The 113764-nt window shown below is 67.9% G+C and carries 101 protein-coding genes, 1 other RNA gene, 2 pseudogenes and 1 riboswitch (2 of these 105 cut by a window edge); of the genes and pseudogenes, 68 read left to right on the plus strand and 36 right to left on the minus strand.

Going from position 1 to position 113764, the window contains the following annotated elements:
* The 6 genes from VGN58_RS03045 to VGN58_RS03070 all read left to right on the plus strand — a co-directional run.
* On the plus strand, window positions 1–930 hold the 3' portion of the coding sequence (locus VGN58_RS03045) for a class I fructose-bisphosphate aldolase (RefSeq protein WP_327481501.1). 75 nt of this gene lie to the left of the window's left edge; 930 of the gene's 1005 nt are visible here — the last part of the coding sequence; the start codon falls outside the window, past its left edge; it ends in the stop codon at window positions 928–930.
* A gap of 1138 nt (window positions 931–2068) precedes the next feature.
* The gene (locus VGN58_RS03050) at window positions 2069–2542 is read left to right on the plus strand and encodes a MarR family transcriptional regulator (RefSeq protein WP_327481503.1); all 474 of its coding nucleotides are present in this window, start codon (window positions 2069–2071) and stop codon (window positions 2540–2542) included.
* 9 nt (window positions 2543–2551) lie between these two features.
* Window positions 2552–3643: an HlyD family secretion protein gene (locus VGN58_RS03055; RefSeq protein ID WP_327481505.1), complete on the plus strand. Its 1092-nt coding sequence runs from the start codon at window positions 2552–2554 to the stop codon at window positions 3641–3643.
* A 140-nt stretch (window positions 3644–3783) separates the two neighbouring features.
* A complete protein-coding gene (locus VGN58_RS03060) occupies window positions 3784–5331 on the plus strand; it encodes an MDR family MFS transporter (protein ID WP_327481507.1) in 1548 nt (515 codons plus the stop codon).
* Window positions 5332–5357: 26 nt separating this feature from the next.
* Window positions 5358–5744 carry a VOC family protein gene (locus VGN58_RS03065; RefSeq protein WP_327481509.1) on the plus strand — a complete coding sequence of 129 codons (387 nt, stop codon included), beginning with the start codon at window positions 5358–5360 and terminating at the stop codon, window positions 5742–5744.
* Between the two features lie 220 nt (window positions 5745–5964).
* On the plus strand, window positions 5965–6432 hold the full coding sequence (locus VGN58_RS03070) for a DUF6265 family protein (RefSeq protein WP_327481511.1): 468 nt from the start codon (window positions 5965–5967) through the stop codon (window positions 6430–6432).
* Between the two features lie 6 nt (window positions 6433–6438).
* Here the strand turns inward: VGN58_RS03070 and cysK are convergent, their stop codons facing one another.
* Complete coding sequence (gene cysK, locus VGN58_RS03075) at window positions 6439–7413, minus strand: cysteine synthase A (RefSeq protein WP_327481512.1); 975 nt, start codon at window positions 7411–7413, stop codon at window positions 6439–6441.
* 25 nt (window positions 7414–7438) lie between these two features.
* Window positions 7439–8887 carry a siroheme synthase CysG gene (gene cysG / locus VGN58_RS03080; RefSeq protein ID WP_327481513.1) on the minus strand — a complete coding sequence of 483 codons (1449 nt, stop codon included), beginning with the start codon at window positions 8885–8887 and terminating at the stop codon, window positions 7439–7441.
* Between the two features lie 172 nt (window positions 8888–9059).
* On the opposite strand from cysG, the gene VGN58_RS03085 reads away from it, so the two are divergent.
* The 4 genes from VGN58_RS03085 (at window position 9060) to VGN58_RS03100 (ending at window position 11519) form a co-directional block, all read left to right on the plus strand.
* The gene (locus VGN58_RS03085) at window positions 9060–10043 is read left to right on the plus strand and encodes a LysR family transcriptional regulator (RefSeq protein ID WP_327482056.1); all 984 of its coding nucleotides are present in this window, start codon (window positions 9060–9062) and stop codon (window positions 10041–10043) included.
* 93 nt (window positions 10044–10136) lie between these two features.
* Window positions 10137–10463 (plus strand): hypothetical protein, encoded by a 327-nt coding sequence (locus VGN58_RS03090; RefSeq protein ID WP_327481514.1) that lies wholly within the window; start codon window positions 10137–10139, stop codon window positions 10461–10463.
* Between the two features lie 91 nt (window positions 10464–10554).
* Window positions 10555–11241: a histidine phosphatase family protein gene (locus tag VGN58_RS03095; protein WP_327481515.1), complete on the plus strand. Its 687-nt coding sequence runs from the start codon at window positions 10555–10557 to the stop codon at window positions 11239–11241.
* Between the two features lie 5 nt (window positions 11242–11246).
* Window positions 11247–11519, plus strand: coding sequence for a type II toxin-antitoxin system prevent-host-death family antitoxin (locus VGN58_RS03100; RefSeq protein ID WP_327481517.1), 273 nt, complete (start codon window positions 11247–11249; stop codon window positions 11517–11519).
* Between the two features lie 157 nt (window positions 11520–11676).
* Here the strand turns inward: VGN58_RS03100 and VGN58_RS03105 are convergent, their stop codons facing one another.
* The 6 genes from VGN58_RS03105 to VGN58_RS03130 all read right to left on the minus strand — a co-directional run bounded on the left by VGN58_RS03105 (window position 11677) and on the right by VGN58_RS03130 (window position 18731).
* On the minus strand, window positions 11677–12039 hold the full coding sequence (locus tag VGN58_RS03105; protein WP_327481519.1) for a hypothetical protein: 363 nt from the start codon (window positions 12037–12039) through the stop codon (window positions 11677–11679).
* Window positions 12040–12152: 113 nt separating this feature from the next.
* Window positions 12153–12923, minus strand: a complete 771-nt coding sequence (locus VGN58_RS03110) for a LytTR family DNA-binding domain-containing protein (protein WP_327481521.1) — start codon at window positions 12921–12923, stop codon at window positions 12153–12155.
* A complete protein-coding gene (locus tag VGN58_RS03115) occupies window positions 12920–14182 on the minus strand; it encodes a histidine kinase (RefSeq protein WP_327482058.1) in 1263 nt (420 codons plus the stop codon). The genes VGN58_RS03110 and VGN58_RS03115 overlap by 4 nt, the downstream gene beginning before the upstream one ends.
* 172 nt (window positions 14183–14354) lie before the next feature.
* Window positions 14355–15068 (minus strand): phosphoadenylyl-sulfate reductase, encoded by a 714-nt coding sequence (locus tag VGN58_RS03120; protein WP_327481523.1) that lies wholly within the window; start codon window positions 15066–15068, stop codon window positions 14355–14357.
* Entirely contained in the window at window positions 15065–16768 is a 1704-nt protein-coding gene (gene cysI / locus VGN58_RS03125) for an assimilatory sulfite reductase (NADPH) hemoprotein subunit (RefSeq protein WP_327481525.1), read from the minus strand. Before cysI ends, VGN58_RS03120 begins: the two co-directional genes overlap by 4 nt.
* A gap of 94 nt (window positions 16769–16862) precedes the next feature.
* Window positions 16863–18731 carry an assimilatory sulfite reductase (NADPH) flavoprotein subunit gene (locus tag VGN58_RS03130; RefSeq protein ID WP_327481527.1) on the minus strand — a complete coding sequence of 623 codons (1869 nt, stop codon included), beginning with the start codon at window positions 18729–18731 and terminating at the stop codon, window positions 16863–16865.
* 205 nt (window positions 18732–18936) lie between these two features.
* Between VGN58_RS03130 and cysD the strand changes: the two genes are divergently transcribed.
* From cysD to VGN58_RS03165, 7 genes are all read left to right on the plus strand, one after another.
* Entirely contained in the window at window positions 18937–19848 is a 912-nt protein-coding gene (cysD, locus tag VGN58_RS03135) for a sulfate adenylyltransferase subunit CysD (protein ID WP_327481529.1), read from the plus strand.
* Window positions 19848–21827, plus strand: coding sequence for a sulfate adenylyltransferase subunit CysN (gene cysN / locus VGN58_RS03140; RefSeq protein ID WP_327481531.1), 1980 nt, complete (start codon window positions 19848–19850; stop codon window positions 21825–21827). The genes cysD and cysN overlap by 1 nt, the downstream gene beginning before the upstream one ends.
* Before the next feature lie 161 nt (window positions 21828–21988).
* Window positions 21989–23077 carry an efflux RND transporter periplasmic adaptor subunit gene (locus VGN58_RS03145; RefSeq protein WP_414710730.1) on the plus strand — a complete coding sequence of 363 codons (1089 nt, stop codon included), beginning with the start codon at window positions 21989–21991 and terminating at the stop codon, window positions 23075–23077.
* A gap of 5 nt (window positions 23078–23082) precedes the next feature.
* Window positions 23083–26217, plus strand: coding sequence for an efflux RND transporter permease subunit (locus tag VGN58_RS03150; protein WP_327481533.1), 3135 nt, complete (start codon window positions 23083–23085; stop codon window positions 26215–26217).
* Window positions 26210–26761 (plus strand): GNAT family protein, encoded by a 552-nt coding sequence (locus VGN58_RS03155; RefSeq protein ID WP_327481535.1) that lies wholly within the window; start codon window positions 26210–26212, stop codon window positions 26759–26761. The genes VGN58_RS03150 and VGN58_RS03155 overlap by 8 nt, the downstream gene beginning before the upstream one ends.
* A 117-nt stretch (window positions 26762–26878) precedes the next feature.
* Window positions 26879–28378 carry an alanine/glycine:cation symporter family protein gene (locus VGN58_RS03160; RefSeq protein WP_327481537.1) on the plus strand — a complete coding sequence of 500 codons (1500 nt, stop codon included), beginning with the start codon at window positions 26879–26881 and terminating at the stop codon, window positions 28376–28378.
* Window position 28379: 1 nt separating this feature from the next.
* Window positions 28380–29243, plus strand: a complete 864-nt coding sequence (locus VGN58_RS03165) for a TrmH family RNA methyltransferase (protein ID WP_327481539.1) — start codon at window positions 28380–28382, stop codon at window positions 29241–29243.
* A 149-nt stretch (window positions 29244–29392) separates the two neighbouring features.
* On the opposite strand, the gene VGN58_RS03170 is transcribed toward VGN58_RS03165, so the two are convergent.
* The 4 genes from VGN58_RS03170 to VGN58_RS03185 all read right to left on the minus strand — a co-directional run bounded on the left by VGN58_RS03170 (window position 29393) and on the right by VGN58_RS03185 (window position 32404).
* A complete protein-coding gene (locus VGN58_RS03170) occupies window positions 29393–30781 on the minus strand; it encodes a M28 family peptidase (protein ID WP_327481541.1) in 1389 nt (462 codons plus the stop codon).
* Window positions 30782–30874: 93 nt separating this feature from the next.
* The gene (gene mscL, locus VGN58_RS03175; protein ID WP_327481543.1) at window positions 30875–31279 is read right to left on the minus strand and encodes a large-conductance mechanosensitive channel protein MscL; all 405 of its coding nucleotides are present in this window, start codon (window positions 31277–31279) and stop codon (window positions 30875–30877) included.
* A gap of 78 nt (window positions 31280–31357) precedes the next feature.
* A complete protein-coding gene (locus tag VGN58_RS03180; protein ID WP_327481545.1) occupies window positions 31358–32065 on the minus strand; it encodes a fumarylacetoacetate hydrolase family protein in 708 nt (235 codons plus the stop codon).
* Between the two features lie 63 nt (window positions 32066–32128).
* The gene (locus VGN58_RS03185; protein ID WP_327481547.1) at window positions 32129–32404 is read right to left on the minus strand and encodes a hypothetical protein; all 276 of its coding nucleotides are present in this window, start codon (window positions 32402–32404) and stop codon (window positions 32129–32131) included.
* A 91-nt stretch (window positions 32405–32495) separates the two neighbouring features.
* Here VGN58_RS03185 and VGN58_RS03190 point away from each other — a divergent pair, with 91 nt between their 5' ends.
* Window positions 32496–32819, plus strand: a complete 324-nt coding sequence (locus VGN58_RS03190) for a Rieske (2Fe-2S) protein (RefSeq protein WP_327481549.1) — start codon at window positions 32496–32498, stop codon at window positions 32817–32819.
* A 17-nt stretch (window positions 32820–32836) separates the two neighbouring features.
* Here the strand turns inward: VGN58_RS03190 and VGN58_RS03195 are convergent, their stop codons facing one another.
* Window positions 32837–33922 (minus strand): methyl-accepting chemotaxis protein, encoded by a 1086-nt coding sequence (locus VGN58_RS03195; protein WP_327481551.1) that lies wholly within the window; start codon window positions 33920–33922, stop codon window positions 32837–32839.
* Window positions 33923–34231: 309 nt separating this feature from the next.
* The gene (ettA, locus tag VGN58_RS03200; RefSeq protein WP_327481553.1) at window positions 34232–35899 is read right to left on the minus strand and encodes an energy-dependent translational throttle protein EttA; all 1668 of its coding nucleotides are present in this window, start codon (window positions 35897–35899) and stop codon (window positions 34232–34234) included.
* A 215-nt stretch (window positions 35900–36114) separates the two neighbouring features.
* Here ettA and VGN58_RS03205 point away from each other — a divergent pair, with 215 nt between their 5' ends.
* The 12 genes from VGN58_RS03205 to thiL all read left to right on the plus strand — a co-directional run bounded on the left by VGN58_RS03205 (window position 36115) and on the right by thiL (window position 45527).
* Window positions 36115–36612 (plus strand): RcnB family protein, encoded by a 498-nt coding sequence (locus VGN58_RS03205; RefSeq protein ID WP_327481557.1) that lies wholly within the window; start codon window positions 36115–36117, stop codon window positions 36610–36612.
* Between the two features lie 123 nt (window positions 36613–36735).
* Window positions 36736–37989 carry a serine hydroxymethyltransferase gene (gene glyA / locus VGN58_RS03210; RefSeq protein ID WP_327481559.1) on the plus strand — a complete coding sequence of 418 codons (1254 nt, stop codon included), beginning with the start codon at window positions 36736–36738 and terminating at the stop codon, window positions 37987–37989.
* 114 nt (window positions 37990–38103) lie between these two features.
* The gene (gene nrdR, locus VGN58_RS03215; protein ID WP_241045041.1) at window positions 38104–38637 is read left to right on the plus strand and encodes a transcriptional regulator NrdR; all 534 of its coding nucleotides are present in this window, start codon (window positions 38104–38106) and stop codon (window positions 38635–38637) included.
* 3 nt (window positions 38638–38640) lie between these two features.
* Window positions 38641–39159, plus strand: a complete 519-nt coding sequence (locus VGN58_RS03220) for a GNAT family N-acetyltransferase (RefSeq protein ID WP_327481564.1) — start codon at window positions 38641–38643, stop codon at window positions 39157–39159.
* 31 nt (window positions 39160–39190) lie between these two features.
* A complete protein-coding gene (gene ribD, locus VGN58_RS03225) occupies window positions 39191–40249 on the plus strand; it encodes a bifunctional diaminohydroxyphosphoribosylaminopyrimidine deaminase/5-amino-6-(5-phosphoribosylamino)uracil reductase RibD (RefSeq protein ID WP_414710743.1) in 1059 nt (352 codons plus the stop codon).
* 12 nt (window positions 40250–40261) lie between these two features.
* The gene (locus VGN58_RS03230) at window positions 40262–41020 is read left to right on the plus strand and encodes a class I SAM-dependent methyltransferase (protein WP_327481568.1); all 759 of its coding nucleotides are present in this window, start codon (window positions 40262–40264) and stop codon (window positions 41018–41020) included.
* 84 nt (window positions 41021–41104) lie between these two features.
* A riboswitch (FMN riboswitch) is annotated at window positions 41105–41273 on the plus strand.
* A 138-nt stretch (window positions 41274–41411) separates the two neighbouring features.
* Window positions 41412–42005, plus strand: coding sequence for a riboflavin synthase (locus tag VGN58_RS03235; protein WP_327481570.1), 594 nt, complete (start codon window positions 41412–41414; stop codon window positions 42003–42005).
* Window positions 42006–42178: 173 nt separating this feature from the next.
* Window positions 42179–43273 (plus strand): 3,4-dihydroxy-2-butanone-4-phosphate synthase, encoded by a 1095-nt coding sequence (gene ribB / locus VGN58_RS03240; RefSeq protein WP_327481572.1) that lies wholly within the window; start codon window positions 42179–42181, stop codon window positions 43271–43273.
* 62 nt (window positions 43274–43335) lie between these two features.
* Window positions 43336–43803 (plus strand): 6,7-dimethyl-8-ribityllumazine synthase, encoded by a 468-nt coding sequence (ribH, locus tag VGN58_RS03245; protein ID WP_327481574.1) that lies wholly within the window; start codon window positions 43336–43338, stop codon window positions 43801–43803.
* A 42-nt stretch (window positions 43804–43845) separates the two neighbouring features.
* Window positions 43846–44313 carry a transcription antitermination factor NusB gene (gene nusB, locus VGN58_RS03250; RefSeq protein ID WP_327481576.1) on the plus strand — a complete coding sequence of 156 codons (468 nt, stop codon included), beginning with the start codon at window positions 43846–43848 and terminating at the stop codon, window positions 44311–44313.
* A 1-nt stretch (window position 44314) separates the two neighbouring features.
* Window positions 44315–44566: a helix-hairpin-helix domain-containing protein gene (locus tag VGN58_RS03255; RefSeq protein ID WP_327481578.1), complete on the plus strand. Its 252-nt coding sequence runs from the start codon at window positions 44315–44317 to the stop codon at window positions 44564–44566.
* A gap of 7 nt (window positions 44567–44573) precedes the next feature.
* On the plus strand, window positions 44574–45527 hold the full coding sequence (thiL, locus tag VGN58_RS03260) for a thiamine-phosphate kinase (RefSeq protein ID WP_327481580.1): 954 nt from the start codon (window positions 44574–44576) through the stop codon (window positions 45525–45527).
* Between the two features lie 162 nt (window positions 45528–45689).
* Here the strand turns inward: thiL and VGN58_RS03265 are convergent, their stop codons facing one another.
* The 3 genes and pseudogenes from VGN58_RS03265 to VGN58_RS03275 all read right to left on the minus strand — a co-directional run.
* Window positions 45690–47075: an FAD-binding oxidoreductase gene (locus VGN58_RS03265; RefSeq protein ID WP_327481582.1), complete on the minus strand. Its 1386-nt coding sequence runs from the start codon at window positions 47073–47075 to the stop codon at window positions 45690–45692.
* A gap of 23 nt (window positions 47076–47098) precedes the next feature.
* Window positions 47099–47488, minus strand: a complete 390-nt coding sequence (locus tag VGN58_RS03270) for a YraN family protein (RefSeq protein WP_327481584.1) — start codon at window positions 47486–47488, stop codon at window positions 47099–47101.
* A pseudogene (locus tag VGN58_RS03275) lies at window positions 47478–48743 on the minus strand (penicillin-binding protein activator); the annotation flags it as partial. The gene VGN58_RS03270 and the pseudogene VGN58_RS03275, both read right to left, overlap by 11 nt.
* 215 nt (window positions 48744–48958) lie before the next feature.
* On the opposite strand from VGN58_RS03275, the gene rsmI reads away from it, so the two are divergent.
* The 3 genes from rsmI to rnpB all read left to right on the plus strand — a co-directional run bounded on the left by rsmI (window position 48959) and on the right by rnpB (window position 51387).
* Window positions 48959–49792, plus strand: a complete 834-nt coding sequence (gene rsmI, locus VGN58_RS03280; RefSeq protein ID WP_327481586.1) for a 16S rRNA (cytidine(1402)-2'-O)-methyltransferase — start codon at window positions 48959–48961, stop codon at window positions 49790–49792.
* A gap of 27 nt (window positions 49793–49819) precedes the next feature.
* Window positions 49820–50992: a chromate efflux transporter gene (gene chrA, locus VGN58_RS03285; protein WP_327481588.1), complete on the plus strand. Its 1173-nt coding sequence runs from the start codon at window positions 49820–49822 to the stop codon at window positions 50990–50992.
* 46 nt (window positions 50993–51038) lie between these two features.
* Window positions 51039–51387, plus strand: an RNA gene (gene rnpB / locus VGN58_RS03290) — RNase P RNA component class A.
* Window positions 51388–51591: 204 nt separating this feature from the next.
* On the opposite strand, the gene VGN58_RS03295 is transcribed toward rnpB, so the two are convergent.
* Entirely contained in the window at window positions 51592–52362 is a 771-nt protein-coding gene (locus VGN58_RS03295) for an NRDE family protein (RefSeq protein WP_327481590.1), read from the minus strand.
* 320 nt (window positions 52363–52682) lie between these two features.
* Here VGN58_RS03295 and mraZ point away from each other — a divergent pair, with 320 nt between their 5' ends.
* From mraZ to lpxC, 15 genes and pseudogenes are all read left to right on the plus strand, one after another.
* Entirely contained in the window at window positions 52683–53129 is a 447-nt protein-coding gene (gene mraZ, locus VGN58_RS03300) for a division/cell wall cluster transcriptional repressor MraZ (protein ID WP_327482062.1), read from the plus strand.
* 80 nt (window positions 53130–53209) lie between these two features.
* Window positions 53210–54217 carry a 16S rRNA (cytosine(1402)-N(4))-methyltransferase RsmH gene (rsmH, locus tag VGN58_RS03305; RefSeq protein WP_327482064.1) on the plus strand — a complete coding sequence of 336 codons (1008 nt, stop codon included), beginning with the start codon at window positions 53210–53212 and terminating at the stop codon, window positions 54215–54217.
* Window positions 54214–54477 carry a cell division protein FtsL gene (gene ftsL, locus VGN58_RS03310; RefSeq protein WP_327481592.1) on the plus strand — a complete coding sequence of 88 codons (264 nt, stop codon included), beginning with the start codon at window positions 54214–54216 and terminating at the stop codon, window positions 54475–54477. Before rsmH ends, ftsL begins: the two co-directional genes overlap by 4 nt.
* Window positions 54474–56315, plus strand: coding sequence for a peptidoglycan D,D-transpeptidase FtsI family protein (locus VGN58_RS03315; RefSeq protein ID WP_414710731.1), 1842 nt, complete (start codon window positions 54474–54476; stop codon window positions 56313–56315). Before ftsL ends, VGN58_RS03315 begins: the two co-directional genes overlap by 4 nt.
* On the plus strand, window positions 56312–57796 hold the full coding sequence (locus VGN58_RS03320) for a UDP-N-acetylmuramoyl-L-alanyl-D-glutamate--2,6-diaminopimelate ligase (protein ID WP_327481594.1): 1485 nt from the start codon (window positions 56312–56314) through the stop codon (window positions 57794–57796). Before VGN58_RS03315 ends, VGN58_RS03320 begins: the two co-directional genes overlap by 4 nt.
* Complete coding sequence (locus VGN58_RS03325; RefSeq protein ID WP_327481596.1) at window positions 57793–59172, plus strand: UDP-N-acetylmuramoyl-tripeptide--D-alanyl-D-alanine ligase; 1380 nt, start codon at window positions 57793–57795, stop codon at window positions 59170–59172. The genes VGN58_RS03320 and VGN58_RS03325 overlap by 4 nt, the downstream gene beginning before the upstream one ends.
* Window positions 59162–60247 (plus strand): phospho-N-acetylmuramoyl-pentapeptide-transferase, encoded by a 1086-nt coding sequence (mraY, locus tag VGN58_RS03330; protein WP_327481598.1) that lies wholly within the window; start codon window positions 59162–59164, stop codon window positions 60245–60247. The genes VGN58_RS03325 and mraY overlap by 11 nt, the downstream gene beginning before the upstream one ends.
* On the plus strand, window positions 60247–61554 hold the full coding sequence (ftsW, locus tag VGN58_RS03335) for a putative lipid II flippase FtsW (RefSeq protein WP_327481600.1): 1308 nt from the start codon (window positions 60247–60249) through the stop codon (window positions 61552–61554). The genes mraY and ftsW overlap by 1 nt, the downstream gene beginning before the upstream one ends.
* A gap of 20 nt (window positions 61555–61574) precedes the next feature.
* Window positions 61575–62615, plus strand: a pseudogene (gene murG / locus VGN58_RS03340) (undecaprenyldiphospho-muramoylpentapeptide beta-N-acetylglucosaminyltransferase); the annotation flags it as partial.
* A gap of 136 nt (window positions 62616–62751) precedes the next feature.
* Window positions 62752–64203, plus strand: coding sequence for a UDP-N-acetylmuramate--L-alanine ligase (gene murC / locus VGN58_RS03345; RefSeq protein ID WP_327481602.1), 1452 nt, complete (start codon window positions 62752–62754; stop codon window positions 64201–64203).
* Window positions 64200–65162: a D-alanine--D-alanine ligase gene (locus tag VGN58_RS03350; protein ID WP_327481604.1), complete on the plus strand. Its 963-nt coding sequence runs from the start codon at window positions 64200–64202 to the stop codon at window positions 65160–65162. The genes murC and VGN58_RS03350 overlap by 4 nt, the downstream gene beginning before the upstream one ends.
* Window positions 65159–65944, plus strand: a complete 786-nt coding sequence (locus VGN58_RS03355) for a cell division protein FtsQ/DivIB (RefSeq protein ID WP_327481606.1) — start codon at window positions 65159–65161, stop codon at window positions 65942–65944. Before VGN58_RS03350 ends, VGN58_RS03355 begins: the two co-directional genes overlap by 4 nt.
* Window positions 65941–67176, plus strand: a complete 1236-nt coding sequence (ftsA, locus tag VGN58_RS03360) for a cell division protein FtsA (RefSeq protein ID WP_055940270.1) — start codon at window positions 65941–65943, stop codon at window positions 67174–67176. The genes VGN58_RS03355 and ftsA overlap by 4 nt, the downstream gene beginning before the upstream one ends.
* Window positions 67177–67428: 252 nt before the next feature.
* A complete protein-coding gene (ftsZ, locus tag VGN58_RS03365; RefSeq protein ID WP_296278474.1) occupies window positions 67429–68655 on the plus strand; it encodes a cell division protein FtsZ in 1227 nt (408 codons plus the stop codon).
* A 215-nt stretch (window positions 68656–68870) separates the two neighbouring features.
* Entirely contained in the window at window positions 68871–69785 is a 915-nt protein-coding gene (gene lpxC, locus VGN58_RS03370; protein WP_327481610.1) for a UDP-3-O-acyl-N-acetylglucosamine deacetylase, read from the plus strand.
* 201 nt (window positions 69786–69986) lie between these two features.
* Here lpxC and VGN58_RS03375 read toward each other — a convergent pair whose 3' ends face one another.
* Window positions 69987–70454: a DUF721 domain-containing protein gene (locus VGN58_RS03375; protein ID WP_327481612.1), complete on the minus strand. Its 468-nt coding sequence runs from the start codon at window positions 70452–70454 to the stop codon at window positions 69987–69989.
* A gap of 140 nt (window positions 70455–70594) precedes the next feature.
* Between VGN58_RS03375 and VGN58_RS03380 the strand changes: the two genes are divergently transcribed.
* The 4 genes from VGN58_RS03380 to VGN58_RS03395 all read left to right on the plus strand — a co-directional run bounded on the left by VGN58_RS03380 (window position 70595) and on the right by VGN58_RS03395 (window position 76081).
* Entirely contained in the window at window positions 70595–71413 is an 819-nt protein-coding gene (locus tag VGN58_RS03380) for a M23 family metallopeptidase (protein ID WP_414710744.1), read from the plus strand.
* A gap of 171 nt (window positions 71414–71584) precedes the next feature.
* Window positions 71585–74338 (plus strand): preprotein translocase subunit SecA, encoded by a 2754-nt coding sequence (gene secA / locus VGN58_RS03385; RefSeq protein WP_327481617.1) that lies wholly within the window; start codon window positions 71585–71587, stop codon window positions 74336–74338.
* A 116-nt stretch (window positions 74339–74454) separates the two neighbouring features.
* Window positions 74455–75405, plus strand: coding sequence for a Nudix family hydrolase (locus VGN58_RS03390; protein WP_327481619.1), 951 nt, complete (start codon window positions 74455–74457; stop codon window positions 75403–75405).
* A 178-nt stretch (window positions 75406–75583) separates the two neighbouring features.
* Window positions 75584–76081 (plus strand): REP-associated tyrosine transposase, encoded by a 498-nt coding sequence (locus VGN58_RS03395; RefSeq protein WP_414710732.1) that lies wholly within the window; start codon window positions 75584–75586, stop codon window positions 76079–76081.
* 156 nt (window positions 76082–76237) lie between these two features.
* Here VGN58_RS03395 and coaE read toward each other — a convergent pair whose 3' ends face one another.
* From coaE to pilB, 4 genes are all read right to left on the minus strand, one after another.
* Window positions 76238–76885, minus strand: a complete 648-nt coding sequence (coaE, locus tag VGN58_RS03400; protein WP_327481623.1) for a dephospho-CoA kinase — start codon at window positions 76883–76885, stop codon at window positions 76238–76240.
* A gap of 45 nt (window positions 76886–76930) precedes the next feature.
* Window positions 76931–77794, minus strand: coding sequence for an A24 family peptidase (locus tag VGN58_RS03405; protein WP_327481625.1), 864 nt, complete (start codon window positions 77792–77794; stop codon window positions 76931–76933).
* 3 nt (window positions 77795–77797) lie between these two features.
* Window positions 77798–79060 carry a type II secretion system F family protein gene (locus tag VGN58_RS03410; RefSeq protein ID WP_414710733.1) on the minus strand — a complete coding sequence of 421 codons (1263 nt, stop codon included), beginning with the start codon at window positions 79058–79060 and terminating at the stop codon, window positions 77798–77800.
* A 176-nt stretch (window positions 79061–79236) separates the two neighbouring features.
* The gene (pilB, locus tag VGN58_RS03415) at window positions 79237–80970 is read right to left on the minus strand and encodes a type IV-A pilus assembly ATPase PilB (protein WP_327481627.1); all 1734 of its coding nucleotides are present in this window, start codon (window positions 80968–80970) and stop codon (window positions 79237–79239) included.
* A 145-nt stretch (window positions 80971–81115) separates the two neighbouring features.
* On the opposite strand from pilB, the gene VGN58_RS03420 reads away from it, so the two are divergent.
* The 4 genes from VGN58_RS03420 to VGN58_RS03435 all read left to right on the plus strand — a co-directional run bounded on the left by VGN58_RS03420 (window position 81116) and on the right by VGN58_RS03435 (window position 85194).
* Entirely contained in the window at window positions 81116–81961 is an 846-nt protein-coding gene (locus tag VGN58_RS03420) for a glycosyltransferase family 2 protein (RefSeq protein WP_327481629.1), read from the plus strand.
* Between the two features lie 127 nt (window positions 81962–82088).
* Window positions 82089–82793 (plus strand): class I SAM-dependent methyltransferase, encoded by a 705-nt coding sequence (locus tag VGN58_RS03425; RefSeq protein WP_327481631.1) that lies wholly within the window; start codon window positions 82089–82091, stop codon window positions 82791–82793.
* Window positions 82790–84025: a glycosyltransferase gene (locus VGN58_RS03430; protein ID WP_327481633.1), complete on the plus strand. Its 1236-nt coding sequence runs from the start codon at window positions 82790–82792 to the stop codon at window positions 84023–84025. The genes VGN58_RS03425 and VGN58_RS03430 overlap by 4 nt, the downstream gene beginning before the upstream one ends.
* Window positions 84022–85194, plus strand: coding sequence for a CDP-glycerol glycerophosphotransferase family protein (locus VGN58_RS03435; RefSeq protein ID WP_327481635.1), 1173 nt, complete (start codon window positions 84022–84024; stop codon window positions 85192–85194). The genes VGN58_RS03430 and VGN58_RS03435 overlap by 4 nt, the downstream gene beginning before the upstream one ends.
* 71 nt (window positions 85195–85265) lie before the next feature.
* Here VGN58_RS03435 and VGN58_RS03440 read toward each other — a convergent pair whose 3' ends face one another.
* The 11 genes from VGN58_RS03440 to VGN58_RS03490 all read right to left on the minus strand — a co-directional run bounded on the left by VGN58_RS03440 (window position 85266) and on the right by VGN58_RS03490 (window position 99203).
* Entirely contained in the window at window positions 85266–85868 is a 603-nt protein-coding gene (locus VGN58_RS03440) for an NTP transferase domain-containing protein (protein ID WP_327481637.1), read from the minus strand.
* A 50-nt stretch (window positions 85869–85918) separates the two neighbouring features.
* A complete protein-coding gene (locus VGN58_RS03445) occupies window positions 85919–86521 on the minus strand; it encodes an HAD family phosphatase (RefSeq protein WP_327481639.1) in 603 nt (200 codons plus the stop codon).
* On the minus strand, window positions 86518–87213 hold the full coding sequence (locus VGN58_RS03450) for a class I SAM-dependent methyltransferase (protein ID WP_327481641.1): 696 nt from the start codon (window positions 87211–87213) through the stop codon (window positions 86518–86520). Before VGN58_RS03450 ends, VGN58_RS03445 begins: the two co-directional genes overlap by 4 nt.
* Before the next feature lie 75 nt (window positions 87214–87288).
* On the minus strand, window positions 87289–89046 hold the full coding sequence (locus tag VGN58_RS03455; protein WP_327481643.1) for an ABC transporter ATP-binding protein: 1758 nt from the start codon (window positions 89044–89046) through the stop codon (window positions 87289–87291).
* 285 nt (window positions 89047–89331) lie between these two features.
* Entirely contained in the window at window positions 89332–90732 is a 1401-nt protein-coding gene (locus VGN58_RS03460; protein WP_327481645.1) for a sulfatase-like hydrolase/transferase, read from the minus strand.
* A 147-nt stretch (window positions 90733–90879) separates the two neighbouring features.
* Window positions 90880–91242, minus strand: a complete 363-nt coding sequence (locus tag VGN58_RS03465) for a prepilin-type N-terminal cleavage/methylation domain-containing protein (RefSeq protein ID WP_327481648.1) — start codon at window positions 91240–91242, stop codon at window positions 90880–90882.
* Window positions 91243–91322: 80 nt separating this feature from the next.
* Window positions 91323–93179, minus strand: a complete 1857-nt coding sequence (locus VGN58_RS03470) for a hypothetical protein (protein WP_327481650.1) — start codon at window positions 93177–93179, stop codon at window positions 91323–91325.
* 9 nt (window positions 93180–93188) lie between these two features.
* Window positions 93189–95060 (minus strand): hypothetical protein, encoded by a 1872-nt coding sequence (locus tag VGN58_RS03475; RefSeq protein WP_327481652.1) that lies wholly within the window; start codon window positions 95058–95060, stop codon window positions 93189–93191.
* Window positions 95061–95171: 111 nt separating this feature from the next.
* On the minus strand, window positions 95172–95525 hold the full coding sequence (locus VGN58_RS03480; protein ID WP_327481654.1) for a prepilin-type N-terminal cleavage/methylation domain-containing protein: 354 nt from the start codon (window positions 95523–95525) through the stop codon (window positions 95172–95174).
* A 428-nt stretch (window positions 95526–95953) separates the two neighbouring features.
* A complete protein-coding gene (locus tag VGN58_RS03485; protein ID WP_327481656.1) occupies window positions 95954–97354 on the minus strand; it encodes a sigma-54 dependent transcriptional regulator in 1401 nt (466 codons plus the stop codon).
* Window positions 97355–97580: 226 nt separating this feature from the next.
* Window positions 97581–99203, minus strand: a complete 1623-nt coding sequence (locus tag VGN58_RS03490) for a sensor histidine kinase (RefSeq protein WP_327481658.1) — start codon at window positions 99201–99203, stop codon at window positions 97581–97583.
* 200 nt (window positions 99204–99403) lie between these two features.
* Here VGN58_RS03490 and sucC point away from each other — a divergent pair, with 200 nt between their 5' ends.
* The 6 genes from sucC to VGN58_RS03520 all read left to right on the plus strand — a co-directional run bounded on the left by sucC (window position 99404) and on the right by VGN58_RS03520 (window position 104813).
* Window positions 99404–100573 (plus strand): ADP-forming succinate--CoA ligase subunit beta, encoded by a 1170-nt coding sequence (gene sucC / locus VGN58_RS03495; RefSeq protein WP_185896918.1) that lies wholly within the window; start codon window positions 99404–99406, stop codon window positions 100571–100573.
* Window positions 100574–100669: 96 nt separating this feature from the next.
* On the plus strand, window positions 100670–101545 hold the full coding sequence (gene sucD, locus VGN58_RS03500) for a succinate--CoA ligase subunit alpha (RefSeq protein WP_327481663.1): 876 nt from the start codon (window positions 100670–100672) through the stop codon (window positions 101543–101545).
* A gap of 116 nt (window positions 101546–101661) precedes the next feature.
* The gene (locus VGN58_RS03505) at window positions 101662–101946 is read left to right on the plus strand and encodes a CopG family ribbon-helix-helix protein (protein ID WP_327481665.1); all 285 of its coding nucleotides are present in this window, start codon (window positions 101662–101664) and stop codon (window positions 101944–101946) included.
* 3 nt (window positions 101947–101949) lie between these two features.
* Window positions 101950–102252, plus strand: a complete 303-nt coding sequence (locus VGN58_RS03510) for a type II toxin-antitoxin system RelE/ParE family toxin (RefSeq protein WP_327481667.1) — start codon at window positions 101950–101952, stop codon at window positions 102250–102252.
* Window positions 102253–102262: 10 nt separating this feature from the next.
* Window positions 102263–103900, plus strand: a complete 1638-nt coding sequence (locus VGN58_RS03515; RefSeq protein ID WP_327481669.1) for an NAD+ synthase — start codon at window positions 102263–102265, stop codon at window positions 103898–103900.
* A gap of 25 nt (window positions 103901–103925) precedes the next feature.
* The gene (locus VGN58_RS03520) at window positions 103926–104813 is read left to right on the plus strand and encodes a vitamin K epoxide reductase family protein (protein WP_327481671.1); all 888 of its coding nucleotides are present in this window, start codon (window positions 103926–103928) and stop codon (window positions 104811–104813) included.
* A gap of 73 nt (window positions 104814–104886) precedes the next feature.
* Here the strand turns inward: VGN58_RS03520 and VGN58_RS03525 are convergent, their stop codons facing one another.
* Window positions 104887–105774: an outer membrane protein assembly factor BamD gene (locus VGN58_RS03525; protein WP_327481673.1), complete on the minus strand. Its 888-nt coding sequence runs from the start codon at window positions 105772–105774 to the stop codon at window positions 104887–104889.
* Window positions 105775–105892: 118 nt separating this feature from the next.
* Between VGN58_RS03525 and rluD the strand changes: the two genes are divergently transcribed.
* The 4 genes from rluD to VGN58_RS03545 all read left to right on the plus strand — a co-directional run bounded on the left by rluD (window position 105893) and on the right by VGN58_RS03545 (window position 108793).
* Window positions 105893–106867: a 23S rRNA pseudouridine(1911/1915/1917) synthase RluD gene (rluD, locus tag VGN58_RS03530; RefSeq protein ID WP_327481675.1), complete on the plus strand. Its 975-nt coding sequence runs from the start codon at window positions 105893–105895 to the stop codon at window positions 106865–106867.
* A 17-nt stretch (window positions 106868–106884) separates the two neighbouring features.
* Window positions 106885–107634: a peptidoglycan editing factor PgeF gene (gene pgeF / locus VGN58_RS03535; protein WP_327482066.1), complete on the plus strand. Its 750-nt coding sequence runs from the start codon at window positions 106885–106887 to the stop codon at window positions 107632–107634.
* Complete coding sequence (locus VGN58_RS03540) at window positions 107619–108158, plus strand: DUF4166 domain-containing protein (RefSeq protein ID WP_327481677.1); 540 nt, start codon at window positions 107619–107621, stop codon at window positions 108156–108158. Before pgeF ends, VGN58_RS03540 begins: the two co-directional genes overlap by 16 nt.
* A 218-nt stretch (window positions 108159–108376) precedes the next feature.
* The gene (locus VGN58_RS03545) at window positions 108377–108793 is read left to right on the plus strand and encodes a thiol-disulfide oxidoreductase DCC family protein (RefSeq protein ID WP_327481679.1); all 417 of its coding nucleotides are present in this window, start codon (window positions 108377–108379) and stop codon (window positions 108791–108793) included.
* Window positions 108794–108896: 103 nt separating this feature from the next.
* On the opposite strand, the gene VGN58_RS03550 is transcribed toward VGN58_RS03545, so the two are convergent.
* Window positions 108897–111317: a TonB-dependent receptor gene (locus VGN58_RS03550; protein WP_327481681.1), complete on the minus strand. Its 2421-nt coding sequence runs from the start codon at window positions 111315–111317 to the stop codon at window positions 108897–108899.
* A 186-nt stretch (window positions 111318–111503) separates the two neighbouring features.
* Here VGN58_RS03550 and VGN58_RS03555 point away from each other — a divergent pair, with 186 nt between their 5' ends.
* Window positions 111504–111977 (plus strand): DUF3574 domain-containing protein, encoded by a 474-nt coding sequence (locus tag VGN58_RS03555; RefSeq protein WP_327481683.1) that lies wholly within the window; start codon window positions 111504–111506, stop codon window positions 111975–111977.
* A gap of 240 nt (window positions 111978–112217) precedes the next feature.
* On the plus strand, window positions 112218–113764 hold the 5' portion of the coding sequence (locus VGN58_RS03560) for a hypothetical protein (protein ID WP_327481685.1). Its footprint extends 37 nt past the window's final position; 1547 of the gene's 1584 nt are visible here — the first part of the coding sequence; it begins with the start codon at window positions 112218–112220; its stop codon lies beyond the right edge, outside the window.

Below are 113764 nucleotides of genomic sequence, written 5' to 3' on the forward strand. Positions count from 1 at the left end.
TCCACCACCACCATCGCCAAGCGGTTCCAGGGCGTGGGCATCGAGAACACCGAAGAGAACCGTCGCGCCTACCGCGAGCTGCTGCTCACCACGCCGAAGCTGTCGGACTACATCTCCGGCGCCATCCTGTTCGACGAAACCCTGCGCCAGTCCACCAAGGACGGCGTGCCGTTCGCCAAGTACATGGCCGACCACGGCATCATCCCCGGCATCAAGGTCGACAAGGGCACGCACCCCCTGGCCGGCTGCCCGGGCGAGGTGGTCACCGAAGGCCTCGACGGCCTGCGCGACCGCCTGAAGGAGTACTACAAGCTGGGCGCGCGCTTCGCCAAGTGGCGCGCGGTCATCACCATCGGCGAGGACATCCCCTCCGGCACCTGCATCGAGGCCAATGCGCATGCGCTGGCCCGTTACGCCGCGCTGTGCCAGGAGTGCGGTCTGGTGCCGATGGTGGAGCCGGAAGTGCTGATGGACGGCGACCACAACATCGAGGTCTGCTACGAAGTGACCGAAGCCGTGCTGCGTTCGCTGTTCGGCGCGCTGTACGAGCAGAACGTGCTGCTGGAAGGCACCATCCTGAAGGCCTCGATGGTCATCGCCGGCAAGGACTGCGAGGAGCAGGCCGACGTCGACGAAGTGGCCGAGTCCACCGTGATGTGCCTGAAGAGCACCGTGCCGGCCATCCTGCCGGGCGTGGTGTTCCTGTCCGGCGGCCAGACCGACGAGCAGTCCACCGCCCACCTCAACGCCATGAACCAGCTGGGCAACCTGCCGTGGCCGCTCAGCTTCTCCTACGGCCGCGCCATGCAGCAGGCCGCGCTGAAGCTGTGGTCGCAGGACCTGGTGGGCAACTTCGCCAAGGCCCAGGCCGTGGTGTACGAGCGCGCCAAGGAAAACGGCCTGGCCGCGCTGGGCAAGTGGGAAGGCTGATCGCCTGCGCCACGAAGTGATTCCGACGCCGGCCTTGTGCCGGCGTCGTCGTTTGCGGGGTCGGAATCGGAAACCAAGGCCTGTCGTCCGCTCCGCCGATGCGTCATTCGCGTGAAGGCGGGAATCCAGGGCCTTTGGCTTCCGAGCAGGAAAGTCGCTGGGTCCCCGCCTTCGCGGGGATGACGGCCTTTCTTCCGTCGGCCTTGCTGGTGGCCACTTGCACGCTTGATGCAGGGAGCGGCGAGTGCCCTCTGCGTGGGCGACCTAAATGCCGGCAGGAGCATCCGGTCCATCACACCGTCATTCCCGCGCAGGAGGGAACCCAGTGCCTTCGGCTTCACAGTGGGAAAGTCGCTGGGTCCCCGCCTTCGCGGGGATGACGGCTCTCTATCCATCGATCTGGTGCGGGGCACTCGCTTGGAACAGGGCGCTGCGATGGTCTTGTGCGGGGGATCGAACTCCATGCCAACGGTGAAATCCGTTCCCTCCCACCGTCGTTCCCGCGAAGGCGGGAACCCAGTGCCTTCGGCTTACGAGCAGGAAAGTCACTGGGTCCCCGCCTGCGCGGGGATGACGGCTCTCCATTCATTGATTTGGTGCGGGGCACTCGCTTGGAACAGGGCGCTGCGATGGTTCTATGCGGTGGTCAAGCTCCATGCCAACGGTGAAATCCGTTCCATCACACCGTCGTTCCCGCGAAGGCGGGAACCCAGCGCCTTTGGCTTACGAGCAGGAAAGTCGCTGGGTCCCCGCCTTCGCGGGGATGACGGCTCTCCATTCATCGATTTGGTGCGGGGCTCTCGCTTGAAACAGGGCACTGCGAGGGTCTTGTGCAGGGGATTGAACTCCCTGCCAACGGTGGAATCCGTTCCCTCCCACCGTCGTTCCCGCGAAGGCGGGAATCCAGCGCCTTCGGCTTCTGAATGCCAAAGTCGCTGGGTCCCCGCCTTCGCGGGGATGACGAGCCTTCCTCGGTCGCCCGGTTCGGGCCCCTGATGGTCGTTTGAACCGGGCGACGAGAACCGTCTTGCGGGCCCAGTCCGCGTCCCTAAACACCCTGAGCCGTAGCGAAAGCTCGGCTGAACGATTTTCCGTCGCCTTGAATATAATTGCTTAAGCATCTATATCATAGGCACCCATGAAGACACCTGCCGGCCAAAGCACCATCGGTTACCTGATCGCGGACCTGAGCCGGTTGTTCGGCCGCGTGTTCGATCGCCGCGCCGCCCATCTGGGCCTGACCCGCGTGCAATGGCGCGCGCTCAAGCGCATCCACCAGAGCGAGGGCATCACCCAGTCCGCGCTCGCCGACCTGCTGGACATGGAGCCGATCGCGGTCGGCCGCGTGCTGGACCGCCTGCAGAAGGCCGGCTTCATCGAGCGCCGCAGCGATCCCGACGACCGCCGCGTGTGGCGGCTGCACCTGCTGCCGCAGTCGGACGCGGTGATGCACGACATCGAGGCCGTAGCCACCTCGGTCCGCGAAGACTGCCTGGCCGGCGTCGACCCCGGTGAACTGGCGACGACACTCAAGGTGCTCGGCCAGATCCGCGAAAACCTCTCCCTGCTCGACCGTGCCAGCCGCGGCGAGTCCTCCCTCCGCAAGGGCTGAATCCCCACCATGACCAGCAAGATCAACGAGGCCGCCGAGAATGCGGCCCGGACTCCCGCTCCCAAGCGCCGCCGCGTCCCCGTGTGGCTGTGGGTGGCAGGCCCGCTCGCCGTGGCCGGCTTCTTCGGTTGGGAATACGTCGCCTCGCAGCGCGAGGTCAGCACCGACAACGCCTACATCAAGGCCGAGCGCATCCTGATCGCGCCGCAGGTCGGCGGCCGCGTGGTCGAAGTCGCTGTCCAGCAGAACCAGCCGGTGAAGAAGGGCGATCTGCTGTTCCGCATCGATGCCGATCCGCTGACGATCGCCGTCGCGCAGAACGAGGCGCTGGTGGCGCGCATGGCGAACAGCGCCAGCGCCAGCCGCGCCAAGGTGGTCGGTACCGGCACCTCCATCCAGGCGGCGCGCGAGACGCTGGCGTGGGCGCAGCGCGATTTCCAGCGCATGCAGCAGCTCGCCGGCCAGCAGCTGGTCTCGCGCAAGATGCTGGACGACGCGCGCCACGCGGTCGCCGAAGCGCGCACCGACCTGGCAGATGCCATCGCCACCCAGTCCGAAGCCACCGCCTCGCTGAGCGGCAGCCCGGGCACCCCGACGCAGGACCTGCCGGAATACCGCGCCGCCGCCGCAATGCTGGCGAAGGCCAGGCTCGACCTGGCGCACGCCGAAGTGCGCGCGCCGGTGGACGGCATCGTCGGCCTACACGACCTGCAAGTGGGCGAGTACATCAATGTCGGCCAGACGGCGATGCCGCTGGTGGCCACCTCGCCGATCTGGGTGGAAGCCAACTTCAAGGAAACCGAGCTGGAGAAGATGAAGGTCGGCCAGCCCGCGACGATCGAAGTGGACAGCTATCCGGGCGTGACGTGGAAGGCGCACGTGGCGTCCATCGCGCCGGCCTCCGGCGCCGAGTTCAGCGTGCTGCCGCCGCAGAACGCCACCGGCAACTGGGTGAAGATCGTGCAGCGCATCCCCGTGCGCCTCGAGATCGACAGCGCTGCCGCCGATGCGCCGCAACTGCGCGCCGGCATGAGCGCCGACGTGCACGTCGAGCTGCGCGATGGCGGCAGCGCCTCCAGCCGCGCGACCGCCGCGCGCTGAGGTTTCCTTTCCATGTCATCCCGGGCGTGCGCGGACGCGGGCGAGGGCACTGTGGTGGGGCCCGGCCCCGCTGACGCCGCGCCCCGGGTGACCTCTGGATCGACGCATGCCCTATGCGCCGATCCCTTCCGGACTTCCCCATGAGCACGACCGCCGCACCCGCACAGGACGACACCGGCAAGCGCACGCTGCTGGTCGGCTCGGTGATGCTGGCCACGCTGATGCAGGCGCTGGACACCACCATCGCCAACGTCGCGCTGCCCGACATGCAGGGCTCGCTGTCGGCCACCCAGGACCAGGTGTCGTGGGTGCTGACCAGCTACATCGTCGCGGCCGCGATCCTGACGCCGGTCACCGGCTGGCTGGCCGGGCGCCTCGGGCGCCGGCGCCTGCTGATCATCGCGGTCAGCGGCTTCACTGTCGCTTCGCTGCTGTGCGGCATCGCCACCGGCATCGGCGAGATGGTGCTGTTCCGCATCCTGCAGGGCGTGTTCGGTGCGTCGCTGGTGCCGATCTCGCAGTCGCTGCTGCTCGACGCGTTCCCGAAGGAGAAGCACGGTGCGGCGATGGCGATGTGGGGCATGGGCATCATGGTCGGGCCGATCCTGGGGCCGCCGCTGGGTGGCTTCCTGACCCAGAACTACAGCTGGCACTGGGTGTTCCTGATCAACCTGCCTATCGGCATCCTCGCGCTGGTCGGCATCATGGCCAGCGTGAAGAAGGACGCGGTGCAGGAACGCAAGCTCGACGGCATCGGGCTGGGCCTGCTGGCGCTCGGTATCGGCGCGCTGCAGTTGTTCCTGGACCGTGGGCAGAGCGAGGACTGGTTCGGCAGTGTCGAGATCCAGATCGAAGCCGCGCTCGCTTTCCTCGCGCTGTACATGTACGGGCTGTGGTGGTGGCGCAAGCGCGAGCACGCGCTGCTCGATCTGGGCCTGCTCAAGAATGCCAACTTCGCCGTCGGCTGCGCGTTGATCTTCGTCGTCGGCATCGTGCTGTTCGCGACGCTGGCGCTGCTGCCGCCGTACCTGAGCACGCTGATGAACTACCCGGTGCTGACCATCGGCCTGGTGCTCGCGCCGCGCGGCGTCGGCACGATGTTCAGCATGATGGTCGTCGGCCGGCTGCTGGGGCGGATCGACGCGCGCTGGCCGATCCTGGTGGGCATGGCACTGATGGCATTCTCGCTGCACGGTATGACCCAGTTCGGGCCGAATGCATCGATGGAATCCATCGTCTGGCTGGGCGTGGTGCAGGGCATGGGCCTGGGCCTGGTATTCGTGCCGATCTCCACGGTCGCCTACGCCACGCTGGAGCCGCACCAGCGCACCGAAGCCGCCGGCCTCTTCAGCCTGGTGCGCAACATCGGTTCGTCGGTCGGCATTTCGGTGGTGATGACCATGCTGTCGCGTGCGATGCAGGTAAACCATGCCGAGATCGGTGCGCGCATCCAGGCCTTCGGCGCGGAGACGACGCTGCTGCCCGCCGCGATGGATCCGTCCACCGCCACTGGCCTGGCGCTTCTCAATGCCGAAGTGAACCGGCAGGCGGCGGCCATCGGCTACCTCAACGACTTCAAGCTGATGATGCTGTTGACGCTGGTGTCGATGCCGCTGGTGCTGCTGATGCGCGGCGGCAAGGCGCCGTCCGGCGGCAATGCCGGTGCGGATGCCGCGGCGGCGCATTGAGCTCCAGTACCCGAGGACATGCGCGCATGAAGATCGAAGGTGTGCACCACGTCGCGATCATCGCGTCCGACTATGCGCGGTCGAAGCGCTTTTACACCGAGGTGCTGGGCCTGCGCATACTCGCCGAGCATTACCGCGCCGAACGCGATTCATGGAAGCTCGATCTCGCGCTGCCCGACGGCACGCAGGTCGAGCTGTTCTCGTTCCCGTCGCCGCCACCGCGCGTCTCGCGGCCGGAAGCCTGCGGGCTACGCCACCTCGCACTGCGCGTCGCCGATCTGGATGCCGCCGTCGCCCATTTGCGTGCGAGTGGCGTGGCAAGCGAGCCGATACGCGTGGACGAGTACACCGGCCGGCGCTTCACCTTCTTCGCCGATCCGGACGATCTGCCGCTGGAGCTGTACGAGCCGTGATCCGGCTTCTGTAGGAGCGACGTGAGTCGCGACCGGACACTTTCGGTGCACAAGCCTCTACGAGGAATCCATGGAAGGGAGTCGCTTGTCGTCTTCTGCCGACTCCGTGGCAGACTGGATTCACGGTCGCGACTCACGTCGCTCCTACAGAGGCAAGGGGATCGCGGGTTTGACTCGGGCCTGCTAACTTCGCGTACCGACAGCGAAGCGAGTCGAATCCATGAAACACCTGGCGACGTTTTTCCTGTCCGTGCCAACGGCACTGATGGCCACCTCGGCCTCGGCCCACGATCTCGACTGGTTTACCGGTCACTGGTGCGGGCAGCAGGGCAAGACCTTCAGCGAGGAAACCTGGATGGCGCCGCGCGGCGGGCTGCTGGTCGGCATGCATCGCGATACGCGCGAGGGCAGGGCGACCGGCTTCGAGTTCATGCGCATCGCGCAGCAGGAAGGGCGCTGGGTATTCGTCGCGCAGCCAGGTGGCGGTGCGGCGACCGAGTTTCCCGCCGAACGCGTGGCGCAGGATCGCGTGGTGTTCGCCAACCCGGCGCACGACTTCCCGAAGCGCGTGATCTATTCGCGACCGGACGCCGACACGCTGCACGCGCGTGTCGACGATGGCCGCGACGACGGCAAGGCGCTGGAGTGGACGTGGCGACGCGATTGCGTGGCGCCACCGTCGTCCTGACCTCGATTACGGCAGCGCGGCGTCGCCCAGCGACGACAGCCACTCGTCGTCGGAGCCTTCGTTGACCCCCTCGAACAGCGGCGTGGAGAAGTAGCGCTCGCCGGTATCCGGCAGCATCGCCAGCAGCACGTCGCCGGGCTTGGCCTTCTGCGCGACCTGCAGCGCCGCCGCCACGGTGGCGCCGCCGGAAATGCCGACGAAGATGCCTTCCTCGGCCGCCAGGCGGCGCGCGGTGGCGATGGACTCCACGTCGGTCACCGGCAGGATCTCGTCGGCGATCTCGCGGTTCAGCACGTCGGGCACGAAGTCCGGTGTCCAGCCCTGGATCTTGTGCGGCTGCCATTCCTTGCCCTGCAGCAGCGAGGCGCCGGCCGGTTCGGAGGCGGTGATGCGCACGTCCGGGCGCGCGACCTTCAGCACCTCGCCCACGCCGGTCAGCGTGCCGCCGGTGCCCCAGCCGGTGACGAAGTGGTCGAGCCGACGACCGGCGAAATCGCGCAGGATCTCCGCCGCCGTGGTCTGCCGGTGGTAGGCGGGATTGGCGGGGTTGGCGAACTGGCGGGCGAGGAACCAGCCGTGCTGCTTCGCCAGTTCCTCGGCGCGCCGCACCATGCCGCTGCCGCGCTCGGCGGCCGGCGTCAGGATCACCTTGGCGCCGTACGCGCGCATCAGCTTGCGGCGCTCGATGGAGAAGGTCTCCACCATCGTGGCGACGAACTTGTAGCCGCGCGCGGCGGCCACCATGGCCAGTGCCACGCCGGTGTTGCCGGAGGTGGCTTCGATGATGGTGTCGCCGGGCTTCAGCAGGCCCTTGGCCTCGGCGTCGAGGACGATGGCCAGCGCCAAGCGGTCCTTCACCGAACCGCCGGGATTGAACGATTCCACTTTCGCATAGAGCGTGACGTGCTCCGGCGCGATGTGGTGCAGTTTGACGACCGGCGTGTGGCCGATGGTGTCCAGGATGCTGTCGTAGAGGGCCATGGAATGTCCTTGGAGAAACGAGAGGTCAGGCAGCCTGCAGTGTGGGCGCGGGCAGGTTGCGGGAATGTGTGGGAGCACCGACGGGCGGCGCGCCGAACCAGTGCAGCGTGTCGGCCAATGCGGCGACCTCGCCCAGGATCAGCAGCGCGGGCGAGCGTACCTGGTGGAAACGCGCGGTTTCCGGCAGATCGGCCAAGGTTCCGTTCAGCACGCGCTGATCGCGGCGCGACCCGTTCTCGATCAGCGCGAACGGCGTTGACGGGGCTCGGCCATGCTGGACCAGCCGCTCGCGCAAGCCTTCCAATCCGGCCACGCCCATATAGACGGCCAGCGTCTGCCGCTCCTGCGCCAGCGCCTGCCAGTCGAGGGTGTCGAAGGAGTCCTTGCAGTGCGCGGTCACCAGCTTTACCGACTGCGCATGGTCGCGATGGGTGAGCGGAATGCCGGCGTAGGCCGCACAGGCCACGGCCGCGGTGATGCCGGGGACGACTTCGTACGGGATGCCGTGGGCGCGCAGGAACTCCAGCTCTTCGCCGCCGCGTCCGAACACGAACGGGTCGCCGCCCTTCAGCCGCACGACGCGATGGCCGGCGCGGGCGTGTTCCAGCATCAGCGCATGGATGTCGTCCTGGCGCATGCTGTGGCCGCTGGCCGACTTGCCGACTTCGATATAGGTCGCATCGCGGCGGCCGAGCCGCAGCACGTCCTCGCTGACCAGGCGGTCGTGCAGGATCACATCGGCTTCGTTCATCGCCCGCAGCGCGTTGAGCGTCAGCAGGCCGGCATCGCCCGGACCGGCGCCGACCACGGCGACCGAGCCGCTGCGCCCGAGGTTCGCGTGCTCGTCCAGCATCGCATGGAAATGCTGCTCGGCCTGCGCATGCAGCTGCTGCCGGAACAGGCGCGGCAGCGGGCCGGCCAGCAGTTTCTCGAAGAACCGGCGCCGGTCCGAGGTCTGCGGAAAGCGCTGGCGGATGCGCTGGCGCTGGCGGGTGAACAGCTCGGCCAGCGAGGTCCAGGAATCGTCCAGCAGGGTCTCCAGCTGGCGGCGCAGATGGCGCGCCAGCATCGGCGCGCCGCCGCCGCTGGAGATGGCGACCTGCAGCGGGCCGCGCTCGACGATGGCGGGCACCTGGAAGGTGGACAGTTCTGCATCGTCCACCACATTGGCGAACAGGTGGCGCGCCTCGGCGGCGGCGGCGACGGCGCGGTTGACGACCGTGTCGTCGGTGGCGGCGACCACCAGCCAGGCGTCGGACAGCCAGTGGGCGTCGAAGCGGCCTTCGATCCAGTCGATGCGGCCCTGAGCCTGCCACGCTTGCAGGCGCGGGGTCAGACCGGGCGCACCGACGCGCGGGCGGGCGCCGGCGTGCAGCAGCGCTTCCGTCTTGCGCTCGGCCACCGGGCCGCCGCCGACCACCAGGACCCGGCGGCCTTGCAGATCGGCGAACAGGGGAAACAACGGAGCGCTCACGGGCGTCGGGAATGTCGGCGGGGCTGCTGACCGTACTGCCCGCTCATGGTGGTCGGAAATGACATCCCGCCACCGCCATATGCCTTGCAGTTATAAGTGGCGGCGGCTACGTTCCCGACAAATCCTCTACAGTCCAAGGCCCCTCCCGGTGGGCCGCCGCGCCCCCACGCCGATGACGCTGACCCAACTCCGCTACCTGGTGGCCATCGCCGACGCCGACCTCAACATCACGCTGGCGGCGGCGCGTGTGCATGCCACTCAGCCCGGACTGTCCAAGCAGCTGAAGCAGTTGGAGGACGAACTGGGCTTCCTGCTGTTCGTGCGCAAGGGCCGCAGCCTGGAAGCGGTGACGCCGGCCGGCCATGAAGTGATCGACCGCGCCCGGCTGGTGCTGGCCGAGGCCAACAACATCCGCACCTACGCCGCCAACCAGCGGCGCGAGAGCCAGGGCCAGCTGGTGCTGGTGACCACGCATACGCAGGCGCGCTTCGTGCTGCCGCCGGCCATCGCACAGATCAAGCGCGACTTCCCGCAGGTCAGCGTGCACCTGCAGCAGGCGCCGGAAAGCCAGGCGCTGGACCTGCTGACCCAGGGCGATGCCGACATGGCGGTGGTCAGTACCGCCGGCGACCCGCCGCAGGCCGGCATCGCCGTGCCGCTGTACCGCTGGCGGCGCCTGGTGCTGGTACCGCGTGCCCATGCGCTGGAACAGCTCGGTCGCGTGCCCACGATGGCCGACCTGGCCGACCAGCCGCTGATCAGCTACGAATCGTCGACGCGGCCGGGTTCGTCGTTGCAGCGCGCCTTCGCCAAGGTGGGACTGGAACCGAACATCGCCCTGACCGCGCTCGATGCGGATCTCATCAAGACCTATGTCCGCGCCGGCCTCGGCGTGGGGCTGCTGGCCGAGATGGCGGTGAATGCGGCCGACACCGACCTGCGCGCGTGGCCGGCGCCGCCGGAGGTGAAGGAATGCATCGCGTGGGCGGTGCTGCCGCGCGAGCGGGTGCTGCGCGACTACGCGCTGGACCTGGTGCGCACGTTGGCGCCGCAGATCGACCGCCGCGACCTGCGCCGGGTGATCGACGGCAACCAGGATCCGGACTGGCCGGAGCCGCCGACCTGGCAGTCGCTGACGCAGACCATCACCAGCTGAGGTCACCCGTCGGCGTGATTGACGCGATGTGCCCATGCGGGCGACGCTGACGGCACCCCCTCCGTCCCGTCTCCCATGAACCGCATTTCCCGCATGGTTGCCCGCATGTATGCCCCGGCCGTGGTCATCGCGGTAGGGGGCTTCGCCACGGCGGAAGTGGTGACGCGGACCGAACGCGCCTTCGGCGACATCACCCCGCAACGGTTGGCCTCGCTGTCATTCCTGCTGGCGATCCTGCTGGGGACGGCGTGGGCGCTGCATTCCAGCTGGCGCCTCTACCGCTGGGCGCGCGGCCGCGAACTGCGCTGCGCCTGCGGCGGCATGATGTCGCGCATCCGCTACAACCGGCAGCGGCAGAAGTACCGCAAGTGCCTGGCCTGCGGCAGCAAGAGTCTGGAAGGCGCGCATTGCGGTAGTTGAACCCGGCCAAGATGACGACGTGGGGTGTCCGGAGATTCCACCTACGGGCGAATAATCGTCAGTCGGTCCGCAACGAAAGGAATCCGGTCGCGTGAAGCAGATCTTGTTCGTACGCCACGCCGAAAGCGTGTCGAACGCGGGTGGGGTCACCCAGCCGCATGCGGACATCCCGCTTTCCATGCACGGCTGGCGACAGGCGCAGGTGCTTGCAGGCGTGCTGCCCGCGTCGCCGAGTCGGATCTACTGTTCTCCCTTTCTGCGTGCGGTCAGCACCGCCGAACCCTACAGCCGTCGAACCGGCGTTGCATTGACGTACCTGGACGAACTGCAGGAATTCTCGGCGATCGATCCCGAGTTGCTGCAGGGCATGACGGGCGCGCAACGACGTCCAGTCGCGGACGCTTACTGGGCCGAGGCCGATCCGGCCAAGCGCATGGGCGAGAGAGCCGAAACATTCGCGGAGTTCCATCAGCGCGTGCTGCTCGGCATCGAGAGATTGCGAACGCTCGAGGACGGCAGCGTCGTCTTCGGTCACGGCATCTGGCTTGGGCTCGCGTATTGGATGGCGGAGAACGCGATGGCTTCCCGCGCCGACCAGATGCGCGCTTTCCGTGCGTACCAGTCGAACCTACCCTTGCCGAACGGCGGCTGCCATACGATGCGATTCGATCAGCGGGCCGCGCCGAGCATCCGCTTCGAGGCGGACTTGCATCGCAAGGTCTGCGAGGCGCTGTCGTCAGAGGCGTCCACGGTGAGGGAAGTCCGGTCGCCGGCCTGAAAGAAATGAATGACCAACTCGCCACGGAATCAGAGCTTCAGGCTGCCGATCTGCTTGCGGAGATCGAACGGGAGCGCGAGTCGCTGCAGACCGCGCGGCTCGGTAGCTCCAGTCCTCGTTCGGCGGACAGCGAAGCATGTGCGCCAAGCGTGGCGCGCATGGAAATGCTTGAAGGACTGATGCGCGGCGAGCGCGCCATTTCTGAAGGTCGCGCTGTCTGCCACTGGCAAGCCAGAGAATTGCTTGTCAGATGGTTGGGCAAGGTCGCCGCCGGATGATAGAAGCCGTTCGTGGTGAGCCTGTCGAACCACGCTCTTTGCGATAGCCCGAAAGGTTGCTGTAGCCCCTGCTGCAAAGCCTTCGTGATTTTTCTCTTCGCGGCATCGCGAAAGTGCGCGCCGATCCCCAGCGTGAGGGCTCATTCCGAACGAGGAGTCAGCCCGAGCAGACGAGGACCGCCTCCTTCGCCACGCATTGCCGGAAGTCCTCCGGCAAGCCACGGATCTCATGCGTCTTGCCCGGTGCCAGCGCAAAGTCTTCAAGCGTGGTGCGGGTGCAGTCGGCGGGATTCGTGCTCGCTGAGGGAACCGCGCAGCGCTCCGTATAGACGCGGTAATGGCACTGGCCGCTTTCGCTGGCGAAGCACTCGAACGTCGCCACGCCTTCCTTCAGCGTGCTTTTGCTGAAAAGCGTATCCACGCCGTTGGCGCTGCTGTGGTGGATGGTGGTGACGCTGGGTTTCTCGTCGCATCCTGCCAGGGCCAGCAGGCAGGACATCAGGGACGTGATGATGCGCATGGCGGTTTCCTCGGGGTTCCGTTGGGCAATGGCAGGCCCTCCACGACGCGGGTTGCGTCGTGCCGGCGATGCCACGTTGGATGCCGCACGGGGCGGCAGGGTTTGGATCGGGGCTACATGTTGCGGAACAGCGTCATGAAGGGCTGGCTGACCGTCAGCACTTCCGGCCGCGTCTTCAGCTTCAGGCGGCCGCGGCCCGCATCGTCGCGACTGACCGAGGCGACCTGTTTCATGTTGACGATGGTCGAGCGGTGGATCTGCTTGAAGGTGGTCTGGTCCAGCGAATCGAGCAGCTCGCGCAACGGCGTGCGCAGCAGCGATTCGCCCTCGGCCGTCATCACCGTGGTGTACTTGTTGTCAGCCTGGAAGTAGGCCACGTCGTCCACCATGATCAGCTTGGTGTCCTTGCCGACGCTGGCGGTCAGCCAGACCAGCGCCGGTTTCGCCGGCGCCGACGACACCGCGGACAGGCGGCGGAGCAGCGCGTCCAGCGTGGCGCCGTCGGGGTGGCCGGCGGTGGCGCGCGCCTGGATGCGCTGCACGGTGGCCACCAGGCGCTCGCGCGTGATCGGCTTGAGCAGGTAGTCGATGGCGCCCTGCTCGAACGCGTCGATCGCGTACTGGTCGTAGGCGGTGACGAACACCACCTGCGTGCGTGGGCAGGCATCGGCCATGCCGCGCGCGACCTCGATGCCGGTCAGGCCGGGCATGCGGATGTCGAGGAACGCGACGTCCGGTTGCAGCTCGACGATGGACTCCAGCGCGCTGGCACCGTCCTCGCATTCGGCCACGATGTCCAGCTGCGGCCAGGTTTCCTTGAGCAGCGAGGACAGTGCGGTGCGCAGCAGTTCCTCGTCTTCGGCGATCACGCCGCGGAAGTTCATGCGGCACCTGCCTTGCCGGGGAGCGGCAGCGTCAGCGTGGCGGCCACGCCGCTGGGGAAGTTGGAGACGATGGCGAACGAGGCCTCGCCGCCGAAGGTCAGGCGCAGGCGTTCGCGCAGGTTCTTCAGGCCGATGCCGGTGCCGCTGCTCTGGCCGCCGAATCCCTGGCCATCGTCGGCGACGGTCAGTGTCGCGTGGTCATCGTGCTGGCGCGCCAGGATCCAGACGGTGCCGCCGCCGGTTTTCGGCTCCAGGCCGTGCTTGATGGCGTTCTCGACCAGCGTCTGCAGCATCATCGATGGCATCGGCACCGACTTGAGTGCCTCGGGCACTTCGATCTGCAGCGACAGACGGCTGCCCATGCGGATCTTCAGGATCTCCAGGTAGGCCAGCGTGCGCTCCAGTTCCTCGCCCAGCGTGGACAGCGCGTCGTCGGTGCGCGGAAGCGAGCTGCGCAGGTACTGGATCAGGTGGCCGAGCATCACGTCCGCGCGCGGCGGATCGGTGCGCGTCAGTACCTGCGCGCTGGCCAGCGTGTTGTAGAGGAAGTGCGGTTCGACCTGGGCATTGAGTAGGTTCAGACGGGCGACCGTCAGTTCCTTCTCGCTGACGGTCTTTTCCACATCGGCCTGCTCCTGCCGGCGCTGGTCGGCGACGCGGCGGGTGATCGCACGGGTCACGGCCTCGGCGTTCTCCACATTGACACCGTCGTCCAGTACGAACAGGTCCAGCCAGGCGCTGGCATCGGGACCGACGATCAGGGTGATGCTACTGGTGCCGTTGCCGGGCGTGACCGTGGCCTGCACCAGGTCACGCTTCACCGCGAAGCGCGCCATGATGTTGAAGCGGGACGGCTGGCTGGGGCCGTCGAAGCTGTCGATGCGACGTACCTTCACCCGCACCTGCAGGCTGTCCGGGGCGCTTTCCGCCTCCTCGGCGCGCGGCAGTTCGCGCAGCGCACCTTCGATCAGCGCGAAGGCGTCGGCGGTGTCCAGCGGCACTTCGATCTGCCGACGCTGGCGGCTGGCCAGCGTGGTGCTGTCGAGCCGCCCCGTGATCAGCCAGATCCGCCGCAGGTGGCTGATCAGGCCGATCACCACCGACAGCATCACCAGCGTCGAGGCGAGATTGAACAGCCACTCGGCCGCGCCCGACAGCATGGTCCGCTCGAACAGGCCGTTCCAGATGAAGCCCGCCATGAGGATCGCGCCGAACCAGGCGACGAGGATGCGGATGATCAGCAGCAGGCTGGGGAACACGTCGGAGACCACGGCAGGGAAAGTGCCGTGGAGGATAGCCCGCCGATCCTGGGAGGGAAGAGGGCCACCGATGGAACCGGTCTTCCGGCGACGGAAGGCCGCTCGAACGGCGCGAATCGGGTGGGGCACCGCCCGTGGCGGCAGGCTGGAGCGTGGCTACGCTCGCCGCGTATCAGACGTCGATGTGGATGCCGCACTCGCGCTTGAGGCCGTTGAAGCGGGTGTCCTCCTCGCGCATGCCGGGCTCCCAGCGACGCGTGGTGTGGAAGTCGCCGATCGACACGTAGCCCTGCTCCCACAGCGGGTGGTAGGGCAGGCCGTGCTGCTTCATGTACTGCCACACGTCGCGGTCGGTCCAGTCGACGATCGGGTTGACCTTCCAGCGGTCCTCGCGCTGCTGCAGCACCGGCGCGTTGGCGCGGCTGGTGGCCTGCATGCGGCGCAGGCCGGTGAACCAGGTGCCCACGCCCAGTTCCTTGAGCGCGCGCTTCATCGGTTCCACCTTGCGCAGGCTGTTGTACTGCTCGATGCCGACCAGGCCCTGCTCCCACAGGCGGCCGTGGCGCGCTTCCATCCAGGCACGGCTGACCAGCGGGCGGAACACCTGCAGGTTGAGCTGCAGGCGCTCGGTCAGTTCGTCGGCGAAGCGGTAGGTCTCGGGAAACAGGTAGCCGGTGTCGATCAGCACCACCGGGATGTCCGGCTTCTGCCGGGTGACCATGTGCAGCAGCACCGCGGCCTGCGCGCCGAAGCTGGACGACATCGCCGCTTCCGCCGGGCCGTGCTTGAGCGCCCAGGCGACGCGCTGCTCGGCGGTCTGGGTTTCCAGCCACGCGTTGTGCTCCGCGATCCGGTCGGTGTCCAGGGAGTGGGCGAGGGCGCTCATGCGTGCAGTTCCAGTGCGATCTGTCGGTGGGTGGGGTAGGCGGGCAGGGCGACCACGCCGCTGCGGTGCAGGAAGTCGCCGAAGCCTTCATCGGCGTCGCGCTCGCCCGCGTAGCGCGCGAACAGGCCGTCGAGGGTGTCGAGGATGGCGACCTCGTCGATGTTCTCGCGGTACAGCGTGTTGAGGCGCTGGCCGCGGGCGTCGCCGCCGAGCATCAGGTTGTAGCGGCCGGGCGCCTTGCCGACCAGCGCGATCTCGGCGAGGTAGGGACGCGAGCAGCCGTTCGGGCAACCGGAGATGCGCAGCACGATCGGTGCCTCGCGCAGGCCGTGTTTTTCCAGCAGGGGCTGCAGCTTGTCGGTGAAGTCGGGCAGGTAACGCTCGGCTTCGGCCATCGCCAGGCCGCAGGTCGGCAGCGCCACGCAGGCCACGGCCGCGCGCTGCAGGGCGGTGCCCAGACGTTCGCCGGCATCCAGTCCGTGTGCCTTCGCCAACGCATCGATGCGCTGCCGCTCGCCGGCCGGCACGCCGGCGATCACGAGATTCTGGTTCGCGGTCATCCGGAACTCGCCGCGATGGACGTTGGCGATCTCCCTCAGGCCGGTCAGGTGCGTCGCCTGTGCGGTATCCGCGATGCGGCCGGCATACAGATGCAGGGTGAGGTGCCAGCGGCCGTCCTCACCCTCCACCCACCCATAGCGGTCGCCGTTGTGCTCGAAGCGGAACGCGCGCACGGGCTGTAGCGTCACGCCGCTGCGGCGCTCGATCTCGCCGACCACCTTCTCCAGGCCATGGTCGTCGATGGTGTACTTGAAGCGTGCGCGCTTGCGCTGCTCGCGGTTGCCCAGGTCGCGCTGGGTGGTGACCACGGCCGTGGCCACGTCCAGCAACTGCTCCGGCGTGATGAAGCCGACCACATTGCCGACGCGCGGATAGGTCTCGGCATCGCCATGGGTCGCCCCCATGCCGCCGCCGATGACCAGGTTGAAGCCGGCCAGCGCGCCGTCCTCCAGCACGGCGATAAAGCCCAGGTCGTTGGCGAACACATCCACGTCGTTGACCGGCGGCACCGCGAAACCGATCTTGAACTTGCGCGGCAGGTAGGTGGCGCCGTAGATCGGTTCCTCTTCCTCGCCGCTGCCGGCCACACGCTCTTCGTCCAGCCAGATCTCGTAGTAGGCGCGGGTGTTGGGCAGCAGGTGCTCGGACAGCTTCGCCGCCCAGGCCTGCACCTCGGCGTGCGCGCGCGATTCGAGGGGATTGGCGGCGACAAGCACGTTGCGGTTGACGTCGCCGCAGGCCGCCAGCGTGTCGATCAGCGCAGCGTTGATGGCCTGCATCGTCGCCTTCAGTTCGCGCTTGATGACGCCATGGAACTGGAACGCCTGCCGCGTGGTGATGCGCAGCGAGTGGTTGGCGTACCGGGTGGCGATGGCGTCCAGCTTCAGCCACTGTGCCGGCGTGACCACGCCGCCCGGCGTGCGGGTGCGGATCATGAACTGGTAGGCCGGCTCCAGCTTCTGCCGCCGGCGCTCGTCGCGCAGGTCGCGGTCGTCCTGCTGGTAGCTGCCGTGGTACTTGATCAGGGTCTGGTCCGACTCGCGCAGCGCGCCGGTGACCGGATCGGCCAGGCTGTCGAGCAGGCTGCCGCGCAGGCGGTGGCTTTCGGATTTGATGTCTTCGACGGAGTGGTTGCTCATGGGTGTTCTTGGCTGTGGGAGCGACGTAAGTCGCGATGACGCTGTCCGGATTCCTGGGTTCGCGACTTACGTCGCTCCCACGTCGGAGCCAGCCTCAGTACACATCGCGGCTATAGCGCCCCTCCGTCTGCAGCTTCACCAGATACTCGCGCGCGGCATCCTCATCCAGCCCACCGTGTTCGGCCACGATCGCCTGCAGCGCCGCATGCACGTCCTTGCCCATCGCGATGGCGCCGCAGACGTACAGGTGCGCGCCGTTCTGCAGCCAGTCGTAGACGTCGCGGCCGCGTTCGCGCAAGCGATCCTGCACGTAGATCTTGCGGGCCTGGTCGCGCGAGAACGCCAGGTCCAGGCGATGGAGCTCTCCGTTGCGCAGCGCGTCCTGCCACTCGCTCTGGTAGAAGAAGCCGTGGTTGAAATGCTGCGCGCCGAAGAACAGCCAGTTGCGTCCGCGCGCGCCGGTCTCGGCGCGTTCTTGCACGAAACCGCGGAACGGCGCCACGCCGGTGCCCGGGCCGATCATCAGGAGGTCGCGGCTGCTGTCGGCCGGCACGCGGAAGCGTTCGTTGGCCTCGATGTAGACCGGCACCTGATCCCCTTCGTCCAGCGCCGACAGGAAGCCGCTGGCGGCGCCGCCATGGGCGTGGCCAAAGGCCTCGTAGCCGAGCACATCGACGGTGAGGTGCGCTTCCTCGCCCACGCGCTTGCGGCTCGAGGCGATGGAGTACAGGCGCGGCGCCAGGGGGCGCAGGGCGGCGACCAGTTCCTGCGCCGACCAGCCGGCCGGCCAGCGGCGCAGCACGTCGATCAGCTGGTGCGTGGTGAACAGCTGCGCCAACGCGGCGTTCTGTGCCGGCGCCAGCAGGGCGTTGAGCTCGTCGGCCCGCGCGTGCGCGGCATGCGTGGCGAGGAACGGGCGCGACAGCCGGGTCAGTTCGCGACGGGCGGCCAGCCACTCGCGCAGCGGCAGCGTGTCGCCGCTGTCGCTGACGGCGGCGTCGCCCTCCAGCTTGAGCGCCTCGAGCACGCCGTCGACCAGCGCGGCGGGATTCCTGTGGCGCACGCCCAGCGCATCGCCCGGCTCGTAGTGCAGGCCGCTGCCTTCCAGCGACAGTTCGATGTGGCGCACGTCCTTGTCGGCCACGCCGTGCTGGCCGAAGCGCGGGCCCTTGAAGTCGCGGCCGCTGATGCGCTGGTTGAGCAGCAGCTCGGCGGGGAAGGGGTGCTCGTGCGTCCACAACGCGGCGTGGCCGGGACGCAGCGGCGTCACCGTCGCCAGCGGCGCGGTGCCGGTGACCGGCGCCTTGAGCAGGTCGCGGGCATGGGCCAAGGCCTGTTCGCGCCATGGCCCGGCGACGGTGTCGATGTCCAGGTCGGCCAGTCCGGGTGCGAACAGGCGGCTGCCGCCGAGTTCGGCCAGGCGCGCATCCAGCCGCGTCGCGATGCCGCAGAAATCGGCATAGCTGGAATCGCCCAGGCCCAGCACGGCGTACTTCAGCTCCGGCAGCTTCGGCGCGCGCTTGCCGGCGATGAACTCGACCAGGCCGATGCTGTCGTCCGGCGGATCGCCTTCGCCCTGGGTGCTGATGACGATGTAGAGCAGGCGTTCGCTGGCCAGCTCGCGCTGCGGATAGGCGTCGGCGCGCAGCAGGCGGATCGACAGGCCGGCCGCTTCGGCCTGCTGCGCCAGGGCCTCGGCGGCCCGGCGGGCGTTGCCGGTCTGGCTGCCGTAGACGATGGTCAGACGCTGTGCCGCCTGCGCACCGGCTGCCGGGGCTGGCGTCCTGGGCAGGGGAGAGGCCGATCCCGCTTGCGGCGCCAGCTGCGCCTGCGCCAGGCCGGCCGCGTAGCCCGAGACCCACCACAGGCTGGCGCCATCCAGCCCGGCCACCGCCTGGGCCAGCAGCGCCCGCCGTTCCTCCGCGAGGGGGATGGGGGCAACGACAGGCTGGGTGGCGGACATCGGCATGGCCCGTGGGCGCGACTGGGACGACCGATGGTAGGGAGGCGCCGGGACCGCCAGAAAGGACGCATGGTTATGGGCTTATGGCCTGCGCTTATTTCGCCGCCATGCGCCGCTCGCCGAATACTGCCCGCCCTCCCGGACCGCGCAGCGACGCCCTGTTAGGCTAGCCCGCCCGGTCCCACCGACCCTGCTGCCTGCCCTGATGACTGCCGTACCCCGCCTGTCCCACCTCGACCGCCTGGAAGCGGAAAGCATCCATATCCTGCGCGAGGTCGCCGCCGAGTTCCGCAATCCGGTGCTGCTGTACTCGGTGGGCAAGGACAGCTCGGTGCTGCTGCACCTGCTGCTGAAGGCGTTCGCCCCCGCGCGCCCGCCCATCCCGCTGCTGCACGTGGACACGCGCTGGAAGTTCCGCGAGATGATCGCCTTCCGCGACCGCCGCGCCGCCGAGACCGGGGTGGACCTCCGTGTGCATATCAACCCGGACGGCATCGCCCGCGATATCGGTCCGATCAGCCACGGTGCCACCGTCCACACCGACGTGATGAAGACCCAGGGCCTGAAGCAGGCGCTGGACCACTACAAGTTCGATGCGGCCATCGGCGGCGCGCGCCGCGACGAGGAGAAGTCGCGCGCCAAGGAGCGCGTGTTCTCGTTCCGCAACGACAGGCACCGCTGGGACCCGAAGAACCAGCGCCCCGAACTCTGGAACCTCTACAACGCCCGCATCAACACCGGCGAGAGCGTGCGCGTGTTCCCGCTGTCGAACTGGACCGAGCTGGACATCTGGCTCTACATCTACCGGGAGCACATCCCGGTGGTGCCGCTGTACTTCGCCGCCGAGCGGCCGGTGGTCGAGCGCGACGGCGCGCTGCTGATGGTCGACGACGAACGTCTGCCGCTGCACGACGGCGAAGTGCCGCAGCAGCGGCGCGTGCGTTTCCGCACGCTGGGCTGCTATCCGCTGACCGGCGCCATCGACTCCGATGCCGACTCGCTGGAGAAGATCATCGCCGAAATGCTGGTCACCACCAGCTCCGAACGCCAGGGCCGCGTGATCGACCACGACCCCGGCGCGTCGATGGAGAAGAAGAAGCTGGAGGGCTATTTCTGATGAATGGCCGGGATTGGAGATTGGGGATTGGGGATTCGGAAGCGCATAGCTCCGCGACGGCGTCGGCGGATGCATCGGCCAATCCCGAATCCCGTACAACGAATCCCGTCGCCATCGGCGACATCTCGACATACCTCAAGCAGCACGAAGCCAAGCCCCTGCTGCGCTTCATCACCTGCGGCAGCGTGGACGACGGCAAGAGCACGCTGATCGGCCGCCTGCTGTACGACAGCAAGCGCCTGTTCGATGACCAGCTGGCGGCCCTCGAGAAGGACAGCCGCAAGCACGGCACGCAGGGTGAGCGCGTCGACTACGCGCTGCTGCTGGACGGGCTGGCCGCCGAGCGCGAGCAGGGCATCACCATCGACGTGGCGTACCGCTACTTCGATACCGACCGGCGCAAGTTCATCGTCGCCGACTGCCCCGGCCACGAGCAGTACACGCGCAACATGGCCACCGGCGCGTCCACGGCGGACCTGGCGGTGGTACTGGTCGATGCGCGCAAGGGCCTGCTGACACAGACCCACCGGCACAGCTACATCGTCTCGCTGCTCGGCATCCGCCATGTGGTGCTGGCGGTGAACAAGATGGATCTGGTCGATTTCGATGCCGCCGTGTTCGAGCGCATCGCCGCCGACTACCGCGTGCTGGCGCAGCGGCTGGGCATCGCCGAGGTCACCTGCATCCCGCTGTCGGCGCTGGAGGGCGACAACCTGTCCTCGCGGTCCCCGCGCACGCCGTGGTACGACGGCCCCGCGTTGCTGGAGCACCTGGAACAGGTGCAGGTCGACGCGCAGGACGGCGGCGGCAGCCTGCGCCTGCCGGTGCAGTGGGTGAACCGTCCGCACCAGAACTTCCGCGGCTACGCCGGCACCATCGCCGCGGGCGAGGTGAAGCCCGGCGACGAGATCATCGTATTGCCGTCGGCGCGCCGCTCGCGCGTGGCGCAGGTCTTCGATGCGGATGGCGAAGTGGCGTCGGCCGCTGCCGGGCAGGCGGTCACGCTGACCCTGGCGGACGAGATCGACATCAGCCGGGGCGACGTGATCGCCGCCGGTGGCGATCCGCCGGAGGTGGCGGACCAGTTCGCCGCCCACCTGCTGTGGATGTCCGATGCGCCGCTGCTGCCGGGACGTCCGTATTGGCTGAAGATCGGCGCGCGGACCGTGTCGGCCACGGTCACCGAGATCAAGCACCGCATCGACGTGAACACGCAGGAGCATCTCGCCGCCAAGCGGCTGGAGCTCAACGAGGTGGGGTACTGCAACCTCAGCCTGGACGAGCCGGTCGCCTTCGAGGCCTATGCGCGCAACCGCACCCTCGGCGGCTTCATCCTGATCGATCGCTACGACAACACCACCGCGGCGGCGGGCACGCTCGACTTCGCCCTGCGTCGCGCCGGCAACGTGCACTGGCAGCATGTCGATGTCGACCGCGTCGCGCGCGCGCGCCAGAAGGGCCAGTCGCCGAAGGTGCTGTGGTTCACCGGCCTGTCCGGCGCGGGCAAGTCCACCATCGCCAACCTGGTGGACAAGCGGCTGCATGCGCTGGGCTACCACAGCTTCCTGCTCGACGGCGACAACGTGCGCCATGGCCTGAACCGCGACCTGGGCTTCACCGACGAGGACCGCGTGGAGAACATCCGCCGGGTCGCCGAAGTGGCGAAGCTGATGGCCGATGCCGGCCTGATCGTGCTGGTCAGCTTCATTTCGCCGTTCCGCGCCGAGCGGCGGATGGCGCGCGAGCGCTTCGCCGACGGCGAGTTCGTCGAGGTCTTCGTCGACGTGCCGCTGGCGCTGGCCGAGGCCCGCGACGTGAAGGGCCTGTACCGCAAGGCCCGCGCGGGCCTGATTCCCAATTTCACCGGCATCGATTCGCCGTACGAGGTGCCCGAGCACCCGGACCTGCACCTGCACGCGGGGGAACGGACCCCCGAGGCGCTGGCGTTGCAGGTGCTGGCCCACCTGGGCCTGGAGTAGGCCTCCCGCGGCGATTCGCCCTGCAAGGGCCATTGGTCATGGCGGACGGTGTGCACGGTCCGCCCTTTGGCGCGTTTACCGCACGTGCCGCCGCATCCGTGACACTGCGTGTCCCGTAGGGTCGGTAAACTCGCCGAATAATGATGATTACGGGACCCTCCATGCTCAGCCGATCCGTCCTCCGCGTGCTCGCGGTCGCCCTGCCCCTGCTGATGCTCGCCGGCTGCGGCGACGACGAGGCGCAGGCGAAGGCCGGCGGCGGGCCGGCGGAGCGGCCGATCCCGGTCACCACCCAGGTGGTGCAGCCCAGCGCATGGAACGACACCCTGCAGGCGCTGGGCACGGCCAGGGCCCGCGAGTCCGTCACCCTGACCGCCAAGGTCAGCGAGATCGTGCAGGACGTGCATTTCGAGAGCGGCCAGCAGGTCGCCGCCGGCCAGAAGCTGGTGACGCTGAAGGGCGACGCCGCGCAGGCCGCGCTGGTGCAGGCCGAGGCCACCTACGCCGAGGCGGAGCGTCTTTACCGCCGGCAGAAGGAGCTGGCCGACCAGCAGCTGATCGCCCGCTCGCAGCTCGACACCCAGCTCGCCCTCCGCGACGCCGCCGCCGCGCGCGTGCGCCAGGCGCGCGCCGACATCGGCGACCGCAGCGTGCGCGCGCCGTTCGCCGGCGTGCTGGGCATCCGCCAGGTCAGCCCCGGCTCGCTGATCACCGCCAACAGCACCATCGCCACGCTCGACGACATTTCCCGCATGTACGTCGACTTCCAGGTACCGGAAGCCGCCCTGGCGTCGGTCGAGCCGGGCAACACGGTGACCGCGACCGCTGCCGCCTACCCGGGCGAATCGTTCGAGGGCCAGGTCGAGACCATCGATGCGCGCATCGACGCGGCCACGCGCGCGGTGACCGTGCGCGCGGTGTTCGCGAACGACGACCGCAAGCTGCGCCCGGGCATGCTGCTGGACGTGCGGCTGCTCCGCCCGGAACGGCAGGCGCTGGTGATTCCGGAGATCGCGGTGGTGCAGGTGGGCCGCGATTCCTTCGTCTACCGCGTCAAGGGCGATGGCAGCGTCGAGCAGGCGCCGATCACCGCCGGCGTGCGCCGCGACGGCCGCGTGGAGATCGTCGAGGGTCTGGCGGCCGGTGAGCGCATCGTCATCGACGGTACCGGCAAGCTGCGTCCCGGCGTGAAGGTCGCCGACGCGGCGCCGGCGACGCGCGACGCGCCCGCTGCCGACGGCCAGGGCTGAGCGCCATGCTGCTTTCCGACGTTTCGATCAAGCGCCCCGTCTTCGCGGTGGTGGTGAGCCTGCTGCTGGTGGTGCTCGGCGTGATGTCGTTCCTGCGCCTGACCCTGCGCGAGCTGCCCAACATCGACCCGCCCATCGTGTCGGTGGAGGTGAACTATCCGGGTGCTTCCGCGGCGGTGGTGGAGACGCGCGTCACCCAGATCCTCGAGGACGGCCTGTCCGGCATCGAGGGCATCAAGACCATCCAGTCCAGCAGCCGCAACGGCCGCTCCGACGTCACCATCGAGTTCAACCTCAGCCGCGACATCGAAGCGGCTGCCAACGACGTGCGCGACCGCGTCAGCCGGGTGATGGACCGCATGCCCGACGAGGCCGACCCGCCGGAGATCTCCAAGGTCGAGGCCGACGCCGACGTCATCATCTGGTTGAACATGCGCTCCACCGTGATGGACACGATGGAGCTGACCGACTACGCCGACCGCTATGTGCTGGACCGGCTGTCCTCGCTCGACGGCGTGGCCCGCGTGCAGTTGGGCGGCGGCCAGCGCTATGCCATGCGCATCTGGCTGGATCGCGAGGCGATGGCCGCGCGCGGGGTCACCACCAGCGATGTCGAGACCGCGCTGCGGGCGCAGAACGTCGAACTGCCGGCCGGCCGCATCGAGTCCGCCACGCGCGATTTCACCCTGCGCGTGGAGCGCGGCTACCAGCGCCCGGAGCAGTTCGCGCAGTTGCCGTTGCGCAAGGGCGAGGACGGCTACGTGGTGCGGCTGGGCGACGTGGCGCAGGTGGAACTGGGCGCGGAGGAACGCCGTTCCTATCTGCGCAGCAATGCCGTGCCGAACGTCGGCCTGGGCATCGTGCGCACCTCCACCGCCAATGCGCTGGACGTGGCGCGGGCGGCGCGGGCCGAGGCCGAGATCATCCAGCAGACGCTGCCGGAAGGCACGGAGATCTTCATCGCCTACGACAGCACCACCTTCATCGAGGCCTCCATCGAGCGCGTCTACTGGACGCTGGGCGAGGCCATGGTGCTGGTGTTCCTGGTCATCTGGCTGTTCCTGGGCAGCCTGCGCGCGGCACTGATTCCCGCGGTGACGGTGCCGGTCTGTTTGATCGCGTCCTTCATCGCGCTGTATGCCTTCGGTTTCTCGATCAACCTGCTCACGCTGCTCGCGCTGGTGCTCTGCATCGGCCTGGTGGTGGACGACGCCATCGTGGTGCTGGAGAACGTGCAGCGGCGCGCCGATTTGGGCGAGCCGGCGCTGGTGGCGGCGCGGCGCGGTACCTCGCAGGTGGCGTTCGCGGTGATCGCGACCACCGCGGTGCTGGTGGCGGTGTTCCTGCCGGTCGGCTTCATGGAGGGCAATACCGGCCGCCTGTTCCGCGAACTGTCGGTGGCCCTGGCGGCAGCGGTGGCGATCTCGGCCTTCGTCGCCCTGACGCTGACGCCGATGATGTCGTCCAAGCTGGTACGGCCGCACACCGAGCCGCGCGGGCTCAACGCATGGACCAACCGCACGCTGACCCGGATCAGCGATGGGTACGCCCGGCATGTCGAACGGCTGGTCACCCTGCCGGGCAAGCGCATCGTCGTCATGCTGCTCGCGGCGATGGCGGTCTGCGGCATCGCGATCGTCGCGCTGGGACTGCGCGTGCCCAGCGAACTGGCGCCGCCCGAGGATCGCGGGCGTTTCTTCGTGATGGTCGATGGTCCGGAAGGTGCCGGTTTCGACTACATGGTCGGCCAGATGCAGCAGGTCGAGAAGATCGTCATGGCGCAGGTGGGCGAGGACAAGCCGGTCGACCGCGCGAACTCGCGCACGCCGCGCGGCTTCGGCGGCAGCGAGGAAATGCACACCGGCCAGGTGATCGTGTTCCTTCACGACTGGCACGAGCGCGACGTCGCCACCGACGACGTCGTGGCCCAGCTGCGGGGCGAGCTGGCCAGGCTCCCCGGCGTGCAGGCGCGCGCCAATGTCCCGGGCGGCCTGGTGGGCAGCCGCGGCCAGCGCTACCAGCTGGTGCTGGGCGGCCCCGACTACGCCGAACTGGCGCAATGGCGCGACCGTATCCTGCAGCGCCTGGAATCCAACCCGGGCATCCAGGATCCCGATTCGGACTACAAGGAAACGCGGCCGCAGATGCGCGTGAACATCGATCGCGACCGCGCCGCCGACCTCGGCGTGTCGGTGCAGGAGATCGGCCGCACGCTGGAAACCATGATGGGCTCGCGCCAGGTGACCACCTACGTGGACAGCGGCGAGGAATACGACGTCATGCTGCAGGCGGGACGCGAGCAGCGGGCCAATCCTGCGGACCTGGCCAACACCTACGTGCGCGGCAGCGACGGCGCGCTCATCCCGTTGTCCAACCTCGTCACCCTCAGCGAGATCGCCGAGCCCGGGACCTTCAACCGCTTCAACCGCCTGCGTGCGATCACCATCAGCGCCGGCCTCGCGCCGGGTTACACGATGGGCGAGGCGCTGGAGTGGACGCGGCAGGTCGTGGACGAGGAGCTGCCCGACTACGCGCAGATCGACTGGAAGGGCGAGTCGCGCGAATACCAGGAAGCCGGCGGCGCCATCCTGCTGACGTTCACTCTGGCCCTGCTGATCGTCTACCTGGTACTGGCCGCGCAGTTCGAGAGCTTCATCCACCCGCTGGTCATCATGCTGACGGTGCCGCTGGCGGTGCTGGGCGCGTTGATCGGCCTGTGGGTGACGGGCGGCACGCTGAATCTCTTCAGCCAGATCGGCATCGTCATGCTGATCGGCCTGGCGGCGAAGAACGGCATCCTGATCGTCGAGTTCGCCAACCAGCTGCGCGACGACGGATCCAGCGTGGCCCAGGCCATCGCCGAGTCCGCGCGCGTACGGTTGCGCCCGATCCTCATGACCTCCGTCGCCACGGTCATGGGCGCAGTGCCGCTGGTGCTGGCGGGCGGGCCGGGGTCGGCCAGCCGCGCCACCATCGGCGTGGTGGTGATCTTCGGCGTGACGTTCTCCACGCTGCTGTCGCTGTACGTGGTGCCTGCGTTCTACGCGCTGCTGGCGCCGTTCACGCGGTCGCCGGAGGCGGTGGCGCACGAGCTGACCAAGCTGGAAGCGGAGACCCCGTCCGTGGGTGGCCATGGCTGACCGCGGCGCACGCCCGTTCGCAGGCGTGCGCATCGAGGGCGAGGGCTTCCTGCTGCGCGCCTGGCGGCGGGACGACCTGGATTCGCTGCTGCGGCATGCGGACGATCCGCAGGTGCCGCGCGGGCTGAGCGACCGCTTCCCGCACCCCTATACGCGCGCCGATGGCGAAGCGTTCCTGGCGGGCGGCATCGTGGATTTCGCGCATCCCGTGTTCGCCATCGACATCGCCGGCGAGGCCTGCGGCGGCATCGCCGCGCGACCCCATGCGGGCGAGAAGGCGCACAGCGCGGAACTCGGTTACTGGCTCGGCCGGCGCCATTGGGGCCGCGGCCACATGACCCGCGTGGTCGCGACCTATCTGGACTGGGCGGTTCCGGCACTGGGGCTGGTCAGGATCGAGGCCAACGTGCTGGACACCAATCCGGCCTCGGCGCGGGTGCTGGAGAAGAACGGTTTCATCGAGGAAGGCCGCCGCCGCAGCGCGATCCGCAAACCCGACGGACTGCACGACCTGAGGCTGTTCGGACGGGTCTGGTCGGGCTGAAACGCCGGCGGGGACTGCGCAGCGGCGCGTGTTGCGGTTATCTTGCAGGGACCCGGCGGCGCCCTGCGCCGCCTTCCCGTATCCCGCGCACGCACGAACGAACGGAGACGCATCCCCGTGGAAGCCTTTTTCAACTGGTTGAACGGCATCATCTGGAGCAACGCGCTGATCGCGCTGTGCCTGGGTGCCGGCCTGTGGTTCACCCTCCGTACCCGCGTGATGCAGGTGCGTGGCTTCGCCGAGATGTGCCGGCTGACGGTGACCGGGCAGAAGTCCGATGCGGGCGTCTCCTCGTTCCAGGCGCTGGCCATTTCGATGGCCGGCCGCATGGGCATCGGCAACATCGCCGGTGTTGCCACCGCCATCGCCTACGGCGGCCCCGGCGCGGTGTTCTGGATGTGGGTGATGGGCTTCCTCGGCGCGTCCACCTCGTACATCGAGTGCACGCTGGCGCAGATCTACAAGGAGAAGGACGGCGAAGGCCGTTACCGCGGCGGTCCGGCCTACTACATCGAAAAGGCGATGGGGCTGAAGTGGTACGCGGTGGCGTTCGCCGTCGCCACCGTCGTCGCCACCGGCCTGCTGTTGCCGGGCGTGCAGGCCAATGCCATCGCCGACAGTGCCAGCACGGTGCTGTGCAGTATCGGCAGTTGCGACGCGGCGGGCGGGTCGTCCGGCATGAAGCTCTGGATCGGCCTGGGCGTGGCGGCGCTGCTGGCGCTGATCATCTTCGGCGGCATCAAGCGCATCGCCACGTTCGCCGAGATCGTGGTGCCGTTCATGGCGCTGGCCTTCATCCTGATGGCCGTGCTGGTGATGATCTTCAATGCGGACAAGGTGCCGGGCATGTTCGCCGACATCTTCAGCAGCGCGTTCGGCGCGCATGCGGCGTTCGGCGCGATCCTCGGCCAGGCCATCGCGTGGGGCGTGAAGCGCGGCATCTACGCCAACGAGGCCGGCCAAGGCACCGGTCCGCACGCGGCGGCCGCGGCCGAAGTCTCGCATCCGGCCAAGCAGGGTTACGTGCAGGCCTTCGCCATCTACTTCGACACCATGCTGGTCTGCACGTCGACGGCCTTCCTGGTGCTGTCCACCGGCATGTACAACACGTTCCGCACCGTGACCGAGAACGGCGTGCAGAAGCTGGAAGCGATCGTCACCGGCGTGCCCGGACTGCAGCCCTCGGAGGGCGCGCTGTACACCCAGGCCGCCGTGGAATCGGTGCTGCCGGGTGGCGGTGCGATCTTCGTGGCGGTGGCGCTGTTCTTCTTCGCGTTCACCACCATCATGGCCTATTACTACATGGCCGAGACCAACCTGACCTACCTGGCCGGCGTGAAGAAGACCCATCCGCTGGCCACGCTGCTGCTGCGGCTGGGCATCATCGGCATGGTGGTGTTCGGTGCGTACCACAACGCCGCGATGGCCTGGACGCTGGGCGACATCGGGGTGGGCGTGATGGCGTGGCTCAACGTGATCGCCATCCTGATCCTGCAGAAGCCGGCGCTGATCGCACTGCGCGACTACGAGCGGCAGAAGAAGCTGGGCGTGGATCCGGTGTTCGATCCGGAGGCGCTGGGCATCCGCAACGCCGACTTCTGGAAGACGAAGGCCTGACGTGGGCAATCCCTGGAACACCCGTCCGCCGCGCGGTTCCGGCAATCCGCCGGACCGCCGCCGGCCGCCACGCGCGCCGGACGAGCGCGCGCCGCGTCGCGAGGCATCGCGCGAAGAGCGGCCGGCGGGCGCGTCGCGCACCGAACTGCGCATGTACGGCCTCAACGCCGTGCACGCGGTGTTCGCGCGTCGTCCCGACGCCATCCGCAAGGTCTACCTGCTCGAATCGCGCATTCCCGCGCTCAAGCCGTTGCTGGCATGGTGCGTGAAGCAGCGCGTCGGCTATCGCGTAGTGGAGGAAGCCGATCTCGATCGGCTCGCCGCCAGCACGCACCACGAGGGCGTGGTGGCCGACGTGGTGAAGACCGAACCGCTGCCGATGGGCGACTGGCTGCGCACGCTGCCGGAAGGCCAACCCGCTGCGGCGCTGTGGCTGGACGGCGTGGGCAATCCGCACAACTTCGGCGCCATCCTGCGCTCGGCCGCGCATTTCGGCGTGGCCGGCATCCTGCTGCCGCGCGACTCAACGCTGGCGTTGTCGGGCGCCGCGGCGCGCGTGGCCGAAGGCGGTGCCGAGCAGGTGCCGCTGGTGCGCATGGGACAGACCGACAACGCGGCGGCGCAACTGCGCAACGCCGGCTTCTCGCTGGCCGCCACCCTCGTGCGGGGCGGCGACGACCTGTTCGCGGCCACGCTGCCGCAGCGCCTGGTCTACGTGATGGGTGCCGAAGGCGAAGGCATGGATGCGCGCCTTGCCGAGGCCTGCGATCTGCGCCTGTCGATTCCCGGCAGCGGTGCGGTCGAGAGCCTCAATGTCGCCGCCGCGACGGCGGTGTTCCTGGCGCAGTGGGCGCAGCGCCTGTAGAGCGGAGCTTGCTCCGCTGCTCGGGACCCCACTGCTGCCTGTAGGAGCGCCCCAGGGGCGCGATGCTTCCCAGCCGTCCAACTGAAGAGAATCGCGGGCATGGCCCGCTCCTACAAAGGCAGGCAACTGCCTGGGCAGAATCGCACTGCCTACTCCTTCAGCCGGCTGCCGAAGTCGCCCTCGGCTTCCGCCGCCAGGTACGCGAACACCGTGTACGCCGCGACGTTCTGCGCCAGCGCGGCCGGATCGATCTTGTCCAGTGTGTCGTCGGCGTTGTGGTGCAGGTGGAAGTAATCGCTGCCGTCCTGCGCCAGCCACGCCCACGCCATGCCCTTGGCCGCGAACGGGCTGATGTCGGGACCGGCGCTGCCCTTGCCCGGCGCGTACTCGATGCCCAGCGGTGCCAGCGCCTGTGCGATCTGTTCGGTCGCCTTGCGCGCGTGCTCGGGCGCGCCGGTATTGAACGCGTAGATGCGGCCGGCGCCGAAGTCGCTCTCGGCGGCGATCTGGTGGCGGGTGATGTCGGCCAGGTGCTTTTCGGCATACGCCTTGCCGCCGTAGAGGCCCTGTTCCTCGTTGGCGAAGGCGATCACGCGGATGGTGCGCTTCGGTGCCTGCTTGAGCTTGCCGATCAGATGGCCGGCGGCCATGGTGATGCCGATGCCGGCGCCATCGTCGATCGCGCCGGTGCCCAGGTCCCACGAATCCAGATGGCCGCCGATCACCACCACCTCCTTCGGCAGGCTGCGTCCGGTGATCTCACCGATCACGTTATGCGAGGTGTATTCGCCATCCCAGCCGCAGTCCAGCGCCAGCGATACGCGGACCGGGCCGCGCTGCAGCAGACGGGCCAGCTGGTCGGCATCGGGGATCGTCAGCGAGGCCGACGGCACCGGCGTCAGGCCTTCGTCGAAGCGGGTGATGCCGGTGTGCGCGACGCGGTGATTGTCCGTGCCGGCCGAACGCATCAGGAACGCGACCGCGCCCTTGCGGATCGCCGCCGACGGACCCTTCGAGCGGATCGCGCCGCCGTTGCGGTAGTCGCTGCCATCGCGTGCGGCCTTCATCTGGTAGTCGACGAACGCGATCTTCCCGGCCAGCGAACCGTCGGGGGCCGCTTCAAGCGCGGCGAGGTCGGCGAAGCGGACGATCTCCGCCTCCACCGCACCGGCCGGGCTGCCGCCCAGCGCGGTGACCGTCAGCGATTGCGCATGTGCGCCGAGGATCGCGGCGCGCTCGCTGCGGCGCACCCACTTCGGGAACGTCACCGGCTCCAGCCAGACCTTGTCGAATCCGAGCGCCCTGAACTTCGCCTGTGCCCACGCCACCGCCTTCGCATCGGCCTCGCTGCCGGCCAGGCGCGGACCGATCTCGGTGGTCAGCGATTCGACGACCTTCCATCCGGTGTCGTCGGCGAGCGCCTGTTTGCGCAGGGTGGCGGCGGTGGCGAGCGCGGCGTCCGGAATGCGCGTCTCGCGCCCGGCGGCCAGGGCGGGAGCGGCGAGGGTCAGGGCGAGCAGCAGCGGAGCAAGGCGCATGGCGTATCCCGGGAAAACGAAGGCCACGAGCTTAGCAGCCCGTGGCCTCGCGGTTCCTTTGCCGGTGTTGCCGGTTCGGAATGCGGCGTCCGCCTACTTCTTCAGGGCATCGCGGATCTCGCGCAACAGCAGCACGTCTTCCGGCGGCGCCGCCGGTGCGGCCTCGGGCCTGCGGTGCAGGCGGTTCACCGCCTTGACCAGCAGGAAGATGGCGAAGGCGACGATGACGAACTGGATCACCGTATTGAGGAACTCGCCGATGCCGACCACGATCGCCGGCACTTCCTTGCCTGCCGCGTCTACCGTGGCTTCCTTCAGGGTCCACGCCCACTTCGAGAAGTCGATGCCCCCGATCAGGTAACCGATGGGCGGCATGATGATCTTGTCGACGAGCGTGGTGACGATCTTGCCGAAGGCCGCGCCGATCACCACGCCGACCGCCAGGTCGACCACGTTGCCACGCGCGATGAACTCCTTGAACTCGCCGATCATGCCCATGCTGTTGTCCTTAGTCTGCCGGCGCCGCTGCGCCATCGGCGGGGACTATAGCGCGCATGGAGGCCGTGGTTGCAACGCTCAGTCCGTAATGCGTCCCTGCAGCGTCACCACGCCGTCGAGCGAGGCCGCGAAGCGGTCGCCCGGCGCCAGCGCGGCCACGCCGGCGGGGGTGCCCATGAAGACCAGATCGCCGGCCTTGAGTGCATAGAGCTTCGACAGTTCGATCAGGATGTCGGGCACGTCCCAGATCAGGTCGTGCAGCGATCCGTGCTGGCGGGTTTCGTCGTTCACGCGCAGGGTCAGCGTGCGGTCCTCCAGCGTGCCGATGTCGGCAACGGGAACCAGCTCGCTCACCGGCGCGGAATGGTCGAAGCCCTTGCCGGTGTCCCACGGCAGGCCCTTGGCCTTGGCCGCGGCCTGCAGGTCGCGTCGGGTCAGGTCCAGGCCCACGCCGCAGGCGACCACGAGCGACGCGGCGGCATCGCGCCCCAGTTCGCCCGGCGGCGCATCGGCTCCCAGCGCCACGACCAGTTCCACCTCATGGTGCAGGTCCTGCGTCCCGGGCGGGTAGGGCACGTCCGCACCGTCGATGACGATGGCATCGGCGGGCTTGTGGAAGAACACCGGCGTTCCGCGTTCCGCCTTCGAGGCCGGAGCGGTCGCGCCCATTTCGCGCGCGTGGTCGGCGAAGTTGCGGCCGACGCAGAAGATGCGGCGGACGGGGAACGTGCCGCCGCCGCGCACGGGCACACGCGGCACGGAAGGAGCAGGAAAGAGGTCGGTCATGGCAGCCGTACGAGCAGGGAACGGCCGCAGAGTGTAGGCGGGAAACGGCGTCCCGCGGTGCGATCAGCGCGGCAGCGGCAGCGCCGATTTCCGGACCACGCGGTACTCCGCGTCCATCACGCGCGCGTCGCGCGCCACCGGTTTGCCGCGCTGGCGCACCAGCTTGTAGACCAGGCCGGCGGCGATCATCGCGGCGCCGACGAACACGCTGAAGAACACCAGTACGCCCAGCACGACCACACCCAGCAGCCCCAGGCCGACCCGCAGCAACGGATGGCGCGGCTTGCGCGGCGCGAAGACATGGCGGAAGGCGTTGAACTGGAAATGGCGTGCGTACATGGCGTTGCGTCGTGACAGAATGCGGCCGGAGCCGGTGCGGGGCAGTATCGGATGACCGTCGGATGACCGTGTGAGGACTTCGTTAAACGCCATGCGACTGAGCGCACTGAACGACATCGCCGATGGCGGGTTCGCCGAGGTCGAGGCCATGATCGGCGGCGATGCCGAGTCGTTGATCCTGTATCGGCAAGGGGCTGACGTCCGCGCCTGGCTGAACGTCTGTCCGCATGCCGGGCGCCGCCTCGACTGGGCGCCCGGCCGGTTCCTCAAGAGCAGGGACGGTCATCTGGTCTGCGCCGCCCACGGCGCCTCGTTCGAGCTGGTGCGCGGTGATTGCATCGCCGGCCCCTGTCGCGGCGATGCGTTGCGCGCCGTTGCGGTACAGGTGCGCGACGGCGAGGTGTGGCTCGGCTGAGCCGCCGAGGATCGGCGTCAGTCGACGTCCTGCACGATCACGCAATGCCAGCCCGTGCGGTAGGTCTCGTACCCGGGCGAGGCGGCGTGTGCCACGCACTGCGTGCGCCCCTCCATCACCAGATCGGCTGCGGCGCGCGGCTGGGCGAACAAGGCCGCCCGCCCCGGAAAGTCCAGCCGTGCCGGCGCGGCGTCTGCGCCCAAGGTGTCGGCCAGCACTTGGCCGTGGCCATCGACGATGCAGACCCGGCTGCGGCGCCATTCGGCGTCCGAGAGCGGCGTGCGCGCCACGATCGTCTGCGCCAGCGCATCCCAGCGGAACACGATGCCGAGTACGCCCAGCGGGCGCCCGGTCACGCGGCCACCTTCGCGCACCGTGCAGGCGTAGACCAGCACGCGCTCGCCGCCGGCCAGCGGGCTGGCATGCATCGACTGGAAGCCGAACTCCTCGCCGCTGCCCGTGGCCATCGCCGACTGGAACCAGGGCTGTTGCGCCACCGACTGGCCCACCGACCGGTACTGCCGCGGTCGACCGTTGGCGATGACGTTGCCCTGCAGGTCGGCGAGCACCAGGTCGAAGTAGACGGTGTAGGAATCCAGGATCTGGCCCAGCCGCTGGCTGGCATGGGCGAGCGCCGCAGGCTGCGGGTCCGCGGCGGCGGCCACCATCGCCGCATCGGTGGCCCACCAGCGCACGTCGCAGCTGCGCTCGTACAGGTTGCGGTCGATCAGGTCGATGTTCGCCAGCGCCAGGCCGGTCAGGCGGGTCCGGCGCACGTCCGTCTGCAGTTGCTCCAGCCGTTCGCGCAGATCGGTGCTGGTGCGGCCGGCCATGCGGTCGATCTCCTGCGCGGTGTCGCTGACCCGGCGCGAGAGCGTATCCATCTCCTCGGCGATCACCCCGAAGCTGCGGCCGGCGGTCCCGATGCGAACCGCCTCGATGCGCGCGTTCATCGAAATGATGCGGGTGATGCGGTTGATCTCGTCGATCTTCTGCAACGACTGCCGCAACTGCTTCAACAGCGAGTCCGACAGCCCGGAGACGGACTGGATGTGGTCATCGATACCGGCATCGGACACGGAGGCGACGGCGCATGCGTTCATGGAACTCCTTGAGGCGAAGGGGACGGGACCGTGACGTGCCGGCGGGCGGCAGCGTGAAGTCGGTCCCGGTATTCAGGCGCTATCGGCGCGGGTCCACGGCGCTTTAATCCGCACCTCGGCAGTGCATGGATTCCCCGGAATGGGGCGATGGCGGAAGCGCGTCGGACTCATGCGCGAGGCTTGCCAGGGATTCCGCGCGCCACTCGCCGCGACGACGCCGGCCTTGCCGTCGCCTGCGCGCGGCGTTGTTCACCGCAAAAAAAAGCCCGCCGATCGGCGGGCTTTCTGCTGGGGCTCAACGTGGCGCCGTCACTTCAGCGCCTTGAACCGCAGGCGGTGCGGGCGCGCGCCTTCCTCGCCCAGGCGACGCTTCTTGTCTTCCTCGTACTCGCGGTAGTTGCCCTGGAAGAACTCCACGTGCGAGTCGCCTTCGAAGGCGAGGATGTGGGTGGCGATGCGGTCCAGGAACCAGCGGTCGTGCGAAATGACGAAGGTGTTGCCTGGGAACTCCAGCAACGCGTCTTCCAGCGCACGCAGGGTTTCGATGTCCAGGTCGTTCGACGGTTCGTCGAGCAGCAGCACGTTGCCGCCCTGCAGCAGCGTCTTGGCCATGTGCAGGCGGCCGCGTTCGCCGCCGGACAGCGAGCCGACCATCTTCTGCTGGTCCTGGCCCTTGAAGTTGAAGCGGCCGATGTACGCGCGCGACTGGATCTCCACGCCGTTGATGTTGAGGATGTCCAGGCCGCCCGAGATTTCCTGGAAGACGTTGTGGTTGCCTTCCAGCTTGTCGCGGCTCTGGTCCACGTAGGCCAGCTTGACCGTCGGCCCGATGACGATCTCGCCCGAGTCCGGCTTTTCCTGGCCGGTGATCATCTTGAACAGCGTCGACTTGCCCGCGCCGTTGGGGCCGATGATGCCGACGATCGCGCCGGCCGGCACCAGGAAGCTCAGGTTGTCGATCAGCAGGCGGTCGCCGAACTTCTTGGAGACGTTCTTGAACTCGATCACCGAGTTGCCCAGGCGCTCGCCCGGCGGGATGAAGATTTCGTTGGTCTCGTTGCGCTTCTGGTAATCGACCGACTGCAGCTCCTCCAGGCGGGCCAGGCGCGCCTTGCCCTTCGAGCGGCCGCCCTTGGCGTTCTGGCGCGACCATTCCAGTTCCTTCTGGATGGCCTTCTGGCGGGCCTTTTCCTGGTTCTCTTCCTGTTTCAGGCGCTCGTCCTTCTGCACCAGCCACTCGGTGTAGTTGCCCTTCCACGGAATGCCGCGGCCGCGGTCGAGTTCGAGGATCCACTCGGCGGCGTTGTCGAGGAAGTAGCGGTCGTGGGTGACCGCCACCACGGTGCCCGTGTAGCGGGCGAGGAACTGCTCCAGCCACTCGACGGACTCGGCGTCCAGGTGGTTGGTCGGTTCGTCGAGCAGCAGCATGTCCGGCTTCTGCAGCAGCAGGCGACACAGCGCCACGCGGCGCTTCTCGCCGCCGGAGAGCTTGCCGACGATGGCGTCCCACGGCGGCAGGCGCAGCGCGTCGGCGGCCACGTCCAGCTGGTTTTCCAGCGTATGCGCGTCGCCGGCGGCGAGGATGGCCTCCAGGCGCTCCTGCTCCTTGGCCAGCGCGTCGAAGTCGGCGCCTTCCTCCGCATACGCGGCGTAGACGGCTTCGAGCGCGGCCTGCGCCTGCAGCACGTCGCCCACGCCTTCCTCGACGGCCTGGCGGACGGTGTGCTCGGGATTCAGTTCCGGCTCCTGCGCCAGGTAGCCGACCTTGATGCCGGGCTGCGGACGGGCCTCGCCCTCGAAATCCTTGTCCACGCCCGCCATGATCTTCAGCACGGTGGACTTGCCGGCGCCGTTCAGGCCCAGCAGGCCGATCTTCGCGCCCGGAAAGAAGGACAGCGAGATGTCCTTGATGATCTGCCGCTTGGGCGGGACCACCTTGCTGACCCGGTTCATGGTGTAGATGTATTGCGAGGACATGCTGGCTCCGGTACGCAAGCCCCGGCGCCCGGCCGGACGGCGGCGGGCGGGGAGGCAGAAGGGAAGGCGACGATTATAGCGGCTCGGCACCGGCCGACCGGCGGCTGAATACATTTCGCCGACGCGGCGTTGACATGGCCGTAACCGTTTTCCAGCCGGAATCGGTTCAGATGTGATCGGCATGATGGGTCCACGTGCCACCCAGAGGGGTTTCCATGAATACCAAGCGCCTTTTCCAGACCATGGCCTGCGCCGTCCTGGCCTTTGCCGTCACCGCTCCCGTGCTGGCGCGCGACGACCGCGGCCACGACCGGGGTCGCTCCCATCACTACGACCGTCGGGATGATCGCCGCGACTGGCGCGAGGACCGCCGTGACGACCGTCGCGACTACCGCCACCAGCGCCAGGCCTACCGCCATGGCTACCACGACGGGCGTCGCGACGACCGCCGCTATGACCGCCGCTACGACGACCGTCGCTATTACGCCCCGCCGCGCGTGGTCTACCGCCCGGCCCCCGGCTACCACCGCTGGGCCAAGGGCCAGCGCTACCGCGACTACTACCGCGGCCCGGTCTACGTGGTGAACGACTACAACCGTTACCACGTGCGCCATCCCCCCCGCGGCTACCACTGGGTGCGGGACGACCGCGGCAACCTGCTGATGGTCGCCATCGCCACCGGCATCATCGCCGACCTGCTGCTGCACCACTGAGCCAGCCGGCCCGATGTCCCCGAAAAGCGCGCTCCGGCGCGCTTTTCCTTTGCCGGGGCCGGGTGGCCGGGGGCCGGGCGGGCTACAATCGGGCATCCCGCCCGCCCTAGCCCCGGAGACCCGATGTTCCCGCGCGACGCCCGCATCGAAACCTACGATCCCGAACTGGCCCAGGCCATCGCCCACGAGGCGCGCCGGCAGGAGGATCACGTCGAGCTGATCGCCAGCGAGAACTACGCCAGTCCCCGTGTGCTGGAAGCGCAGGGCAGCGTGCTGACCAACAAGTACGCCGAGGGTTACCCGCACAAGCGTTACTACGGCGGTTGCGAATACGTGGACATCGCCGAGCAGCTCGCCATCGACCGCGTGAAGCAGCTGTTCGGCGCCGACTATGCCAACGTGCAGCCGCATTCGGGCTCGCAGGCCAACCAGGCCGTTTACTTCGCCCTGCTGAATCCCGGCGACACCATCCTGGGCATGAGCCTGGCCCACGGCGGCCACCTGACCCACGGCGCCAAGGTCAATGCCTCGGGCAAGCTGTTCAACGCCGTGCAGTACGGCGTGAACGACCAGGGCCTGATCGACTACGACGAAGTCGAAAGGCTTGCGCTTGAGCACAAGCCGAAGATGGTGGTGGCCGGCTTCTCCGCCTACTCGCAGATCATCGACTGGGCGCGCTTCCGCGCCATCGCCGACAAGGTCGGCGCCTACCTGTTCGTCGACATGGCGCACGTGGCCGGCCTGGTCGCCGCCGGCGTGTATCCGAACCCGCTGCCGCACGCGCACGTGGTCACCTCGACCACCCACAAGACGCTGCGCGGCCCGCGCGGCGGCATCATCCTGGCCAAGGGTGCGGGCGAGGAGATCGAGAAGAAGCTGCAGAGCATCGTCTTCCCCGGCATCCAGGGCGGTCCGCTAATGCACGTCATCGCCGCCAAGGCCGTGGCCTTCAAGGAAGCGCTGGAGCCGGAGTTCAAGGCCTACCAGGCGCAAGTGGTGAAGAACGCGCAGGCGATGGCGAAGACGATCATCGCGCGCGGCTACAAGATCGTGTCCGGCGGCACCGAGAACCACCTGATGCTGGTCGACATGATCGGCAAGGACGTCAGCGGCAAGGAGGCGGAAGAGGCGCTGGGCAAGGCGCACATCACCGTCAACAAGAATTCCGTGCCGAACGACCCGCGCAAGCCCTTCGTCACCTCCGGCCTGCGCATCGGTACTCCTGCGGTCACCACGCGCGGCTATGGCGAGCAGGACTGCATCGACCTGGCCAACTGGATCTGCGACGTGCTGGATGCGCCGGGCGACGAGGCGGTGCTGGCGAAGGTGCGCGATGCGGTGACCGCGCAGTGCCGGAAGTATCCGGTCTACGGCTGAAAAGCGAGGAGTGAGTGATGAGGAGTGAGGAACGAGTGACGGCAGTCGCACATCGATGGCAGGACGGCATCGCCTTTGCTCACTCCTCACTTCTCCCCACTCACACCTGATCCCATGCACTGCCCCTTCTGCCAGCACACCGATACCCGCGTCATCGACTCGCGCGTCTCCGAAGACGGCGCGACGATCCGTCGCCGGCGCGAGTGCGAGGCGTGCGGGGAGCGGTTCTCCACGCTGGAGAACATCGAGATCAAGCTGCCGGCGGTCATCAAGGGCGATGGCCGGCGCGATACCTTCGATGCGCGGAAGCTGCGCGCCGGCTTCGACCGCGCGCTGCAGAAGCGGCCGGTGTCGGAAGAGCAGATCGAGGCCGCGGTGCGCGCGGTGATCCATGCGATCCGCATGAGCGGCGAGCGCGAGATCGCGTCGCGCAAGATCGGCGAGTTCGTCATGAACGAGCTGCGCAAGCTGGATCACGTGGGCTACGTGCGCTTCGCCTCGGTCTACCGCAGCTTCGAGGACGTCGCGGACTTCCGCGACGAGATCGAGAAGCTGGAACGCGATCTGCCGGCCGCCGGCCAGCTGTCCCTGCTGGGCGGCGACGTGGTCCCGTTCGACAAGCACGCGGACAAGAACAAGAAGCGCTGAGCCGTGCGCATCGAAGCGATCGGCCGGCACCCGGCGTGCATCGAATCGCTCGCGCGCTGGCATCACCAGGAGTGGGGCGCGCTCTACGACGACTGGACGCTGGACGTCGCCACCGCCGAACTGGCCGACCATGCGACGCGGACGTCGGTACCGACCACGTTGCTGCTGATGGACGGCGAGGACCTGCTGGGTTCGGTCAGTCTGCTGGTGGAAGACGCACCTGCGCTGCAGGATCGCGGCGGTCCGTGGCTGGGCAGCCTGTTCGTGCGACCCGAGGCGCGCGGACGCGGCGCCGGGCGTCTGCTCGTCGATGCGGCGGTCGCGCATGCCGCACGCGAAGACGTGCAGGTGTTGCGCCTGTTCACGCTCTGGCATGAGCAGTTCTACGCATCGCTGGGCTGGCAGGCGGAGGAGCGCACGTCGCTGCACGGCACGCCGGTGGTGATCATGTCGATCCGGCCGGCCGACCGTGTGGCGCATACTGGCGTCCTTTCCGATGCTGTTTGGACGACGCATGACTGATACCGCCTTCTCCGCGTTCGACCACCAGTGCATGGCGCGCGCGCTGCGGCTGGCCGAGCGCGGTGCGTACACGACGCGCCCGAACCCGATGGTCGGCTGCGTGATCGTGCAGGGGGATGGGATCGTCGGTGAAGGTTGGCACCAGAAGGCGGGTGGGCCGCACGCGGAGGTGTTCGCGCTGCAGGCGGCAGGCGAACGCGCGAAGGGCGCGACCGCCTACGTCACGCTGGAGCCTTGCGCGCATACCGGCAGGACGGGACCGTGCGCGGAAGCCCTGGTCGCTGCCGGCGTGACGCGCGTGGTCGCGGCGATGCGCGATCCGTTTCCGCAGGTCGACGGGGCCGGCTTCGACCGGTTGCGTGCGGCCGGCATCGTGGTGCAGTCCGGGCTGATGGAGGCGCAGGCGCGGCGCCTGAACCGCGGCTTCCTCTCGCGTGTCGAGCGGGGCCGGCCGTGGATGCGGGTGAAGCTGGCGACCAGCCTGGATGGCCGTACCGCGATGGCGAACGGCGATTCCAAGTGGATCAGCGGCGAAGCCTCGCGCCGCGACGTGATGCGCTGGCGTGCGCGGGCCGGTGCCATCCTCACCGGGGCCGGAACGGTGCTGGCGGACGACCCGTCGTTGACGGTGCGCTTCGGCGACGACACCGCCTTCGAGCCGCCGCTGCGGGTGGTGCTCGATCCCGGCCTGGCCACCGTGGCCCGCGGCAACGTGCGCCAGGGCGAGGCGCCCACGCTCTACGTGCATACCGCCGAGGCGAAGCCGCCGCGCGATGTCGAGGTGCAACGCGTGGTGGCGCCGGCGACCGGCAGCAACTTCAACCTGAAGGCGGTGCTGGAACTGCTGGCGGCGCGCGGCATCAACGAAGTGCACGCCGAAGCCGGCGCCACGCTGGCGGGTGCGTTCCTGGCGGCGGGACTGGCCGACGAGGTGCTGCTGTACATGGCGCCGGTGCTGCTGGGCGACCAGGCACGACCGCTGTTCGGCGGGCTGGGCATCCAGGCGATGGCCGACCGGCTGCGGCTGGAGATTGTCGACAGCCGCTCGATTGGCGAAGATCACCGCCTCCTGCTGCAACCCGCCCGCTGACCGCCCGCCAGAATGGCTTTCAAGGATCATTTTTCCGGCGTCGCCGACGTCTACCTCGCTTCGCGCCCCACCTATCCGGAGGCGCTGTACGACGTGATCGCCGCGGCCGTGCCGGGCAGCGCACGGGTCTGGGAGCCGGGGGCCGGCAGCGGCCAGGCCACGCGCGGCCTGGCGGCGCGCTTCGCCCATGTCCATGCCACCGATCCCAGCACCGCGCAGATCGAGCGCCACTGGGCCAGGGGCGAACCGGGGAGCAACGTCAGCCTGGCCGTCGAGGCGGGGGAAACCACCGCGCTGGCCGACGGCAGCGTGGACCTGGTGGCGGTGGCGCAGGCGCTGCACTGGTTCGATCGTTACCGCTTCTTCGCCACCTGCGAGCGCGTGCTGCGGCCGGGCGGCGTGCTGGCGGCGTGGACGTACCAGGACATCATCTTCGAGGACGACCTGGCCGAGGTGGCCGAGAAGGTCCGCGACGACATCGACCCGTACTGGCCGCCCGAGCGCGCCGACGTGGACATGGGCTACGGCGACTACGTGTGGCCGTTCGAGTTCGTGCCCACGCCGCGCCTGTGGCTGACCGCCGAATGGAACCTGCCCACGCTGCTGGGCTATTTCGGCAGCCTGTCGGCGACCGGCAGCTACCGCGCGGCCACCGGCGAGGATCCGGTCTATGCCCACACGCCGGCCTTGGCCGAGGTGTGGGGCGATCCGCAGCGCGTGCGCACCATGCGCTGGCCGCTGATCCTGCACCTCCGCCGCAAGCCGGCCTGACACCGCTGCGGAACACTCCGTTCGCCGGCCTGCGCCGGGGCCGGCGTGTAGAATGCGTGGGCCGGTCCGCCGGTACACCACCAACGACGTCTTCAGGGCGGGGTGCGATTCCCCACCGGCGGTAGGTCGCCCAGCGACGAGCCCGCGAGCGCCTTGGGCACCCTGCGAGTCCCTCGCACAGGTCGCCGGAGGGTCAGCAGATCCGGTCGGATGCCGGAGCCGACGGTCATAGTCCGGATGAAAGAAGACGGCATCGCCGAACCGCGCGCAAGCGCGGCGTCGTGCGCCTGCCTTCGTGCCCGGAGGCGTCTCCGCTTTGCTTTCGCGAGAGACGCTGCATGCCTTACACGCTTCCCATCGCTTTCCCCGTCCTCCTGCAGGAGGCCTGCTGATGTTCACCGGCATCATCGAAGGCGTCGGCCGCATCGCGGCGCTGGAACCCGTCGGCGGCGATGTCCGCCTGACCGTGGCCGTGGGCACGCTGCCGTTTGACGCCGTGCAGCTCGGCGAGAGCATCGCGGTGAACGGCGTGTGCCTGACCGTGGTCGCGTTCGACGTCGCCAGCTTCCAGGCCGATGCGTCCACCGAGACGCTGTCGCTGACCACGCTCGGCGGCCTGGCCGCAGGCGCGCTGGTGAACCTGGAGCGCGCCATGCGCCCGACCGATCGCCTCGGCGGTCACCTGGTCAGCGGCCATGTCGACGGTATCGGCCGCGTGCTGTCGGTGCACGAGGATGCGCGCGCGCAGCGCTGGCGATTCGCCGCACCGGCACCGCTGTCGAAGTACATCGCGAAGAAGGGCTCGATCTGTGTCGACGGCGTCAGCCTGACCGTCAACGAGGTGGACGATGAGGGATTCGAGGTCGCGCTGATCCCGCACACCGTGTCGCATACCGCGTTCTCGCAGACCGTCGTGGGCGATGCGGTGAACCTGGAAATCGACCTGGTGGCGCGCTACGTGGAGCGCCTGCTGGGCGCGCGCTGAGTGGCGTCCGACCCCTCAATCGACACCGTCTCCTCCGCCTTGATACCAGCGAACGCCGGGATCCACGCTGACGTTTTTGCATCGCTGCCAAGACAGACGAAGCATCAAGATCAAGATGGATCCCAGCGGTCGCTGGGATGACGATTCCCTCTCTGTTATCCGAGCACCGAAAGATGGCTTTTTCCCCGATCCCCGAACTCCTTGAAGAGATCCGCAACGGCCGCATGGTCGTCATCGTCGACGACGAGGACCGCGAGAACGAAGGCGACCTGATCATGGCGGCCGAGCTGGTCAAGCCGTCGGACATCAACTTCATGGTCACCCACGCGCGCGGCCTGGTGTGCCTGTCGCTGACGCGCGAGCGCTGCACGCAGCTGGGCCTGGCGCCGATGGTGCAGACCAACACGGCGCAGTTCCACACCAACTTCACCGTCAGCATCGAAGCGGCCGAGGGCGTCACCACCGGCATTTCCGCCTACGACCGCGCGCATACGGTGCGCACCGCCGTGCGACCGGATGCGAAACCGAGCGACCTCAGCCAGCCCGGCCACATCTTCCCGCTGATCGCCCAGCCTGGCGGCGTGCTGACGCGCGCCGGCCACACCGAGGCGGCCAGTGACCTGCCACTGCTGGCCGGTCTGGAGCCCGCCGGCGTGCTGGTGGAAGTGCTCAATCCCGATGGCAGCATGGCGCGTCGCCCGCAGCTGGAAGTGTTCGCGCGCGAGCACGGGCTGAAGATGGGGTCGATCGCCGACCTGATCGCCTACCGGCTGGCCACCGAGCACACCGTGGAGCGCATCGACGAGCGCGCCATCGACACCGAGTTCGGACCGTTCCGGCTGGTGACCTACCGCGACCGCATCGCCCACGACCTGCACTTCGCGCTGGTCCTCGGCAGCCCCGACAAGGCCACGCCGACGCTGGTGCGCGTGCAGGTGGAGAACCCGCTGAGCGACCTGCTGCACTGGCGGCGTGACGATTTCGGCGTGCACGCCACCGACGCGCTGCGTGCGATCGCCAGCGAAGGGCAGGGCGTGATGGTGGTGCTGTCCGAGCCGCGCAGCGCCGATGCGCTGCTGGCGCGCCTGCGCAAGCAACCCGAGGTGCAGGCCAACGCCAAGGATGTCGGCCAATGGCGCCGCAATGGCGCCGGCGCGCAGATCCTGGCCGACCTGGGCCTGGGCCAGCTGCGGGTGTTGGGCACGCCGCGGCGGCAGGTCGGCCTGGCCGGGTTCGGCCTGGACGTGGTCGAGTACGTCCAGCCCTGACCGCCGGAACGGACCCGCCGCCGCCGCGGCTGCTAGACTTCCCCACCCCCAAGGAACCTGCCATGTCCCACTACGAAGGCGATCTGCGCGCGCCCGACGGCGCCCGCTTCGCGATCATCGCCAGCCGCTGGAACCCGCGCATCACCGACGTGCTGGTGGCCGGCGCGCGCGAAAGCCTGGCCGGCAACGGCGTGGGCGAGGATGCGATCGACGTGGTGCGCGTGCCGGGTGCCTGGGAAATCCCGCTGGTCGCCGCACGCCTGGCCGCCAGTGGCGACCACGCGGCCATCATCGCGCTGGGCTGCGTGATCCGTGGCGACACCCGCCACTACGAACATGTCGCCGACCGCTGCGCCGAGGGCCTGATGCGCGTGCAGCTGGACACCGGCGTGCCGGTGCTCAACGGCGTGCTGGCGGTGGAGCGCATCGAGGACGCCGAAGCGCGCGCCGGCGGCAGCCATGGCAACAAGGGCGAGGAAGCCGCGCTGGCCGCCATCGAGATGGCGCACCTGCTGTCGCGGTTCTCCTGATCCCGATCCGATAACCCGAATACCCGCAGTCGAGGAGCCGACGTGAGCCGACATCAACATCCCCACCGCAAGGACGGCGTCGATCCGGTCACGCGCGCGCGCGCGCGTCGTCGTGCGCTGCAGGCCGTGTATGCGTGGCAGATGTCGGGCGGCGAAGTCGGCCAGGTGATCGCGCAGTTCGCGCACGAGCAGGCGCACGAGATCGCCGATCTGGAGTACTTCGAGGACCTGGTGCGCGGCGTCGTCCGCCATCGCGCTACTTTGGATGAGGCGCTGCTGCCGTTCCTCGACCGCACGGTGGAGGAAGTCGATCCGATCGAGCGCGCGGTACTGCGCATCGCCGCCTACGAACTGATCCACCGCCTCGACGTGCCGTACCGCGTGGTGCTGAACGAGGCGATCGAAACCGCCAAGCGGTTCGGCTCCGAACACGGCCACACCTACATCAACGGCGTGCTCGACCATGCTGCCGTCGAATGGCGCCCCGCCGAGGCGCAGGCGCGCCGCTGACGTGTCGGCCGGCGACGCGCGCTTTTCCGCCGACGAACGCGACGCGCTGCTCGCGCTGAAGGGCGTCGGCCCCACCGTCGTGCAACGGCTGGAACAGATGGGCATTGCCTCGCTGCGGCAACTGGCAGCGGCCGAGCCGTCCGAGATCGTCGCCGGCGCGGCCGGCCTCACCGGTTCCACCTGCTGGAAGAACAGCCCGCAGGCACGCGCGGCGATCCAGTCCGCCGTCGACTTCGCGCGATCGCGCACCTGACGCCGCCATGGCAGCCGGCGAGTTCGACCTGATCGCCCGCATCCGCGCACGCGCGGGCACGCGCGATGACATCGTGCTCGGCATCGGTGACGACGCCGCGCTGCTGGCGCCGCCGCCCGGGCGGCAGCTCGTCGTCACCGCCGACACCTTGAATGCCGGCGTCCATTTTCCGGCCGGCACCGCGCCGGCCGACATCGGCTGGAAGGCGCTGGCGGTCAACCTGTCCGACCTCGCTTCGATGGGCGCGGAGCCAGCGTGGTGCACGCTGTCGCTGTCGTTGCCGCAGTCCGATACGGTTTGGATCGACGGCTTTCTCGACGGTTTCCTTGCGCTGGCCGGCGAGCACGGCATCGTGCTGGTGGGCGGTGATACGACGCGCGGCCCGCTGTCGGTGTCGGTGACCGCGATGGGATTCGTCGATGCCGGGCGTGCGCTGCGTCGTGACGGCGCGCGCGTCGGGGACGATGTCTGGATAACCGGGACGCTGGGCGATGCGGCGGGCGCGCTGGCACTGCTGGAACGCGACCCTGCCCATGCGCTGCGTACGCGGCTGGACCGGCCCACGCCGCGCGTGCGCGCAGGGCTCGCACTGGTCGGCCTGGCGAATGCCTGCGTCGACGTGTCCGACGGCCTGCTCGCCGACCTCGGCCACATCGCATCGCGCAGCGGCGTGGCCGCGCAGGTCGAGGTCGATGCCTTGCCGGTGTCGGAGGCCTTGCGGGCCGCGTTCGATGAAGTGACCCGCACTGCCATGCAGGCCAGCGGTGGCGACGACTACGAACTCTGCTTCACCGCGCCGGTCGATGCGCGCGAGCACGTGGAAGCACTCTCATCGCAGCTCGACCTGCGGATCACCCGCATCGGCCGCATGGTGGCAGGCGAGGGTGTACAGGCGTTGCGTGCCGATGGCCGGCCCTGGTCGTCCGCGCGGCGTGGATACGATCACTTCGCGGCGCCGTGAACATGCCTGTGGATGTGGGAGCGACGTAAGTCGCGATCGCTTCCCGGCAGCAATACCGCCTGCAACAACGAAAACGCGCCGCAGTACACGCGCAACGCGAATGACCGGATCTTCGCGCAGAGGTTGGGTTTCCGATCGCGACTTACGTCGCTCCCACAGTATTCATCCCGCGCGCGGCGGCAGCACCTTGCCGGGGTTGAGGATGCCGTCGGGATCCAGCGCGGCCTTCACCGCACGCATCGCGTCCAGCGTCGCCGCGTTGAACGCATCGGCCATGAAATCCCGCTTGCTCAGGCCGATGCCGTGTTCGCCCGACAGCGTGCCGCCCAGCGCCAGCACCGTCGCGAACACGGTCGGTAACGCAGCCTGCGCACGTGCGGTTTCGCCCGAATCGGCGTCGTCGTACATGAGGTTGACGTGCAGGTTGCCGTTGCCGGCATGACCGAAGACGACGATGGGCAGTGCGGCATCGCGTGACAACGCTTCCATCGCTGCCACCAGGTCCGGAATCCGCGAGACCGGCACCACCACGTCCTCGTTGATCTTGCCGGGCTTGATCGTGCGCAGCGCCGGAGACAAGGCGCGCCGTGCCGCCCACAGCCGGTCGCGCGCGGCGCCGTCCTGTGCGACATCCAGTGCCAGCATGCCGTCACCTTCCGCTGCGTCGGCCAGCGACTGCAACGCGTAGGGCAGCGTGTCCTCGTCGCCATCGGCTTCGACCAGCAGCATGGCGCCCGCCTCGGGAACGTCGCTGCCGTTGCGGCGGATCAGGGCGATAGCGCTGCGGTCCATGAACTCCAGCATCGCCGGCGTCGCCGGCCGCGCCATGATGCGCGACACCGCCGCCGCGGCCGTGGCGGCGTCCCGGTACAGCACGCGCAGGCCGGCTTGCGCGCGCGGGCGCGGTGCGAGTTTCAGCGTGGCTTCCACGATCAGCGCCAGCGTGCCTTCGCTGCCGACGATCAGGTGGGTGAGGTCGTAGCCGGTCGCGTCCTTGGTGTACGCACCGCCGCAGCGGATCAGGTCGCCGGCACCGGTCACCGCGACGATGCCGAGCACGTTGTCGCGCGCGGTGCCGTACTTCACCGCGCGCGGGCCACCCGCGTTGGTGGCGAGATTGCCGCCGACGCTGCAGGCATCCGCGCTCGACGGGTCCGGCGGCCAGAACAGGCCGTGCGGCATCAGCGCCTGCTGCATTTCGCCGTTAAGCACGCCCGGCTGCACCACCACACAGCGGTCGGCGGCCCGGATGTCGACGATACGATCCATCCGCCCGAACGCCACCACCACACCGCCCTGTATCGGTACCGCCGCACCGGTCGTACCGGTGCCGGCGCCGCGCGCGACGATCGGCACGCGGTGCTCGCGGCAGGCGCGCACCAGGGCGACGACATCCTCCTGTGTGCGCGGCAGCGCGACGGCCAACGGCATCGCCCATCGCCTCGAATCATCGCCGCCGAACGGCCGGCAGGCTTCGCCGCTCAGCCAGCCATCGCCGAGCCGGGTCGACATCGCTGCGTGCAGGGCGGGAGGAAGGCGTGCATCCATCGCGCCATTGTAGGTGTCGCCGGTCAGATCTCGTCGGCCCTGAAGGCATCGCGGATCCAGTCGAGACGCGGCGCTTCCGGATCGCCCTGCGCATCGATCACGTCGAACCGGCACGGCGCCTCGGCCAGTGCGGGATGGTCCTGCAGGAAACGCTGCGCCGCATGCACCAGGCGGCGGCGCTTGCCAGCGTCGATCGACGCCGTGCCGCCACCGAACGCCTGCGACTGCCGGTAGCGCACTTCGACGAACACCACCGCGGGCGTGCCCGGACGTGTCGCGTCGAGCATCACCAGGTCCAGTTCGCCGCCGCGGTAGTTCGCGTTGGCGGCGATGTCGGTCAGGCCCGCGCGCCGCAGCAGGTCGCGCGCGGCGACCTCGACGGCGTGCCCGCGTGCGCGCCGGTCAACCGCCATCCGCGATCGGGACGGCGCGTCCGCCGGCGAACGTCGACCACGAGGGCGTACGCACCACGTTGCCGAATCCGTCCAGCTGCAGGCGGCCGGTGGCGCCGCTCAGCTCGGCGTTGGCGCCGGTCGCCAGCCTTTCCAAGTAGGCGGTCAGCAGCCAGGCGTCGTAACCGAACGCGAACAGGCGGGCGGCCGGGCCGCGCGCGGTCGGCACGCGTTCGCCGGTGACGCTGGCGGCGGGCAGGGCGGGCACGCCGCGCGAGGTCCACGCCTCGGTCGGGAACGCGATGCCGTCCAGCGCCATGTCTTCTTCCGGCTTGCCGGTGCCCGACGTCAGCTGCGAGGTGCCCACGCGCGTCTTGCCGCCCAGGCCGGCCAGCGCCAGTTGCGGCGTCAGCGCGCGCGCGGTGCCGCCGCGCACGGCCAGGAACACCGCGTCGGCGCCTTCCTGCGCGGCGGTGGCGAGCGCGGCCGACAGGTCGCCCGGTGCGTCCTGCACGCGGATCACCCGCGTGACCTTGCCGCCGCGCTCGGCGAAGCGCGCCGCGAACGCCTGCGAAGCGCGGCGACCGTTGTCGTCGGTGCCTTCGATCACCAGCGCCGCGCGGCGCTCGCGCGCGAGCAGGTATTCGGCCGCCGCGATTCCGTCGTCCTCCGGCGCCAGCGAGAAGCCGGCGTTGCCGTCCGGTACGCCCACGGTGCCGCGGTTCAGTACCAGCAGCGGGGTGGCCAGCTCGGGTTGCTGGAACAGCGCGCTGACCTCGTCGCGCCCGAGCGGGCCGACGACGAAGTCGGCGCCTTCGGCCGTGGCCCGTGCGTAGGCGGCCGTGGCACCAGCGGCGGTGCCGGTGGTGTCGTAGAACTGCAGGTCGGGGCGGCGACGGCGTTCGCCGTAGTAGCCCGCCAGCAGGCCGTCGCGCACGGGGGCTGCCGCGGTGGCCAGGTTGCCGGACAGCGGCAGCAGCACGGCCAGCTTCATCGGCGGGCGATAGCCGTCGGCTTCCGCAGGCGGGCGGTTGCCGGCGTCGAACCGCCATTGCGCGCCGCGGTCGAACGGGCGCGGCAGCGGCAGGCCGCGGCGCTGCAGCGCACGGCCGGCAAAGTTGTACAGCGGGTCGCCGACCGGCAGGGCGGCGGCGTCGCGGGTGAGGGTGGCGTCGTCGAGCGTCGCCAGCAGGCGGTCGATCTCGCCCACGTTGTCGGCACGCGCCTGCCCGCTGAGGACGGCATCCTGGCGGGCGAGCGTGGCCGCCGTGGCGAAGGCGGGCGCGAAGCGTGTCGCCGGCGTGGCGGGACCTGCGCCCGGCGAGGTCGCGCAGCTGGTCAGGACGGCGACCAGCAGCAGCGCCATCCACGTCCGGACGGGACGGAGGCGGACAGAAAGCGGGCGTGCGACAGGCAGGTCCAGGGGCATCGTCGGTGTTCAGGCAGGGGAACCGGCTACGATTCTACCCCCAGCCACCGAGCCCCACCGGAATGCCTGCAGGAACCCTGTTCATCGTCGCCACGCCGATCGGCAACCTGGGCGACCTGACGCCGCGCGCGCTGGAGACCCTGCGGAGCGTGGCGGCGATCTGCGCGGAGGACACGCGCCGCAGCGGCCAGTTGCTGTCGCATTTCGGCGTGGCCACGCCGCTGCTGGCCCTGCATGAGCACAACGAGGACGCGCTGGCGCAGCGCGTGGTCGAGCGTCTGTCGGCCGGCGACTCCCTCGCCCTGGTCAGCGACGCCGGCACGCCGCTGGTCAGCGATCCCGGCTTCCGTCTGGTGCGCGCCGCCCGGGCCGCCGGCATCAAGGTCAGCCCGCTGCCGGGTGCCTGCGCGGCCATCGCCGCGCTGAGCGTGGCCGGGTTGCCCAGCGACCGCTTCACCTTCGAGGGCTTCATGCCGGCGAAGGCCTCGGCACGGCGCGAGCACCTGCAGCGCCTGGCCGGCGAGACGCGCACGCTGGTGTTCTACGAATCCTCGCACCGCATCGCCGAATCGCTGGCCGACATGCGCGCGGCTTTCGGCGACGAGCGCCCCGCGGTCCTGGCACGCGAGCTGACCAAGCTCTTCGAGACCGTGCTGGATGGCACCCTGGCCGACCTGCACGCGCGGGTCGAAGCGGACGACAACCAGCGCAAGGGCGAGTTCGTGGTGATGGTGCAGGGCGCGGGCGACGACCTGGATGCGCGCCTGGTCGAAGGTCGCCGCGTCTACGGGCTGCTCAGCCAGCACCTGCCGCCGTCGGCGGCGGCCAAGCTGGCGGCGGAGATCACCGGGGCGCCGCGCAAGGCGTTGTACGGGATGAAGGCCGATGCGGAATGACGGCCGGCGTCGTCCACGGCTGACGTGATGGAGGCCTGGCGCGTCTTCCTGGTGTTCCTGCGGCTGGGGCTGACCTCGTTCGGCGGTCCGATCGCGCACCTGGGGTACTTCCGCGACGCGTTCGTCGTCAGGCGCCAGTGGCTGGACGAAGCCGAGTACGCCGACATCGTCGCGCTGAGCCAGGTGCTGCCGGGACCGGCCAGCAGTCAGGTGGGCATGGTGCTGGGGCTGCGCCGTGCCGGTCTGCCGGGTGCGCTGGCCGCGTGGTGTGGCTTCACGCTTCCCTCCGCGCTGCTGATGGTGGCGCTGGGCGCCAGCCTGTCGCAGTGGCGCGCTGCGGTGCCGGAGGGACTGGTCCACGGATTCAAGCTGCTCGCGGTCGTCGTGGTGGCCCAGGCCGTGTGGGGCATGGCGCGGGCGTTCTGCCGCGACGCCATCACCTGGCTGCTGATGCTGGTGTGCGCGGTGGCCCTGCTGGTCTGGCCGGTGGCCGGCATGCAGATCGCGGTGATCGTGGCCGGTGCGCTGGTGGGGCTGGGACTGCGCGCGGGCGTAACCGCATCGACGTCGGCGAGGATGCCGGGCGTGCCGTCGCGGCGGGTGGGGGTGCTGGCGCTTTCGGTGTTCGCGCTCTTGCTGGCGGCGTCCTGGTCGGCGGGAACGGGGTCGCCTGCGGATGGGTTCGGCCTGTTCTACCGCGCCGGTGCGCTGGTGTTCGGCGGCGGCCACGTGGTGATGCCGCTGCTGCAGGCGGGCGTGGTGGCGCCCGGCTGGCTGTCGCAGGATGCTTTCATCGCCGGGTACGGCGCGGTGCAGGCGGTGCCGGGTCCGATGTTCACCTTCGCCGGTTACCTGGGCGCGGCGATGCAGGCCGGTCCCGGCGGATGGCTGGGCGGTGCGCTGGCGATCGTCGCGATCTTCCTGCCGGCAGGACTGCTGGTGGTGGGCGTGTTGCCGTTCTGGCAGCGGATCGTCGCCGTGCCGCGCATGCGCAGTGCGCTGGCGGGCATCAATGCCGCCGTGGTCGGTCTGCTGCTGGCGGCCCTGTGCGATCCGCTGTGGTCCAGCGCGGTCTCGGGCATCGCCGATGCGATGGTGGTGCTGGCGGGGTTCGTGGCGCTGGTAGGGGCGCGCCTGCCGGTGGGCTGGATGATCGTGGCGATGCCGCTCGCCGGCATGGCACTGCACGCAGTGGCGTGACGACGCGGCCGACGGGACGGGGAGGCTGTGCGACAATGCGCGCGGCGGAGCCGGCCAGACAGTCGCGTCATTGGAAACAATGCCGAGGAAAGTCCGGGCTCCACAGGGCACGGTGCCAGGTAACGCCTGGGCGGCGCGAGCCGACGGAAAGTGCAACAGAAAGATACCGCCAGCGGTCCTTCGGGATGCGGGTAAGGGTGAAATGGTGCGGTAAGAGCGCACCGCGAGTCCGGCAACGGACCGGCACGGCAAACCCCACCGGGAGCAAGACCAAATAGGGAGGCTATGCTGCGGCCCGCAGTGTCTCCGGGTAGGTTGCTTGAGCGTAACGGTGACGTTGCGCCTAGAGGAATGACTGTCCACGACAGAACCCGGCTTACCGGCCGGCTCCGCCGCTAGCTTTTCCTGCGCAAGCGCAGGAAAAGCTCCCAAAGTTTGCGCCGGCAAACTTTGGGCCCCGAGCCTTGCTGCCACACCCCCATCCGCACCTGCGGTGCGGATCGCCCCCTGACTCAGGGGGCTGGTGAAGCCACCCTTCTCTGTTTGCTGTTGTAGGAGCGACGTAAGTCGCGACCGCAATCTGTCAGGCGTTGTGGGGTCTACGCACCAGGCCCGACCCGCAACGTCGTCTCCCCCTCGAACACGCCCTCCGGCCCGAACCTCCGCTCGCTGATCCACCCATGCCCCGCATGGTCGATGGCGATCAGGGTGCTGGCGCGGGTGCCGTAGCGGTCGTTGCGGATGAAGGCGGGGGACAGCAGGCGTTCCCGCTCGAGGCCCACGCCGGTGTCGGGCAGGTGGTCGTCCGGCGCCGGAGTCTCGTCGGCGAGGGCGGCCCAGAGCGGGGCGACATCGTCGCTGCCCGTGGCGACCCAGGCCGCCAACCGTCGCTTCAACGCCATCGTCTTCGGCCACGGTTCGTCGAGGTCGCCGTTGGACAGGGCGTGCAGGCCGGGCGCCAGCGTGATGCGTCGTGGCGTGGGGTAGTTGCTGACGTACTCGCATGCCGAGGCGTCGGCCAGCACCAGGTTGAAGGGGGCGAAGGCTTCGGCGGCCGCCAGCAGGCCGCTGGCGCAGTGTTCGGCGCTGTCCGGCGATTGCAGGAACCCCGTCGCGAGCTGGCCGCGGGACGGAGCCCCGGGCACCCGGATGGCCGGGTCGCGCACGTTGGTCACCAGCGCCATCCGTCCGTGGGCATCCACCCCGGCCCAGGTGCCGCCGGACTGCAGGTCCTGTCCCGCCATCAGCGCGGGCGACGTCGTCCACCGGGCCAGCGGCGCGGTGGGGCGGGCATGGAATTCGTCCCGGTTGCCCGCCAGCACCAGGCGCCAGCGCGGGTGGACCTTCCAGGCGAGGGCGACGAGGCACATGGGCCGATTCTGCGGCGGGAGTTTGCGCAGTTCCAGCCTGCGCCAGACGCGGACAGTGGCGGTCATGTGAAACGACGGTCACCTCACTGAATCATCCCTCAATCTCAAAATTTGAGACGAAACAGCAACTTGTGGATAAGGCTTGAACAAGTCTCTGAAGTTTGCTGCAAGCCATTGATCCGCCAAGCGATTTCCGCTCCGCATTCCTGTTGACAACCCTGTGCGCGGTGCTAAGGTGGGCAACAGAGGGAAAACCGGGTTTTCAGTGGTTTTTCGTGGTTCAATTGATCGCTCATTCGCGCGTCGGGAAGGCAAGGCCTGTGTTTCAGGGTGAGACCGCCATCACAGTGGACGACAAGGGACGGCTCGCGGTGCCCACCGCGTACCGTGACCTCGTCGCGCGCGAGTGCGGCAACCGCCTGGTGATCACCTACAACCCGTTCGAGGCCGGCAGCCTGTACCTGTACCCCGAAAAGGTCTGGCAGCGCGTCCGCGACGAGGTCAGCAAGCTCCCCAGCACCCATAAGGCGCACCGCAGCCTGCAGTTGAAGCTGATCGGTGCCGCGTCGCCGGTCGAACTGGACGGCAACGGCCGCATCAGCGTGCCGGCCAGCCATCGCAGTGCGGTGGGCATCGAGAAGAAGGCCGTGCTGCTGGGCATGGGCGAGAAGTTTGAACTCTGGAGCGAACAGGCGCATCACGCGCAGATCCGTCAGACCCTCACTGACGACGATCTGAGCGCACACATGCTCGAGCTGCGCTTGTGACCCGGGGTGACGGCGAGCGGCAGTCCGCGCCGGCCGGTCACCTTCCAGCGCTGCACGTGCCGGTGTTGTACACGCAGGTCATGGAAGGGCTGCAGGTGAAAGAGGACGGTACCTATCTGGACGGCACGTTCGGGCGCGGAGGCCATGCGCGCGGCGTGCTGCAACGACTCGGCCCCGGAGGCCGGCTGCTGGTGATGGACAAGGATCCCGACGCGATCGCGCATGCCGAACGGACGTTCGCCGGCGATGCGCGCGTGTCGATCTTCCGCGGCAGCTTCGCCTCGCTCGCGCAGTGGGACGACACCGCCGCCGGCCTAGACGGCGTGCTGCTGGACCTGGGCGTGTCGTCGCCGCAGCTGGACGTGGCCGAGCGCGGTTTCAGCTTCGGCAAGGATGGTCCGCTGGACATGCGCATGGACCCGCAGTCCGGCGAGAGCGCGGCCGACTGGATCGCCCGTGCCGACGAGCGCGAGATCGCCGACGTGCTGTGGACCTATGGCGAGGAGAAGCAGAGCCGCCGCATCGCGCGCGCCATCGTCGCCCGTCGCGCGACCCAGCCGTTCACCCGTACCGCCGATCTGGCGGCCGCGATCGCGTCGGTGATGCCGCGCGGCGAGAAGATCCATCCGGCCACCCGCAGCTTCCAGGCGATCCGCATCCACATCAACCGCGAGCTGTCGGACCTGGAAGTCGGTCTGGACGCCGCGCTGGCGCGGCTCAAGGTCGGGGGCCGACTGGCGGTGATCAGCTTCCATTCGCTGGAAGACCGCATCGTCAAGCAGTTCATCAACAAGCACGCCAAGGCACCGCCGGCCAATCGCCGGTTCCCGGTGGCGGTGGACTTCGTTCCCACGCTGCGCGCCATCGGCAGCGGACAGAAGGGCGAGGCAGACGAGGTGTCCGCCAACCCGCGCGCCCGCAGCGCCGTGCTGCGGGTTGCCGAGAAGCTGGGAATCGGGAGTGGGGAGTCGGAATTCGCAACCGCGGGCAGCGGCATGGGTGCCGATTCCAGCCCTGCCGCGGCTTCCGCTTCCCGAATCCCCAATCCCGACTCCCCACTCCCGGCCTCCACAAGAGGCACCGCATGAGCCGCTTCCTGATCATCGTGCTGGTGCTGGCCAACATCGCGTCGGCGATCGGCGTGGTCTACGCGCGCCACCGCCATCGCGTGCTGTTTGACGAAGTGACCCGGCTCGAGCGCGACCGCGATGAGCTGAACGTCGAGTTCGGCCGGCTGCAGCTGGAGCAGGCCACGGTCGCCGAAGCCACGCGCATCGACCAGGTCGCCCGCGTGCGCCTGGGCATGAAGTTCCCGGAAGCGACCGACGTGGTGGTGATCCGCCCATGACCGCCGCGCCCGCCAAGAACCGCAACCGCGCGCGCTTCAACCTGCGCGGCCGCCTCGCGCTGGTGCTCGGCGCGATGGGCTTGTGCTCGGTCAGCCTGGTCGGCCGCGCGGCCTACGTGCAGCTGATCAACCACGATTTCTACCAGCGCCAGGGCGATGCGCGCTTCCTGCGCGAAATCCCCATTCCCACCTCGCGCGGCATGATCACCGACCGCAACGGCGAGCCGGTGGCGGTGTCCTCGCCGGTGGAATCGGTGTGGGGCAACCCGCAGGAACTGCTGAAGGCGCCCGACCGCCTGCCCGAGCTGGCGCAGGCGCTGGGCGTGCCGCTCGACCACCTGACCAACCGCCTTTCGCAAAAGGCCGACAAGGAATTCCTGTACCTCAAGCGCCGGATCAATCCGGACGAGGCGCAGAAGATCCTGGCGCACAAGATTCCCGGCGTGTTCTCGCAGCGCGAGTTCCGTCGTTTCTATCCGCAAGGGCCGGCGATGGCCCATGTGCTGGGCTTCACCAACATCGACGACCGCGGCCAGGAAGGGCTGGAGCTGGCCTTCGATGAGTGGCTGAGCGGGACGCCGGGCGCGCAGAAAGTGATCCGCGACAACCGCGGCCGCATCGTCGAGAACGTCGACCTGATCCGTTCCGCGCAGCCGGGCAAGGACCTGACGCTCAGCATCGACCGGCGTATCCAGTACCTTGCACACCGCGAGCTGCGCAATGCGCTGCTCGAGCACCAGGCCAGCAGCGGTTCCATCGTCATCATGGACGTGGCCACCGGCGAAGTGCTGGCGATGGTCAACCTGCCGACCTACAACCCCAATGCGATCGACCGGGTGAAGCCGGATGCGCGCCGCAACCGTGCGCTGACCGACATGATCGAACCGGGTTCGACGATGAAGCCGCTGACCGTGTCCACCGCGCTGAAGGCCGGCGTGGTGACGCCGGGCACGCTGGTCAACACCAATCCCGGCTACATGGCGTTGAACAGCCGCTACACCATCCGCGATGTGCCGCGGAACAACGGCGTGCTGACCGTGACCGGCGTGATCACCAAGAGCTCCAACATCGGTTCGATCAAGATCGCGGAAAAGCTGGACAACCGCTACTTCTACGACAGCATCCACAGCTTCGGCTATGGCCAGAAGCCGGGCAGCGGGTTCCCGGGCGAATCGGCCGGCATGCTGGCGCCGCCGGACCGCTGGAACGGCCTGCAGAAGGCGACCATATCCTACGGCTACGGTCTGGCGGTGACGCCGTTGCAGATTGCGCGTGCGTACGCGGCGCTGGGCAACGGCGGCAAGCTGGTGACGCCGACGTTCGTGAAGGGCCAGCGCGGCGAAGCGCCGCAGGTGCTGGACCCGGCGATCGCGCGCGAAGTGGTCGGCATGATGGAAACGGTGGTCACCCAGGGCGGTGCCAAGCGTGCGGGCGTGCTCGGTTACCGCGTCGCGGGCAAGACCGGCACGGCGCGCATCGCGTCGGGCGGCGGCTATGCGAAGGGGCGCTATGCCTCGTTCTTCGCCGGCCTGGTGCCGGCCAGCAATCCGCGCTTCGCCGCGGTGGTGGTGATCAACGATTCGCAGGAAGGCGGCTACTACGGCGGCCTGGTCGCCGCGCCCGTCTTCCATGACGTCATGGACGGAACGCTGCGCCTGATGGACGTGCCGCCGGACGACATCGAGGCCTGGCTCGCCGCGCAGGCCAAGCATGCGGGCCGGTCGACCGGCGCCGCGCCGGTGCCGGCGCCGGTCGCCGACGATGCGGTCGACACGACCGACCCGTCCGCGTTCGACGCCCCGCATGCCGCGCTGCCGGCCACGGAGGCGACGCGATGAGGCGGATGATGGCGCTGGCCGAACTGCTGCCCGACGTGGACGTGCCGCGCGACATCGTCGTGCGCGGATTGACGCTGGACAGCCGCAGCGTGCAGCCGGGCGACGCCTTCGTGGCCATCGCGGGATTCGGCGCGCACGGCCTGAACTTCGCTGCACAGGCAAAGGAGAACGGCGCCAGCGCGATCCTGTTCGAAGCGCCGGTGCCGGACGGGCTGGAGGCGCCGCGTGATGCGATCGCCGTGCCCGGCCTGCGCGCACGCATGGGTGCGATGGCGGACCGCTTCCATGCCGCGCCGTCGCACGACATGAAGATGGTCGGCGTCACCGGCACCAACGGCAAGACGTCGACGGTGCAGTTGCTGGCGCAGGCCTGGCACCTGCGCGGTGTGCGATGCGCGACCGTCGGTACGCTCGGCGCGGGCATGTACGGCGAAGTGGCGCCCACCGGCTTCACCACCCCGCTGGTGCTGCAGATACATGCGCTGCTGGCGCAGTTCCGCGACGCCGGCGCCAAGGCTGTCGCCATGGAAGTCAGTTCGCACGCGCTCGACCAGGGCCGCGTGGACGCGGTGCATTTCGACGTCGGTGTGTTCACCAACCTCACCCGCGACCACCTGGACTATCACGGCGACATGGAGCGCTACGGCGCCGCCAAGTCGCTGCTGTTCGTGCGCGACGGTCTGAAAGCTGGCGTCGTGAACCTCGACGACGCCTACGGGCGCGATCTGTTCGGCCGCCTGCCGCACGGCCTGCAGCGGATCGGCGTGAGCTCGCGCGGGCAGGGCGATGCGGTCGTGCGCGCGGACGCGCTGCGGCTGGACGGCAGCGGCATCGGCTTCGACCTGGTCATCGGCGACGAAACGCAGCCGGTGCAGTCGCGCCTGCTGGGCCGTTTCAACGTGGACAACCTGCTGGCGGTGGCCGGTGTGCTGCATGCGCTGGGCGATACGACGGCCGAGATCGGGCGCACACTGTCGCGGCTGTCGCCGATCCATGGCCGCATGAACCGGCTCGGTGGCGACAGCGATGCGGCAGGGAACCGTCGTCCGCTGGTCGTCATCGACTACGCGCATACGCCGGACGCGCTGGAGCAGGCGCTGTCCAGTCTGCGCGACCACGTGCAGGGCCGCCTGTTATGCGTATTCGGCTGCGGCGGCGATCGCGATGCCGGCAAGCGCCCGCAGATGGCCGCCATCGCCGAGCGCCTGGCGGACGTGGTGCTGGTCACCGACGACAATCCGCGTACCGAAGACGGCGATCGCATCGTCGCCGACATCATGGCCGGTTTCGCGAAACCGGACGTGGTGCTCGTGCAGCGCGACCGCGCGCAGGCGATCGCGCAGGCGGTGGCGCAGGCCGGGCCCGACGACATCGTGCTGGTGGCGGGCAAGGGTCATGAGCCCTACCAAGACGTCAACGGCGTGAAGCATCCGTTCGACGACACCGCCGTCGCCCGCCAGGCGCTGGAGGACCGTCGATGAAACGGCTTCCCCTTTCCCTGCTGGCGCACTGGGCGGGCGGCGAACTGCTGGGCGACGACCTGGTGATCGGGTCGCTGACCCACGACACCCGCGCCCTGGTGCCGGGCAGCCTGTACGTGGCGCTGCGCGGCGAACGGTTCGACGGCCACGACTTCGCCTACGACGCCTCCATGCGCGGCGCCGCCGCGGTGCTCGTCGACCATGAGGTGAAGGTCGACGTGCCGCAGGTGGTGGTGCCGGATACGCTGCTGGCGCTGGCGCGCATCGCCGCCGGCCTGCAGCGCGACCGCGTGGAAAAAACGGTGGCCATCACCGGCAGCAACGGCAAGACCTCGGTGAAGACACTGGTCGTGTCCATCCTGCAGCGCGCCGGCGTCACCTACTTCAATCCCGGCAACCGCAACAACGAGATCGGCCTGCCGATGGCCATCATCGACGGGCCGGACGACGCCGACTTCTCGGTCTACGAGATGGGCGCCGGCAAGCCGGGCGACATCGCCTACCTGACCGACATCGTCACGCCGGAAGTGGCGCTGGTGAACAACATCGGCGCCGCGCACCTGGAGCGCATGGGCTCGCTGATGGGCGTGGCCGAGACCAAGGGCGCCATCTACGACGCGCTGCCGGCCGACGGCACGGCGGTGATCAACGCCGACGACGCCTTCGCCGAATACTTCGCCAGCCGCGTGCCCGACCGCCGCATCCTGCGCTTCGGCCTGGAGGCCACCGCCGACCTGACCGCGCGCGACATCCGCGCGACCGCGGACGGTTCGGACTTCGTGCTGGTGGCGCCGCATGGCGAGATCGCGGTCGAACTGCACCTGCCGGGCCGCCACAACGTACTCAATGCACTTGCGGCCGCCGGCATTGCGATGGCCTGCGGCGTATCGCTGCCGATCATCGCCGAGGGTCTGTCGGCCGCGCAGCCGGTCGCCGGCCGCCAGGTCGCGCACACGCTGCCGAACGGCGCAGTGGTGATCGACGACAGCTACAACGCCAATCCCGGCTCGCTGGTCGCCGCCATCGATACGCTGGCGGCGGCGAGCGCGCAGGCCGGTGGCGAGGGCTGGCTGGTGCTCGGCGACATGCGCGAGCTGGGTGCCGACGAAGTCACGCTGCACGCCGAGATGGGTACACGCGCAAGAACGGCCGGCATCCGTCGCCTCTACACGCTGGGTCCGCTCAGCGCCGCCGCCGCCGCCGCCTTCGGCGATGGCGCGTATCCGTTCCAAGACCACGCCTCGCTGGCCGACGCCCTGCGCGCCGAGCTGCGGGCCGGCGTGCGCTGTCTGGTCAAGGGCTCGCGCGGCAGCGCGATGGACCGGATCGTCGCCGCCCTGCTGTCCAACGGGGAGGAAACCTCGCATGCTGCTTGAACTGGCTCGCTGGCTGCAGAGCCTGGAAAACTTCTTCGGCCTGTTCGGCTACCTGACGTTCCGCGGCATCCTGGCCGCGCTGACGTCGCTGGCGCTGTCGCTGTGGCTGGGTCCGGCGGTGATCCGCAAGCTCGGCCAGCTCAAGGGCGGCCAGCCGATCCGCAAGGACGGCCCGCAGTCGCACTTCTCCAAGGCCGGCACGCCGACGATGGGCGGCGCGCTGATCCTGATGACGGTGCTGCTGTCGGTGCTGCTGTGGGGCGACCTGCGCAACAAGTACGTGTGGGTAGTGCTGCTGGTGATGCTGGCATTCGGCGCCATCGGCTGGTACGACGACTGGATCAAGATCGTCAAGCGCGATCCCAACGGCCTGAAATCGCGCTGGAAGTACCTGCTGCAGTCGATCTTCGGCCTGGCCGCCGGCCTGTACCTGTACCTGTACGCCGACGTGCCGGCGGCGACCACCTTCTACGTGCCGTTCTTCAAGTCGATCGCACTGCCGCTGGCGGGCATCGGCTTCGTCGCCATCGCGTACTTCTGGATCGTCGGCTTCTCCAACGCGGTCAACCTGACCGATGGCCTGGACGGCCTGGCGATCATGCCGACGGTGCTGGTCGCGTGCGCGCTGGGCGTGTTCGCCTACGCCTCGGGCAACGCGGTGTTCTCCAGCTACCTGCAGATCCCGCCGGTGCCGGGGGCGGGCGAGTTGACCATCATCTGTGCGGCCATCGCCGGCGCGGGTCTCGGGTTCCTGTGGTTCAACACGTATCCGGCGATGGTGTTCATGGGCGACATCGGCGCGCTGGCGCTGGGCGCCGTGCTGGGCACCATCGCGGTGATCGTGCGCCAGGAACTGGTGCTGGTGATCATGGGCGGCATCTTCGTCATCGAGACGCTGTCGGTGATGATCCAGGTGGCGTCGTTCAAGCTGACCGGCAAGCGCGTGTTCCGCATGGCGCCGATCCACCACCACTTCGAACTGAAGGGCTGGCCGGAGCCGCGGGTGATCGTGCGCTTCTGGATCATCTCCGTCGTGCTGGTCCTGGTCGGCCTGGCCACGTTGAAGGTGCGCTGATGAACGATACGCCGCGCCAGGCCACGCGACTGGACGCCATCGGGGGCCGTTTCGACCCCTGGTTGCTCGGCGCCATGCTGGCGCTGGCGTCGCTGGGCGTGGTGATGGTGGCGTCGGCGTCGATCTACCAGCACGGCAACCCGTTCTATTACCTCATCCGCCACGGCATGTTCCTGGTCGTGGGTGCGGGCCTGGCGTGGTGGGTGACGCGCACCGAACTGAAGAGCATCGAGGCGCGCAATCACCTGCTGCTGCTCGGCTGCGTGGTGCTGCTGCTGATGGTGTTCGTGCCGGGGCTGGGCGTGAGCGTCAAGGGCGCGCACCGCTGGATCAACCTGGGCGTGTCGAACTTCCAGGTGGTCGAGGTGGTGAAGGTGTTCTTCATCGTCTGGCTCGCCAGCTACCTGGTGCGCTTCCGCGACGAGGTCAATGCGACCTGGGCCGCGATGCTGAAGCCGCTGGGCGTGGTGGTGGTGCTGGTGGTGCTGCTGCTGCTGCAGCCCGACTTCGGTTCGTCCTCGCTGCTGCTGGCGATCACCGCCGGCATGCTGGTGCTGGGTGGCGTGAACATGCCGCGCATGTTCGGCCCGGTGCTGGTGGGCCTGCCGGTACTGGCGATCGTCGCCATCGCCGAGCCGTATCGCATGCGCCGGCTGACCTCGTTCTCCGATCCGTGGGCCGATCCGTTCGGCAGCGGCTACCAGCTGACCAACGCGCTGATGGCGATCGGCCGCGGCGAGTGGAGCGGCATCGGCCTCGGCGGCTCGGTGCTGAAACTCAACTATCTGCCGGAAGTGCATACCGACTTCATCTTCTCGGTGATCGGCGAGGAGCTCGGCTTCGTCGGCATCTGCCTGGTGGTGGCGCTGTACGCGCTGCTGGTCGGCCGCGCCTTCGTGATCGGCCTACGCTGCGTGGAGATGCGCCGCCACTTCGCCGGCTACGTCGCGTTCGGCGTGGCGCTGTGGATCGGCATGCAGAGCTTCGTGTCGATGGGCGTGAACCTGGGCCTGCTGCCGACCAAGGGCCTGACCCTGCCGCTGATCTCGTCGGGCGGCTCGAGCATCCTGATGACCTGCGTGGCGATGGGCCTGCTGCTGCGCGTGTCGTACGAACTGGAGCGCACCCAGCGCCAGGTCGCATTGCGCGGCGAAACGGTGCAGGGCGGCGAGACGCCGCGTGCGCCGGCCGAGCCGCGCCCGGTCTCCCCCGCGCCCCAGACGCCCGCCATGCCGCTCTCGCAGACCCTGCGCGGCACCAGCCGTCTGCAGCCGCGCATCGAACCGACGTTCGAGAGGCTCGCGTGAACGCCGGCACCGCTCCCGTGATGATCATGGCCGGTGGTACCGGTGGCCATATCTTCCCCGCGCTGGCCGTTGCCAAGGTGCTGCGCGCGCGTGGCGTGCCGGTGGTCTGGCTGGGTGCCGACGGCGCGATGGAGACGCGCCTGGTGCCGCCGCACGACATTCCGCTGGACACGCTGGCGATCACCGGCCTGCGCGGCAAGGGAACGCTGGCGCTGCTGGGCGCGCCGGTGCGCGTGCTGCGTGCGATCCGTGCCGCCGGCTTCGTGCTGCGCCGCCGTGCGCCGCGGGCCGTGGTGAGTTTCGGCGGTTTCGCATCGGGCCCGGGTGGCGTGGCGGCCAAGCTGATGGGCCTGCCGCTGCTGGTGCACGAACAGAACCGCGCGGCCGGCTTCACCAACCGCGTGCTGGTCAAGGTCGCGCGTCGGGTGATGACCGGGTTCCCGGGCGCCTTCCCGTCGCGGGAAGAGGTCGTCGGCAATCCGGTGCGCGACGAGATCGCCGCCCTGCCGCCGCCGGCCGAACGCTTCGCCGGTCGAAGTGGTCCGCTGCGCGTCCTCGTGCTGGGCGGCAGCCAGGGCGCGCGTGCGCTGAACCTGGCCGTGCCGAAGGCCATCGCGACCCTGCCTGCGGGCAGTATCGACGTGCGCCACCAGTGCGGCGAGAAGCTGCGTGACGAAGCGGCCAAGGCCTATGCCGATGCCGGCGTGTCCGCCAGCGTCGAAGCCTTCATCACCGACATGGCCGACGCCTACGCCTGGGCGGACCTGGTGGTCTGCCGTTCCGGCGCGTCGACGCTGGCGGAACTGTGCGCGGTCGGCGTGGGCAGCGTGCTGGTGCCGTTCGCCCAGGCCGTCGACGACCACCAGACCCGCAATGCCGACTACCTGGTCGAACGCAATGCCGCCGTGCTGCTGAAGCAGGACGACGCGCTCGCCGACCGCCTGGCCTCGGCGCTGCGTCGCCTGATCGACGACGCCGGTGCGCGCCTGTCGATGGCGACCGCGGCGCGCGCGCTGGCGAAACCCGATGCGGCCGACCGCATCGCCGACATCATTCTTGAGGTGCAGCCGTGATTCGTGATGGGGGATCCGTGATTCGTGAGGGCAACAGTAAGCGAGGCGTGTTGACGCTGCGCGGGAGCGCTTTTGCGAATCCCGAATCACGAATCACCCATCTCGCGGCCACCGGAGGTGCCCGATGATCGCCGCCGCGCGCGAGCGCCGGCTGCAGCACACCGGTAACCTGGCCCAAGCGTTCCGCCGGGTGCATTTCGTCGGCATCGGCGGTTCGGGCATGAGCGGCATCGCCGAGGTGCTGTGCACGCTGGGCTATGAGGTGTCGGGTTCGGACAATGCCGACAACGCCGCCACCCGCCGGCTGGCCTCGCTGGGTGCGCGCGTGATGCGCGGCCACAATGCGTCGAACGTGCTGGGCACCGACTGCGTGGTGGTCTCCAGCGCGATCAGACACGACAACCCCGAGTTGATGGAAGCGCGCAGCCAGCGCATTCCGATCGTGCCGCGCGCCGCGATGCTGGCCGAACTGATGCGCTTCCGTCGCGGCATCGCCGTGGCCGGCACGCATGGCAAGACCACCACCACCAGCCTGGCCGCCGCCGTGCTGAGCGAGGGCGGGCTGGACCCGACCTTCGTTATCGGTGGCCAGCTGCTCGCCGCCGGCGCCAACGCCAAGCTCGGCGACGGGCAGTGGCTGGTGGCCGAGGCCGACGAGAGCGATGGCAGTTTCCTGCGCCTGAATCCGCTGATCTCCATCGTCACCAACATCGATGCCGATCACCTGGAGAACTACGGCAACGACTTCGAGCGGGTGAAGGCGGCGTTCGCCGAGTTCCTGCAGCGCCTGCCGTTCTACGGCCTGGCGGTGCTGTGCATCGACGATCCGGAAGTCGCCGCCATCGCCGCCGACACGCCGCGCCACGTGATGAGTTACGGCTTCGCCGAGAACGCCGACGTGCGTGCCGAGGACGTGACGCAGGAAGGCGGTCGCATGCACTTCACCCTGCGCCTGCCGGAAGACGCCAGCATCCGCGTCAGCCTCGCGCTGCCGGGGCGCCACAACGTGCAGAACGCGCTCGCCGCCGCGGCGGTGGGCTGGCAGCTGGGCGTATCGCCGGAAAACATCGCCGCCGCCCTGGAGAAGTTCGCCGGCATCGGCCGCCGCTTCAACGACCTGGGCGAGATCGTCACGCCGCAGGGCGCGCGCGTGCAGCTGGTCGACGATTACGGTCATCACCCGAGGGAACTGGCCGCGGTGTTCGCCGCTGCGCGCGGCGGCTGGCCGCACAAGCGCCTGGTGGTGGCCTTCCAGCCGCACCGCTACAGCCGCACGCGCGACCAGTTCGACGCGTTCGCCGCCGTGCTGTCGGAAGCCGATGCGCTGGTGCTGAGCGAGGTGTATCCGGCCGGCGAACAGCCGATCGCCGGTGCGGATTCCAAGTCGCTGGCGCGCGCGATCCGTGCGCGCGGCCGCAACGAGCCGGTGGTGGTCAGCCAGGTCAGCGAACTGGTCGATGTGCTGCCCGACGTGCTGCAGGACGGCGACCTGCTGCTGCTGATGGGGGCCGGCGACATCGGCCACATGTCGCATCACATCGCGGCGCACGGCTTCGCCGCGAAGGATTCCGCATGAGCGCTGTGACCGTGCCGCCGCTGCGCGTGACCGACGCCTCGCGCTTCGGCCGCGTCGCCGTGCTGCTGGGCGGCGTGTCCAGCGAGCGCGAGGTGTCGCTGAACTCGGGGCAGAACGTGCTCGACGCGCTGCTCGCCCGCGGCGTGCAGGCGTTCGCCGTGGATGGCGTGCCGGCGCTGGTCGAGGCGATCCGCGCGGGCAAGGTCGACCGCGTGTTCAACATCATGCACGGCGGCGATGGCGAGAACGGCGTGCTGCAGGGCCTGCTGCAGTCGCTCGGGGTGCCGTACACCGGCCCCGGCGTGCTGGGTTCCGCGCTGACGATGGACAAGATCCGCACCAAGCAGGTGTGGCAGGCCGCCGGCCTTCCCACCGCGAGCTTCGTGCGCATTCCCGCCGGCGGCGATCTGGTCGCGGCGGTGCGCACGCTCGGCTTCCCGGTGTTCGTGAAGCCGTCGGCCGAAGGCTCCAGCGTCGGCGTGTTCCAGATCCAGGGCGAGGACGACCTCGCACCGGCGGTCGCGTTCGCGTCGACGTATCCCGGCGAACTGCTGGCCGAGCAGATGCTGACCGGTGGCGAATTCACCGTCGCCATCCTCGGCGACCTGGCGCTGCCGTCGGTGCGCATCGTGCCGGCCACGGGCTGGTACGACTACCACGCCAAGTACATCGCCGAGGACACGCAGTACGTCTGCCCGGGCCTGGACGATGCCGGCGACGAAGCGCAGATCCGCGCGCTGGCGCTGGACGGCTTCCGCGCCGCCGGCTGCAGCGGCTGGGGTCGCGTGGACGTCATGCGCCACGCCGACGGCCGTTTCCTGCTTATGGAAGTCAACACCGCGCCCGGCATGACGAGCCATTCGCTGGTGCCGAAGGAAGCGGCGCAGGTCGGCATCGGTTTCGAGGAGCTGTGCTGGCGCATCCTCGAGCAGACGGTGCCGGAGGTGGCGGGCCGATGAACGCCGCCCTGCGCATCCTGACCTGGCTGATCGCGCTGGCGCTGGTGGCACTGCCGGTCGTGGCCGTGGTCAATGGCTGGATCGGCGCCGATCGCTGGCCGCTGACCCGCCTGCGCGTGCAGGGCGAACTGACGCGCGTGGATCCGGCCCAGTTGCAGGCCACGGTGCTGCCCTACGCGAAGCGCGGGTTCTTCGCGGTTCGCCTGGAAGACGCCAAGCGCGCGGTCGAGCAGCTGCCCTGGGTCGAGCGCGCGGATGTCCGCAAGCGCTGGCCGGACGTGCTGGAGGTACGCATCACCGAGCACAAGCCGTTCGCGCGCTGGGGCAACGACAAGCTGCTGTCCGAGCACGGTCGCCTCTTCCCGATGCCGAAAGAACTGACCGGCCTGGACCTGCCGCAGCTCGGCGGTCCCGAGTCGCAGGTGCAGGAAGTGACCGCGCTCTACAACGAATCGCGCCAGCTGTTCGCGCCGATGGGGCTGGACGTCACCACGCTGGTGATGGACGCGCGCGGCAGCTGGTCGCTGCTGCTGGGCAACGGCACGCAGGTCGTCGTCGGCCGCACCGATGCGCGTCCGCGCCTGGGCCGCTTCGCGCGGATGCTGCCGCAGCTGCTGACCGCGGCGCAGGCGCAGCCGCTGGTGCGCGCGGACCTGCGCTACACCAACGGCTTCGCGCTCAGCTGGGGCGAGGTGCCCAAGGCGTCGCCGCCGGCCGCCCCCCCGACTCCATTGCCTGCGCCGATCGCGGTCGCAGGTCGTCTTCTGCAGGGCATTACATGAATCGCAAGGGTGACAAATCGCTGATCGTCGGGCTGGACATCGGCACCTCCAAGGTGACGGCGCTGGTCGGCGAGTACGCACCGGGCAATCCGATCGAAGTGATCGGCATCGGCTCGCACGAATCGCGCGGGCTGAAGCGCGGCGTCGTGGTCGACATCGAGTCCACCGTGCAGTCGATCCAGCGCGCGATCGAGGAAGCCGAACTGATGGCGGGCTGCGAGATCCGCTCGGTCTACGCGTCGATCTCCGGCAACCACGTGCAGTGCCGCAACTCGCCCGGCATCGTGCCGATCCGCGACGGCGAAGTGACCTGGGGCGACTTGGACCGCGTGCTGGAAGCCGCCAAGGCGGTTGCCATCCCGGCCGACCAGAAGATCCTCCACGCCATCCCCCGCGAGTACAAGCTGGACAACTCGCAGGAAGGCATCCGCAACCCCGTCGGCATGACCGGCGTGCGCCTGGAAGTCGACGCGCACCTGGTGTTCTGCGCGCAGTCCGCGGCCGCCAACATCAGCAAGTGCGTGCAGCGTTGTGGCCTGCAGATCGACGACCTTATCTTCTCGTCGCTGGCCTCCAGCGTCGCCGTGCTGACCAGCGACGAGCGCGAACTCGGCGTGGTACTGGTCGACATGGGCGCGGGTACGACCGACCTGGCGGTGTTCGTGCAGGGCGCGATCTGCCACACCGCGTCGCTGCCGATCGCCGGCGACCAGGTGACCAACGACATCGCGCACATGCTGCGCACGCCCACGCCGGAAGCCGAGCAGATCAAGGTGCGTTACGCCTGCGCGCTGGCGCAGCTGGCCACGGCGGAGGAAAGCATCCAGGTGCCCAGCGTCGGCGACCGCCCGCCGCGCCGCCTGCCACGCCACGCACTGGCGCAGGCCGTGCAGCAGCGCTACGAGGAGATCTTCGAGATGGTGCAGGCCGAACTGCGCCGCTCCGGCTTCGAGGAGCGCGTGCGCGCCGGCATGGTGCTGACCGGCGGCGCCGCGAAGATGGAAGGCGTGGTCGAGCTGGCCGAAGAGATGCTGCAGATGCCCGTGCGCGTCGGCATCCCGCAGCACGTCACCGGCCTCGGCGAAGTGGTCGGCAACCCGGTGCACGCCACCGGCGTCGGCCTGCTGCTGATGGGCAGCCAGATCGAACACCCCCGGCGTCCGTCGCTGCCCACGGGCAAGGCGGGCAGCTGGTTCAAGAAACTGCAGAACTGGTATCGCGGTGAATTCTGACGAATTCACCGCGTGGGATTCGTGATTGGAGATTGGTGATTCGCAAGAGCAAGAGCAGGCAAGAGCGGTAGTCGAGGACAGAGAGCAGAGCAGCAAGCGGAAGGTAGACGGAACGATTGCGGTAGCGCGGTACGCAACAACAACTAAAACACAACAACTCGTCGTGAGGCGTTGCGGGATCGGATGGCGGATATGCGCTCTCCGAATCACCAATCCCGAATCACCTATCACGGCACCAAAGAGGACAAGGACATGGCACATTTCGAACTGGTTGAAAAGATGGCCCCGAATGCGGTGATCAAGGTCGTGGGCGTGGGCGGCGGCGGCGGCAACGCCGTGGCGCACATGGTCAACGGCAGCGTGGACGGCGTGGAGTTCATCACCGCCAACACCGACTCGCAGGCGATCAAGAACTGCGGCGCCAAGCTGCAGCTGCAGTTGGGCAGCAACGTCACCAAGGGCCTGGGCGCAGGCGCGAATCCGGAAGTCGGCCGCCAGGCCGCGCTGGAAGACCGCGAGCGCATCATCGACGCCCTCGACGGCGCCGACATGGTGTTCATCACCGCCGGCATGGGCGGCGGCACCGGCACCGGCGCCGCGCCGGTCGTGGCGCAGCTGGCCAAGGAGATGGGCATCCTGACCGTCGCCGTGGTCACCAAGCCATTCCCGTTCGAAGGCCGCCGCCGCATGCAGGTTGCGCTGAAGGGCATCGAGGAGCTGAGCCACCACTGCGACTCGCTGATCACCATCCCGAACGAGAAGCTGATCACCGTGCTGGGTCGCAACGCGACGATGATCCAGGCCTTCCGCGCCGCCAACGACGTGCTGCTCGGCGCCGTGCAGGGCATCGCCGACCTGATCGTGCGTCCGGGCCTGATCAACGTCGACTTCGCCGACGTGCGCACCGTGATGAGCGAGATGGGCCTGGCCATGATGGGTACAGGTTCGGCCCGCGGCGACGACCGCGCGCAGGCCGCCGCCGAGGCCGCGATCCAGAACCCGCTGCTGGACGACGTCAACCTCAACGGCGCCAACGGCATCCTGGTCAACATCACCGCCGGCCCGGACTTCACGATGGCCGAGTTCGACGAAGTGGGCCGCACCATCGAAGGCTTCGCCTCGGAAGACGCGACGGTCGTGGTCGGCACCGTGCTGGACCCGGACATGCAGGACGAAGTGCGCGTGACCGTGGTGGCCACCGGCCTGAACCGCAACGCCGCCCGCCAGCCGGTCGGCCGTGGCGGCGACCTGCGCGAGCCGATGCGCGCGCCGATCAAGCTGGTCCGCGACGCCACCACCGGCATGCCGATCGACGACGGCTTCTCGATGGACCCGATCAGCGCCGCCACCAGCGGCTTGGGCCTGCGTCGCGGCTCGGCCTCGCCGGCGCCGTCGGCACCGGCGTCCGCCCCGGTCGCGGCGGAACTGCCGTCGGACTACCTGGACATCCCGGCGTTCCTGCGCCGCCAGGCCGACTGATGTGATGTGCTCCTTCCCCCGCTGGCGGGGGAAGGGGCTGTGTACTGCCATGTCCCTTCGCTGCCGGGCCTTCGCCGGCCCGGCAGCCCTTTCCCGACGGCCCTACCAGACCGGTGTTGCAAGGGTGGGACAGACCGGTTCTTCCGTTAAGATTCAGTGGTCTGCGTGATACTCTCGCTGCCCGCTCAGGTTCCCCCCACCTGCGAACCCCTCCGATGGCCCAGCAACGCACCCTCAAGAACGTGATCCGCGCGACGGGCGTGGGGCTGCACAGTGGCGAAAAGGTCTACATGACCCTGCGTCCGGCGCCGGTGGATACCGGCATCGTGTTCCGGCGCGTCGACCTGTCGCCGGTGGTGGAGATTCCCGCCAGCGCCCAGCTCGTCACCGAGACCACGCTGTGCACCGGCCTGACCTGCGAAGGCGCCAAGGTGCAGACGGTCGAGCACCTGATGTCCGCGATGGCCGGCCTCGGCGTCGACAACGCCTATGTGGAACTGTCCTCGGCCGAGCTGCCGATCATGGACGGCTCCGCGGGTCCGTTCGTGTTCCTGATCCAGTCCGCCGGCATCGCCGAGCAGGACGCCCCGAAGCGTTTCATCCGCATCCTCCGCACGGTCGAGGTGACCGAGGGCGACAAGGTCGCGCGCTTCGAGCCCTACGACGGCTTCAGGCTGGGCTTCACGGTCAAGTTCGACCATCCGATGATCCCGGCCTCGCAGTCGCGCGCGGAGGTGGAGTTCTCCACCGGCGCCTACGTGAAGGAGGTCGCGCGCGCGCGCACGTTCGGCTTCATGCGCGACCTGGAGTACATGCGCGAGCGCAACCTCGGTCTCGGCGGCTCGATGGACAACGCCATCGTGCTGGACGAGTTCCGCGTGCTGAACGAGGACGGCCTGCGCTACACGGACGAGTTCGTCCGTCACAAGATCCTCGATGCCATCGGCGATCTCTACCTCGCCGGCCGCCCGATCCTGGGCGCGTACGAGGGCTTCAAGTCCGGCCACGCCCTCAACAACAAGCTGGTCCGCGCCCTGCTGGCCGAGACCTCGGCCTGGGAAGAAGTGACCTTCGAGGACCGCGCCATGCCGTCCCCGGTCGCCTACGCGACGCCGGCCTTGGCCTTCTGAGACCTCCGTCCCTCCGGGACGGTGAATCCGTTGTCGCCCGGTTTCCCACCCCTGTCACACAGGGGCGTGCGAATGGTTACGCCTTCGCGAAATCGTGAACTGTGTCAGATTTTGTGGCCGGAAATAACATATTCCTAACCTTCGGCTAACGACCCGACAGGCGGTGGCCGGTACCATGCCCCGTCCCTCGTGATGGCCGAGTCAAATTTTCCGGCCCCCGCGATGACCGCCCCGAGGGGAGGTCGCACCGGCGGAGTCCGGTTCGGACAGGAGGTCGAGGGCCGCTTGCAGCCCTCTGCGGGAGGCCTCCGATACGGGTACCACCGGGTTCTGCGCAGGCTTCTGGAGCGGTGCGAGGCTGGTTTTGGCGGTGACTTCGGTGACCGCCAGTCCGATGGATTGGGCCACGTTGATCAATTCGGGTGCCGCCAGGCGTAGCCGGGCGTTCCACACGGGGGAGTCGACGATAAAAACGAGCCGTTTGCCCGCCACGTTCGCCAACCGGCAATGCGGCGCCAGGGCAGGCGGAAGGCAGGGGCGAAGCTGCTGTTCCAGGGCGTCGAGCCACAGGGCGCGACGCACCGGGTCGGTGGCGGCATCCGTCAGCGCGGCCTGCAGGGCAGGTTGTGCGATGCCGGCGCGGCGCGGCTTGGACTTCGAATCAGACATCGGTATCTATGAGCTTTAAGACGATCGTAAACAATACGCGCACCTGGTGGGCCCATGCGTCCGCCCATGGGGCCTACCGCATCCGTCTCGCGTTCCATGCGCGTCCGCTGGCCAGTGCCGCGGTGCTGGTCGCCGCCGGCCTGGTGGTCGGCGTGGTCGGGCGCAGTGCCGCCGGCATGGGTCAGGTCTCGCTGCTGCAGGCCAAGGCCGAACAGCGCGACGCCGAACTGGACCAGGTCCGCCGGGGTGCCCAGCAGGAGATCAATGCCATGGCCGCGCGCCTGGGCGAGCTGCAGGCGCAGGCCAACCGCCTGAATGCACTCGGCGAGCGCCTGACCCGCGTGGGCCAGCTGCAGGACGGCGAGTTCGATTTCAACGAGCCGGTCGGCGTCGGCGGCAACGACGTGTCCTACGACATGAAGCCGGCCGACCTGAAGGACGGCGTGGACAAGGTGGAACAGCAGTTCGCCGCCTCCGGCCGGCAGCTGTCGGTGCTGGAGGCGCTGCTGTTCAACCGCGAGCTCGACAGGAATGCGACGCCCGGCCGCATGCCGATCGCCAACAGCTACATCACCTCCGGCTTCGGCGGTCGCGCCGATCCGTTCGGCGGCGGCGGCCAGAACCACAAGGGCATCGACTTCAAGGCGCGCGTGGGCGACCCGGTGCTGGCGGTGGCCGATGGCGTGGTGAGCTTCGCCGGCGTGAAGGGCGGCTACGGCAACGTCATCGACGTGGACCACGGCAACGGCTACGTGACCCGCTATGCGCACAACTCGCGCCTCAGCGTGCGGGCCGGCGACCTGGTGCGCGTGGGCCAGGAAGTCGCCAAGGCCGGCTCCACCGGCCGCTCGACCGGCGCACACGTGCATTTCGAGGTGTGGGAGAACGGGCGCGTGGTCAATCCGCGCAAGTTCCTGGGCGAAGGCCCGACGCCGGTGGGACAGGTCAAGCGCGGTTGATCCGCGCGGAACCAATCCGGGGCGGGGCGGTCTGACGGCCCGCCTTGATTCCCCGGGCGGCGCCCCAAGCTACAATACGGTGTTGCCAGACAGGGCGCCTTGCGCCCTGTTTCGTTTTGGGGCCGCACACGCTGCGCCGCCCCGGCGTTCCCTTCCTTTCCGGTTCCCTACATGATCAACAACCTGCTCACCCGTGTCTTCGGCAGCCGCAACGAGCGCCTGCTCAAGCAGCTGCACCGCACCGTCGACAAGATCAACGCACTGGAAGCGGAGCTGCAGAAGCTCACCGACGAGCAGCTGAAGGCGAAGACGCCGGAGTTCCAGCAGCGCATCGCGGGCGGGGAATCGCTCGACAAGATCCTGCCCGAAGCCTTCGCGGTCTGCCGCGAGGCCAGCCGCCGCGTGCTGGGCATGCGCCATTACGACGTGCAGCTGATCGGCGGCATGGTGCTGCACCTGGGCAAGATCGCCGAAATGCGCACCGGCGAAGGCAAGACGCTGGTCGCCACGCTGCCGACCTACCTCAACGCGCTGGAAGGCAAGGGCGTGCATGTCGTCACCGTGAACGACTACCTGGCCCGCCGCGACTCGGCCTGGATGGGCCGCCTGTACAACTGGCTGGGCCTGAGCGTGGGCGTGGTGTATCCCGGCATGCCGCACGGCGACAAGAGCGCCGCCTATGCTGCCGACATCACCTACGGCACCAACAACGAATTCGGCTTCGACTACCTGCGCGACAACATGGCGATGTCGCGCGCCGACCGCTTCCAGCGCGGCCTTCACTACGCCATCGTCGACGAGGTCGACTCCATCCTGATCGACGAGGCCCGCACGCCGCTGATCATTTCCGGCCCGGCCGACGAATCGCCGGAGCTGTACATCCGCGTCAACCGCATCGTGCCTCAGCTGATCAAGCAGGAGAACGAGGAAGGCGAGGGCGACTACTGGGTCGACGAGAAGGGCAAGCAGGTGCACCTGTCCGAGGCGGGCATGGAGCATGCCGAGGAGCTGCTGCTGCAGGCGGGCATCATCAGCGAGGAAGAGCCGCTGTACGGTGCCAACAACCTGTCGGTCGTGCATCACCTCAACGCCGCGCTGCGCGCGCATGCCATCTACCAGCGCGACGTCGATTACATCGTGCGCGACGGCGAAGTGGTCATCGTCGACGAATTCACCGGCCGCACGCTGACCGGCCGCCGCTGGTCCGACGGCCTGCACCAGGCGGTCGAGGCGAAGGAGGGCGTGCCGGTCCAGCGCGAGAACCAGACGCTGGCCAGCGTGACGTTCCAGAACCTGTTCCGCATGTACAACAAGCTGTCCGGCATGACCGGCACGGCCGATACCGAAGCCTTCGAGTTCCAGAGCATCTACGGCCTGGAAGTCATCGTCATCCCGACCAACCGCCCCACGGTGCGCAAGGATTCGCCGGACCAGGTGTTCCTCAACCGCCAGGGCAAGTTCAAGGCGGTGCTGGCCGACATCCAGGACTGCTACCAGCGCGGCCAGCCCGTCCTGGTGGGTACCACCTCGATCGAGACGTCGGAAATGCTGTCCGACTTCCTCACCAAGGCCGGCGTGCCGCACGAGGTGCTCAACGCCAAGCAGCACGAGCGCGAGGCGCACATCGTCGCGCAGGCGGGCCGTCCGGGTGCGATCACCATCGCCACCAACATGGCCGGCCGCGGTACCGACATCGTGCTGGGCGGCTCGCTGGAAGCCGAGTACGAAGCACTGGGCGAGGATGCCGACGACGCGGCGCGTGCCGCCGTCAAGGCCGAGTGGCAGAAGCGCCATGACGCGGTGAAGGCCGCCGGCGGCCTGCACATCGTCGGCACCGAACGCCACGAATCGCGCCGCATCGACAACCAGCTGCGCGGCCGTTCGGGCCGCCAGGGCGATCCGGGTTCGTCCCGCTTCTACCTGTCGCTGGAAGACAACCTGATGCGCATCTTCGCCTCGGACTGGGTCCAGAAGGCGATGAAGCTGATCGGCATGAAGGAAGACGACGTCATCGAGGACAAGCTGGTCAGCCGGCAGATCGAGAAGGCCCAGCGCAAGGTCGAGGCGCACAACTTCGACATCCGCAAGAACCTGCTGGACTTCGACGACGTCAACAACGACCAGCGCAAGGTGATCTATGCCCAGCGCGACGAACTGCTCGACGCCGAGTCGGTGAAGGACAACATCGACGGTATCCGCGGCGACGTGGTGGCCGAAACCGTGGCCCGCTTCGTGCCGCCGAATTCGGTGGACGAGCAGTGGGACCTGCAGGGGCTGGAACGCGAACTCGGCGAGGAGATGGGCGTGGACCTGCCCGTGTCGCGCTGGCGCGAGGAGGCCGAGGAACTGGACGCCGAGACCATCGAGCGCCGCGTGCAGGAGGCGATGGACAAGCACTTCGCCGACAAGGAAGCGGTGATCGGCGACGAGACCATGCGGGCGCTGGAAAAGCACATCATGCTGACCGTGCTCGACAAGAACTGGAAGGAGCACCTGGCGCGCATGGACTACCTGCGCCAGGGCATCCACCTGCGCGGCTACGCGCAGAAGCAGCCCAAGCAGGAGTACAAGAAGGAAGCCTTCGAGCTGTTCTCCAGCATGCTGGAGCGGGTGAAGAGCGAGGTGGTGACGCTGCTGTCGCGCGTGCGCATCCGCAGCGAGGAGGAAGTCGCCGCGCTGGAAGCGCAGGAGCGCGCGATGGCCGAGGCGCAGGCGCGGCAGATGCAGTTCCAGCACCAGGATGCCGGCGGCTACGGCGCCGACGAGGAAGCCGAAGAGGCGCAGCGCCTCGCCGCGGCGCAGGGCGGCTACGTGCAGTCCGGCCCGATGCCGGCGCACCGCGACGCGCCCAAGGTCGGCCGCAACGATCCCTGCCCCTGCGGCAGCGGCAAGAAGTTCAAGCACTGCCACGGCCAGCTGGCCTGACCTACTGCCGTCACCGCTGACCGGAGAAGCCGCGCACCGCGCGGCTTCTTCGTTGCGTTCCCGGAAAGCGTCAGGACTATTTGCGTCTACCGACCGGTTCCCGGCAAGCTTCCTTCATGTCCCTTCCGTTGCGCTCCATCCATGTCATGGCCGCCGTCATCACCGACGCGCGCGGCCGCATCCTGCTCGCCCGCCGCACCGAAGGGCGCGACCTGGCCGGACGCTGGGAGTTTCCCGGCGGCAAGCAGGAGCCGGGGGAAGCCCGCGAGGATGCGCTGGTGCGCGAACTGCGCGAGGAGCTCGGCATCGAGGCCCGCGTGGGCGGGCACCTCATCAGCGTGCCGCAGCAGTACCCGGACAAGCGGCTGTGCCTGGAGGTTCGGCACCTGGCCGGCTGGACCGGAACGCCGCGCGGGCACGAAGGCCAGGCGCTGGCCTGGGTCGCGCCCGACAAGCTGACGCGCTACGACATGCCGCCGGCGGACCGTCCGGTGGTGGCGGCGCTGTTGCAGCCGGATCGCTACCTGGTCACGCCGGAACCCGAGGACCCCGCGCGCTGGCTGGCATCGCTGGAGCAGGCGTTGTCGCAGGGCATCCGCCGGGTGCAGGTGCGCGCACGCAGCGTGTCGGGCGACGCGTGGCGATCGCTCGCGACGGCGGCGGTCGCCCGCTGCCGCGCGGCCGATGCGGAGGTGCTGCTCAATGGCGACATCGCCCTCGCCCAGCACCTGCAGGTGGGCGTGCATCTGCGCGCCGCGCAGCTCGTCGGACTGCAGGCCCGCCCGCTGCCCGAAGGGCTGCCCGTGGCCGCGTCCTGCCACACGGCGGCCGAGCTGCAGCAGGCGGAAGCCTTGGGTTGCGACTTCGCGGTGGTGGGCAGCGTCCTTCCCACCGTCAGCCACCCTGACGGCGAGCCGCTGGGATGGCCCGGCTTCGCCTCGCTGCGCGAAGGGGTGTCGCTGCCGATCTACGCGATCGGCGGCATGACGGTCGATCATGTCGCCGATGCGCGCCGGCATGGCGCGCAGGGGATCGCCGCGATCCGGGGTTTGTGGCCGGCGACGTAACGTATCGTGGGCATGGCCCGCTCCCACAAAGCGACGTGCTCTGTAGGAGCGCCCTTGGGCGCGATGCTTTGCTGTCCGGCCTGGAAGAGCATCGCGGCATGTCCCCCTCCGGCCTCTGACGGTTAGGCGCGGCGATGCCTGATGTGCATGTCGAACGCAAACCAGCAAGTTGGCTCGCATGCCCCGTCCCGTTTTCCCGCATGCAGGTCATGCGGCGCTCCGGCGCCATCGCCTCCATCTCCCAGGTCATGTGTACCTGGTGACTGCGACCACCATTGGGCGCCAACCCTTCTTCAAGGAATTCGCACCCGCTTGCAGGGCCGCGCGCTGCCATCTCGACCCTGACGTCTACCGCGAATCGCGGCTGCTGGCGTGGGTGTTGATGCCGGACCACGGACATTGGTTGGTCCAGGTTGGCGACGGCGATCATCTTGCGTCGATCATGAACCGGATCAAGTCCGCCACAGCGCGCGCCTATAACGGAGATGCGGGGCGTACCGGTGCGCTCTGGGCACGGGCATATCACGAGCGCTTGTTGCGTGGGGAAAGTGACGTGAGGGCTGCGGCGCGTTACCTGGTCGCAAATCCCGTCAGGGCAGGGTGGGTGAAACGCGTGGGCGACTACCCGTTCTGGGACGCCGTGTGGATCGCGGACCGCATTCCGAAGGCGTTGTAGGAGCGCCCCTGGGCGCGATGCGTTCCGGTGCGTGTTCCAAGAGCATTGCGGGCATGGCCCGCTCCTACAAAGCGGCGCGACGTGCTCTGTAGGAGCGCCCTTGGGCGCGATGCTGTGCTGTCCGGCCTGGAAGAGCATCGCGGGCATGGCCCGCGCCTACAGGGGGCGATTGTTCGCCATGGAATGCGTGTTTCCGGCTTCCGCCAGCGCCAGATAGCGCCGATGCAGGTCGCCCGCCGCGCGCTGCAGGTGGGCGATGTCGCCGTCGTTGACCACGATGTCGTCGGCAAGCGCCAGGCGCACCGCGCGCGAGGCCTGGGCGGCCATCATCTTTTCCGCCAGGACTGCGTCGATGCCGTCGCGCTGCATCAGCCGCCGCTTCTGCACCTCGGTCGGCGTGTCGACCACCAGGATACGGTGCAGCCACGGGTAGGCCGCGCGCCCGCCGCCTTCGGCCAGCAGCGGGACCGTCGCGATGGCGTAGGGGCTGGTGGCCTGCCGGCAGATCTGTTCCAGGCGCCGACGTATGGCGGGGTGCAGGATCGCTTCCAGCGCGCGCCGTTCCGCGTCGTGACCGAACACGCGCACGCGCAGGGCCGCGCGGTCGAGCTGGCCGTCGGCCTGCAGCACCTCATTGCCGAAGCGTTCCACCACGGCCGCCAGCGCGGGGGTACCCGGCTGGACCACCTCGCGCGCCAGCAGGTCGGCGTCGGCCACGACGATGCCGTGCGCGGCGAATGCCTTCTCCAGTGCGCTCTTGCCCGAGGCGATGCCGCCGGTCAGTCCGATGAAGTACTCGCTCATGGGCCGATTATGGGACAGGGCGCCGCACGCGCACCCGCGCGCGGATCACTTCAGCCCGGCGAACCGCAGATAGGCGTCGACGATCTGCTGGCCCCAGAAGAAGACGATCCAGCCGGCGATCGCCAGATAGGGGCCGAACGGGATGGGCGTGGCGCGGTCGCGACCCTTGATGGCCAGCCAGACCGAGCCGACCACGGCGCCGACCAGCGAGGAGATCAGGATGATCGGCAGCACGCCGCTCAGGCCGACCCAGGCGCCGAGCGCGGCCAGCAGCTTGAAGTCGCCGCGCCCCATGCCTTCCTTGCCGGTGACCTGCTTGAACAGCCACCACACCAGCCACAGCGACACATAGCCGGCGATGGCGCCCAGCAGCGCGGGCTTGGCCGGCATGTAGAGATTGTCCAGGCTGCCGATCAGGCCCAGCCACATCAGCGGCAGGGTCAGCTGGTCGGGCAGCAGCCGGGTGCGCAGGTCGATCCCGCTCAGCGCCACCAGATAACAGCTCAGCAGCGCCGCGCCGAAGCCCTGCCAGCCGAAGCCGAACCGCCACACCGACGCCACCGCCAGCAGGGCGGTCAGCAGTTCGACGATCGGGTATTGCGGCGAGATGGGCGCCTTGCAGTGCCGGCACTTGCCGCGCAGGGCCAGCCAGCTGAACAGCGGGATGTTCTCGTACCACGACAGCGCGGTCTTGCAGTGCGGGCAGTGCGAGCGCTCCACCACGATCCCCGGTGGCGGTGGATCGTAGATCTCCGGCTCCTCCAGCACCTCGCGGGCGTCGCGCTTCCACTCCCACTCCAGCCGCCGCGGCAGCCGCAGGATGACCACGTTGAGGAAGCTGCCCACCAGCAGGCCAAGGCCCGCCACCACCGGATACCCCAGTTCGGGGTGCTGATCGAGGAATGCCACTACTTAACCGGCGACCGTCGCCGCGACCTTGAAGATCGGCAGGTACAGCGCCACCACCAGGCCGCCCACCAGCACGCCGATGATGACCATGATGAAGGGCTCGATCAGGCTCGACAGCGCATCCACCGCGTTGTTGACCTCCTGCTCGTAGTACTCGGCCACCTTGAACAGCATGTTGTCCAGCGCGCCGGCTTCCTCGCCGATGGCGGTCATCTGCACCACCATGTGCGGGAACTGCTGGGTCTGCTTCATGGCCATGTTCAACGGATAGCCCACCGACACGTCGTCGCGCATGCGATGGACGGCCTTCTCGTACACGGTGTTGCCGGTCGCGCCGGCCACGGTTTCAAGCGCCTCGACCAGCGGCACGCCGGCCTTGAACGTCACCGCGGTGGTGCGGGCGAAGCGCGCAATCGAGGAGTTGTGCATGATCTGGCCGATCACCGGCACTTTGAGGATCAACCTGTCGACCGCGTGCTGGAACGCCGGCGACCGCTTGAACATGTACATGCCCAGGAAGCCGGCGCCCACCACCAGCGCCAGGATCAGCCACCACCAGCTGACCATGAACCGCGACATCCCGATGACCATCTGGGTGAAGTAGGGCAGCTCGGTGCCGAATGTCGCGAACGTCTCCTCGAAGGTGGGTACCACGAAGATCAGGATCACCGCGCAGACCAGGATCGCCACGGCGATGACGGCGGTGGGGTAGAACAGCGCCTTCTTGATCTTGCCCTTCAGCGCCTCCAGGTTTTCCTTGTAGCTGGCGATGGTTTCCAGCACGGTTTCCAGCACACCGGCCGACTCGCCCGCGCGCACCAGGTTCCGGTACAGCTCGTCGAACTGCACCGGGTGCTTGCTGATCGCCTCGTAGAGCGACGAGCCGCCTTCGATGTCGAAGCGGATCTGCTGCACCATCTTGCCCATGCGGGGGTTCTTCTGGCCGCCCTCGATGATCTCCAGCGACGTCACCATCGGCACGCCGGACTTCATCATCGTGGCCAGCTGGCGGCTGAAGAAGGCGACTTCCTTCGCGGAAATGGTCTTGCCCGCCGACCCGAACAGCGGCTTGGGCTTCACCTTCACCACGCTGGGCGTGATGCCCTGCTTGCGCAGCTCGGCACGCAGGAAGTTGGCGTTCTTCGACGCCTGCTCACCCTTCATCTTGACGCCGCGCTTGTCGGTGCCCTCCCAGACGAACAGGTTGAGCGGATTCTCGCGCGCGGGCGCGGATGTAGTCTTCGCAGCGGAACGGGTCACGGCCATCGGTAGTCCCCTGTCCGGATTTCCCCACCCGGACTGTCAATGCCGCATGGTAGCCGGTAATCGGCCCAATGGAAGCGCCGCGCCTGTGACGGGGGCCGGGTTTCGGTGACGTGACCGGTAAACGGGGGCGATGAGCCGCCCGCAGCGGTCACCGCTGGCGGGCGGCCGGCCCTGGATCAATCCTTGGTGACGCGGTTGATCTCGGCCAGGCTGGTGATGCCGTTGCGGACCTTCAGCAGGGCGGACTGGCGCAGGTCCCTGATGCCGACCTTCTGTGCCGCTTCGGCGATCTGCAGGGCGTTGCCGCCGGCCAGCACGATTTCCTGGATGGCCTCGTTCATCGGCATCACTTGGTAGATGCCGGTCCGCCCCTTGTAGCCGCTGGTGCACTCGTCGCAGCCGACGGCCTCGTAGACGGTGAAGCCGGTGGCGATCTCGGCCTCGCTGAAGCCCTCGGCCAGCAGCGCCTGCGGTGGCAACTGCACCGGCCGCTTGCACTTGGAGCACAGCCGGCGTGCCAGGCGCTGGGCAATGATCAGCGTCACCGAGCTGGTGATGTTGTAGGGCGCGATACCCATGTTCATCAGGCGGGCGATGGTCTGCGGCGCGTCGTTGGTGTGCAGCGTGGACAGCACCATGTGACCGGTCTGCGCGGCCTTGATGGCGATCTCCGCCGTCTCCAGGTCGCGGATTTCGCCGACCATGATGATGTCCGGGTCCTGGCGCAGGAAGCTGCGCAGGGCGGCGGCGAAGGTCATGCCACGCTTGTTGTTCTGCTGCACCTGGTTCACGCCGGGCAGCCGGATTTCCACCGGATCCTCGGCGGTGGAGATGTTGCGGGTCTCGTCGTTGAGGATGCCCAGCGCGGTGTACAGGCTGACCGTCTTGCCCGAGCCGGTCGGTCCGGTGACCAGCACCATGCCGTAGGGCTTGTGGATGGCCTCCTCGAACAGCGCCTGCTGGTCGGGCTCGTAACCCAGCTTGTCGATGCCCAGCTTGGCCGCGCTGCCGTCCAGGATACGCAGCACGATCTTCTCGCCGAACAGGGTAGGCAGGGTGCTGACGCGGAAGTCGATCTGCTTGGTCTTCGACAGGTTGAGCTTGATGCGACCGTCCTGGGGCACACGCTTCTCCGCGATGTCGAGCTGCGACATCACCTTCAGGCGGGCGGCGATGCGGTCCCTCAGCTTGGTCGGCGCCTTGGCCACCTGCTTGAGGATGCCGTCGATGCGCAGGCGGACGCGATAGTCCGTCTCGTAGGGTTCGAAGTGGATGTCCGAGGCGCCGCGCTTGATGGCATCCACCAGGACCTTGTTCACGAACTTGACCACCGGCGTGTCGTCGCCCTTGCTGTCGACGCCTGCGTCGCCACCGGCGTCCTCGTCACCCGCCTCGACGTCCAGGTTGTCTAGTCCGTCGTCATCGTCGCCGAAGCTGCCGCCCATGCTCGACGCGGCGCTCTGCCACTGGTCCAGCGTGCGTTTCAGCTGGTCCTCGTCCACCAGGATCGGCTCGACGATCAGGTTGGTGTGGAACTTGATCTCGTCCAGCGCGGAGTGGCTGCGCGTGGGGTCCGAGACGCCGACGAACAGCTTGCCCCCGCGCTTGAACAGCGGCAGCACCTGGTGCTTCTGCACCAGCTCCTCGCTGACCAGCTTGAGGGCGTTCTGCGCGGGGTCGAACGCCGAGGCATCCAGCAGGGACATGCCGAATTCCACGGCATTGGCCGCCGCCAGCTGCGGCGCGGTGACCAGCCGCTTCTCGGCGATCCACTGCGGCAGCGGCACCTTGGCTTCGGTGGCGTTGGCCATGGCCGCGCGGGCGGCGGACTCTTCCAGGGCGCCGTCCTGCACTAGGCGGCGTGCCAGGCCGGTGATGCCGACGAGGTTGGCGGAGGCGACTGCATTCATGGGGACATCCAAGCGAACAAGTTTTGCCACATTAAAGCAGGAACCGTGCCTAACCGCAGGATGGGCGAGGAGCGCTGCACTACCCGCTACGAGCTCTTTCTTGGGGTCGAGCTTCCGGCTAACCTAGTCCGAAAGGGGACCAAACATGACCATTTCCGTCATCCTGCCCGCCAGGAACGAGGCCGGTGGCCTGGATCGGACCTTGCCCGTGCTGAGGGCCTGCATGCCCGGTGCCGAGATCATCGTGGTGGACGACGGTTCGACGGACGCCACGGCGGCGATCGCGTCCGGGCACGGCGCGATCGTGTTGTCCTCACCCTACTCAATGGGCAACGGCGCGGCCATCAAGCGCGGCGCGCGCGCGGCGAAAGGCGACATCCTCGTCTTCATGGATGCGGACGGGCAGCACGATCCGGCCTGCATCGCCGCTCTGCTAGCCAAGCTGGACAATGGCTACGACATGGTGGTCGGTGCGCGCGACTGGTCGGGACAGGCCGGCGTACACCGGGGGGCGGCGAACGCGTTCTACAACTGGCTCGCCAGTCGGATGACGGGGTTCGACGTCAAGGACCTGACATCGGGATTCCGCGTGGTGCGCGCCGACAAGTTCAGGGAGTTCATCCACCTGCTGCCCAATGGCTTCAGTTACCCGACCACCAGCACCATGGCGTTCTTCCGTAGCGCCTACTCGGTGGCCTACATGCCAATTCCGGTGGCCAAGCGCTTGGGCAAGAGCCATATCCGCCCACTCAAGGATGGCATCCGGTTCCTGTTGATAATTTTCAAGATTGCCACGCTTTACGCGCCGTTGAAGTTGTTCGTGCCGGTATCTGGCGTCTTCTTCTTGACCGGTCTTTGTTGGTATGGCTACACATTCGTTACCAGGCATCAGTTCACCAACATGAGCATGCTGCTGTTCAGCGCCTCGGTAATCGTGTTCCTGATCGGGCTGGTGTCGGAGCAAATCACGTCGTTGATTTATCGACAGTAGGAATAACGTCAGCCATAAGAATCAAAGGTCGCGACCATACTTGTCTGATGGGCGAGCCTAGATCTCTCGTCGTAAGTAGTTGAACCGTGCACGGTGCCAATTGATTGGATATAGCTCTCATGCAGCCTTGGATGCCATAAGCCGGCTGAAGAAAGCCGTCAAGATTGATCGCCTGTTCGCGAGATGTGTGGCACTCCCACTGCGTGGGCGCATGCTGGAGGTGGGTGCTGGATCCGGGCAAATATCCGCGTATTTTGCTGCCAAGTACCAGGGGGAATTGCGGGTCGATGCGGTCGATGTTGCGGATCAGCGCGTCGTTTCGCAAGGATTCGATTTCCGGACGTACGACGGACAGCGACTGCCATTCGATGACGACGAGTTCGATCTGATAGTCAGCAACCATGTGATCGAACACGTCGGGTCGCGCGGAGACCAGGAAGTCCATCTCCGGGAACTGGCGAGGGTGCTAAAGCCGGATGGCGTGATCTATCTGGCGGCACCCAGTAAGTGGCAGTTCATCGAGCCGCACTTCCGCCTTGCCGGACTCAGCTGGATTCCGCGTGGCATGAGAGACAGGTATGTTCGCCTGGCAGGGAAAGGCGAACACTATGATTGCAACCCGATGGGACATCTGGAGCTGGAGCTGATGGCGGGCGACTGCGGATTGCAGGCGTGCAACATCAATGTCGACGCACTGCACGCCCTCTGCGAAGAAAAGGATGCGGCAATCGGCAGGTGGCTGCGCAAGATTCCCAATGGACTACTGCAGGTTGCTTATCGAATTTCCCCGACAATGGTCTATCTACTGAAGCGGCAAACGGTGCGGGAATGACCAAAGAGGCTGCTACGGACCATCCGCACACACCAGTGCTGCTTGTGCTCGCATCCACCTATCCGCGTTGGCCGAGCGATCCGGAGCCCGCGTTCGTGCATGAGCTGTCGAAGCGACTGACGGACCGTTTCCGCGTCGTGGCGTTGGTGCCGCATGCGCCGGGCGCAAAGCGGCATGAAACGATGGATGGCGTTGAGATCGTTCGCTACCGATACGCGCCGCAAAGGCTGCAAACGTTGGTGAATGATGGTGGCATCGTCTCCAATTTGCGCCAAAAGAAGTGGAAGTTTCTGTTGGTACCTTCGTTCGTGCTGGGTCAGGTATGGGCCGCTTGGCGCCTAGTGCGCGAGCAGCGCATCGATGTGGTTCATGCGCATTGGCTGCTGCCACAGGGTTTGATCGCAGCCCTAATGCAATGGCTGCCGGGTCGGAGAGTCCCGTTCGTGGTCACATCGCACGGTGCTGACCTGTATGCTTTGCACGGCCGGCTCCTCGATGCGATGAAGCGCTTTGTCATCGGTCGAGCTGCTGCCGCCACAGTCGTCAGTCGCGCGATGCTTGGCCGCCTAGATGCGATCGGTGCTGGCGTGGCCAAGGCCTCGGTACTGTCGATGGGCGTAGACCTCGCGCAGCGGTTCGCTCCGGATCCGTCAATGCTGCGTTCCGACCGCGAACTTCTGTTCGTCGGGCGCTTGGTCGAGAAGAAGGGGCTTCGTCATTTGCTCGACGCCATGCCGGTGGTACTGCGCGCGCATCCCGATGCGCGTCTTGTGGTCGCGGGTTTTGGCCCGGAGGAGCGTGCCCTGAGGGAGCAGGTGTGCATGCTGGGACTTGGGCACGCAGTGCGTTTTCTCGGTGCGGTACATCAGACGGATCTGCCTTCGCTATATCGGCGCGCGGCACTGTTTGTCGCGCCTTTCGTGCGCGCCGAATCCGGCGACGAGGAAGGGCTGGGACTGGTACTGGTGGAGGCAATCGGGTGCGGCTGCCCGATCGTCGTCGGCAACGTGGCGGCGATGGAGGAGGTGTTCGGTGCGGAGCTGCCCGCGGCCGCGGTTGATGCGCGTGATGCGCTAGCTTTGGCTGCGCGCATCATCGCCGCGCTGGACAACCCCGAGGTCAGTCGCGAATCAGCGGAAAGATTGCGCGCGAAGGTAGTGGAAAGGTTCGATTGGGAGCGCATCGCCGACGCCTATGCCAGGTTGCTGACGCGTGCAGGAGGCGCGGCATGAAGATCGACAAGCGCAATCCTGCGCACTGGTTGTCACTGGCTGGTTTCTGGCTGCAGGCGGCGCTGGGAACCGCATTGCGGCCGTTGTTGCGTTCGAGCAATGGAACCATCGTGTTGTACGGGCACAAGCTCAATGGCAACCTGCTGGCGCTCTATCGCCACATGCGGGCGAATCCCAGCGTCGGACTGCGCCCGGTGTACCTGTCGATGGATCTCGATTACCTACGCGAATTGCGCGCGCAGGGCGTAGATTGCTGCTGGGCGTGCGGACCCGCCTGTGCCGCACTGCTGGCCCGCGCTGAGGCCTTAGTGAGCGACCATGGCCTGCATTCCCTTGGATCATGGCGAGGGGAATACCAACGGCTGGACATGAAGTTCTTCGACGTCTGGCATGGCATGAGTACCATGGAGTACCGGCCCGAAGATGTTTCCGATCGCCATCGTTATGATGAGATATGGGTTGCATCTGAGCTTTATCAGTTGGTGTACACGACCCGCTTCGGTTTTGATGAGGGAAAGGTCGTCATGACCGGCCATGCGCGCGCGGACAGGCTCATTGCACGCACGGAGGATCGCGATATCTTGCGAAGACAATACGGCCTTCCGGTCGACCGCCGCCTGATCCTGTTCGCGCCCACCTGGAAGCAGCAGTCGCGTGCGCGCAGTATCTATCCCTTTGGGTGTGGGAAGGCCGAGTTCCTTGAAGGCATTTGCCGCGTTGCGCTCGATCATGGGGCAAGCGTGGTCATGCGTAGTCATCTGAACAGCAGCGATGCGGTTGCCGTAGAAGTCGAAGGTTTGTATCTGCTTCCGGCATCGCGGTATGCCGATACGGAAGCGATCCTTGAGATGTGCGACATCCTTGTCTGCGACTGGTCCACGATCGCGTTCGATTGGCTCTTGCTGAATCGCCCGGCGATATTTCTGGAGGTGGAGCCGCCTTATCCCTTGGGTGCCTTCCTCGGGGACGAATTCCGTTATGGTGAAATTGTCGATGCTTTCCCGCAGCTCTTGCAGTCGTTGGGAAGAATTTTGGGCGATCCGGCCGAGTATTGGGGCCGGTATGGCCCGCGCCACCAAGCCGCGAAGGACAAGTTTTACGGCACGATGGCCGATGGAAGGGCGACAGAGCGGTGTGTGAATCGCTTGATTGAGTGGATTCGCGCCTAAGGTCTGCTTCTGTTGCCGCACCATGCTGGCGGCTTCAGCGCGATAACCTGTGACCGACAGTCGACTCTCTGTCAGCGATTTTCGTCCATCGCTTGCGCGAACTCCTTGGCCTTCTCAAGATCCAAGACGGTGTCAATTTCCCGAAGGTCGAGCATGGAGGCTGGCAAGGGAATGCTGTCTTCCAATCTTTCGTAGACGTAGCCCATGGCGCCATCGAGCATGCGCGCGGGTCCGGAAACCACGTTGGCCCATTCGCAGTCGCGCCCCGACTCACGGGTAAAGGCGGAAATCAGCTTGGTTTCGTTGCACTGTGGATCCGAGACAAGGTCGACGTTTACCGGGTTCTCGCTTCTGCTTGGTGCAATCGCCGCGAGAAGTTCATGGTTGCGCGCCTTGTTGATGAATTTCCGTAGGGAGTCCGGATGAATGATTAGATCGCCGTCCAGGAACAACGTCTTGCCTGCGAGACCCCGCGCGCCGAGCGCCATGCTCTGCACGGTGTTGGTCGTGCGATAGTCGGGATTCCTGACGATCACGACCCGACGATGAAACGTGGAACACAAGTTGATGACCAGCTCTTCGCGATAACCGACGACCACGTGGATACGATCCACGTGCTCTTCCAGACTTTCGACCAGACGACTCAGGAGCGTCCGCCCTCCAAGCTCAAGCATGCACTTCGGCAAGCCATGGCCCAGCCTGGATCCCAGTCCCGCGGCGGCGATTACAGCGTGTTCAACAGCTTGCACAGGGCATCCCCGTCATGAACCACGAAATTTGATTCGGCTACTGCAGCAGGCATCGGGCTATGGATTCCCCCGAATGCGATCGCCGTGTCGGCCGCCCTGAACATGGGCACGTCGTTGGAACCGTCGCCGATGGCGATGACGCGTTCAAAACCACGATTGCGGACACTCTTGACTGCCTCGCCCTTGTCGAGGATGTGTCGAAGGCTAATCATGCCATTCTTCGCGGTAGCCAGCGAAGTGTATCCATCGCATCCGATCCGGTCGATGAGTTGCTTTACCCAGATATCCAGGTTGCCCGTAACGATGAAGCACTGATCCGGCCTGGATTGAATGAATGTCGTGAGCTGCGGGTCAAGCCGGATATCGTTAACGATGGCATGCACGGCTTGCAGCGGTACCTGCCCGAGGATGGCGACACGCAAGCGCAACGATTCCTCGAACGTGAGCAATCCTTCCATGGTAATGCGCGTCAGCGTCGCGATTTCCTCCGAAATTCCGAGTTCCGCGGCAATGCATGGCAGGATTTCGGCGGAAGTGAGTGTCCCATCGAGGTCGAAACAGTAAGCGGTACGGCTCATGTCCGCTCCAGGACGATCCAGCGCTGGATCGTTTCCGCGCGGTTGTTCAATTCCGCTTCGTAGACATCGCCTTGGTCAACGACCCGGAAGCCCGATGCGAAAAGCGTCTCGGTCATACATTCCTCAAGTTCCTGTTGGGTCCGATAAATGGCGTTGTAGTTCTGCTCAAGTTCATCGGAAAAGTGCTCCTTGATGGTAAGTCGCTTGAGGACCCCGACGGGTTCTCGCATCAAAATGCGGCATTGTTGCGAAGCGACGGAGTTCATGCAGCGGTATGCACTTGCCACGTCTTCGTCATTGAGATAGATCATGACGCCGCAACACAAGATACGATCGAAGGGGCGCGACTCGCCAAGTCGAGGCAACGAATAGTTTTCTGCAGACGCCACCGAAAATCTCAGGTTGGCGTCTTGGGGGTGCGATGCTCGTGCGTGCTTGATCAACTCGGCGCTGAAGTCGATGCCATGGTAGTAGGCGGAATTTCCGGTGAGATCTTTGGTCCAGCGTCCGGTGCCGCACCCCACGTCGAGAACGCGCAGGCCGTCGTGCAGTTGTAGGATAGGAAGCAGTCGGGCCTTTTCCGCCGCGTCGCGTCTCTCTGCCAGATCCGGATGCTTGTCTTGATAAATGACTGCGCGCGTCAGGCCGACGCTCTCCACCTTTCGCGCCCGCTCCTGGAAAAACTTAGCCACCCTGTCCTTGTCTATGCGCGGTTTCGATTCTTCATTCGCGGAGGAGAATGTTCGAGTCACGATGGCCTGCCCAAGCTATTGGACGTTGGTTGCGCCGCGCGCGGAATGATCGTTACGGGCGTCGATGTTAACAACTTCCTGGCACCCACGCAGCGATGCGTCCTTGTGCGCGATGATCACGATCGTCTTGCTGCCAGACAGCCTGCTAATCGCCTCGTTCAGCGCTTCCTCGGTCTGCACATCCAGTGCGCTGGTCGCCTCGTCGAGGAACAACACCGGAGGATCCCGGTACAGCGCGCGGGCGATGCCGATGCGCTGGCGCTGCCCGCCCGATAGTCGAATGCCGCGATCGCCGACATCCGTCCCGTAGCCTTGCGGCAATTCGTTCATCACGAAATCGTGGATTTGCGCTGCGCGCGCCGCGCGTTCGACCGCCTGCATATTGATGCCCTCGCGCGGCACACCAAAGGCGATGTTCTCGGCCACGCTCGCATCGGACAGGAAGATGTGCTGCGGCACATAACCAATCGCGCGCTGCCAGGCTGCGGCGTTGTTTGTGTCGACCGGCGTCCCATCCACCATCAGCGCGCCTGACTGCGGATGCAGCAGGCCGAGCAGAAGGTCCATCAACGTACTCTTGCCGGTGCCGCTGCGGCCAGCGATGCCGACAGTGGTGTTGGCCGGGATCGCAAGATCGAAACCATCGAACACCGGCTTGTCGGGCGCCAGTGGATAGGCGAAACGCACGCCCTGCAGACGGATCTCGCGCCGCGGCACCAGCGGCTCCGCTGGGGCAGCATGGGCCTCCTCCGGCAATGCGAGGTCGTGGTGGATGTTGTCCAGCGCGGAAGAAGAGAACCGCAGCTTGGCAAAGCCGCGATACATGATCTGTGCCGCCGGAAGCATGCGGTAGGCCGCAAATCCATACAGGCCGAGCGCGGGGATTACGTGCGCCACGTCATTCGAACGCAGCAGCAACACCACTGCCACCACGATCAGCAGACTGTATCCCGTGGCCTCGACCAGGTACAACGGCGACTGGCTGAGCGTGTCGTTGGTCGCCGTATGGCGCGAGAACAGCCGCGAGGCACGTTCGAATTGCGACAGGTAGGCCGTGGCAGAATGCGTGACCTTGACGTCCTTGATTCCGCCGATTGCTTCATTGCATGCTTGGTAGCGCTGGGCGTTCGCCGCCTGTCGTTCTTGGCCAATGCGTGCCAGCCGCTTGCGCGCCAGCCAATAGATCGCACTGTAGAGCAGGCCCAGCACGGCCACGATGTACAACGCGGTCGCAGGGTCGTAGGCGAAGATGAGCAATGCCATGGAGGCGACAACAGCGCCCTGAGCGATTAGTTGCGAGAGAGGCTGGATCAGCTCGAACAGGAGTTGGTCGACTTCGGACAGTACATTCTTGGCCAGTCCCGAGGAATTGCGTTCGAGAAAGAACTCGTAAGGCTGGTGGAGGTAGCGGGAGAGCAGTCGGGAACTGAGTGAATGCCTTTCCAGGTGCACAAAGCGGTTCAGCATGTGCAGGGTGGTCGTCTTGTATGCCGAGGACAGTACTACGATGGCCATGGAAGCCAGCCCCAGCATAAGGACGAACTGCCGAGTTCCGGTTGCGCCCGATGCCACGAAGGCACGCTGCAGAAAAGGGTTCTCGTGCACCATTTCGGGACGGCCCAATACAGACAGGAACGGTGCGATTGAGAGGACTCCGGCTGTCTCGGCCAACGCCATCAGGATGACCAGGCCCAATATCACCAGCGCTTTCTTGCGCTCTGGGGGCGTTAGCAATGCCCAGATCTTCTTTAGGATGGTGGGATAGCGGCTCACTGTAGGAGATGATAGCAGCGGTATCTCCAGCCGGCTTGCCGCGATCCCGGGACATCATCATGACCATGACGTCCAGCCTGATCCGGCCGGCATTGCGCGCAGGCCGCAAGAGCAGCGCGAGTCCGCGATCCGATCATTGTCGATTGTTCAGGGCCTTGCCGTGGATGCAGGAGCCAGGCGCGTTCGATGGACGTAGGCAGGTGATAGGGCCGGCCTTCCGCTGGTGGTCGGCTTTCTCGCTCCGACATGGCGGATTCTGGTGGCATGCCAAGATGGGGTAAGTGGTCATTTCACTCGCAGGTGCACATAAGGTACGGCGCCATCGACGAAATGGCGCTTGAATTCCTGCTGGTCGAGAATGGGAGGTGAGTGGTCGCCTACGATGAACACCTCCGCGCCGCGCATTGCCGGCTGCACTAGGACATCCGCGAGTTGATGAAAGAACTGCGCGTGCAATTTGCTCATCCGACACGTGTCGCCGTGTTCCGGTAGCTGGTAGCCGGCGCAGTCGAAGGCATCCAGCCACAGGTCGCGCTGATCGTAGGGCGCGTGCGTGTTCAGCGTCATCCAGTAGACGAACTGGCGATCGTCGCCTTCGAATGAAGCGGGCAGGGTCGACTCCATGATTTCCCGGTCGCAGGCCCCGGGAAACGAATGGCAGCGCGTTCTCCAGGATGCGGTGTCCCGGAAGAGGATGGTGTCGAAGCCTGCTCGGGGATACCAGAATTGCCGGGCGTGCATGCCCCCGTCGGCGGCATGGATCGCGGTGGTCCTGTATCCCCGTGCCTTGAGTTGCCAGGGCAGGCAGTGCTCGAAACCTCCGGTGACCGGCGCCAGGTTGAGGTGGCGCGCGGCCAGGCCGCAGAGATAGCGCAGCTCCGCCTCCACGGTCGCGTGGTCACCGGGTGCCCGTCCCTTTTCCACCCACTGGAAACGCGCCTGCTCCGCGAGCAAGGGCTTGAGCATGGCGTCCTGGAGCCGTTGATCCTTCATCTGGCCCCAAGATTCGACGACAATCAGCAAAAGCTTCCTGCTGGCGGTACGGTCACGGGTCCATGCCGCAATCTCGTCCCGGAATCCAACCGAGTGCAGCGGGTTTACCCGTTCGAACACGCTGTCGAGTACCAGGTTGGCGCGGGTATTCGTGTAGTAGGCCAATTGGCTGCCGAGCACGCTGCTCTTGTTTCGGTCGAACTCCGAGCTTCGCGGGTCCAATCGGGATTGGGCCCCATAGCCCAAGACAGCAAGCCCGAGCAACAACAGCGCGGCAAGCCGGTCTGTATTGCGCGCAAAGTGATAAGCCGTGCCAACCATGGCCGTCAGCATTACCAATCCGCCGAACGTCGTGAGTTGCCAAATGGGCGGCGCATAAGGCAACAGGGTGACCAGATAAAAAATATCGCTGGGGTGCAGTACCGGATACACCAGCCCCTGGATCGACAGCGCGTCTGCAAGCAGGAACACCGTCGTCAGAACGGCCCCCAGCTTTCGCCAGCCATAGGCAAACACCACGCCAGAGACCAGATAGTCCAGAACGATATAGGGTCGTTCGACGTTGAAGAGATGCGTGGCGATCCAGAACGGCAGGTTCGGAAGCACGCCATAGATCAATGCCAAGCTGGCGGAACGCAGGTCAGGCAGTCGCGGGCGGATTTTGGGGGCTCCCATGTCATGCATTCGATCCATTCCGGGGAATCCGGTGCTACGTCTCGACGTGTCAAAAACGCATCAGAATGCGACGGCGCCAATTGCCCGCCATGCTGGCCGACGTTGGAACAAGTCCTTCCAGCAGCTCCGTGCGTGATGGCCGGGAGGCCGGTTTCTATGTCCCGCCTACAGCGCCAGCGAGCAGGCAGCGGTTCCCGCGTAGCAGGTGGTTTCCTTCAGGATGCTGCTGTTGCCGCGCGCCGGTGGGGTGAACTGGACCGGCGTGTTCGCAGCCCAATCGCTGGGCTGCAACGGCGCAGTCGGTCCGGTTTCGCAGGCGCTGGCCACGAACGTGGTGCTGTTGCGGTCATCCGCCATGTCAGCCGACGCCGTATGCATGAAGGCATTGGCCTCGGCCAGGCAGGCGGCGTTGGCCGAGCGCTGGGTGTAGTCGCGGTAAGCCGGCAGCGCGATGGCCGCCAGGATGGCGATGATCGCGACCACGATCATCAGCTCGATCAACGTGAAGCCGGAATTGCGCTGGTGCATGGCTGTTCTCGTTCGGTGTCCCCATCAAACACACAGCAAGAACCGGGCCAAGCAGGGCCGGCGGCGTGCCATCAGGCCAATCATTCCTCCATTGTGTGACGACCCGCCGCATTTGCCTGCCTGACGGCGGCGGCCCAGTCCGTCTGGCCTTCCCGTTCCCATTTGCTGGCCAGTGCAATGATGCGGGAATCTCCCACCGGCAGGTCGCCAGCGGCACGGACGAACCACGGCAACGCGTGTTGCCGTTGCGCCGGCACCGAGGACAGGATGAAATGGCCGATGTGTAGGGATTCGGCGGGCGAAAACGCGGCGCGCCGACCGATGATCTCGATCACCCGCATGGCCTGGGTTTCGTCCAGCCCGACTCCCGCCCGCAGGTTCTTGAGGGTGGTCCACAGGATATTGCGGGTGGGCGGCGTCATCCGCGCAGTCTCCAGCCGCTGCGCCAGCCGGTCCCAGTCCCCTCGGGTTACCGTGCCTTGGATGCTTTTGTAGGTGACGATGTTGGAGAAGGCCGAAGTCGAGTCCGTTTGGGCCGCACCGTCTTCGACGGCCTCGATGGCCAGCGCAAGGTAGGGACTGTCCTTGCCGGCGCGCTTGCCTGCCAGGTCGAAATAGGCGCCGCCCAGTTCAAGCCAGGCCCGTGACGAGTCTGGCGCGATCCGCGCATGGTAGTGGGCGAGACGGATCGGGTCGCCCCAAGCATAGGCGCGCATGGCGCCGCTCACGCACAGGCCCGCCAGCAGGATGCCGGCAATGACGGCGCACCAGCGGGGCGGGACGCGCCAGTGCTGCGCGGCAGCGGCCAGCAGGTCCCCCAATGCCACGATCGCGCCGATCAGGGCGAAGTGGTTGCGGTGCTCGAAGGCCAGTTCCAGTCCGATCACGTTGCTGGTGATGAAGTGCCCCGCGAAAAACAGCAGCACGCCGAAGGCGAACACCGGCCGGCGCCTGCGCCATGCCCAGGCCCACCCGACCAGCGCCACTACCAGCAGCAATGCCGGCAGCGTGGTCGCCGGTCGCATCAGCCCGCGCGAAATGACCAGCGTGTCGTAGTGGAACGGCATCCGGTCGGGCAGCGGCAGCACGATCTGGCCCAGATACATTGCCAATACCCGGCCCTGGGTCAGCAGGCGCTCCAGGCTGCTGAAGTCGCGCCCCGCATAAGCTTGCCATCGCCAGTAATGCGGTACGGCCCACAGCAGGTAGAGGGCCACCCCCGCCAGTACAGCCAGCAGCCAGGTCCGCCGTAGCGACCGCTCGCGCCACGGTTGTGCGGCACGGAACTGCAGCACCGTCACCTCCAGCAGCAGGCAGTAGGCGGGCAGCATGGCGGCATCTTCCTTGCTCGCCAGCGCCAGTACCCAGAACGCCAGCGCCAGCAGTCCTTGCAGCCAGGCGCGTTGGCCGGCCATCTGTGCCTGCCGCAGGCCTAGGTATGCCCACAGCGCCAGCACCAGGAACAGGGTGGACAGCGTCTGCATGCGCTGCACGACATACAGCACGGAAGACACCTGCAGCGGATGCACCGCCCAGGCCAACGCCATCAGCAGTGCGCCGACCGCCGCGCGCTGCGCGGACCAGCCGGCCAGCGCCAGCACGCGGCGCAGCAACAGTGCCAAGGCAACCGTCGTCAGCCCATGGATCACCAGGTTGGTGGCCTTGAACGTGGCCGCGTCCACGCCGCCGCCGCGCCAGTAATCCAGCGCGAAGCTCAGCATCGCCAGCGGACGCGATCCGCCACCGGCATGGAAACTCGACGCCGCATCCAGCAGTGCGTTGCCGTCCAGCCGGTCCACCCGGATCAGCCAGTTCTGCACGATGGTCTGCACGTCGTCCAGCAAGAAGCCGCCGCCCAGCCCGGGCAGGAATAGCGCGGCAGCCAGCGCTCCCGCCAGCAGGGCGAGGAGCGGGAAACGTATGGGGGTCAGCGTCATGGACATGGATCAGGGCGAGGGAGGCGCGGCAGGGACCGGCTGCTTGGTGGACCATCCGGCCTGCTCGATGATCCGGGCCAGGTCCGGCCTGCCCTTGTCGCGCAAGTCGGCGGCCAGCTCACCGGCAAACGGATCGCCCGGCGGGATGCGCGCGATCGCCTTCAGGTAATAGGGCATGGCCAGGTCCGGCTCGGACCAGGCCTTCATCAGACTGTCGCCGATGTACACCAGCTTGGACGGATTCGGATCGCTCCGCTGCTCCAGCGTGGCCAGTGCCTGCAACACCTGCTGCCGGTCCAGCGGCACGCCAAGGCTGGCGTAGTGGGTGAGGATCAGGGGTGCCCGCGCGTTGTCCCAACTCATGTGCACGGTATTCAGCCGCCCCTGTACGCGCGCCCAGTCCTGCGTGGACACGTCGCCGCGGATTGTTTTGAGCACCGTCAGCAGCACCAAGCTGTTGAGCGAGCCCGGCGCCGCCTCGGCGCCGGAGGCGCAGGCGCCGATGGCAGCGTCCAAGTGCGGGTTGGGCCGCGTCTGGACGCCGCCACCGGCAATGAAATACGCATCGCACAGTTCGATCCAGGCGCGGGGCGAGCCAGGGGCAGCCTGCGTGCTGGCCTTGGCCAACGACACATTGCTGCGCCAGTCGTGCGAGCGCATCGCGGTGGCGCTGCCCAAGGCAAGTAGCAGTGCCGCGCACAGGCCGGTCTGCGCCAGCGGACGCATGCGGAACCGCTCGCCAACGCCTGCGAGCAGACTGCCCACCGCCAGCACCGCACCGATCAGGGCGAAGTGATTGCGATGCTCGAAGGCCAGTTCCAGCCCCACCACGTTGCTGGTGATCGCATGCGCGCCGAAAAACAGCAATACGCCCAGCGCAAACAACGGTCGACGCAGGCGCAGGCGCCAGGCCAGCACCAGCAACCCCGCCACCAGGGCCAGAGCAGGCAAGGTCGTCCATGGGTGCAACAGGCTGCGGGAGGGCTGCACCCAGTCGTAGTAGAAAGGCATGTGCCGGGGCAGCGGCAGCAGGATCTGCCACAGGTACATGCACAAAACCCGGGGTTGGGTCAGCAGGCGTTCCCAAGTCGAGAAATCACGGCCGGAATAAGTGTCCCAACGCCAGTAGTGCGGGATCACCCATAGCACGTAGGCTGCCGCGCCTGCCAGTACAGCCACCAGATAGCCACGGCGCAATGCCTTCGTGATGCGCGCATCGGCGGCGGCAAAGCGCAGCACGGTCAATTCCAGCGCCAGCGTGTAGACGGGCAGCAGCACCGAGTCTTCCTTGCAGCCCAGCGCCAGTACCCACGAAAAGGCGCAGGCCAGCAGGCCCGACCGTCCCGGGAGTCCCTGCAACTGCGCCTGCCGCGCGTGCAGGTACGCCAGCAGCGCCAGCACCAGGAACAGCGTGCCCATCGTCTGCAGGCGCTGCACCACGTACAGCACGGCCGACACCTGCAACGGGTGCAGCGCCCAAGCCAGCGCCAGCGCGCAGGCCATCGCATTCGCCTTCTTGGGATTCACGGCGGCGGCCAGCAGCAGGCTGCGGAACAACCAGGCCAGCGCGCAGGCGGTCAGCGCATGGATGACGATATTGGTGGTGCGGAAAGCGGCCGGGTCCGCGCCGCCGGCGCGCCAGTAATCCAGCGCGAACGTGAGCGTCGGCAGCCCACGCATGGAGCCGGACACCTGCGGGGTTGCCACCACGTCCAACAGGGCGCGTACATCCAGCCGGGTCAGGTGGATGCTGGCGTTGTTGACGAGGTTGGGGATGTCGTCGAACACGAACATGCCCGGCAGTCCGAACCAGAACGCCAGGCTGGCGACCAGGGCGACGGCCAGGCTGGCAAGCGCGAATCGGCGGGGCGCGGCGAGCATGCAGGGTCCTGGGCAGCGAGGTGGCCGGCCAAGGGCCGGAAAAGCGAAAAGCGCCTTGCGGCGCTTTTCGCAGGAGGGCAGGCAGTACCGGACTGCCTGCGCTTGCAGGGATTACTGCAGGCTGCAGGTACCCGAACCCACGTTGCAGCTGGTGTCGCGCTTGATGCTGGAGTTGCCACGGACCTTGGCGACGAAGTCGATATCGTTACCGCTGTCGTAATCGGCCTGGGTCGCGGTGGCGCCCGATTCGCAGGCGGCGGGGACGAAAGCGGTCGGAGCACGGTCATCGGCCGCATCGGCCACGGCGGTGTTGATGTAGGCCTTGGCTTCGGCCAGGCAGGCGCTGTTGGCCGAGCGCTGGGTGTAGTCGCGGTACGCCGGCAGCGCGATGGCGGCCAGGATGGCGATGATGGCGACGACGATCATCAGTTCGATCAGGGTGAAGCCCTGGGCGTTCTTCTTCATGCTAGTTCCCCTTTCAGGATTGGCTTGATGGTTGTGGGACACAAGCCCCGTGTCCCTACATGGACCGTGGGCGCCGCGTACAGCGATACGACGCGTGCAGGTGTGTAGAGCAGGATGCGTGCCAACTTCTGATACCCCCAGCGATTCCCCCACACTTCCCCGGGAGGAAACCCTGACACCGAAGTCGGGCGGGACTATCGCATCATTCTTTTGCGATGTGTATCGGGGAATGCGTTCAATCCCGGTTCGTGTCACAGATTGACGAACAGGCTTTCGGAGCCGGCACGCGCCGATTCCCTGACACCCCTTTGGTTACATGACCCTTTGCGTCAGAAAGTGACGCAAAGGGTCAGTCGGGTCACTGTGGGATGCGCCGCACGCTTGCATCGAGACGTATATATACGGTCTGGCGCAAGCCCTTGAGCGACCTACTCCATCCCCAGCTTCTTCAGCTTGTAGCGCAGCGCCCGGAAGGTGATGCCCAGCTGGGCGGCCGCCTTGGTCTTGTTCCAGCGGTTCTCTTCCAGCGCCTTCTGGATGGCCGCGCGCTCCAGCTGCTCGATGTAGTCCGGCAGCGCGCCTGCGGCCGGGTCCACGTCGACGGCGCCCGGCGCGTCGCGGACCACCTCGCCCGGGCTGAAGTCGCCGCCGAACTTCTTGCCGGCCGGCGCCTGCGGCAGGTAGAGGTCGTCGATCTCGATGCTGTGGCCCTCGGACATGGCCAGCGCCCGCTCCAGGATGTTCTCCAGCTCGCGCACGTTGCCGGGGAACGGATAGCGCCCCAGCGCCTCCATCGCCTCGGGCGACACCGACGGCGCCATCCGCCCGTGCTGGGCGGCCAGCCGCTCCAGGATGGCGGTGGTCAGCTGCGCCAGGTCGCCGGTGCGCTCGCGCAGCGGCGGCACCCGCAGCTCGATGACATTGATGCGGTAGTACAGGTCGTGGCGGAAACGGCCGTCGGCGGCCAGCTCGCCCAGATCCTTGTGCGTCGCCGACAGGATGCGCACGTCCACCTGCACCTCGCCGGAGGCGCCGACCGGGCGCACCGCCTTCTCCTGGATGGCGCGCAGCAGCTTCACCTGCATCGGCAACGGCAGCTCGGCCACCTCGTCCAGGAACAGCGTGCCGCCATTGGCGGCCTGGAACAGGCCCTGCTTGTCGGCGTGGGCACCGGTGAAGCTGCCCTTCTTGTGGCCGAAGAACTCGCTTTCCATCAGTTCGGCCGGGATCGCGCCGCAGTTGACCGGGATGAACGGACCGGACGCGCGCGCGCCCTGCTCGTGGATGGTGCGCGCGACCAGCTCCTTGCCGGTGCCGGACTCGCCCATGATGTAGACCGGCGCTTGGCTGCGGGCGACCTTGCCGATGGTCTCGCGCAGGCCGTCCATCGCGGCCGACGCGCCGAGCAGGCGGCTGGCCTGCTCCGGCGGCGGCGGGGCCGGCGGGGCGCGCTCGCTGTTGTTCAGTTCCAGCGCATGCTTCACCAGCCCGCGCAGGACGGTCAGATCCACCGGCTTGCTAACGAAGTCGAAGGCGCCGGCCTTCAGCGCTTCCACCGCCAGCTCGATGTTGCCGAACGCGGTGATCATGGCGACCGGGGTATTCGGGTAGTTTCGTGCGATCTCGCCGACCAGGTCGATGCCGTTGCCGTCGGGCAGGCGCATGTCGGTGAAGCACAGGTCGTAGGTGTTGCGGCCCAGCAGCTCGCGGGCCTCGCCGAGATTGGCGGCGGTGTCGATGCGCAGGCCCATGCGGCCCAGCGTCAGCGTCAGCAGTTCACGGATATCGCGTTCGTCGTCGACGATCAGGGCGCTACGGCTTTGATTCATGCATTCCCCCTACTGCCCCTGTGCCGGCAGTGTACCCAGTGAATGTTAAACATGGTAGGCGAAGGCTCGGTGTACATGAGATTGCCAGGACGCCTGCAGCCGCGGGCCATGCCCGCGATACGAGAGGTGCCTTTGTAGGAGCGGGCCATGCCCGCGATGCTCTTTGCGCGCCCCCTGGAAAGCATCGCGGGCATGGCCCGCTCCTACAACAGCGGTTCCTGCGTGACTAAGCGGGCAACAAGGCATGCGGCCCGGGCAGGGTGACGCGGAAGCATGCGCCGCCGCCGGGCACCGGGACGTATTCCAGCGTGGCCTGGTTGGCCCGGCACAGTTCGCGGGCGATGTAGAGCCCCAGGCCGGTGCCGTGCTCGGAGGTGGTGAAGAACGGACGGAACAGCTGCGCCGCCACTGCCTCGGGGATGCCGGGGCCGCGGTCCATCACGTCGATGGTGGGGCGGCCTTCCGCGTTGAAGACGCGGACACGGATGCGCGCGGACTCGCCCGGCAGGCGGCCGTAGTTCAGCGCGTTCTGCACCAGCACCGTCACCACCTGCTGCAGGTGGCGCGGATCGACCAGCGCCGGCACCGGTCGGGCGCCGATGATGGTCTCCAGCGTGTCGGTCTCGATGGACAGCGTCTGCTGGTAGTCGTCCACGAAGCGGCGGACGAACACGTTGAGGTCCACGTGCTCGGGCGTGGCGCGCTCGCGACGGGCCAGGCCCAGCACGCTCTCGACGATGCCGTTGGTGCGCTGGCACTGCTGGTGGATGATCTGCAGCAACCGGCGATCGCCGTCGTTGACGTGCGGGGATTCCTCCAGCAGCTGCACGGCATAGTTGATGGCGGCCAGCGGATTGCGGATCTCGTGCGCCAGGCTGGCCGAGAAGCGGCCCAGCGCCGCCAGCGTCAGCGATTCGGCCCGGCGCGAGACCACCGTGGCGTCGTCCAGGAAGATCAGCGAGGTCTCGCTGTCGGCCAGCAGGCGGGCGAAGCGCGGCTGCACTTCCGGCTGGTCGGGGGTGAGCTGCATCGGCGTTTCGTCGGTCTGCCAGCCGTTGCGCCAGCGCTGCAGGCGGCGGGCGAGCTCCGGCGCGGCATGCAGCAGCGAGACGCCCTGGCCATCGGCACCCTGGCCGTCGCCGCCTTCGCCGAGCAGCAGGCTGGCGGCCTCGTTGGCCAGCTTGATGTGGTTGTCGGCATCCACCACCAGCACGCCGGTGCGCATGCGGCGGATGATCAGTTCGTTGACCTCGAACAGGTTGGCCACTTCCTCGCCGCGCTTCTCCGCCAGTGCCTGGCTGTGGCGCGCCTTCTGGCCGGCCTGGTGCGCCAGGTAGGCCAGGGCCAGGTAGCTGACCGCGAACATGATGACCTCGGCCAGCGAGCGGCTCTCGCTCTGGTCATGGAAGGCGGTGACCAGGTATTCCCCGAACAGGCCGGCGATGGCCATGAGCGCCACGATCAGCGCCATCCGCGTGGACGGCAGCAGCAGCGCCGCCGCCGAGACGTTGAACAGCAGCATCATCGCCACGCCGGCGGTGGCGTTGGGCAGGGCATGGGTGATCAGGGCGGCGACGACGATGTCGATGCAGACGCTGCTGAAGACGATCCAGACCAGCCACTGCACGCTGCGGCCGACGAAGAGGAACACCAGCGCCATCACCAGGTAGGCGATGGCGACCGCCGCGCCGAGGTCCGGGTGGCGGGGCTGGCCCAGCACACTGCCCAGCGGGCTGAACATCAGCGCCGCCAGGATGCCGGCTTCCAGCACCCGGTAGAGCGCGAAGAAGTACAGCTCGCGGCGCGGGACCGATTCGATGCGGGACAGGAGCGACTGGGCCTGGCGCAAACGCGTACTTCCCCTGTAGCGAGGGGCACAGTATAGGCATGCGGGCCGGCGCCGCGCCCGGTCGCGCCTTTGCCACCAAAGGCTTAGACCCCGGGTTTTGCGCCCCCCGGCCGCGTCGGCGACAATAGGGGGCTCGCCCAGCCGCCGCCCCCGGGGCCCCGGCCCGGGCGATGTCTTCTGTTCCCTACCCACGGTGACGCATGAATTTCCACGAATATCAGGCCAAGCAGCTGCTGGCCGAGTACGGCATCCCGGTCCCGGCCGGCAAAGTCGCGGCCACGGCAGACGAAGCGGTCGCGGCCGCCCAGTCCCTAGGCAACGGCCCCTGGATGGTCAAGGCCCAGATCCACGCGGGCGGTCGCGGCAAGGCCGGCGGCGTCAAGTTCTGCAAGACCGTCGATGACGTGAAGGCGGCCGCCGGCAAGATGCTCGGCACCAAGATGGCCACCTACCAGACCGCCGGCGTCGAACTGCCGGTCAACCTGGTGCTGGTGACCACCGCCGGCGAGATCGTCAAGGAGCTGTACCTGTCGGTGCTGGTCGACCGCGGCACCCGCACCATCACCTACATCGCCTCGTCCGAGGGCGGCGTGGAGATCGAGCAGGTGGCGGCCGAGACGCCAGACAAGATCCACACGCTCAACGTCGACTTCGTCGAAGGCGTGCAGCCGTACCAGGGCCGCGAGTTCGGCTTCAAGATGGGCCTGACCGCCAAGCAGGCCGGCCAGTTCGCCAGCATCATGGTGAACCTGTACCGCATCTTCAACGAGAAGGACCTGGCGCTGGTCGAGATCAATCCGCTCGCCATCCTGGACGACGGCAACCTGTACGCGCTGGACGGCAAGTTCAACAGCGACGACAACGCCAGCTTCCGCCACAAGGACCTGGTCGCCATGCGCGACAAGAGCCAGGAAGACGAGACCGAAGTGCTGGCCTCGGAGATGGACATCAACTACGTGACCATGGACGGCAACATCGGCTGCATGGTCAACGGCGCGGGCCTGGCCATGGCCACCATGGACGTCATCAAGCTCAACGGCGGCGAGCCGGCGAACTTCCTGGACGTGGGCGGCGGCGCCAACAAGCAGCGCGTGATCGAAGCGTTCAAGCTGATCCTGTCCTCGGACAAGGTCGAAGGCATCTTCGTCAACATCTTCGGCGGCATCGTCCGCTGCGACATGATCGCGGAGGGAATCATCGCCGCGGTGAAGGAAGTGGGCGTCAAGGTGCCGGTGGTCGTGCGCCTGGAAGGCACCAACGTGGAAGAAGGCAAGCAGCTGCTGCGCGACAGCGGCATGGCCATCATCCCGGCCGACAACATCAACGACGGCGCCAAGAAGGTCGTTGAAGCGGTCAAGGCCGCCGCCTGATCCCACGCGTGTCGCAGGGCGGGCCCCGGCCCGCCATCGACCGATCCAGACATCAAGACGGCGGGCCAGGGCCCGCCCTACAGGAAGACAGATTCCATGAGCGTTCTGATCAACAAGAACACCAAGGTGATCGTGCAGGGCTTCACCGGCCAGCAGGGCACCTTCCACGCCACCCAGATGATCGAGTACGGCACCCAGGTCGTCGGCGGCGTCACCCCCGGCAAGGGCGGCACCACCCACATCGACCTGCCGGTGTTCGACACCGTCGCCGATGCGGTCAGGAGCACCGGCGCCGACGCCTCCGTCATCTACGTGCCGCCGCCGTTCGCGGCCGACGCGATCCTCGAAGCGGCCGCGGCCGGCATCAAGGTCATCGTCTGCATCACCGAGGGCATCCCGGTGCTGGACATGCTGCGCGTCAAGAACGTGCTGACCCGCGCCCATCCCGACACCGTGCTGGTCGGCCCGAACTGCCCCGGCGTCATCACCCCGGGCGAGTGCAAGATCGGCATCATGCCGGGCCATATTCATATGCCGGGCAAGATCGGCATCGTGTCGCGCTCCGGCACGCTGACCTATGAAGCGGTCAAGCAGACCACCGAAGTGGGCCTGGGCCAGTCGACCTGCATCGGCATCGGCGGCGACCCGATCAACGGCCTGAACTTCGTCGACTGCCTCAAGCTGTTCAACGAAGATCCGCAGACCGAAGGCATCATCATGGTCGGCGAGATCGGCGGCGATGCCGAGGAAGCCGGCGCCGAGTACATCAAGCACCACGTGAAGAAGCCGGTCGTCGGCTTCATCGCCGGTGCCTCGGCCCCGGCCGGCAAGCGCATGGGCCACGCGGGTGCGATCGCCTCGGGCGGCAAGGGCACGGCCGAAGGCAAGTTCGCGGCGATGGAAGCCGCGGGCGTCGTCACCGTCCGTTCGCCAGGTGACCTGGGCGCGGCGATTGCGAAGCTGGTGAAGTAAGCCTCGCGGTCGGGCGTCACGCGGGAAGCCGCCTTCGGGCGGCTTTCTTTATGGCAAGAAAGCGTGTAGCGCTCTTGTGCTACAGTGGCGCGGCCCGTCCACGTCGGAGTCGAGCCATGTCCACGACCACCATCCGTCTGCCTGAAGATCTGAAGGCGCGCGTCGCGCGCGCAGCGCAGCGCAGCGGGGCCAGTACCCACAGCTTCATCCTCGAGGCCATCGCCGAAAAGACCGAGGCGCAGGAGCGCCGCGATGAGTTCTACGCCGAAGCGCTGCGGCGTAAGGAGGATTTCGAGCAGACCGGCAGGGCGGTGCCTTGGGACGAGATGCGTGACTACATGCTCCGGCTGGCAAGGGGGGAGCACCCGCCGCGTCCCGTCGCGAAGAAGGTGGATCGTTGATCCGTGGCGCATATCCTGCTGGCCGAGCGGGTCGCCGACGATGCCGCGCGCATCATCGAGCATCTGTGGGAGCACGAAGCGGCTGACGCCGAGGCGCGGTTCGCCGCGATCTACCTGGGCATCGATGCCCTGGCAGACAATCCGCTGATCGGCCGCCCGTACCAGGGCCCTTGGCGGGAACTGGTGATCGGACGCGATTCGCGCGGCTACGTGGTGCTGTACACCTATCAACCCCTCACCGATGTCGTGCATGTCTGGGCCATCCGCGCGCAACGCGAAGCCGGATATGCCATCGAATTACCTTGATGGAGTCCGAATGACCCAGACCCTCCGCATCGCCATGGCGCAGTTCGACTTCCCGGTCGGCGCCGTCGCCGAGAACACCGCGGGCATCCGGCGCATGATCGCCGAGGCGCGCGACGAGTACGGCGCCGACGTGGTGCTGTTCCCCGAACTGGCCGTGAGCGGCTATCCGCCGGAAGACCTGCTGCTGCGGCCGCGCTTCCTGGCCGACTGCGAAACCGCGCTGACCGAGATCGCCGCCGGCACGCACGGCATCGTCGCCGTGGTGGGCTGGCCGCAGAGCGCGGGCAGCGTGGTCTACAACGCGGCCAGCGTGCTGCGCGACGGTGCCGTCGAAACCACCTACCGCAAGCGCGAACTGCCCAACTACGCGGTGTTCGACGAGCGCCGCTACTTCGACGTGGATCCGGACGGCGGTGCCTGCACCTTCGAGGTGAACGGCGTGCCGCTGGGCCTGGTGATCTGCGAGGACCTGTGGTTCCCGGAACCGCTGGCCGACACCGCCGAGGCGGGCGCCGTGCTGACGCTGGTACCCAATGCGTCGCCGTTCGACCGCGACAAGCATGCGCAGCGCGATGCCCTGATCGCCGAGCGCACGCGAGAGACGGGCATGGCGCTGGCCTACCTCAACGTGGTGGGCGGGCAGGACGCGGTGGTGTTCGACGGCGCGTCCGTGGTCGCCGACGGCGACGGCACGGTGCATCCGGCGGCGGCGGCGTTCACCGACCAGTGGCTGGTGGTGGACTTCGATGCCGCCACGCGCCGGTTCACGCCGGTGGTATGGATGGACGACGGCGACGAAAGCCGCGACGCGCTGGCGTGGCGCGCCATCGTGCGCGGCATCCGCGACTACTGCGGCAAGAACGGATTCTCGAAGGTGTGGCTGGGCCTGTCCGGCGGCATCGACTCGGCGATGGTGCTGGCGCTGGCGGTCGATGCACTCGGCGCCGACAACATCACCGCCGTTCGGCTGCCGTCGCGCTACACCGCCGGCCTGTCCAACGACCTGGCGGCCGAGCAGTGCGCGGCGCTCGGGGTTAAACTCGAGGCGATCTCGATCGAAGCACCGTTAAAGGGCTTCCTCGACGCGCTGGGCCCGGTCTTCGGCGACAGGCCCGCCGACACCACCGAGGAGAACCTGCAGTCGCGCAGCCGCGGCGTCATCCTGATGGCGCTGAGCAACAAGTTCGGCGGGCTGCTGCTGACCACCGGCAACAAGAGCGAGTACGCCGTCGGCTACGCCACCATCTACGGCGACATGTGCGGCGGCTACGCGCCGATCAAGGACCTCTACAAGACCGAGGTGTTCGCGCTCGCGCGCTGGCGCAACACGGTCGGCGGCGCGCCGGTCATCCCGCCGGCTGTCATCGACCGTCCTCCGTCCGCGGAGCTGCGCGAGAACCAGAAGGACCAGGATTCGCTGCCGCCGTACGACGTGCTGGATGCCATCCTGTTCCGTTACGTGGACCAGGAGCAGTCGCGCGACGAGATCGTCGCGGCCGGCTTCGATGCCGCCACCGTCGACCGCATGCTGCGGCTGGTGCGCATCAACGAATGGAAGCGCCACCAGGCCGCGCCCGGTCCTAAGGTGTCGCGCCGCGCCTTCGGCCGCGAGCGCCGTTATCCCATCACCAACAGGTACGCGCTGTGAGCGTGGCCGCGCGACGGAGACCGGAATGACAAGGAAGAAGAAGCGTTCACCGCATCGCGACCGCCCTGCGGCGCCCGCGCCGCGCCCGGCCACGCCGCCCGACAGGGTGATGCTGGCGCTGGCGGTACTGGGCCTGATGATCACCGGTTACCTTACGTGGACGGCCGGCAGCGGTTCGGCGTCGGCGTTCTGCACGGGCGATGGCGGCTGCGATGCGATCCAGCGCAGCGGCTGGTCCACCCTGCTCGGTCTGCCGATGGCGTTGTGGGGTTTCGGCCTGTATGCGGTGGTCGCGCTGGTGTCGCTCTCGCGCAAGGCGTCGCCGCTGCTGCGTTGGCAGCGGCAGTGGCGGCTGGTGCTGCTGGGCCTGGCGATCAGCGTGTACCTGACGGCGGTGGGCAAGCTGGTGCTGGACGCGTTCTGCGTGGGCTGCCTGGCGTCGCTGGCGGTGCTCGCGGCGATGTTCGTGTGGCTGCAGGTGCGTCGTCCCGCCGCCGCACCGGGCCAGGCCTGGGGCCGCTGGTGGGCGGTGCAGGCCGTGCCGGTGCTGCTGGTCGTCGCCGCCCTGCATGTCCACCAGAGCGGCCTGCTGCACCAGCGGCCGGAAAGCCGGCGCGCGGAGGCGCTGGCGCAGCATCTGTCCGACTACGGCGCGACCTTCTACGGTGCGTCGTGGTGCGTGGAATGCAGCCGGCAGAAGCGCGCGTTCGGCCATGCGGCGGACCGGCTGCCCTACGTGGAATGCGCGCCGGGCGGTCGCAATACGCCGATGGTCTCCGCTTGCGCTTCGGCCGGCGTCACCGTGTTCCCGACCTGGGTGATCGACGGGATCGAGCACAACGGGGTGATGGAGCCGCGCCAGCTGGCGGTGCTCACCCGCTTCGACTGGGACAAGGGCGCTGCCGCAGAGTGATCGCGCGGCGCCCGTCAGCGGAAACGAAAAAGGGCCTCGCGGCCCTTTTTCCTTGCAGCGACCGCCCGGAGGATCAGTCGTCCTTGCGCTGGTCCACCGTGTTGCTGGACCTCTCGCCGGCGAACGGGTTCAGGCGGCGCACCATCCACGGGTAGTCCGGGAACTTGCCGACCAGCCACGGGTGCTGCGGATCGTTGAGTTCGAGCACGCGCTTGGCGTCATCGGCCAGCGTCTTGTTGCCCAGCTTGGTATAGGCCTCGGCGAGCACGGCGACGGCGTCGTACTGGTAGCTGCTCTGCGGGTAGGTTTCCAGCAGGTAGCGGGCACGGCTGGCGGCCGACACCCAGGCATCGCGGCGAAGGTAGTAGATGGCGGTGTCCAGCTCGTGCAGGGCGAACTGGTCGCGCAGCGCGATCATGCGCTGGCGCGCGTCGGCGGCGTAGCGGCTGTTGGGGTAGTTCTCGGCGACGCGGGCGAAGTCGTTGTAGCCCTGCATCGGGGTCGCCAGGTCTCGGCGGCTGGCGTCCAGGCGCCACACCTTCTGCAGGAACACCGTGTCGCGGTTGGAATTGGCCAGCCCGCGCAGGTAGTACATGTACGGGATGTTGCGATGGGTCGGGTAGGTGCGGATGAAGCGGTCGATGGTGGTGACGGCGTCGTCCAGCTTGCCGGCCTTGTACTCGGCGTAGGCCGTTTCCATCAGCGCCTGCTCGGTGTACGGGCCGTACGGGTACTGGGCGATCAGGCGGCGGAAGTTCAGCAGGCCGCGGTCCCAGTTGTTGTTGACCATCGCCCGGTGGCCTTCCTCGTACAGCACCTCGACGGGCTGGTTCTCGGCCGCGTCCTTCTTCTTGAAGATCTTGCCGCAGCCGGTGCCGGCGAAGGCGACGACCACGGCCAGCAGCACGAGACGGGAGGTCGCGGAGGAGCGGGAGAAGCGGGGGAAGGCACGCTGGGTCATGGGCTGGCGGCAGGCCGCGGCAGGGAAACAGGCCGTCGATGATAGCCTAGGCGCCGCCTTCGCCATGAACATTCGGCCAATACGGACCGGGACATGGCCTGCCTGGACGTCCTCGAGCATGACCGAATCCGATATCCCCGACACCCCCCGCACCGCGATCGTGCCCGACAGCGCCGCCGGACGGCGCTTCGACGCCGCCCTGGCGGAGCTGTTCCCCGAATTCTCCCGCTCGCGCCTGACAGAGTGGATCAAGTCCGGCCATGCGCTGCTGGACGGCCAGGTCGTGCGCCCGCGCGACCCCGTGCGCGGCGGCGAGACCGCCAGCCTGGACGTGGTGCTGGACACCCAGACCCACGCCGAGCCGGAGGACATCCCGCTGGACATCCTGTACGAGGACGACCACGTCTTCGTGCTCGACAAGCCGGCCGGCCTGGTCGTGCACCCCGGCGCCGGCAATCCGACCGGCACGCTGGTCAATGCGCTGCTGTTCCGCGACCCGTCGTTGTCGGCGCTGCCGCGCGCGGGCATCGTGCACCGACTCGACAAGGACACGTCCGGCGTCATGGTGGTGGCGCGCACCGTGCCGGCGCATACCTCGCTGGTGGCGCAACTGGCCTCGCGCGACGTGCACCGCCAGTACCTGGCGGTGGTGGTCGGGGCTATGGTGTCCGGCGGCACCGCCAATGCGCCGATCGACCGCCATCCGCGCGATCGCCTGAAGATGGCGGTGCGCGAGGACGGACGCGACGCGGTGACCCATTACCGCCTGCGCGAGCGCTTCCGTGCGCACACGGCGCTGGAATGCCGGCTGGAAACCGGCCGCACGCACCAGATCCGCGTGCACATGGCGCACATCAAGTACCCGATCGTGGGCGATCCGCTGTACGGTGGACCGCTGCGGCTGCCGAAGGGCGCCAGCGACGAGCTGATCGCGGTGCTGCGCGGTTTCCGCCGGCAGGCGCTGCATGCGGAGACGCTGGAGTTCGCCCATCCCGTCAGCGGCGAGCCGGTGCGTGTCAACGCGCCGGTGCCGGCGGACATGGTGGCGCTGCTGGCGGCGCTGCGCGCGGACAGCCAGGCGCAACGCAGGTGAACCGCGCGCCCGTCGTGATGGCCGACTGGCCCGCGCCGGCGGGCGTGCAGGCGTTCACCACGCTGCGGCATGGCGCGGGGTACTCCGTGGCGCCGTTCGACACATTCAACCTCGGCAATCGCTACGCGGCCGACGGCGATGATCCGGCCGTCGTGGCACGCAACCGCGCACGACTGGTCGAACTGGCCGGCCTGCCGTCCGCGCCGCACTGGCTGAAGCAGGTCCACGGCATCGACGTGCTGCGCGTGAACGGCCCGGCCGATCCGGATGCCGCCGAGCCTGTCGCCGATGCGCTGGTGACCTCGACGCCGGGCGTGGTGCTCGCCATCCTCACCGCCGACTGCCTGCCCGTGGTGTTCGCCGCGAAGGACGGCAGCGAGATCGCCGCCGCGCACGCCGGCTGGCCCGGGCTGTCGAAAGGCATGCTGGAAGCCACGCTGGCGGCGATGACGACGCCGTCGTCCGGTCTGGTCGCGTGGATCGGCCCCGCCGCCGGCCCGGCGCGCTATGAGGTGGGGAAGGACGTGTTCGATGTCTTCGTTGCGCACGACGCGGGCGCCGCAGCGTGCTTCGTGCCGACGCGCCCGGATCACTGGCTGGCCGACCTGCCCGCGCTCGCGCGCCGGCGCCTGGTCGCGCGCGGCATGTCGCCGGGCGATATCCACGGCGGCGATCTCTGCACGATCAGCGAGCCCATGCGCTTCTTCTCCCATCGCCGCGACGGCCGCAGCGGCCGCATCGCCACGCTGGCATGGATGCAGCCGTAAGCGCGCTGTTCGCGCAGATGCTGGGACCGGCGTTCGACACGCTGCCGGCGCCGGTGCGCGCGTTGCATGTCGCGCAGGGGCGGCAGCGGTATCGCGGCGAGGTCAAGGTGGAGCGCGGCAGCGGATGGCTGTCGCGGTTCTTCGCGGCGGCCACGCACCTTCCATCGGCGGGTACGGGTCCACTGTGCGTGGAGATCGTTGCCTCGCCACTGGAGGAGCGCTGGACCCGCTTCATCGGTGGCCGCGCGATGCCGTCGCGGCTCTGGCGCGAGGACGAAATCCTGTGCGAACGTCTCGGGCTGGCGAGGTTCGGTTTCCGGCTCGCCATGGAAGACGAAGCCATCGTGTGGCGTGTCGTGCGGGTGCATGTGTTCGGCCTGTCGCTGCCGGCGCGCTGGTTCACCGGCGTGGGTGCCCGCGAATCCGCAGATGGCGAGCGCTACGCGTTCGATGTGTGGGCCTCGTTGCCGCTCGTCGGACTGCTGGTGCACTACACGGGCTGGCTGGATGTACGCAACGAGTGAATGGCGGTCCTTCTCCCCGCGTGCGGGGAAAAGGTGCCCGGAGGGCGGATGAGGGGCGCTTCTCTTTGTCGACACGGGGGGCGGGCGTCCGTGCATCGCGCGTTGCGCCTGTGCGGTGGCGCGATGGGTGGCAGGCTCCGCTCGCCCCTCACCCGCCGTTGGCACCCTCTCCCCGCACGCGGGGAGAGGGGAATCATCCTGTCTGATGGAGAGGTTGGGTGACGACAAGGGATTCATCCAGTCCGCGAGTGCCGGTCATCGTCTTCGATGGCATCTGCGTGCTGTGCAACGGCTGGGTGCGTTTCCTGCTGAAGCACGACCGTGAGGGCCGCTATCGTTTCGCGGCGATGCAGACGGAAGCGGGACGCGCGTTGCTGGCGGGGCATGGACTGGATCCGGACAACCCCGCATCGTTCCTGCTGGTCGACGGCGAGCGCGCGTGGACCGACAGCGACGCCATCCAGCGCGTGCTGACCGGGTTGGGTGGCATGTGGCGGCTTGCCGGCGTTATCGCGTGGGTGCCGCGTGCCGTACGTGATCCGCTGTACCGCTGGATCGCGCGCAACCGCTATCGCTTGTTCGGCACCACGGCCTGCCACGTGCCGACGGACGAGCAACGCGCGCGTTTCCTGTAGCGTGCGCCGTGCGCACGATGCGCGATGTATGGATCCTGCGGTCGTGCGCATGGCGCACGCTACGCCGCCATCCCGGCGCGGGCCGGGATGACGGCCGGGTCGATCAGAACGTGTAGCGGACCCGGGTGTAGTAGTACGCACCGTTGCTGCCGATGGGCGACAGCACGTCGTAGGGCAGGTTGCCGAAGTACGAGATGTCCGCGCTCGACAGGTCCGGGTACTCGTCGGTCAGGTTCAGTCCGCCCAGCGCCACGCTCCACTTCGGTGAGACGCGGTATTCGACTTCCGCATCCAGCTGCCATTCCGCACCATAGGTCTGTTCCGGCTCGAAGCCGCCGCCGAAGTTGAAGACGCGCTTGGCGCTGCCGTGGCGGGTGACGCGTCCCAACAGCGACCAGGCCGTGCTGTCCCAGCTGGCGGTGAAGATGCCCCGCGTGCGCGGTGAGGCATCGGTCAGCGTGTTGCTCTCTTCCACGCCGAACAGCACGTAGCCCGGATCGATCGCCAGCAGTTCGGCCGGCGTGGCGGCGATGTTCTTCAGCTCGGTCTTCGCATAGCTGTAGGTGCCGGTCAGCAGCAGGTTGCCGTCGCCGAGTTGCTGGCGCCAGTTGGCGACCAGTTCCGCGCCTTCGGTACGGGTGTCGGCGGCGTTGATGAAGAAGCTGGCGCTCTGCACGCCGGGCACGCCGAAGTTGTCCAGCACGAAGTCGGTCAGGGCATCGCCGGTGATGCGTTCGGTGATCGCCACGCGGTCGTCGATGTCGATGCGGAACACGTCCAGCGACAGGTCGAAGTGCTCGCCGATGCGGCTGGTGAAGCCGAGGCTGAGGTTCAGCGCCTTCTCCGGATCCAGGTCCTGCGCGCCGAGTGCGCGGGCGATGGGATTGTTCACCGACAGCAGCCGACCCTGGGTGAGCTGGCCGGACGCGTCGTAGCCGGTGGAGGTGGATTCGAAGCCGATCTGGCTCAGCGACGGGGCGCGGAAGTTGTTCGACACCGAGCCGCGCAGCGCGAAGGCTGGTGTGAATTCATAACGCGCCGCCGCCTTGCCGGTCAGTTCGCCACCGAAGTCGTCGTAATGCTCGTAGCGTGCGGCGAGGTCGGTGCTGAACTTCTCGCCCCACTGGCTGCTGAGGCTGGCGTAGACGCTGGACACGTCGCGGTCGAGGTCGGCGGTGTCCTGCGGCGTCAGTCCGCCACCGGCTTGAGAACCGGTCGGGCGGTCGGTGAAGGGACCGGCGGCGTACGAGGCCGGATCGCCCGCGCCGGTCTCGAAGGTCTCATGGCGGAACTCCACGCCCGTGGCGAACGTGTGTGCGCCGAACACGCGGCTCAGGTCGAGGTTGGCGAGCGTCTGTGCGGACTCGTAGTCGCCGGTCCTGAAGCGCGTCGGACTGGCCGGGCCGAGCGAGGCATTGAGCGAATTGCGCAGGCGGTAGGTGAATTCATTGCGGCCGTGGTTGAGGCTGGCGTCGTAGTCCCAGTCGCCCCATTGCCCGCGCACGCCGGCCACGCCGGCCAGGTCCAGGTTCTCGCCCTCGGAAATCGGGCGGTAACCGTCCGGATAGACCTCCTTCCAGTTCGCCACGCCGTCGGGGTAACGGAAGTAGTTGGCGCCTTCGGTATCGCTCTGGTGGTAGGTGCCGAAGGCGTAGAACTCGGCGGATTCGCCCAGCGGCACGGCCGCGTTGAGCCAGGCGTTGAGGTCGCGCGAGCTGCCGTCGCCCAGCACGTAGTTGCGCTGGCCGGCCAGGGCCATGTTGTCCGGCGTCTGCTCCTCGAAGAACGGGATCTGGTCGAAGCCGGCGCGATTGGTGCCCTCGCGCTGCTTGTACTCCAGGCCGACCCGGAAGAAGCCGCCGTCGCCGATGCGGTCGCCGACCTGCGCGCTGAAGAAGCCGCTCTGGCCGTCGGTGATGGTCCGGTCGATCGGCTCCACGTTCGTGTGGTGTGCGCCGTAGTTGGCTTCGAAGGCGCCACCTTCCGGCGCGTCATTGAGGATCACGTTGATGACGCCGGCCACGGCATCGGAGCCGTACTGGGCGCCTGCGCCGTCGCGCAGCACTTCGATGCGCTTGATCGCGCTGACCGGGATGGCGTTGAAGTCGACCGGCGTGTTGCCCTTGCCGATCTTGCTGTCGGTGTTGACCAGCGCGCTGCTGTGGCGGCGCTTGCCGTTGACCAGCACCAGCACCTGGTTGGGGCTCAAACCCCGCAGCTGCGCCGCGCGGATGTGGTCGGCGCCGCCGGAGTTGGACTGGCGCGGGAAGTTCAGCGACGGCAGCAGCGCCTGCAGCGCGCTGCCCAGTTCGCCGTTGAGCACGCCGGCCTTGCGGATGTCCTCGGCGGTCAGCACGTCGATGGGCGAGGTGGACTCCAGGGCGGTGCGGTCACTGGCGCGGGTGCCGGTGACGATGACGGCATCCAGGTCGGTGGTGCCGGCGGGCGCAGTCTGGGCGAAGGCGGGGAGGGCGAGCGCCAGCGCGATGGCGGCGCCGAGCGGAGCAAGGACAGGGCGGGACATGAAGAATCTCGTGGGGCGAGGGGAAGGGACGCATGAAGTCTATCGCTTCATTGCGATGGAGCGATATAGTAGCCGCCCCGACAGCGTCGGGGTCATGTCCGCTGCCCATCACCTTATGCCGCCGCGTTATAAGGCAGGCGCAGCGTCGTGCGCCATCCTGTCCTTCTTTCACGAGGTCTCTCCCCCATGTCGCATCGTGCCGTCTGGCTGCTGGTCCTTCTCGCGCTCGCCGGGTGCGCGTCCACGCCGCCGCCGTCCCCCGCGTCCGCCACCACGTCCGCGCTGGAGGGCGATGCCCTGCGTCCCGCCGCCGCCAGTGGCTGGGTCCGCAGCGAGCTCTACTTCGGTGTGGGCGAAGAGACGGGACCGGCGGATCGCCCGCAGGCCGAGCCCATCACCGAGGCGACCTGGCGCGCCTTCCTCGACAAGGAGGTGACCTCGCGCTTCCCGGACGGCCTGACCGTCTTCGATGCCTATGGGCAATGGCTGTTCCGTGGCGCGAGCGAGCCCAACCGCCTGAAGACCAAGGTGCTGGTGGTGCTGCACGAAGACACGCCGCAGCGCCGGGCCGACATCGAGGCGATCCGCCTGGCGTGGAAGCGGGCCACCGGGCACCAGTCGGTGCTGTGGTCGCGGCATGCGGTGGACGTATCGTTCTGACGCGATCCACTCCTTCCCCCGCTTGCGGGGGAAGGTCGGGATGGGGGAGAGCGCATGCGCGTGGATGAGCGGTGCGGATCCGCAGTGCCTGACGCGTGAAGCGCAACACGTGATGGTGTCGGTCGCGGACAGCGTGACCGGCTCCGTCGCCCCCACCCCAGCCCTCCCCCGTAAACGGGGGAGGGGGCTTATCCTGCGTTCTTCGGTTCCTCTCTTTTCCTTCTCCTTCCCCGGCCCCCCATGACCGCAACGGTTTCTTCTGTGCGCCGCTGGTTCGTCCCCGGCGACCTCAACGGTTTCTTCGGCCTGGTGGTGGACAACCTGTCCATCCTGGGCTTCATCGCCGCCGCGCTGATCGGCATCTTCCAGTTCCCGGCCGAGGTGGTGTTCACCCGCATGTTCCCCGGCACGGCGCTGGGCGTGCTGGTCGGCAACCTGATCTATACGTGGATGGCGCATCGGCTGGCGGCCAAGACCGGGCGCGACGACGTCACCGCGATGCCGCTGGGCCTGGATGCGCCCACCAGCATCGGCATGGCGCTGCTGGTGCTGGGCCCGGCCTTCGTCGGTTTCAAGCAGGCCGGCATGGACGAACAGGCCGCGGCCACGGCGACATGGCAGCTCGGCATGGCGTCACTGGTGGTGATGGGCGTGCTGAAGCTGGTGCTGTCGTTCTTCGGCGATGCGGTCGCGCGGGCGGTGCCGCGCGCCGGCCTGCTCGGCTCCATCGGCGGCGCGGCGCTGACGCTGCTCGGCTTCCTGCCGCTGATCGAAACGCTGCGCCAGCCCATCGTCGGCTTCGTCACCTTCGGTCTGCTGCTGTACGTGCTGGTGGCGAAGGGCAGGCTGCCGGTGAAGATTCCCGGCGTGCTGCTCGCCTTCATCGTCGGCACCACGCTGTACTACGCGCTGGGCCTGTCGGGCTTCGGCGCGCCGGGCTTCAAGGTGCCGGAGGCGGTGCCGCTGGCGGTGACGCTGCCGCTGCCCACGCTGGGTTGGCTCGACGGCCTGGCCTACACCGCGCCCTACCTGCCGCTGCTGCTGCCGTTCGGGCTGCTGATGGTCGTCGGCGGCATCAACGTCAGCGAGAGCGCGCGCGCCGCGGGCGACGACTACCGCACGCGCGACGTGCTGCTGGCCGAAGCGGTGTCGACGCTGGTCGCCGGCTTCTGCGGCGGCGTTGCGCAGACCACGCCCTATATCGGCCAGCCCGCGTACAAGCACATGGGCGCGCGCAAGGGCTACACGCTGCTGACCGGCCTCTTCATCGGCCTCGGCGGCGTGCTCGGCTACGTGTCGGGGCTGGTGCAATGGCTGCCCGTCGCCGTGCTCGCGCCGATCATCGTCTACGTCGGCCTGGACATCACCGTGCAGGCGTTCACCGAAACGCCGCGCAAGCATGCCATCGCGGTGGCACTGGGCTTCCTGCCGTCGGTGGCGTACCTGCTGACGATCAAGTTCGGCAATCCGGCGTGGATCGCGCCGGACCGCTTCGCCGGCCTGTACGAAGGCGTCGACGGCCACGGTCTGCCGGACCTGGCCACCATCGTCACCCTGGGCAATGGCTTCATCATCACCGCGATGATCTGGACCACCGCACTGGTGGCGATGATCGACGGTCGCGACGGCCGCGCCGTGGTCGCACTGCTGGTCGGCGCGGTGCTGACGCTGTTCGGCATCATCCACTCGGTGGATCCGCGCGGCGGCATCTACCTGCCGTGGGACGTGGAGGGCCTGCGCGCGACGATCCTGTGGCAGTTCGCGGGTGCCTATGCCGCATTGGCCGT

This window comes from Pseudoxanthomonas sp. (assembly GCF_035999195.1).
Taxonomy (GTDB): Bacteria; Pseudomonadota; Gammaproteobacteria; order Xanthomonadales; family Xanthomonadaceae; genus Pseudoxanthomonas_A.

Excerpts from the sequence above, each read along its gene's own strand:
- VGN58_RS03050 (WP_327481503.1), top strand. The coding sequence starts at position 2,069 with ATGAAGACACCTGCCGGCCAAAGCACCATCGGTTACCTGATCGCGGAC.
- VGN58_RS03055 (WP_327481505.1), top strand. The coding sequence starts at position 2,552 with ATGACCAGCAAGATCAACGAGGCCGCCGAGAATGCGGCCCGGACTCCC.
- VGN58_RS03060 (WP_327481507.1), top strand. The coding sequence starts at position 3,784 with ATGAGCACGACCGCCGCACCCGCACAGGACGACACCGGCAAGCGCACG.
- VGN58_RS03065 (WP_327481509.1), top strand. The coding sequence starts at position 5,358 with ATGAAGATCGAAGGTGTGCACCACGTCGCGATCATCGCGTCCGACTAT.
- VGN58_RS03070 (WP_327481511.1), top strand. The coding sequence starts at position 5,965 with ATGAAACACCTGGCGACGTTTTTCCTGTCCGTGCCAACGGCACTGATG.
- cysK (WP_327481512.1), bottom strand. The coding sequence starts at position 7,413 with ATGGCCCTCTACGACAGCATCCTGGACACCATCGGCCACACGCCGGTC.
- VGN58_RS03085 (WP_327482056.1), top strand. The coding sequence starts at position 9,060 with ATGACGCTGACCCAACTCCGCTACCTGGTGGCCATCGCCGACGCCGAC.
- VGN58_RS03090 (WP_327481514.1), top strand. The coding sequence starts at position 10,137 with ATGGTTGCCCGCATGTATGCCCCGGCCGTGGTCATCGCGGTAGGGGGC.
- VGN58_RS03100 (WP_327481517.1), top strand. The coding sequence starts at position 11,247 with ATGAATGACCAACTCGCCACGGAATCAGAGCTTCAGGCTGCCGATCTG.
- VGN58_RS03105 (WP_327481519.1), bottom strand. The coding sequence starts at position 12,039 with ATGCGCATCATCACGTCCCTGATGTCCTGCCTGCTGGCCCTGGCAGGA.
- VGN58_RS03110 (WP_327481521.1), bottom strand. The coding sequence starts at position 12,923 with ATGAACTTCCGCGGCGTGATCGCCGAAGACGAGGAACTGCTGCGCACC.
- VGN58_RS03120 (WP_327481523.1), bottom strand. The coding sequence starts at position 15,068 with ATGAGCGCCCTCGCCCACTCCCTGGACACCGACCGGATCGCGGAGCAC.
- cysI (WP_327481525.1), bottom strand. The coding sequence starts at position 16,768 with ATGAGCAACCACTCCGTCGAAGACATCAAATCCGAAAGCCACCGCCTG.
- VGN58_RS03130 (WP_327481527.1), bottom strand. The coding sequence starts at position 18,731 with ATGTCCGCCACCCAGCCTGTCGTTGCCCCCATCCCCCTCGCGGAGGAA.
- cysD (WP_327481529.1), top strand. The coding sequence starts at position 18,937 with ATGACTGCCGTACCCCGCCTGTCCCACCTCGACCGCCTGGAAGCGGAA.
- cysN (WP_327481531.1), top strand. The coding sequence starts at position 19,848 with ATGAATGGCCGGGATTGGAGATTGGGGATTGGGGATTCGGAAGCGCAT.
- VGN58_RS03145 (WP_414710730.1), top strand. The coding sequence starts at position 21,989 with ATGCTCAGCCGATCCGTCCTCCGCGTGCTCGCGGTCGCCCTGCCCCTG.
- VGN58_RS03150 (WP_327481533.1), top strand. The coding sequence starts at position 23,083 with ATGCTGCTTTCCGACGTTTCGATCAAGCGCCCCGTCTTCGCGGTGGTG.
- VGN58_RS03155 (WP_327481535.1), top strand. The coding sequence starts at position 26,210 with ATGGCTGACCGCGGCGCACGCCCGTTCGCAGGCGTGCGCATCGAGGGC.
- VGN58_RS03170 (WP_327481541.1), bottom strand. The coding sequence starts at position 30,781 with ATGCGCCTTGCTCCGCTGCTGCTCGCCCTGACCCTCGCCGCTCCCGCC.
- mscL (WP_327481543.1), bottom strand. The coding sequence starts at position 31,279 with ATGGGCATGATCGGCGAGTTCAAGGAGTTCATCGCGCGTGGCAACGTG.
- VGN58_RS03180 (WP_327481545.1), bottom strand. The coding sequence starts at position 32,065 with ATGACCGACCTCTTTCCTGCTCCTTCCGTGCCGCGTGTGCCCGTGCGC.
- VGN58_RS03185 (WP_327481547.1), bottom strand. The coding sequence starts at position 32,404 with ATGTACGCACGCCATTTCCAGTTCAACGCCTTCCGCCATGTCTTCGCG.
- VGN58_RS03190 (WP_327481549.1), top strand. The coding sequence starts at position 32,496 with ATGCGACTGAGCGCACTGAACGACATCGCCGATGGCGGGTTCGCCGAG.
- VGN58_RS03195 (WP_327481551.1), bottom strand. The coding sequence starts at position 33,922 with ATGAACGCATGCGCCGTCGCCTCCGTGTCCGATGCCGGTATCGATGAC.
- ettA (WP_327481553.1), bottom strand. The coding sequence starts at position 35,899 with ATGTCCTCGCAATACATCTACACCATGAACCGGGTCAGCAAGGTGGTC.
- VGN58_RS03205 (WP_327481557.1), top strand. The coding sequence starts at position 36,115 with ATGAATACCAAGCGCCTTTTCCAGACCATGGCCTGCGCCGTCCTGGCC.
- glyA (WP_327481559.1), top strand. The coding sequence starts at position 36,736 with ATGTTCCCGCGCGACGCCCGCATCGAAACCTACGATCCCGAACTGGCC.
- nrdR (WP_241045041.1), top strand. The coding sequence starts at position 38,104 with ATGCACTGCCCCTTCTGCCAGCACACCGATACCCGCGTCATCGACTCG.
- ribD (WP_414710743.1), top strand. The coding sequence starts at position 39,191 with ATGGCGCGCGCGCTGCGGCTGGCCGAGCGCGGTGCGTACACGACGCGC.
- VGN58_RS03230 (WP_327481568.1), top strand. The coding sequence starts at position 40,262 with ATGGCTTTCAAGGATCATTTTTCCGGCGTCGCCGACGTCTACCTCGCT.
- VGN58_RS03235 (WP_327481570.1), top strand. The coding sequence starts at position 41,412 with ATGTTCACCGGCATCATCGAAGGCGTCGGCCGCATCGCGGCGCTGGAA.
- ribB (WP_327481572.1), top strand. The coding sequence starts at position 42,179 with ATGGCTTTTTCCCCGATCCCCGAACTCCTTGAAGAGATCCGCAACGGC.
- ribH (WP_327481574.1), top strand. The coding sequence starts at position 43,336 with ATGTCCCACTACGAAGGCGATCTGCGCGCGCCCGACGGCGCCCGCTTC.
- thiL (WP_327481580.1), top strand. The coding sequence starts at position 44,574 with ATGGCAGCCGGCGAGTTCGACCTGATCGCCCGCATCCGCGCACGCGCG.
- VGN58_RS03265 (WP_327481582.1), bottom strand. The coding sequence starts at position 47,075 with ATGGATGCACGCCTTCCTCCCGCCCTGCACGCAGCGATGTCGACCCGG.
- VGN58_RS03270 (WP_327481584.1), bottom strand. The coding sequence starts at position 47,488 with ATGGCGGTTGACCGGCGCGCACGCGGGCACGCCGTCGAGGTCGCCGCG.
- rsmI (WP_327481586.1), top strand. The coding sequence starts at position 48,959 with ATGCCTGCAGGAACCCTGTTCATCGTCGCCACGCCGATCGGCAACCTG.
- chrA (WP_327481588.1), top strand. The coding sequence starts at position 49,820 with ATGGAGGCCTGGCGCGTCTTCCTGGTGTTCCTGCGGCTGGGGCTGACC.
- VGN58_RS03295 (WP_327481590.1), bottom strand. The coding sequence starts at position 52,362 with ATGTGCCTCGTCGCCCTCGCCTGGAAGGTCCACCCGCGCTGGCGCCTG.
- rsmH (WP_327482064.1), top strand. The coding sequence starts at position 53,210 with ATGGAAGGGCTGCAGGTGAAAGAGGACGGTACCTATCTGGACGGCACG.
- ftsL (WP_327481592.1), top strand. The coding sequence starts at position 54,214 with ATGAGCCGCTTCCTGATCATCGTGCTGGTGCTGGCCAACATCGCGTCG.
- VGN58_RS03315 (WP_414710731.1), top strand. The coding sequence starts at position 54,474 with ATGACCGCCGCGCCCGCCAAGAACCGCAACCGCGCGCGCTTCAACCTG.
- VGN58_RS03320 (WP_327481594.1), top strand. The coding sequence starts at position 56,312 with ATGAGGCGGATGATGGCGCTGGCCGAACTGCTGCCCGACGTGGACGTG.
- VGN58_RS03325 (WP_327481596.1), top strand. The coding sequence starts at position 57,793 with ATGAAACGGCTTCCCCTTTCCCTGCTGGCGCACTGGGCGGGCGGCGAA.
- mraY (WP_327481598.1), top strand. The coding sequence starts at position 59,162 with ATGCTGCTTGAACTGGCTCGCTGGCTGCAGAGCCTGGAAAACTTCTTC.
- ftsW (WP_327481600.1), top strand. The coding sequence starts at position 60,247 with ATGAACGATACGCCGCGCCAGGCCACGCGACTGGACGCCATCGGGGGC.
- murC (WP_327481602.1), top strand. The coding sequence starts at position 62,752 with ATGATCGCCGCCGCGCGCGAGCGCCGGCTGCAGCACACCGGTAACCTG.
- VGN58_RS03350 (WP_327481604.1), top strand. The coding sequence starts at position 64,200 with ATGAGCGCTGTGACCGTGCCGCCGCTGCGCGTGACCGACGCCTCGCGC.
- VGN58_RS03355 (WP_327481606.1), top strand. The coding sequence starts at position 65,159 with ATGAACGCCGCCCTGCGCATCCTGACCTGGCTGATCGCGCTGGCGCTG.
- ftsA (WP_055940270.1), top strand. The coding sequence starts at position 65,941 with ATGAATCGCAAGGGTGACAAATCGCTGATCGTCGGGCTGGACATCGGC.
- ftsZ (WP_296278474.1), top strand. The coding sequence starts at position 67,429 with ATGGCACATTTCGAACTGGTTGAAAAGATGGCCCCGAATGCGGTGATC.
- lpxC (WP_327481610.1), top strand. The coding sequence starts at position 68,871 with ATGGCCCAGCAACGCACCCTCAAGAACGTGATCCGCGCGACGGGCGTG.
- VGN58_RS03375 (WP_327481612.1), bottom strand. The coding sequence starts at position 70,454 with ATGTCTGATTCGAAGTCCAAGCCGCGCCGCGCCGGCATCGCACAACCT.
- secA (WP_327481617.1), top strand. The coding sequence starts at position 71,585 with ATGATCAACAACCTGCTCACCCGTGTCTTCGGCAGCCGCAACGAGCGC.
- VGN58_RS03390 (WP_327481619.1), top strand. The coding sequence starts at position 74,455 with ATGTCCCTTCCGTTGCGCTCCATCCATGTCATGGCCGCCGTCATCACC.
- VGN58_RS03395 (WP_414710732.1), top strand. The coding sequence starts at position 75,584 with ATGCCCCGTCCCGTTTTCCCGCATGCAGGTCATGCGGCGCTCCGGCGC.
- coaE (WP_327481623.1), bottom strand. The coding sequence starts at position 76,885 with ATGAGCGAGTACTTCATCGGACTGACCGGCGGCATCGCCTCGGGCAAG.
- VGN58_RS03410 (WP_414710733.1), bottom strand. The coding sequence starts at position 79,060 with ATGGCCGTGACCCGTTCCGCTGCGAAGACTACATCCGCGCCCGCGCGC.
- pilB (WP_327481627.1), bottom strand. The coding sequence starts at position 80,970 with ATGAATGCAGTCGCCTCCGCCAACCTCGTCGGCATCACCGGCCTGGCA.
- VGN58_RS03420 (WP_327481629.1), top strand. The coding sequence starts at position 81,116 with ATGACCATTTCCGTCATCCTGCCCGCCAGGAACGAGGCCGGTGGCCTG.
- VGN58_RS03430 (WP_327481633.1), top strand. The coding sequence starts at position 82,790 with ATGACCAAAGAGGCTGCTACGGACCATCCGCACACACCAGTGCTGCTT.
- VGN58_RS03435 (WP_327481635.1), top strand. The coding sequence starts at position 84,022 with ATGAAGATCGACAAGCGCAATCCTGCGCACTGGTTGTCACTGGCTGGT.
- VGN58_RS03440 (WP_327481637.1), bottom strand. The coding sequence starts at position 85,868 with ATGCTTGAGCTTGGAGGGCGGACGCTCCTGAGTCGTCTGGTCGAAAGT.
- VGN58_RS03445 (WP_327481639.1), bottom strand. The coding sequence starts at position 86,521 with ATGAGCCGTACCGCTTACTGTTTCGACCTCGATGGGACACTCACTTCC.
- VGN58_RS03460 (WP_327481645.1), bottom strand. The coding sequence starts at position 90,732 with ATGGATCGAATGCATGACATGGGAGCCCCCAAAATCCGCCCGCGACTG.
- VGN58_RS03465 (WP_327481648.1), bottom strand. The coding sequence starts at position 91,242 with ATGCACCAGCGCAATTCCGGCTTCACGTTGATCGAGCTGATGATCGTG.
- VGN58_RS03470 (WP_327481650.1), bottom strand. The coding sequence starts at position 93,179 with ATGACGCTGACCCCCATACGTTTCCCGCTCCTCGCCCTGCTGGCGGGA.
- VGN58_RS03475 (WP_327481652.1), bottom strand. The coding sequence starts at position 95,060 with ATGCTCGCCGCGCCCCGCCGATTCGCGCTTGCCAGCCTGGCCGTCGCC.
- VGN58_RS03480 (WP_327481654.1), bottom strand. The coding sequence starts at position 95,525 with ATGAAGAAGAACGCCCAGGGCTTCACCCTGATCGAACTGATGATCGTC.
- VGN58_RS03485 (WP_327481656.1), bottom strand. The coding sequence starts at position 97,354 with ATGAATCAAAGCCGTAGCGCCCTGATCGTCGACGACGAACGCGATATC.
- sucC (WP_185896918.1), top strand. The coding sequence starts at position 99,404 with ATGAATTTCCACGAATATCAGGCCAAGCAGCTGCTGGCCGAGTACGGC.
- sucD (WP_327481663.1), top strand. The coding sequence starts at position 100,670 with ATGAGCGTTCTGATCAACAAGAACACCAAGGTGATCGTGCAGGGCTTC.
- VGN58_RS03505 (WP_327481665.1), top strand. The coding sequence starts at position 101,662 with ATGTCCACGACCACCATCCGTCTGCCTGAAGATCTGAAGGCGCGCGTC.
- VGN58_RS03515 (WP_327481669.1), top strand. The coding sequence starts at position 102,263 with ATGACCCAGACCCTCCGCATCGCCATGGCGCAGTTCGACTTCCCGGTC.
- VGN58_RS03520 (WP_327481671.1), top strand. The coding sequence starts at position 103,926 with ATGACAAGGAAGAAGAAGCGTTCACCGCATCGCGACCGCCCTGCGGCG.
- VGN58_RS03525 (WP_327481673.1), bottom strand. The coding sequence starts at position 105,774 with ATGACCCAGCGTGCCTTCCCCCGCTTCTCCCGCTCCTCCGCGACCTCC.
- rluD (WP_327481675.1), top strand. The coding sequence starts at position 105,893 with ATGACCGAATCCGATATCCCCGACACCCCCCGCACCGCGATCGTGCCC.
- pgeF (WP_327482066.1), top strand. The coding sequence starts at position 106,885 with ATGGCCGACTGGCCCGCGCCGGCGGGCGTGCAGGCGTTCACCACGCTG.
- VGN58_RS03540 (WP_327481677.1), top strand. The coding sequence starts at position 107,619 with ATGGATGCAGCCGTAAGCGCGCTGTTCGCGCAGATGCTGGGACCGGCG.
- VGN58_RS03550 (WP_327481681.1), bottom strand. The coding sequence starts at position 111,317 with ATGTCCCGCCCTGTCCTTGCTCCGCTCGGCGCCGCCATCGCGCTGGCG.
- VGN58_RS03555 (WP_327481683.1), top strand. The coding sequence starts at position 111,504 with ATGTCGCATCGTGCCGTCTGGCTGCTGGTCCTTCTCGCGCTCGCCGGG.